Origin of the sequence: Lacticaseibacillus absianus, from assembly GCF_013407595.1 — a bacterium.
Taxonomy (GTDB): Bacteria; Bacillota; Bacilli; order Lactobacillales; family Lactobacillaceae; genus Lacticaseibacillus; species Lacticaseibacillus absianus.
In genome coordinates, this window is the sequence record NZ_JABEKX010000003.1 from 55317 (window position 1) to 170659 (window position 115343).

A 115343-nucleotide genomic window follows, 5' to 3' on the forward strand; every position below is an offset into this window, starting at 1 on the left:
ATGGCGCCACAGTACGTCGTGATCGACTCCGTTCAGACGATGAACGTGCCCGACATGAACGCTGCGGTCGGCTCGGTGTCCCAGATCCGTGAGGTGACGGCCGAGCTGATGAAGATCGCCAAGACCGAGCAGATCACGATCTTCATCGTCGGTCACGTGACGAAGGAAGGTGCGATTGCGGGGCCGAAGATCCTGGAACACATGGTGGATACCGTCTTGTACTTTGAAGGTGACATGCACCATACCTACCGGATGCTGCGCTCGGTCAAGAACCGCTTCGGCTCGACCAACGAGATCGGCATCTTCGAGATGCATGAATCCGGCTTGACGGAGGTCGCGAACCCCAGCGAGCTGTTCCTCGATGAGCGGTTGGAAGGCGCGACCGGGTCGGCGGTGGTCGTCTCGATGGAAGGCACGCGGCCGATCCTGGTCGAGATCCAGGCGCTGTTGACGCCGACGATGTACGGTAACGCGAAGCGGACGAGCTCAGGCGTCGACCACAACAAGGTCAGCTTGATCATCGCCGTCTTAGAGAAGCGGGCGAACTTGATGTTGCAGAACCAAGACGCCTACCTCAAGGCCACGGGCGGTGTGCGGCTGGTCGAGCCGGCGATCGACCTGGCCATGGCGATGGCCCTGGCCAGCTCGTATCGAGACGTCGGGATCGCTGCGACGGATTGCTTCGTCGGCGAGCTTGGCCTGACCGGCGAGGTTCGCCGGGTCAACCGGATCGAGGACCGGATCCGCGAGGCGGCGAAGCTCGGGTTCAAGCGCATTTTTGTGCCGAAGAATAACCTGCAAGGCTTCACGGCCCGTGATAAAATTGAAGTGATCGGCGTCGCAAGCGTCGCCGAGGCGCTGCACAAAGTCTTTGACTAGGCGCAGTCCTGATTGAAAGGAGGAAACAATGAAAAAACGTGTGATCTCACTGATCTTTGCATTCGTTGGTATCGGCTTTGGGATAGGGATCTTGCCTAACCTGTGGGAGCTTGTCGGGTTCACGACCCAATCCTGGCTCAACAACCCGATCGTCAACGGGCTGATCGGTGCCCTGATCTTCCTGATGCTCGCTGAACTCTCGGCGGGCTGGATCATCCGGGAACTCAAGCAAATTGAAACTTATCTGAGCAAGCAATCACCGAGCTTCCTGCTGTTTGGGAGCTTGGGGACGATCATTGGCCTGGTGTTAGCTGCCATTATTTCGATCCCTGTCTATAATTTTCCCGGGCCATGGGGAACGGTTATCCCGATCATCTTGATGATCTTGTTCGGCTACTTGGGCCTGCGTGTCGGGACGACCCGCCGCGATGAGTGGCGCAAGTTGTTCAATGCCCGGAATAAGAAACCCGAGGCGGACAGCCCGGATATTTTGACGCGCAAGGCAGGTGAGAACTACCGCCAGTACAAGCTACTGGACACCAGCGTGATCATCGATGGGCGCGTTCAGGCCATCGCCAAGATCGGCTTTCTCGAAGGGACGCTGCTGGTGCCGACTTTCGTCGTGCATGAGTTGCAGCTGATCTCTGACTCCGCGGATGCGCTCAAGCGCGGCCGGGGCCGGCGCGGGCTGGATATCATCAACCAGATGAAGGCCGACTCGGATATCAACGTCGAGATGTACGACGGGGACTTCGAGGACATGACCGAAGTCGACAGCAAACTCCTGCGGCTCGCGAAGATGCTCGACGGGGTCGTGATCACGAACGATTACAACCTCAATAAGGTCGCGCAGTTCCAAAACGTGCCGGTGCTCAACATCAACGCGCTGGCCAATGCCTTGAAGCCGGACTTGATCCCTGGGGAAAGCCTGACCGTCACGGTGATCAAATCCGGGACCGAGCGGCAGCAGGGGGTCGCGTACCTCGAAGACGGCACGATGGTGGTGGTCGAAGACGGCCAGTACTACATCAACAAGCCGCTCGATGTCGTGGTCACCAGCGCGATCCAGACCGCTGCGGGCCGCATGATCTTTGCCAAACCCGCACACCAGCAGAAGTCTCTGCGCGAAAAGACTGAAGATGCACCGGCCAAGTCGCCGACCAAGAAGTCGCCTAAGCGCTGACCGGCAGGAGCTGAGCCGTCAAGCGGTTTTAGCCCAGAGTATACACGGTGGCCCCGTAAAAACCCCGAACTTAGGGTTGATACGGGGCCACGCGTATACGGCTCGGGCATCGCTTGATGGCTTGTACTATTCTGAAATAGTCGTGCATCTATTGTGAGTCGTTGATGGTGTCTCGACCTCTGCGCGCCGCGGGGTTGGCCGGGCGGGGGTCGGGCCGCGGGTTTGCATGAAAGGGCGCAACGCGCGGGGCTTTTGTGGTACACTAGCAATGCATTGTTTAACTTAAAATGGAGGCGTAATGCATTGGCAGATCGACCAATTCGGGTGCGCTATGCACCAAGTCCGACTGGGCACCTACACATCGGGAACGCACGGACGGCACTATTCAACTACCTTTTTGCACGGCACAACAACGGGACCATGGTGCTTCGGATCGAAGATACGGACACCAAGCGGAACATTGCGGACGGCGAAAAGAGTCAGATCGAGAACCTGCACTGGCTGGGGATCGACTGGGATGAAGGCCCGGATGTCGGCGGCGACTTCGGCCCGTACCGTCAGTCCGAACGCAAGGACATCTACTTGAGGTACATTGACCAGCTCGTGGCGGAAGGTAAGGCTTACGAGTCTTACAAGACCGAAGAAGAGCTGCAGGCGGACCGCGAAGCCCAGCAGGCGAACCACGAGATGCCGCACTATGTCTACGAGTACGAAGGTCTGAGTGAAGCGGACAAGCAGGCGAAGATCGCCGAAGCCAAGGCCAAGGGGCTGACCCCGGTCATTCGCTTCCACATTCCGGCAGACAAGACTTACGCGTGGAACGATATCGTCAAGGGCGACATCTCTATCGATGGCAACACCATCGGCGGTGATTTTGTCATCATGAAGCGCGACGGTATGCCGACGTACAACTTCGCCGTTGTCATCGACGACCACCTGATGCAGATCAGCCACGTGCTGCGCGGGGATGACCATATCGCGAACACCCCGAAGCAGATGGCGATCTACGACGCACTCGGTTGGGACGCTCCGGTATTCGGTCACATGACGCTGATCATCAACGGCGCAACGGGCAAGAAGCTCTCCAAGCGCGATGAGTCCGTTCTGCAGTTCATCGAGCAGTACCGCGAACTCGGCTACCTGCCGAACGCAATGTTCAACTTCATCACGTTGCTCGGCTGGTCGCCGAAGGGTGAAGATGAGATCTTTACCAAAAAGGAGTTCATCAAGCTCTTCGATGAGCACCGCCTGAGCAAGTCCCCGGCGCGTTTCGACCAGAAGAAACTCGAATGGGTCAACAACCAGTACGTCAAGAAGACCGACAGCTCCGAGCTGTCCGCCTTGGCGCTGGCTAACCTGATCGAGGCCGGGCGCATCGCCAAGGATCCGAAGCCGGAGACCATCGAGTGGGCCCGGCAGATGACGAGTCTCTACATCCCGCAGATGAGCTACACCGCACAGATCACCGAGATGTCCGAGATCTTCTTCGACGAGCGGCCGACGCTGACGGAAGACGAGCTGAAGGAATTGGCGGACGACAATGCGTTGCCAGTGATCCAAGCGGTCAGCGCGAAGTTACACGCGCTGGACACCTTCGCCGCCTACTTCATCAACCAGGCCGTCAACGACGTGCGGCTGGAATCTGGCGTCAAGGGCCGCAAGCTCTACATGCCGATCCGGATCGCGACGACGCGGCACATGCACGGGCCGCAGCTGGCTGAGACGGTTGAGCTGATGGGCCGCGACAAGGTCCTGGCCAATATCGACCAGACCATCGCCGAGATGACCAAATAAGCAACACGAGGGACTGGGCCATAATGTGGGCTTAGCCCAGCGTGTCAGAGCGGCCCTCAGCAACCCGAACTTAGGTTGCTGAGGGCCGCTTTTGTGCGGCTTGCGCTGCCCGTTCGAACGCAGCAAGTGACAGGCAGATTGCGTTAGGATGCCGAACTGCGGCCTTCGTGATCGCCGGACAGAAGCACGGGCGTTGCGTGATGCGCGTCACGTTCTGGCATCGTCGCGCCACCAGCGGTGTGTCACACCCCTTTTTTGGTTGCCAAGGCGGGGACGCGCGGGCATGCGCTTCGCAGCTCGACGACACCAGAGCGGTGCGAGGCGGGCAGCGGCCGGACCGAACCTCGGTTGGGCAATCTCGCTGCGAAATTGGTATGCTGAGGGGGAAAGGGGCTGAGAAGATGGCACAGACGAAGCACACGATGAGTTTTGCTAGCGTGCTCTTGCTGGGGATCAACGGGGTGATCGGCTCGGGGATCTTCCTGCTGCCGGGGACGCTGGTCAAGGATGCCGGTTGGCACAGCGTGACCGCGATCGTCGGCGCGGGCCTTGCGACGACACTGATCGCGCTGTGTTATGCGGTGCTGGCGTCGCGGATCGACGACGACGGCGGGGCTTGGGTCTATGCAGACCGGGCGTTCGGCCCGCTGGCGGGGTTCATGACGGGCTGGTTTAGCTGGTTCTTGGGCGTGATCACGATCGCAGCCGAGCTGGCGGCGTTTTTGACGACGCTGGGCGGGCTGGTCCCGCTGGCCCAGACACGGTGGGGCTACACCGTGATCGCCTTGGTGATCCTTGGGGGCCTGACGGTGGTCAACGGCATGGGTGGTTCGGCGGCCACCGGCTTGGATGACTTCGCCAGTGCGATCAAGGTCGCGCTGCTACTGGCCGTTGTGCTGGTCGGGGGCTGGGCGACCTTACACCTTTGGGGGCCGGTGGCACTGCCGGTACCGACCGGCGGCGGCTTGCGGCCAGCGTTTGTCACCGCGTTTTATATGTTCACCGGCTTCTCCTTCCTGCCGATCGCGGCACAGCAGATGCGGGATCCAGCCCGGACGCTGCCACGCGCCTTGCTGATCGTGATGGTCGTCGTCACGCTCGGGTACGCGCTGGTCCAGACCGTTGTGATCGGGCTGCTCGGGGCGAAGGTCACTGCAACGGCGTTACCAGTTGCGGCGAGCCTGGCAGCGGTGATCGGGCCGGTCGGCCGAACAGTGGTGCTTCTGGGGATGCTGGTCTCGATCCTGGGGGTCGCGATCGCCGTGGCCTTCGATACGCCGATTGCGATGGCGTCTCTGGCGACAGAAAAGCAACTGCTGCCATCGGCATTCGGCCGCACGAACCGCCATGGCGCACCGATCGTCGCGATCTGCCTGACGATGGGCGTCGCCGCAGTGCTCGTGGTGAGCGGAAGTTACCTCTTCTTGGTCAAGCTGATCGTGCTCAGCTCGTTTGCCCAGTACGTGATGACGATCCTGGCGATGTTGAAGCTGCGGCGTGACCCTGCGTTGCCTCAGGGGATGCGCCTACCCGGGGGTTGGCTCATCCCCTTGGTCGCGCTGGGCGTGATCGCCGCGCTGGCGACCAGCTTCAGCCCGCTAACTTGGGCGATCGGCGCCGCGATGGCCGGACTGGGCGGGCTGGTCTACTGGCGTGATCGCCGACAGCGGTGAGCGGGTCAGCGTAATTTACACCGTGGGCCTAAACGCGTAGAATGGATAGATACGAAATGGGGGAGACGCATGGACACGGCACTGGCGATCTTGAAGGACAAATTCGGCTACGATGCATTCCGCCCGGGGCAGGATCAGGCGATCACGCGCGTTCTGGCGGGCGAGAACACCTTGGTGATCATGCCGACCGGTGGCGGGAAGTCACTGTGTTACCAGATCCCGGCGCTGGTCCTCCCGGGGCTGACGGTGGTGGTCTCACCGCTGATCGCCTTGATGAAGGACCAGGTCGATGCGTTGAACGAAAACGGCATCCCGGCCACCTTCATCAACAGCACGATCGGCTACAACGAGGCCGATTACCGGCTGGCAGAGGCGGCGCGCGGCGACGTCAAGTTGCTGTACGTGGCACCTGAGCGCATGGAAATGCCGGAGTTCCAGCGGGCGCTAGCCCAGTTAGACATCAGCTTGCTGGCGGTCGACGAAGCCCACTGCATCTCGCAGTGGGGTCACGATTTTCGCCCGAGTTACCTCGCTTTGGCGCAGGTCGCCGCGGACTTGCCGTCGCATCCGACGGTCGTCGCGCTGACGGCGACCGCCACGGCGCGGGTCGCAGACGACATCTCGCAGCGCCTGGCGATCCCACAGACTGGGCGGATCAACACCGGGTTCGCGCGACCGAATCTCAGCTTCAAGGTGGTCAAGGATCAGGACAAAGACGCCTACCTTCTGGACTACCTGCGGCTGAATCCCGACGCCAGCGGGATCGTCTACTGCGCCACGCGCAAGGAAGTCGAGCGGCTGTACACGCTGTTAGACCGCCAAGACATCGAAGTGGCCAAGTACCACGCGGGGCTGACCGAAGCCCAGCGCTCGGCCAGCCAGGAGGACTTCTTGTTCGACCGCAAACCGGTGATGGTCGCGACCAATGCGTTCGGGATGGGGATCGACAAGAGCAACGTGCGCTTCGTGATCCACGCGCAGGTGCCAGGCGACTTGGAGTCTTACTACCAGGAGGCCGGGCGCGCTGGGCGAGACGGTCTGCCCTCCGAAGCGATCCTGTTGTTCGCGCCGGCCGACTTGCAGATCCGGCGCTTCTTCATCGACCAAAGCGACGGCGATGACGATTACCGCCAAAGCGAGTACCAAAAGCTACAGACGATGAACCAGTACGCCAACACCGGCGATTGCCTTCAGCAGTTCATCCTGCGCTACTTCGGCCAAGCGTCTGAGCCGTGCGGGCGGTGCTCCAACTGCCTAGACGAGCGCGCCAGCATCGACGTCACCGTCGACGCGCAGAAGGTGCTGTCGTGTGTCTACCGGATGCACGAGCGCTTCGGCAAGGGGCTGATCGCCGACGTGCTGGCCGGTGCGAACACGCAGCGCGTGCGCGACATGCACTTCGATGCGCTGAGCACCTATGGGCTGATGCGGCAGATGACCAAAAAAGACATCGGCGGCTTCATCGATTTTCTGACCGCCGGTGGTTACCTCGAGGCGATCGGGGGTCAGTATCCCACGCTCCATGTGACCCAGCTTGGGGCGGCGGTGCTGCGCGGTGAGTCCCCGGTGACGCGCAAGCAAGCCGTGCGCGCGACCCGCACGCAGCCGGTGGACGATGCGCTGTTCCAAACGCTGCGCCAACTGCGGCGTGAGCTGGCCGAGCAGCAAGGGGTGCCGCCGTATGTGATCTTCTCCGATCAGACGCTGCGCGACCTGTGCGCCGTGCAACCGACCAGCGAACTCGAAATGCTGAGCGTTAAGGGGATCGGGCAGGCCAAGTTCGAGAAGTACGGCCAGCGCTTCTTGGCCGCCTTGGCGACCGCACTGGCGGCGCAGGCCGACGAGTAGCTGGCCGAGTGGCCTGACGATGGGGGACCGCGCACTAGAATGTCCGGTGAGACCGCCGGTAGACCCAGGCGCCAACGCCGCCCTCGCCCCCGGGGTTTTGCTTTCATGGTGCGGGTTTTTCGGGTATGATACGAATGAGACTTGCGAAAGGACGGTATGCGTATGCTCCAAATCTATAACACGTTGACGCGCACGAAGGAGGACTTCCATCCGATCACGCCTGGCGAGGTGAAGATGTATGTCTGTGGCCCGACCGTCTACAACTACATCCATATCGGCAACGCCCGCTCCGCCATCGCGTTCGATACGATCCGCCGCTACTTGGAGTACCGCGGGTATAACGTGGATTACGTCTCCAACTTCACGGATGTCGACGATAAGATCATCAACGGCGCTAAGGCGACTGGTGAGGCCCCGCTGGCCTTGGCTCAACGCTTCATCGACGCGTTCATGGCGGACACCGGCAAGCTGAACATCGAACCGGCGACGGCCCACCCGCGCGCGAGCGAGATGATCCCGGAGATCATTGCGTTCATCCAGGTCCTGATCGACAAGGGCTACGCGTACGCGGTGGACGGCGACGTCTACTACCGGGCGCGGAAGTTCAAACACTACGGGGCGCTTGCGAATAAGAACATCGATGAGCTCGAGCAGGGCGCCTCCCAGCACACCGCGACAGCCGAGACCGCGCGCAAGGAGGATCCAATCGATTTTGCCTTGTGGAAAGGGGCTAAGCCGGAAGAGATCAGCTGGCCGTCACCTTGGGGCGCTGGCCGCCCGGGATGGCACATCGAGTGCTCGGTGATGTCGACCACGCTGCTTGGCGCGACGATCGATATTCATGGCGGTGGGCAGGATCTCGAATTCCCACACCACCAAAACGAGATCGCGCAAAGCGAGGCGGCTACCGGGCAGAAGTTCGTCAACTACTGGATGCACAACGGCTTCGTGACCATCGGTGATGACGATGAGAAGATGAGCAAGTCGTTGGGCAACTTCATCACGGTGCACGACATCGTGAAGACCGTCGACCCACAAACGCTTCGCTTCTTGATGGCGTCGACCCAGTACCGCAAGCCGATCCGCTATTCCGAAAGTGGCCTGAAAGAGGCGGCGCGGAACCTCGAGAAGCTACGCATCGCCCGTGACAGCGTGGCCTACCGCCAAGCCACCGCGGCGGCTGGCGGTGATCCGGCGATCACCGCCCAAGTGATGGCCCTGAAGGAGGCGTTCACCACTGCGATGGACGATGACTTCAACGTCCAAAACGGTCTGGCCGCCTTGTACGAGCTGACTAAGCTGATGAACACCTATGCGGCGGCTGAGACGGTCCACGCCGACAGTCTGACGTTGCTGCTGGCGACGCAGGCGGCCTGGCTATTGATCTTCGGCGTCGAGTTCAAGGCGCAGCTGCTGGATGCTGATATCGAAGCGCTGATCCAGCAGCGCAATGCCGCACGGGCGGCGCATGATTTTGCCACCAGCGACGCGATCCGCGACCAGCTGGCAGAAGCCGGGATCGTCTTGGAGGACACCCCGCAAGGCACAAGATGGAGAAAAAATGACTGATTCCAAGCAACTCAACGGCGTGACGCTGGCCTACCTCGGCGACGCCGTCTACGAAGTGTTCATCCGTGAGCACTTGATCCAGCGTGGTATCGTGCGGCCCAATATGCTGCAGCGGGCCGCGAAGGCGTTCGTCTCCGCCAAGGCCCAAGCGGCCCTGATCGCGGGGATGGAAAGCGAAGGGGTGTTGTCCGAAGACGAGTGGGCCACCTTCAAGCGGGGGCGCAACGCCAAGTCGTACACCCATGCGAAGAACACTGATGTGGTTACCTACCGCACCTCGACCGGCTTCGAAGCGCTCTTTGGGGCGCTGAAGCTCGACGGCCAAGACGACCGTGTCGCGGCGTTGGCCGCCTGGTGCATCGCCTATGTTGAGAAAGGGGGCACCGGTCATGGCCAAGCCTGAGTCAAAGTTCAACCCGCGCGGCGCTAAGCCTGCGCGACCAAGCGCGAAGCCGGCCCGCACCGGTCGGGCGAGCCGGCCGGCCGCGCGGCCACAAGGCGCAGACAAGTACCGTGATCGTCCAGCCGATGCGGCGCATGAAGACGAGTTCGTCTTCGGGCGCCACGCCGTCGCCGAGGCGCTCAAGGAAGGGTCCAACAAGACGATCAACAAGCTGTTCGTCCAGACCGGGCTGAACTCCGATCCGATCCACGAACTGGTGCAAAAAGCCCAGAAGGCCAAGATCCTCGTCAGCACGGTCCCGAAGACCAAGCTCGACCTCTTGACCGACGGCGGGAACCACCAAGGCGTGATGGTCGCGATGGCCCCGTACGCTTACGCGACGATCGATGCACTGTTCGCGCATGCAGCGGGGGCCGGGCACGCCCCGTTGTTCTTGATCCTCGATAACTTAGAGGATCCTCACAACCTGGGCTCGATCATGCGTACCGCCGATGCGGTCGGCGTCGATGGGATCATTATCCCGAAGCATCGCGCGGTGGGCTTGACCAGTACCGTTGCGAAGATCTCGACTGGGGCCATCGAACACGTCCCGGTCGCTCGCGTGACGAACCTTGCCGCCACCATCAAGCAACTCAAAGACCGCGGGATGTGGATTTACGGGACCGCGATGGATGGCCAGGATTTTCGCCAGTGGGACGCCAGCGGCAGTGTTGCCCTGGTGATCGGGAACGAAGGTAAGGGCATCTCGCCGGGGGTTGCCAAGCTGATGGACGCGACGCTCACGATCCCGATGGTCGGCCACGTGCAGAGCCTGAATGCCAGCGTCGCGGCGGGGATCTTGATGTATCAAGCCTTCACTGTGCGCGGAGGCCACTGATGAGGCGGCATCTGCTGATCGTGGACGGTTACAATGTGATCGGGAACTGGCCGGCGCTTGCTAAGCTCAAGGCTGATGGGCACTTCGATGCGGCGCGCGACCAGCTCTTGGATGAGCTGGCGGAGTACCGCAGTCATGAGAACGCGAACATTGTCGTGGTGTTCGACGCCATGTATGTGCCTGGTATCGGCCAGCGCTACGATAAGTGGGACTTGAAGATCGTCTTCACGCAAGAAGACCAGACCGCGGATTCCTACATCGAAAAACTGGCGAACGACCTCAACAGCCCGCTAGTGCAACTGACGGTGGTCACCTCGGATCAGGCCGAGCAGTGGACCGTGTTCTCACGCGGCGCCTTGCGGATCTCCTCGCGCGATTTTCTGCGCGAGGTCCAGCGGTCGCATGTGGAGTTCACGAAGTCCACCGACCCCTTCATCATGCGAGAGAACCGGCGCAATGTGCCTTGGCGCACGGATCAGCTTTTGCAGCTTGAAAAGATGCGGCGCCGGATGGAACAGCCCCCGCATTCGCGATAACATACCCTGTGAACCAACTGCTGAGCAGTTGGTTCTTTTTTTGTGGTCAAAATGCACGTTTTTCGAATGATATTTTGAACCATCGTTGTCTGTCCGCTCCTTTGAAGGGTGATTGGCGGACCGAAGCGAGACAGAATACGTATAAATGGGGTTTTTTAGGGTCGTCGACCGAATGTTAACTTAATTATCAAAATTAAAAACATATTATATTGATTAATGATTTAAAATTGGTTTTTGGCTCGAAAAAGCTACTTTTTGGCGTTAACAGAAACAAAACTGGCGAAGAATTCTTACAAAAGATGAAGTGGATAGGAAAATTATCCTGATAGAATGTAAGCAGGAAGTCGATGATGTGAGGGGGATGCCGTGTGAAGCGAATGGTAACGATAATCTTGATGGTCACCTTAGGCTTGCTGCTCGGCGGCCCCAGCGATCGACCGGTCGCCGCTGCGTTCAGCGTCAGCGTGACGAAGCGGGTCAGCGTCGCCAGCCAGACCAGTGCGCAACAGACGGTGCCGCTGGCGGGGGCCCGCTACCGACTGGTGCATGTGGTCGCAGCGCAGGCGGACGTGCCGATCGATCCGCGCAAGGTCAGCACCTATCGCGTCAGTGACACTGCGCCACTCGATGTGGTGTTGACGACGAATCGTGATGGGATCGCGAGGCTCAGTGGGACGGCCCTCGTCAGCGGCCATTACGTGCTGGCAGAGTTGCGTACGTCACAGGTGACGGCACCGGCCAGACCCGTGCTCGCCACGCTCAGTGCGCAGGCCCCGGTGTTTGCTTACAGCCCTAAGTCAGGGCTGGTGAGCTTAGACGTTGCGACCGGTGACAACCGGCCGGCCGAACAAGAAGCGCGCATCATGCAGACGAGCGGCCGCGTGACGCCGCTCCCCTGGCGGCGCTTGCTCGCACTGGGCTTGTTGAGCCTGATGGCGTCAGCGGTCTTGGCCGCTGGCCTACGCCGCCGAAGGGAGGTGAGCGCGATTGACACACAACGATGAGGGCTTGCGCAAGAAGCTCTATAAGTCCGGCAAGCGGTGGGTCGTCGGGCTCGCTGCGGCTGGCCTGACCCTCGGTGGACCGGTCGCGGCCGTGAGCGTGGTGCTCCCGGCGCAGCAAGTGGCTGCAGCGGACACCGCGTCTGGCAACGACGGGACTGCTCAGTGGCGCCTGGAGAATGGAACGCTGACGATCACGGGTGGCACGACTGGGAGCCGGTACGCAGCCACGACATCAGGGTCCAGTCCTTGGTCGGCTTTCGCCAGCCAGATCACGACACTGAAGATTACCGGTGCGTTGAAGCTGTCAGAATACTCGCAGTATATCTTTGCGGGTTTACCGGCACTGACCTCGATCCAAGGGCTGACGAACGTTGATTTTTCTGCGGTGAAGGATATTTCCGGGTTATTCGCGGACGACGCGAAGCTGACTACCCTAACGCTGACGGCTAAGATCAACAATGCGAACGCACAGCGACTGTTTTCAGGCATGACCAGTTTACAGACCCTGGACTTGAGTGGATTTGAGACGGGGACAGCGCCGGCTAGCACGCAGTTGGCCAACTGGGTGGCCAACGATCGCGCACTCAAGAAGATCATTTTTGGGCCCAAGGTCTACACCGCCAGCGGCGCGACACTTGATCTGCCGTCGACCGGGATCTGGTTCGATAGCCAGGACGTCAAACGCACTAACTATGTGAACCTCGTGAGCAGCGGTGCAACGGCAGTCGAGCCTTACGAGGTATCCGATCGGATCGTCCAGTATGTGGATGAGTCAACCGGCGCCGTGCTTTACACAGATGCGGTACCGAAGGACCGGTCAAGTTACACGGTCGTCGATCCATGGCAAGTCGCGGCCCTTAAGCAATATGTGTTTGCGCAAGACGGCGCAGATGCGCTGACTATGTTTGGCCCAACTGCACCACTGACTGTTGAATCTGGGCAGACGCGCCAGTTAAAAATGCATGTCGTAGATGGGGCCAATAAAGGCATCAATAATCCGACTGGCAGTGCACCGGTCAAATACTTTGTCGACACAGATGGGACGTTGCACCTCGGCAGTGGGACGCTCGCGAGTACCACGCTGGGGTCGACGCAATCTGATTGGATCGGGTTGGGCCTTACAGGCGTCACGACCATCAGTATTGACGGTCAAGTCAAGTTGGGGGCCAATGCGGCCGGTCTGTTTGCCGGCATGATGAGCGTTCAGAAGTACGTACACCTCGACCACCTGGATACCTCTGCGACAACGGATATGAGTGGGATGTTCTACATGAACATGGCGCTGCGATCGGGTCTAGAGGGGCTAGCGAATTGGGATACGAGCCGGGTGACGAATATGGCCGATATGTTCTTCTACCTGAATTATTTGGTGGACGACCCGACCCAGGTGACGACCGTGCTCGACTTAAGTGGTTGGAACACTGCGAATGTCACGAATATGACGGGGATGTTCTTCACCGCTCAAGCAAGACAGATCAACTTTGGTCCCGGCTTCAGCACTGCTAAGGTCAACGGTAATGCCCCAAGCGCACAAGGCGCTGCCACCGGGCAAAATGGCGCGGTCGTTTTGCCCGCACAGTACAAGGCACCGAGCACCTCAACGTTTCCAGACTGGGTTCGGCTACCAATGGCTGCGGACTCGAAGAACACGAAGGTCTACAATTCAACCACGATGAAGCCAGGCACATACATTCACGGGACGGTGGCCTCTGCGGACCTGAACTATCAGACCATGACGAACGGCCAACCTGTCACGGTGGCGACTGATTCGGTCTGGGGGGCGCTGGGCACGAGTGCAACGCTTACCCCTAAGGATCCCTGGGCGGCGGCTAACCTTGACGCGTTTCAGTACGTGTATCCAGCGAACCCCTTTGGGACCGTCGGTGGCCAGTCAATACTTTTGACGACGGATACGACGGATAATTACACGGTCACTGTCCAACCTGTCCAAGCTAAGGGGCTCGTCGGTAGTAGCAGCGACGCGGTGAAATGGTATCTCGACGAATCGGGCGTGCTACACCTCAGCGGTGGGACGTTGGATAATCCGAATCAGACTAGCCCCTGGGCGAGCCTGGCGGATAAAGTCACCTCGATCAAAGTCGAAGGGGCGGTCAAGGTTGGCCCCAATGCGAGTCATCTATTTGCGGGGTTGACCCAACTGACGGCGATCGATGGCGCTGCGGCGTTGGACATGAGTGCCGTCACCGACATGAGCGCGATGTTCCAAGGCGATCACGCCCTGACAGTTCTTGACGTCGGGAATTGGAACATCGGTCAGGTCCAGCGCATGCCCAGCGCGTTTGATGGGGTCTCGGCATTGTCGAGCTTAGACGTTGCGCAGTGGGACACGCACAACGTGACGGACATGACGGACCTGTTTCGCGGGATGACCGCGCTCACGGCGCTGCCCGTTGATCGATGGCACACCAATAACGTACAGCGGCTGAACGGGGCCTTTGCTGGGCTGACCCGAGTGACACACTTATCGCTCGGTGATCCCACGGATGCGACGGCCACCGCTTGGCACCTGCCCCAGTTGCTCGATCCCGCCTTGCCAGATCTGTTCACCGGTAGTGGATTGCAGCAGATCACCTTTGGTCAGCATTTCGGTGACACGACCGGTGTCAGTGTCCAGTTACCGAGTGCCAGGACAGAAGTCTGGCTGAACCAAGCGTCAGGTGAGGCGTTACGCAACGACCAATACCTCACCGGTACGGCTCAGGCAGGGACCTATACCTTGACCGAGGCGACCTACACACTCGTCTTGCACGCATCGGACACTGACAAGGACCTGGCGACGTTCGCCGATCGACCGGTCTCGAGTCGTGTGCTGGGGCAGCCGATCAGCCTGGGGGATGCGTTGGCGAACTGGCCGGGATACGTCACCGACGAGGAGACGCTACCGTTCCTGATGACACACTTCTCCCAGGTGGCCGGGCAGTGGACGCAGACGATTGTGGTCGACGTCCATGAAGCGGTTCCCCCGATGCACTACCCCGAAGCGGGCAGCGACGCCCGCCTCGCCTTGATGGCCGTCGGTACGGTCATCGGGCTCGCCGGATTAGCCGGCATACTCATACACCAACGCAAAGCCTTGAAGGAGGACTAATGATGAAAAAAGTTGACTATAAGACCCGCCTGATCCACGCCTTGGCCGTGAGCGGCCTAGTCCTTGGCGGTCTCGGGGCCGTGGCTCCTGCCGCGATCCAGACGTTCCAAGCCCAAGCGGAATCCGCAGTGCTGCCGGACAGCAGCACTGCCCGCACGATCACGATCCACAAGTTCGACGGAGGGACGTCCACGACGGCCGCGACCGGGACGACGAATGACGCCGCCAACGTGACCAGTAGCCGGCATCCGCTGGCGAATATCGCCTTCACCGTGGTCAAGATCACGCCGACGGACGGGGCCAAGAACATGGTCGCATCGGAGGCCTCGACGTACACCACGAGTACCACCACGCAGACAGTCACGACGGATGCGACCGGGGTGGCGGTCGCGGCCCTCGGTAGCGACACGACAGCGGATGGCTACTACCTGGTGAGTGAAGTGAAATCTGCCTCCGTCAAGGCAGCGGCCGCACCGTTCATCGTGCACGTGCCGATGACCCAAACAGCGCAGACGGCAGACGACGACGCCACGCTGCTGTACGACGTCAACGTTTACCCGAAAAACGAGACGGAAGACATCAAGCTGAACCCGGTCAAGACCTTCACGAACTCCGAGCAGACCAAGTCCATCATGGCAGGGGCAGACGTCAGCTGGGATCTGAGCATCAGCACGCCCGCTGACTTGTACACCGCCGCGGATGAGGCGGCCGGGACGAAGGAAGTGTTCGCCCAGTCGCTGATCATCTCCGATCCGATCAACACCCAGTCGCTACAGTTCAAGCAGGTCGACAAGGTGACGTTGGTCGGCGGCGCTGCGGACGGGACGTCGCTGTCGAAGGACACCGACTACACCGTGACGGCCAAGGCCGGCACTGGCGCACTCAAGGACTTCAACGTCGTTCAGATCAGCCTGTTGCCTGCTGGGATGAAGAAAGCGGCGGGGTCTACGAACATCGTCGCCACGCTGACCACCGCGACCTTGACGAGCGACCGAGACTCCGCGATCGGGGCCGCGAAGGTCACGAACAGCTTCGATACCTTCTATACGCCGGCGACCGGCGTGCCCGACCACGAGACGACGGTCCCGGGAGGTGATACGAAGCCGGAGACGAAGCCGGACGAACCGAACGTGCCGAAGGATGACGATAAGAACCCGACCATCCAGTACGGGAACATCGACGTCTTGAAGGTCGACGACACCAAGGCCGCGACGCCACTGGCGAATGCGACCTTCCGACTGGCCACCAGCGAGGCGAACGCCAAGGCTGGCAAGTGGCTCGAAGATGGGGCCGGCAACGTCATCACGAAGACGACCGGCGCGGATGGGACGCTGGAGTTCGACGGACTGGCGGTCGACAAGCAGGATGACGGCACTTACACCAAGACCTACTACTTGGTTGAAACCGATGCCCCAGCAGGTTACGATGTAGATGGCCAGATCCACGCCGTCGTCGCGGCGCAGGACAAAGAGGTGGACGCAACGGTCAAGGATGCGAACAACATGCTGCCGAACCTCCCGATGACCGGGAGCGATGCGCGCCTGCTGCTGCTGACGGCCACCGCACTGATCGTTGGTTCCGGTGCGATGCTTTATATCAAGCGTCGGCGCGAAGCCGCACAAGACTAAGCAACTGATCTCACGCGGTGACTCCGGGCAATGGCCTGGGGTCATCGTTGTCTCTATCGCTAAGGGGGTGACCAGATGAAGCGCTGGACGGACCGCGGGTTTTACTGGTTTTTTGGCACGTTGTTCGCGCTTGGCGTCTTGCTGTTGGTGCTTCCGTTCGCGTACGACGGCTGGCTGAGCCAGCGCAATCAGCAGGCGGTGACCACCTATGAGCACCGGGCCGCCACGGCCGATCCGCTGATCGCCAAGCTCAAGGCGTATAACCAGATGATCGTTGCACAGCAACAGGGCCGCACGCCGACGACGCGCGTCGCGATCCGCCAGATCCAACCCGAGCTGCGCGAGCCGCTAGGATACATCAGTGCCCCGGCGATCAAACTGCAAAACACGCTGATCTACTACGGTGATTCGGATTGGGCGCTGGCACACGGCGCCGGCACGATGCCGGGGACCAGCTTACCGAGTGGGGGGCAGGATACGCTAGGCGTGATCACCGGCCATTCGGGGCTGGCGAACCGGATCGTCTTCGACAACATCCGCTACCTGCAAACCGGTGACGTGTTCTATGTCACGAGCTTCGGCACAACGAAGGCTTACCGGGTCTACGCGCGCAAGGTCGTCGATCCGACAGACCCCACAACGCTCAAGGCGGTGCATGTGCAGCCGGGCCGCGACCGGATGGTGCTGTTGACCTGCACCCCGCTGTTCGTGAACACCGACCGCCTGCTGGTGTATAGCAAGCGCGTCTCGATGCGCGCGGCCAAGGCCACGCGGACGGTGCGTCGCGATCTGTGGCGGTTGGATCACGTCTGGCTGATGGTCGTGTTCGGTCTGATGGTGGGGCTGGGGGCATGGTTCCTCTGGCAGCAGAGAAGGAGGCGGCAGAATGGCTAAGCGATCGACGCGTGGCCGCGTGTACAACGCGTTTTTCACGACGACACTCCTCATCGGGGTCTTGCTGTTCCTCGCCCCGTTCCTGTTCAACTGGCAGCAGACCGCCAAGCGTGAGCAGGCGACCAGCACCTATGAGCAGGCTTACTTACCACCGGCACCGGGGATCGCGGCTAAGCTCAAGCGATACAACGAGATGATCTACGCGCAGCAGCAAAAGCGCGCGGCGACCAAGGTCGATGTCGCCACCCTGCAGCCGGATCGGCGCAGCCCGATCGGCTACCTCAACATCCCGAGCATCAAGCTCAAGATGATGCCACTATACTTCGGTGACTCCGATTGGGTGCTCAACCGGGCGCTGGGGACGCTGCCGTTCACCAGTCTCCCGACCGGGGGTAAGAATACGATGGCGGGCATCACGGGGCATTCCGGGCTGGCCAACCGGATCTTCTTCGACAATATCCGCTACCTCCAAAACGGGGATGTGGTCTACATCAACGCTTTCGGGCAGCAGACCGCCTATCAGGTCTATGCGCGCAAAGTGGTCGATCCGGCCAAGCCGAGTGCGGTACGCGCATTCTACGTCCAACCGGGCCAAGACCGGATCGCGCTGATGACCTGTACGCCGCTGTTCGTGAATTCGCACCGCCTGATCGTCTACGGTAAGCGCATCTCGATGCGCCAAGCCAAAGCGACGGTCACGGTGGCGCGCGACCTCTGGCGCGTCGAGAACCTGTGGCTGATCGCCGTCGTCGCGTTCTTGCTCCTGCTGCTGATCGCGTGGTGGCTGACACGGAGGCGGGCTCATGCACCGGTTGATTAAGTGGTTCATCTGGCCGCTGGCGGCGATGCTAGCGAGCCTCGCGCTGTTGGCTGCGGGGTATCAGACCCTGCTGCAGGCCCCGGTGACGACGATCACGCCGCGTAAAGCGGCGCAACAGCGAGCGAACCTGGCGGCTAGCGTTGCGGCCACGGTCGCCCAGCGTGCCAAGATCGAAGACGCTGACCTGCGCACGTTGCTCAACGCGCAGGCAAGCACTGCGTCGCTGATCCAACGTGCGGGGGTCGGGCGCCTCGCGATCCCGGCAGCTGACATCAGTCTGCCTGTTTTCAACCGCATCAATGATGAGACGTTGAGCGCCGGGGTCGCTTTGTACTATCCGGAGCGGCGACTTGGGCAAGGCAACACGGTGATGGCGGCGCATAACTTCGTCGGCGCCGACGTGTTGCTCAAGCAGATTGCGGGCCTCAAGGTAGGCGACACGATGCTGGTCAGCGACTTGACCACAGTCTGGCGCTACCGCGTGGCGATCAACCAGGTGGTCGACGCCAGTCAGGTCAGCGTACTGGCGGATACCGCCGACGCGCGGCTGACCCTGATCCGCTGCGAAGGCGCCCGCGGGACGCGGTACCGGCGGGTGGTGGTCGGCCTGTTGACCAGCGCGACGTCACTCAAGTCGAACAGCGCGCAGGCCAAGGCGCTGCATATCACGCCCACGCACACGCGCTCGCCACGCCCTGGTCTGCTCGCCTGGGTCGGTCAGGCACTGGCCCGCACCTTACGCTTCGGCCGCCTCGATGGCTGGCTGTGGGGGCTGCTGCTGATCAACGTTGCGCTCTTGCTGGGCTGTGCGGCCGGGTATGTGTGGCGGGACTGAAGTGAGACCAGGACCAGTGCTCGTGAGCACGTATCAAAGGGGGCTGTGCCATAACGCGGTTTTAGCCCAGAGTATAAGAGAGACCCCCTGGAAAACCTGAACTTAGGTTTTGCAGGGGGTCTCTCTTATACGGCTTGCGCTGCCCGTTCGAACGCAGTGAGTTACAGGCAGACATGCGTTAGAAAGGGCGTTGCCTGTATGCCTTATTCCTCAGGCGTCCAGCCCGGTGTTACTTCAAGGTCGCGTCGGTGACGTCGATCTTTTTTTGGATCATGCCTTGCTCGTAGAACACGTCGGCGATCTTCTGTTGTTCCTTGAGGATCGCCGGGGTGACCTTGCCCATGGCGTAGGTCCGCCGCTCCACAGTCTTCTTGATGACGGCCTTGGAGAGGTGCAGGGTCTTGGTCAGCATCGTGATCAGCTTGTCATGGTTAGCATTGGCCCAGTCCATATCCTCGGCTAGGTACTGGATCAACAGCGTTGAGACGTCGGTGTGCTTGCTGGCGTACTTGCGTGAGGAGACCACGAAGTCGCGGTCCATCGACAGGCCCTTGGAGTTGGTCAGCACCACCGCGTTTTGCTCGATCTCGGCGGTGGCGGTGTACGGATCCCAGGAGACCCAGGCGTCGACTTTTCCTTTGGCAAACGCCACGCTGGCGGCACTTTGGTCCATGTCGACGATGGTGACGTCGTTGACCGTCAGGTTCGCCTTCAGCAGCGTCTGGATCAGCATGAACTGGGCGGTGGTGCCCTTGGCGTAGGCGATGCGCTTGCCCTTGAGGTCGGCCAGGGTCTTGATGTTGGCTTGCTTGCGCACAAGGACCTCGGTGCCTTGGATCTTATCGGCCCCCGCGGCGATGTAGACGAGGTCGAGCCCGGCGGCTTGGTTGATCACCGGCGGGGCGTCGCCTAGGCGCGCGTAGTTGATGTTGCCGGATTTCAGCGCAGTCAGGAGCGCTGCACCGTTTTGGAACTCCTTGAAGACGACCTTGTAGCCCTTGGCCTTCATCTTCTTGGCAAACTCACCGTGCTGGCGCGCGATGTCGACGGGGTCGGCTTTCTGGTAGCCGATGACGACCTTGGTCAGACTGGTCTGCGCGGCGTCGGTCTGGGTGTAGCCGTAGACGGCCACGCCGAGCCAGGCGCACAAGGCGGCCAGCAGTAAGATCACTTTGGTTTTATGCGTCATGGGTCGATCCTCCTGTTAAGACCTGGTCCCGCAGTTGCGGTCGGAGCACTTTGCCGGTCGCGTTGCGCGGGAAGTTCGTGACGAAGACGACGCGGGTCGGTTGTTCGAACTTCGCCAGGTGCTGGCGGCCGTAGTCGAGCAACGCTTGACGCTCCGCCGCTTCATCGATCCCAGGGGTCCGGCTGACGACTACCGCGGTCACTTCTTCCCCGTACAGTGGATCGGGCAAGCCGATCACGGCGAGCTGGGCGATGAAGTCGAGCTCGCTCAGCACGTTTTCAACAGCGGCCGGCGAGACCTTCTCGCCCCCGCGGGAGATGATCTCCTTCTTGCGGCCCTTGATGAACAGGTACTGGTCGGCATCGAAGTAGCCGAGGTCACCGGTCAAAAACCAGCCGTTGACGAAGGCGTCGGGGTGGGGGTCCATGTACTGAGTGATCACGTGGTCGCCGCGGACCGCGATCTCACCGATCACATCCGGCGCCTGCGTGAAATCGCCGGTGTCGGTGCGGATCGCGACTTCGGTCCCGACGGCGCGCCCGGCGGAGCCGATCTTCGGCGCGTCGATCGGGTTGATCGTGCACTGGCTGGATGACTCGGTCATGCCGTAGCCTTCCAGTACGTGGGTGTGGTAACGCGTCTGGAAGCTTGTCAGCTTATCTTCCGGTAATGAGAAGGACGAGCAGCGCACGACGTCGAGGTGGATGCCGGCGGCGAGCTGGGCGTACGCGGCGTTGGCTTTATCGTTGAGCAGCAGGATCATGATCATCGTCGGGACGACCGTGGTCCAGGTCACGTGGTTATCGTGGACCTGCGGCCAAAAGGCGCTGGCAGAGAACTTCGGGGCGATCACGAGCTGACCGCCGGCGTAGCGGACCGCGAGCATCGCCATCACCTGGGCGTTGATGTGAAACATCGGCATCGTGATCAGCGCGACGGTCTCACGTGAAACATGGTTGCTCTCGGCGTTGTGGCGCGCCGCGTTGAAGATGATGCGCTGGCTCAGCCCGACACGCTTAGGCTGACCGGTGGTACCGCTGGTGTGCATGATCAACGCGATATCTTCTTCCGTGGGGGTCGATAAGTCGGCCTGCGTGCGGCCGGCCAGCAGGCGCTGGTCGAAGACCAAGGCGAGGGCTGGTGCGGTGTGCAACGCTAGGGGCACGATGGTGAAGGCGGGGTCAGTGAGCTGCGCAGCTAAGGCCGGGGTCAGGATCATCGTCTGATAGTGGTGGGCGTTGTGATCGCGCAGGAGTTCGCTGATCGGGGTGGTCGGCGACAGGGGATGCATCGCCATCCCGCGCGCCCAAGCGGCCTGATTGATCGGCCAGAAGGCGGCGGCGTTCGGCAAGCAGACCAGCAGTTGGTCGCGGTGCCCGATGGCGTGTGTGTCCCAGACCGCAGCCAGTGTCGCGATGTCTTGGGCCAACTCGCGGCCGGTGAACCACCGATCCAGGCTGAGGTCCTTGACGAATTGGTGGTCCAGCTCACTTGCCAGCTGATGTGAGAGGTGTTGATTGAGTGCGGTCAAGTTGACGCGCCCCTTTCCGATTTTTCTTCAAAACATGCCACTGTGGCCGGCCGATCAGGATGCCAAACGGCGGGACCTTGTAGCAGAACCACGCGATGCCGAATGATACGGCCAGGACAAACACGTAGCCCACCGGGATCAAGACCAGTAAGGCCCAGTCCGGCACGGTGATGAACGTCAGCAGCCAGCGTAGCAGCGCCAGGCCGATCGTCTGGTCCAGGTAGATCCCGAACGAGACCTTGGCGCCGTTAGCGATGAAGCGGTCGAGCCACTGCGGCATCCCGTTGGTCCGCCAGTGCGCGTAGCCCTTGCCGATCGCAAAGACGGTGACGATCATCAGCGTGTCGTACACCAGCATGTACGGCTGGTGCGGGGAGACCGCTGCGGTGTGGGTCAGATCCAGGCTCAGACGGTTCCAGAAGTAGTAGCCGACCGTGCCGATCCCCATCACCAGCGTGGTCCCAGCAATGGCGCGCAGGTGGCGATGAATGAACGCGTAGGTCGCCTGGTAGTGCAAGGAGACATAAGTGCCGAAGATGAAGTAGAACTGGTACGTCAGCACGTTGACACCGTATGCGCGGAACCACCAGAGCCAGTTGCTCCGGTCGACATGCGGGAGCCCGTATTTGATCCCGAACATCAGCGCCATCTGGAGGGCAAAACTGACTGCCAGGATCGTCAGGTGGTGCTTAGCGCACGTCTTGAACAGCCAGACGATCAGCGGGAAGGCGACATACAGTTGCAGGGTGACGACGATGTAGTACAGATAGAACTGATCGCCGTGCAGGATCGCGCTCAGCAGTGTGGGGCCGAAGTGCGTCCAGTCGAAGCCGGGGTAGCTGATCAGCGTCAACCCCGTCAGCAGGCCGATGTTCCACAGCAGGTAGGGCCAGCCGGAGCCGGCGAAGCGCTTCTTGAAGAAGGTCGGCCAGTCGTTGCGGTCGTAATAATTGAGCGTCAAGACCAGCCCGGTCATGAACATGAAGCCCATCCGGGTGAAGTGGATCAGCAGGTGGGTGGCCAGCAGCGTCATGTGCGGGCCCCCTTCTGCGGCGACCATGTTCTGGGAAAACGCGGTGGTGGTGTGGTTCAGTAGGACCCCAAAAATGAAGAAGACCCGCATCAGGTCGACTTCGTAGAGGTATGGTTTTTTGATTCTCGCGGTACTGATGATCATCCCTCCTCGTTGACGGTCGGGCGGTCTTCAGGGGCGAGGATCACGCTCAAGACCTCATCGGCCACGCGCGCGACGTCTTCGGCGGACTTGCCCTTGGCGCCGGCCGCTTCGTACACGTTCGTGCCGGCCTTGACGACGATCACACGGTCGGCCATGCGCGCCGCTTCGTCAACGTCGTGGGTGATCAACAGCGTGGTCAGGTGCGACTCGGCGCAGATCTGTGTGATGAAGTCCTGCATGTTGCGGCGAGTCAAGGCATCGAGGGCCCCCAGCGGCTCGTCCAGGAGCAGCAGCTGAGGGTCGGCCATCATCGCGCGGGCCAGTGCGAGGCGTTGCTTCTGCCCGCCAGAGAGCTGGTTCGGGTAGGTCTGCGCGAAGTCATGCAGTCCGACGGCGTCAAGCGCGTGTTGCGCCTTCGCCTGCTGGGCGGCGTCGTGGCTCTTGAAGGAGATGTTCTCTAGCGTGGTCATCCACGGGAGCAAGCGGTCGTTTTGAAACATCACCCGCGTGACCAGACCAGGTTCGGCGTAGGTGATGGTGCCGCTGGTCGGCGACTCGAGCTGGGCCATCAGGCGTAAGATCGTGCTCTTGCCCCCGCCGCTCATCCCGACCAAGGCGATGAACTCGCCGGCGTAGAGGTCGAAGTTCACCCCGTGCAAGGCGACGTTATCCCCGTAGACCTTGCCGATGTTCGCGAAGCGCACTAGTGGTGTGGGCATCAGGCGGCACTCCTCTCTTGTTGCCAGGCGAGGCAGACGCTTTCGAGCGCCTTGGCGATCAAGTCAGATAGCTTGCCGAGCAGCGCGTAGATCACAATGCACAGCAAGACTGTGTCCATGTTCATGAATTCTTGCGCATTGGTCGCCATGTAGCCGATCCCGGAGTTCGACGAGATCGTCTCGGCGACGATCAGCGTGGTCCACATTACCCCGAGCGCGTAGCGGATCCCGACGAGGATCGTCGGCAGGGCCCCTGGAAAAATGATCTTCGAGAGCAAGGCGCGCTTCGAGAGGCCGTAAGCCTTGCCCATCTCCAACAGCTCCGGGTCGATGCTCGTGATGCCGTGGTAAGTATTGATGTAGACCGGGAACATCACGCCGATCGTGACCAGCGAGATCTTCGCGGATTCACCGATCCCCAGCAGGATGATCACTAGGGGGATCAGGGATAAGTGCGGGATGTTGCGTAGCATCTGGATCGAGGTGTCGAATAAGGCGCGCATGGTCTTCGAGAGGCCATTGGCCATGCCGAGGACGAAGCCAAGACTGCCGCCTAAGGCGAAGCCGGCGGTCGCGCGAAAGAGCGAGATACTGATGTTTTTGGGCAGCTCACCGCTTTGCCAGAGGGTGATCCCGTCTTGGACCACCGCAAGCGGCGAGGGGATCAGTTTGCTATCGACCCAGCCTAGGCCAACCGCGACTTGCCACACGATGATCAGGCCTACGGGGAGCAACCAGGGCAGAAGGCCCTGCCAGCTGATCCGCGTGGGGCGGCCTGCGGAGGCGGCGATGGATGTCGCATTGTCCATAATGTCATCTCCAATCTGTAATGGGACCTATTCTAATAGATAATTTTGATTAAAATGTGAACAAACTCAGACTTTGGACTGATTTCAAGGCTTTTTCTCATGTGGTACCGCACAGATCTCGCGACGAACGATGTTGTAACCGATTTCACTATTTTGTTCCCCCAACGCCTGTTCGGTAGGCAATTCACTGACCCGGCTGGTACGATACGGGCACGTGATCGCTTCGACCAGACGCAGGGGGTGCGGCTGATGACTGAGGAGGAGTTGGAACTGATCCGGTTGGCGCGGACGGATTCTGTGGCGTTCGAGCGCCTGTTTCGCCAATATCTGCCACTCGTTGGCAATACGGTACGCCAGTTCTACCTGATCGGCTTCGAGCAGGAGGACTGGCTGCAAGAGGCCCGGATCGCGTTGCTCAAGACCGTGGGCCGCTATGATGGCAGCCGGGGCTCCAAGTTCGGCCCGTACTACCGGTTAGTGTTGCGCTCACACTACCGCTCGCTGCTGCGCCGCCAGATGGCCAAGAAGCGCCACATCGACAGCACGGCGACGCTGGTGGCCGATCCGCACGCGGAGTACGCGACCTATCCGCTGACGCATGATGAGCGCGAGCGTGAGCTGATCTTTCTGGCCACCGCGGATCGATTCTTTGCCACCCTGTCGCCGCTTGAGCTGCTGGCGCTTCAAGTCAATCTGCTTGGTCGCCCAGAAGCGCAGCAGCCCCGGATGCGCCGCGCCTTGGAGCGGGCCAAAGAGAAGTATTTGCGCTACCTTGCGTTACAGTGAGGGACAGTCAACGGATAAGGCTTGTGTCGACGAACACCCCTGTAAACCCGACCGGCGTCGGTTCTACAGGGGTGTTCGGGCTGAGCCGCGCTATGGCGCGACCTGGTTCGCGTTCATCGGTTGACTCGTCACGTCGCACTCAGCTTTGTCGCGTGAGTAGCTGGGTGGTCAACTGGATCAGGGTCTGGCGCGCCGGTCGGTCCGGGAGCTTGCGCATGGCCGCCAGTGCCTGGTCGGTGTAGCGTTGGGCCATCTGTCGGGCTAGGGCGACGCCGTCGTAGCGCGCGACAAGGGCCAAGACCGCCTGGATATCGGCGTCGGTCATCGCGGCTTGACGCGCTAGGTAAGGCGCGAATTCGGCGCGGTGGTCAGCCATCGCGAGGATCAGCGGGGCCGAGTAGACTCCCTGGCGGATATCCTCGTGTACCGGCTTGCCGATCGTGTCGAGCGTGCTGGTGTAGTCGAGGATATCGTCCAGTAGCTGAAAGGCGATCCCGACGGCCATCCCAGTGCGCTCAGCGACCTTGGCGAAGCGGCCTGTGTTACCGCTCTCGTAGGCGCCGAGGAAGCAGGCGAGGGCGAAGAGCTGCCCGGTCTTGCCGGAGACCTGGTTGAGGTAATCGTCGATGGTCATCTCCAGGTTATAGCGCCGCCCCATCTGTGCAAGCTCACCATTCAAGATCTGCTCCATGCTGGCGCTGTCTTGCTGCACGGAGCGCAGGTCGCTGGCCCAGTGCGCGATCAGCTTGAAGCAGACGACGAACAGGTAGTCCCCGGCGTAGACCGCGACATCCGGCCCGAACTGGGCGCTGATGGTCGGCAGGCCGCGGCGAGTCGCCGACTTGTCGATGATGTCGTCGTGGACTAAGGTCGCCGTGTGCAGAGACTCGACGGCCGCGGCCAAGGCGATCATTTTTTGCCGATCCACGGGTTTGAACTGGGCAAAAAGCAGGCAGTATGCCGGCCGCAAGAGCTTGCCGCCGGCGTTGATCATCGCGAGCAGGGCGTCGGCCACCGGCTGGTTGTTAGGGTGGATGTTGGTCTCGATCAGCCCGAGCGTCGCTTCGAGTTCCGGGGCGAGTGCCGGGTAGTCGGCCCACATGGGATGGATCTGCATAATGAACTCCTTTTTGGGATTAATCGTGGCGGCTGCGGTCGAACCGCAGGCGTCGCAGCGTGTCGATGTGCGCGAATAAGAAGTTGGCGGCGATCCCGACGGCGATACCGGCGAGGATGCCCATCCCAGAAAGCACTGGGAGGTAGAGCATCACGGTCCAGCTCTGGGCGATCCAGCTGGCGACGACTAGCTGGCCGACGTTATGCAAGATCCCGCCGGCTGCGCTAATGCCGATCATGCTGACGCGCCGCTCGCCCAGTTGTTTGATCGCAAGCATCCCCGCCCAGCTCAGCAGGGCACCGGCACCGCTGTACAGGAAGGTCGAGAGGGTACCGCCGAGCAGCGTGGTCAGCAGCAGGCGCAGCACCATCAGGAGGAAGCTGTCCGGTAAAGACATTGTGAACAGTGAGATGATCGTGATTAGATTCGCCAGTCCGAGCTTAGCACCGGGGGCAAAGGCGAACGGAAACGGGATCATCCGCTCGAGCAGGCCGATGATCACGCCTTGTGCGCACAGCAGCGCGATGAAGATGATCTGGCGGGTCCGTTCGGGTCGGTAAGGTCTTGTCATTCGGTCACCATGCCTCCCGTCTGCTCGCCCTTGGAGGAGTGAATCTCGATCAAGAGCTTGTGCGGCAGGCATACGATCGTCTCACCGGGCTTGCTGATCTTGCCCCGGCGCACGCAGACCTGGTCGCTACAATCAGCTTCGGTGATCTGGATCTGTGCGCCAGTGGTGACGATCTCATTGTAATCGCCGCCGTCGTTGTAGCGGAAGCGGGTCGTGCCCTGGTGGCCGGTCAGCTTGATCCGGTAGACTTCTTCGCCGTCATGCGTGACGACTGCGGTCAAGACGCGCGTGCTGTGCGCTGGTGATTGGGCCTGTTGCGCGGCTTCTGCGCGCGCAAAGAGCACCACTGGCAGGAAGGACAGGGCCATCAGCACGACGACGATGATCACATCGAAGGGTCTGATCATATGAAGATAGCGACGCATGCCAGGCCTCCTTTCTGATCCGTGTGCGTGCGGCCGCGGTCGCGAAGGCGCCGTCTGGCCGGGTCACCGCACGCGTCGGTTAGTACAGTTCATGCGGCGTGTTTCATGACGCGATCGCCGCAAAAAGAATAGGGTCCTGGGGCCAGTCTACCCCAGAACCCTACGTGAGACAACGCGCTTATTTGACCACGTCGCTGCCGTATAGTGCCTTTGGTGTCCCGTACCACCACTTGCCGAAGGTCTTCTGCAGGTATGGCACGACCCACTTGTCGAGGCCGAACGCACGGCCGGAGCCGTTCATGACGGCGATCGCCACGGGGATCATCCACATGTTGGTCCAGTAGAACATCCCGCTCAGGCAGAAGATCATGGTGAACATGGCGGAGACGCCACCGCACAGGAAGGTGAAGCAACCCGCTAAGAGGGCCAGGCCGATCAGCAGCTCGACGACGGTCATCGTCCGCTGCATGAAGAAGGCGACGTCCTGGTTCGGGATCATGGCCTTGGTGATGTTGTACATCCAAGTCGGCATCTTGTCGAAGACCATCATCGGCTCCTTGCCGTACTCATAGGACAGGGAGAAAACGGCCTTGGCTGCGGTCGTCGTCGCTTCGGCGGCCCCAGACGCAGCGCCAGATGCGGCACTTGTCGCATCGGCGCCGGCTGCAGACGCACCCGAGGTCGCAGCCGGCTGCAGCCAGTCGAACGGCAGGCGTAGCTTCGGCAGAAACCAAGAGGCGTCCCCGGAGATCTTGTGGGAGACATCGACGATCCACATCGCCCCGAGGTAGAGGCGCGCAGGCACGGCCCAGAGCACGTTGCCTTGGCGTGAGATGTGGCCGCGCATGATGTTGCGGTCGTTCTTGGTGCGGAAGAATTCGTGCATCAGGTACTGGAAGAAGTAGTAGCCCGAGTAGTTCTGGAGGAAGTAGAGCATGTTGACGAGGTGCTTCATCAACATCGCGAAGAACCCGGAGAGGTGTAGCCAGCCCATGATGTTGGCGACGCCGTACTTGGAGCCCAGGCTGACCATGAAGCCGGAGTAGGAGGCCTTGTAGGCGACGTCGGCAGGCTTGCCGGCCATCGCGTTTTGGATGTTGACCAGCGCGGTGTGTGCACTCGCTTCGGCGCCTTGGACGATCTGGGGTTCGCCGCGGTCGGAGTGGCCGTCGAAGAAGGACACGTCCCCGACGACGTAGATGTTCTTGTCGTCCTTGGACGCCATGGTCTCATCGACCACGATGCGGCCGGCGCGCGCCTGGGTCAGGCCGAAGTTCTTGGCCTGATCCGTCGCCTTGACCCCCGCGGTCCAGATCAGTGTCGCAGTCGGGAAGGTCGAGCCGTCTTTGAGGTCGACGTGGTCTTCGTGAACGCCGACGACGCCGGTGTTCTTCATGACTTGGACGCCCTTCTTGAGCAGGTAGCGTTCTGCCTTGTCTGCGTCGCTGCGGTCCAGCATGTTCATGATGGTCGGCGCCATTTCCATCAGCGCGAAGCTGATCTCTTCAGGGGCCAACTTGTTCTCTTTAGCCAGCGTGTCGCGCCAGTCGCGCAGTTCACCGATCGTTTCGGTCCCGGTGAAGCCGGAGCCGACGACGACGATAGACAGCAGCGCCTTGCGCTTGGCCGGGTCGTGCTCGATGGCCCCGCGGCGAACGACGTCGCGGATATGTTCTTTCAGTTGAACGGCCTGTTCCCATGAACCCAAGGTGAAGCCGTGCTCCTTGACGCCTGGGGTGCCGAAGTCGTTCGGCTCCGAGCCGATGCCCAGCATCACGTAGTCGTAAGGGTAGGCGCCGTGTTTGGTCTTGACCAGCTTGTTCTCGCGGTCGATGGTCGTCACGCTATCCGTGACGATCTTCACGTTCTTGCGGCGGCAGAACAGCCGTTGCAGGTCGTATTGAATTGCGTCTTCGGGCACACGGTCGGCGGCCACTTCGTGCAGCTCGGTCATGTAGGTGAAGTAAGAATGGCGGTCGATCAAGGTGATGGTGACATCCTTGTCTCGCTTAAAATGCTTGGCTAACCGTTTCGTGGCGTAAACGCCTGCGAAACCGGCGCCGACGATAACGATGTTTTTTTGCGCCATGGATAACACTCCTTAGTGTGAATAATGCCAAAAGTTTGGCTAATTGCAACACCGATTATACATTTAATGCACAGGTATTGTCCATCTCTTCACGAATTAAGGGAGCGTTTTTCTTGAGTCATGCTTGTGACCGTGGTATGGGCGGTAAAACGGTTACCGTAAGCGTTGCCATAAAAATGAGAAAGCGCTCATTATTTCGCGATTCTTGTTGATTTTTGCACATGGCCTGATTACACTTGATTTGTGTGAAATGTAACACAAAGGTCTTCAAATATTTAACACAAAGGGGTATTCGGATATGAAACTGGCAAAGACTCTGACAAGTGTCTCACTGATCGCCTTATCCGCTTTAACGTTGGCTGCGTGTGGGAACGCCGACAACGCGAAGGATTCGAGCAGCAAGACAAGTAGCTCTAAGGTAGAAAAGAAGTCCTCCTCCAGCAAGAAGGAAGAGACGACGGAAGCGAAGCAGACCGCTGGCGGCGCCCTTCAAGACGGCACCTACAAGCTGGAAGAACTCGGCTTCAGCCACGGCTACAAGGTCGACATGTCCATGACCGTCGCAGACGGCAAGGTCACCAAGACCACGTATGACTACAAGGACAAGGATGGCAAGTCCAAGACCGAAGATACGGAATACGAAAAGAGCATGAAGGCGAAGAGCGGCACCGGCCCGGCAGAATACATCCCGGCCCTGAACGATGCCTTCACCAAGAACGGCTCTAACGTTGCCGGCATCGAAGTGGTCTCCGGTGCGACGGAATCCAGCCAGAGCTTCAAGAACTATGCGCAACAGCTGGTTCAGGCAGCTCAGGCGGGCAAGACCGACACCATCCAGATCCACAACACGGATAAGATGAAGGACGGCACCTACACCCTGGAAGAAAAGAACTACTCCCACGGTTACCGGACGACCTTCACGATCGTCGTTGCGGGTGGCAAGATCACCGAAAGCAAGTTCGACAACGTCGACAAGGACGGCAAGTCCAAGACCAAAGACGCGGACTACGAAAAGAGCATGAAGAAGGTCAACGGCGTCGGCCCTGCTGAATACACGCCGAAGTTGAACGAAGAGCTGGTCAAGACCCAGAACCCGGCCGACGTTGACGTCGTGTCCGGTGCGACCCACTCCTCTGGCAGCTTCATCCTGTACGCAGAGCAGCTGATCAACGCGGCTCAGGCCGGCAACACGGCCAAGATCGAAGTCGACAACATCGTTTTTGCTGAATAGTTGTCAGACGTTATGAATCAAGAGGTCGGGCTGCGGCTCGGCCTTTTTGATTGCCAGGGCACGCGCGGTAGCGCCGGGCGGGCGATGCCGGTATACTGAGAGGGCCGGGCACTGCCCGCACTCGGATCAAAGGAGAATCGCAATGAAAAAATGGTTGATCGGCATCATCGCCGCAGTTGCGCTGGTGACGCCGCTGGTCGGCTGCGGCAAGGCCGCAGCCCCGAAGAAGCAGGCGCCGACGTTGCTCGAGACGCCGTACCAAGACACCAAGTTCCTGATGGGGACCGTGGTGACGCTGCGCATCTATGACAAAGGCAAAAAGGCGGTCCTCGCCAAGGCGTTCGATCGCATCCAGTCACTTGCGGATGCGATCACAGTCAACCAAAAAGGCTCGCAGGTCGATGCGGTCAATAACGCAGCTGGCGTCAAGGCCGTCAAGGTCGACCAGGACGTCTACGACCTGATCGCCTACGCCAAGGACTGGAGCGAGCGCTCCGACGGGGCCTTCGACTTGGCGATCGGTCCGATCACGAGCCTCTGGCACATCGGCTTCAACGATGCGCGCAAGCCGGCCCAAAGCGAGATCGATGCGGCCCTGCCGCTGGTCCACTACCAGGACGTGGTGCTCAACGCCAAGAAGCGCACCGTCTATTTGAAGAAAAAAGGTATGGCGATCGACCTCGGCGGGATCGCCAAAGGCTACATCACCGACAAAGCAACCCAGGTGATGACCGCCAACGGCGTGACCACCGCGATCCTCGACTTAGGCGGTAACATCTACGTGCTCGGGCACAGCCCGAAGGCGAAGGATAAGCCGTGGACCGTCGGGATCCAGGACCCGAAGCGCAGCCGCGGGACCTCGATCGGCACGCTACCGGCCAGCAACAAGACGATCGTCACCAGTGGCATCTACGAGCGCTACATCGAAGTCGACGGCAAGCTGTACATGCACCTGATGAACCCGAAGACCGGCTATCCGTTCGACAACAACCTGATGGGGGTGTCGATCGTGACGGCTAAGAGCGTCAATGGTGACGCGCTGTCGACAGCGACCTTCGACAAGGGCTTGGCAGGCGGCATGGCGTTCATCGAGAAGCAAAAAGACACCGAGGCGATCTTCATCACTAAGGACAAGAAGGTCTACATCTCCAGTGGCCTGAAGGGGCAGTTCAAGCTGCTGAAGAAGTCTGGCTACACCTTGGCCACGCTGCCGCAACAATAGGGGGAGACTATGTCTGTACCGATCTTTCTAGAACTCGTCGAGGCGCGGACGAAACTCGCCAGCATCCTGCCATTCGTGGTCGGGGTGCTGTTTGCGTTCGTCTACTTCGGTGAGCTGAATGGGCTGAACACTGTGCTGTTCTTCGCCGCGATGCTGATCTTCGACATGACCACCACCGGGATCAATAACCTGATGGACTATAAGAAGGCGCACGATGACGACTACCGGCGTACGACCAATGTGATCGGGCGCGCGCACCTCGACGTGCGGCAAGTGACCGCACTGATCGTGGGGATGCTGGCGATCGCAACGGCGCTTGGGCTGCTCCTGGTCTGGCGAACGGATTGGCTGCTCTTGGTGCTGGGGATGCTGTGCTTTGGCATCGGCGTATTCTACACTTTCGGGCCGCTGCCGCTGTCCCGCCTGCCGCTTGGGGAGGTGTTCTCTGGTGTGACGATGGGGCTGGGGATCCCGTTCATCGCCGTCTACGTCAATGTTGACTCGGCCAAGCTCCTGGCGTTGCGGCTGACCTGGCCGCAGCTGACACTGAGCGGCGACTTGATCGCACTGATCGCCTTAGGTCTGATCTGCGTCACCCCGATGGCGACGATTGCCAACGTGATGCTGGCCAATAACCTGTCGGACATCGAGCAGGACACACGCAATCACCGCATGACGCTGCCGATGTACCTCGGGGTGACCGGCGGGGTGCGCTTGTGGCTCGGGTTGACGTACATCGGCTACCTGGCGCTCGTGCTCGCGGTGGTGCTGGGCGCCTTGACGTGGCCGGCGCTGGCCGCGTTGGTGACGCTGCCGCTGGTCGCGCGCAACGCGAATCGGTTCGCCCACAAGCAGGACAAGCGCACGACCTTCCCGATGGCGATCCGCAACTTGGTGCTCGAAAACGGGGGCCTGATCCTTGGGCTGGTGCTGAGCCTGGGGGTCGGCCGGTGACGACGCAAAAACTGACGTGGCCGCTATTTCTCGAGCTGATCCGCCTGCCGACGAAGCTGGCGAGCTTGCTCCCGTTCGCACTCGGGGTCAGCTACGCCTGGTACGCGCGCGGACAGTTTGATGCGGTGAACACCGCAGTCTACTTCGTCGGCCAGATGAGTATCGCGATCTTCGTCACCGGCTTCAACAACGTGCAGGACTGGTTCAAGTCGCAGGACCCGGCGTACCGCGCCAAGGGCAACATTATCGGGACCGCGCACCTATCGCCTTACCGGGTGCTGGCGCTGATGCTGACCTTCCTGGTGGTCGCGTGCGGTGCCGGGGCGTTCTTGGTGTGGCGGACCGACCTCAGCTTGCTCCTGGTCGGTGGCGCCGCGATCCTGATCGCGGTGTGCTACACCTTCGGGCCAGTCCCGCTGTCGCGGCTCCCGATCGGTGAGGTCGCCTCTGGGCTGACGGAAGGGCTAGGCACGATCTTCATCGCGTATTACGTCAACGTGACGCCGTATCCGCTGACGCTGCGGCTGAGCGGGCGGGGGTTCATCGCGACAGCCGACCTACAGGTGCTGCTGACGATCCTAGTCGTCGCGCTCCCGATCGTGATCCTCGATGGGACAATCATGTTCGCCAACAACATCTGTGACATCGACGAAGACATTGTCAACCAGCGGCAGACGCTGGCGGTCTTGCTGGGCCACGACCGCAGCCTTCGCCTGTACCCGTGGCTGCCGGTCGCGGCGTTCGCTTGCTTGACGCTGGGTGTCGGGCTGCGCCTACTGCCTTGGCCGATGCTACTGGTGTGGGGCGTGTGGCCCCGCATTCGGCGCAACGTGCGCAAGTTCCTGCAGGTGCAGGTGCGCCGGCTGACGTTCAACACGGCGGTGGGCAACCTGCTGATGACGGCAGGCGCAGAAGTCGCGGTGCTGTGCGCCGTGAACCTCTGGCAAGGATTCAGATAGGAGGACGCCATGACTGAGACACGACCGTTGACCTGGCCACTATTCATTGAGCTGATCCGCTTGCCGGCCAAGCTGGCCAGCCTGCTCCCGTTCCTGTTTGGCTGCGCGTATGCGTGGGTGGTTTTCCACCAGCTCAACTGGGTCAACACCGGGATCTATTTTGTCGGGCAGATGAGCATCGCGCTGTTCGTCACCGGCTTCAACAACGTGCAGGACTTCTACAAGGCCCAGGATGCGCATTACCGCGCCACACAGAACATCATCGGCCGTGAACACCTCGACCCGCGCCGGCTCTTGGCTCTGATGCTCGGCCTGTTGGCGCTCGCTTGCACCTGCGGGCTGATCTTGGTGTGGCGCACGGACCTCAGCTTGCTACTGATCGGTGGTGCCGCAGTCTTCGTCGCCGTGTTCTACACCTATGGCCCGGTGCCACTGTCGCGCGTGCCCAGCGGTGAGGCGCTGGCGGGGCTGTGCGAAGGCTTCGGCACGATCTTCATCGCGGTCTTCGTCAACGTGGTGCCGCATCCGGTCACGCTGGCCCTGGCGGCGCGCCAGTTCAGCCTGAACGTCGACCTCGCGGTGGTGGCGCGGTTGTTCATCGTGGCGCTGCCGATCGTCTTATTCGACGCCGCCACGATGTTCGCAGATAATATCTGCGACCTAGACCAAGACATCCGCAACCAGCGCTTCACGTTGCCGTACTACCTGGGCCGGGCCCGGGCGTTGCGCGTCTACCCGTGGTTGCCGGCGCTGGCCTATGCGGCGATCGCGCTGGCGGTGGTCCTACGCCTGCTCCCGTGGCCGATGCTGATCGTCCTGGCGCTGTGGCCGCTGGCGTGGCGCAACACGCGCCGCTTCCTGGCGAAGCAGAGCAAGCAGGCGACGTTCGGCACGGCGATCGACACGATGCTCAAGACCTTCGGCGCTGAAGTGTGCGTGTTGATCCTCTACGGGCTACTTGCGGGCTGACCGTTTTTTTGGTAGTCTAAGAGGATAACTGGAGGCCGATCATGAGTGTGAAAAAAGTCGCCTTGGCCTGCTCCGTGTGTGGTCGCCGGAACTACTTCGTTCCCGAGAACCCGCGCCGTACCGAGCGGTTGATGCTGAACAAGTTCTGTAAATACTGCAAGCGCGTGACCGAGCACCGCGAAACGAAGTAAGGAGGGAGCCACATGAAGTTCATCAAGAGTGTCATTCAAGAGATGAAGCTGGTCACTTGGCCGAACGCCGCAGAGACGCGGCGCGACACCTCGACGGTGATCATCACCTCCATCTTGTTCGCTGCGTACTTCGCGTTGGTTGACTGGGTCATCCTGCTGGTACTCAAAGCGTTTATCTTTTGATTTGAAATTCCTGTTCGATGTGCGTATACTGAGGACAGACAAACGGAAAAAACCGCCCCTCGTGATGAGGCCGGTTTTTTTATTTTCGCCAAAATAAAGGAGAGCAATGATGGTCGAATCAGCAGAGAAACTATGGTACGTGTTGCACACTTACTCCGGCTACGAGAATAAGGTCAAGACGAACCTCGAGTCCCGGGTCAGCTCCATGGGCATGGACGACTACATCTTCCGGGTGATCGTTCCGGAAGAAGAGGAAGAAGAGGTCAAGGACGGCAAGGCCAAGAAGAAGATGGAAAAGACTTTCCCCGGCTACGTGCTGGTCGAGATGGTCATGACCGATGAATCTTGGTTCGTGGTCCGCAACACGCCAGGGGTGACCGGCTTCGTCGGTTCCCACGGGGCCGGCAGCAAGCCGAGCCCACTGCTGCCAGGCGAAGTCGCCGGGATCCTCCACAGCCTCGGCATGAGCACGCGCCAGACCAACGTTGATTTCACGGTCGGCGAGCCGGTCACCATCGTCGACGGCGCCTTCGCCGGTCAAGAAGGCAAGGTCACCGAGGTCGACAAGGAGAAGTCGAAGCTGAAGGTCTCCATGATGATGTTCGAACGCGAAGTCAGCGCAGAGCTGGACTTCGACCAAGTCGACAAGCAGCTGTAAGCTAGTGTCTGGGTACGTCAGCGCGTGACTAAACGAGCGGGCCGACACACATAGACAGAGAGGCTACGCCATAAAGCGGTTTTAGCCCAGCGTATAGGCACGGCCCCGTGAAAACCCCACAACTTGGGCTTTCGCGGGGCCGCGTTTATACGTTTTGCTTGTTCGAATGCAGTGAGTGACGGGCAGACATGCGTTAGAATGCCTCACTGCGGCGTTCGGCATCGCCGAACGGAAGTAAGGGGCCTCGCTTTATGGCGCGTCCTATTCTGGAATGGTCGTGACTCATTCTTGGGCCGTTAATGGTGGCTTAACCTCTTTGGTTAGATATGTCCCATATGGCAAGTCGACTCAGTCAGACGGAATTGGATTCTTGGGATCCCAATCCTCTTGGCGGTGCATGTTGAAATCTTTTTTGAAGTTTGCATTCCCCACGCCATCGAAGACAATAAAACCAGTTTTGCTACCCGGCGTTTTTTTGTAAAAGAGATTGCTGGGGCCTTGAGGGGTCGCGGAAGGGTGTCCGAGAATCGAAAAACGCATTGACCAAAGTCCGGTGAAATCAGCTTCGACATCGTCAGTAGCCGCCGTTTGAGCTGGCGCTTCAAGCGGGATATAACCCGTCGAGTAGGTGTCTTCGCCCACAAACTTAGCTTTGATCTGTGCGTCATGGCCGATCCACATTTCACCGGCAGTGCCGACCCAATGGCCTTCGATAAAGCGAATCGCTTTGCGATCGGCGCTTCCTGCATTTGTTTCGGCTGGTTGTGCAGTGCGAACGCTACCGCTGTAGAAGGCAATCGTTAAGTCGTCATCCTCTGCTAAAGCGGTGATCCGCCCCCCGCCAGTAGGAATATTATACCATTGGAGGTGGTGCACATTTGCCAAAGCTGATTCGATCAAATCGGCTAGATGAGGTGTCACGATGGCAGGGGTGAAGTTGCCCGCCGCACAAATTGCCGCGGTTGCTGTATCGTGGAGCCTAAGGCCGATGTCACCAGTTACGTTGACGCGCTTAACGGAGAGGATTACGCCGGCGATGTCATCTTGAACGACGACTTTTAAGGTCAAGCCGCGATCTGTGTAGGTGTTGATTCCCTTAGTCAGGTGGGGCATCTGATGACTATCATTGTCACCGCCGTCTGAAATGTTCATGGCAGAAGATAGATCAGTGTCTAGTGCCCCAGAGTTGCGCCAGAGGGAATAATGGGGACCGAATTCCAAGTAACCGCCGTGTAGCAACTCAACCCCGCGGACAGTCATTGTTTTTGCAGGCACCATCGTGTCATGCGTTGAAATCTTGATTTTGTAGTCTTTGTGGAACCGAGGAATATCTGAGATAGAAAAGGTGTTTTTGCGTGTGTCTACGCTTTGAATTGATTCGCCAGGGATCTGCCAGTAAACGGTATCGGTCGAAGCGTGACCCGAAACTTTCCAGAGGTAACCCCTTTTGTCGGCCCAGCGGACCGAAAGGGTGTCCTGAGTAGGCTTGTTATGGCATGCGGATAGACTGATTGCAACAGTTGAACACGAAACGATGAGGAAGATTAAACGGGTGAGGGTATGAGGGGGTAAGTGTTTACACATAAAAATCGAGCCTCCGACAATGGGATTAAGCTAGTATATTCCATCGTCATTATACACCGTAAATGCATTGCACTGCTCAGTGTAATTAACGTGATCGTTGTCCCGTTGTTGTCTCCCCCTGCAGCGCCTGATCGTACTGCCGGGCGCTTGGGATCAGCCAGTTCAGGAGGCCGCAGACCAGCGTGCCGACGCCGGCGATCACGAAGAGGTTGGCGACCCCGATCACGTCTGCCAGCGGGCCGGCGAAGATCAGGCCGACGGGACCAGTGATGCTCATCAGGGCGTTGGTGATGCCGAGCACGCGGCCGAGGTGCGCGGGCTCGAAGCTCTGCTGGATCATCGCCATCAGCAGGGTGTTGAAGAACGGGGTGGCGAGGCCGGCCAGCGCGTTGAGGCCGACGAACCACCAGAAACCGGTCTGGTTGCCGGGCAGCACCCCGCTGATGCCGATGGTGACCCCGATCACAAGGTAGGCGAGCAGGATCGGGCGCATACGGTCACGCCACTGCCCGAGGGTGCCGATGATCACGCCACCGGCCAGCATGCCGACAGAGTAGATCACCTCGATCAGCCCCGCTTGCCCGACGGTGCCTTGAAAATGGTCCATGGTCATCAGCGGATAGAGGCTCGCCGCCGGCATGAAGAGCAGGGTGAACAGCGCTCCGATCAGGGTGATGCGCCAGAGCCCCTGCCGAGCCCGGAGCAGGTGTAGCCCGAAGCGGGCGTCGGTCAGAAAATGCACGGCCTCGCCGATCGCCGGGCTGCGCGGAATGGTGACCATCAGCAACATCGCCGTGCCGAGCAAGGCGCCGAGAACGTCCAGCAGGATCAACAGGTTCATCGGCACGACGCTGAACAAGAAGGCGCCCAGTGCCGGGGCGACGATGAAGTTCGCGGATTGCACGATGCCCAGCTGGCCGTTGACGCGGGTCAGTTCGGCTTCCGGCACCATGGTCGGCACGAGCGACTGGATGGTCGGCTGCTGGAAAGTCTGCGCTAAGGCGCGCATGAACAGGGAGACGAACACCAGCCACAGCGGGAAGTGTTCCGCCATGGTGCCGGCGACCGACAGAACAAGCGCGAAGGCGGCGACGATCGCATCGGTGATGATCAGCAGGGCCTTCTTATTCACCCGGTCGATGATCGGGCCGACGAACGGGGACAGCAGTACGGTCGGCAGCATGCCCAGCAGGGTCGCGACGCTGAGGATGGTCGCACTGCCGGTCTGCTTGGTCAGGTACCAGATGATCGCGTACTGCACCACGAGACTGGTGATGCCGGACAGGAATTGACCGGTGAGAAACAGGTTGAAGTTGCGGCGCCAGCGGTGTGGCAATGGGGGCGTCATAGGGTTACCTCGATTTTCTATATAATGGGAATTATAGGATAACACACCACGACGATTGTGGCTTGCAAATCCGCGTGATTCATGCTAATTTAGACCAGTATGTTCACACATACGCGTGGGAGGCCAAAATACGCTTGGCCATCATCACCACATCACGGACTAAGGAGGTTATGTTTCGTGGCTAAAAAAGTAGCAAACATCGTTAAACTCCAGATCCCTGCGGGGAAGGCAACTCCAGCTCCTCCGGTAGGTCCTGCTCTTGGGCAGGCCGGGATCAACATCATGGGCTTCACCAAGGACTTCAATGCACGGACTGCAGACCAGGCCGGCATGATCATCCCTGTTGTGATCACCGTGTACGAAGATCGTTCATTCGACTTCGTGACCAAGACCCCGCCGGCTGCTATCTTGCTGAAGAAGGCTGCTGGTGTCGAACACGGCTCAGGCGAACCGAACACGAAGAAGGTCGCAACCGTGACCAAGGATCAAGTTCGTCAGATCGCTGAGACGAAGATGCAAGACCTTAACGCTGCAGACGTAGAAGCTGCTATGCGCATGGTTGAAGGGACTGCTCGCTCCATGGGCTTCGTTGTCGAAGGCTAAGCGCAAGTCCGGATCATCAGTGAAAACTGAATGAATCAAGTGGAAGGGCTCCGGCCCGCTGACCACATTTGCAAGGAGGAAAATCCAGAATGGCTAAGAAAGCAAAGAAGTATATCGAAGCAGCAAAGCAAGTTGATGCCAACAAGACCTACACCCCTGAAGAGGCGGTCGCTTTGGTCAAGAAGATCGACTTTGCCAAGTTCGATGCAACGGTCGAAGTTGCCTACAACTTGAACATTGACGTGAAGCAGGCTGACCAGCAGATCCGTGGCGCCGTTGTGCTGCCTAACGGGACTGGTAAGACCAGCCGCGTCGTTGTCTTCGCCGAAGGCCCACAGGCTAAGCAGGCGGAAGAAGCCGGCGCCGACGTTGTCGGTGGCGACGACCTGGTTCAGAAGATCCAGGACGGCTGGTTGGACTTTGACGTTGCGGTCGCAACGCCACCGATGATGGCCAAGGTCGGCCGTCTCGGCCGTGTCCTCGGCCCTAAAGGCTTGATGCCTAACCCGAAGACCGGGACCGTGACGATGGACGTGACCAAGGCGATCAACGACATCAAGGCTGGTCAAGTGGCTTACCGTGCCGACAAGGCCGGGATCGTGCACGCCCCGATCGGCAAGGTCTCCTTCGACGACCAGAAGCTGATCGAGAACTTCAAGACCATCAACGATGTGATCTTGAAGGCGCGCCCAGCTGCGGCGAAGGGTCAGTACATCAAGAGTCTGACCGTGACCTCCACCTTTGGCCCTGGGGTCAAGACGGATGCAACGGCATTCTAAGTTGTCTGACGAAGCAGCCTCTTACGAGAGGCTGCTTTTTTGTTTGGCGCCTTTGGGGGCGGACGGCCCCCGGCGCGCTGGGGTCACCCCCGTCATGAAGGGATACTTGCAATGACTGAACGCCCGCAATACCAAGCGTACTTTGACGAAGTGCGCGTGAACCACCACATCACGGTGAAGCAGGTCTGCGACTTCGTCGGCTTCTCGGAGACGACCTACCAGCGGATCCGGCGAGGGGAGGCTAGCCCCACCGTCACGGAGTTCTGCCGCTGGTGTAGCTACTTGTATGTGCTGCCCGGTGCCGGGCTCGAGGCGCTGATGCAGGCCAACTACTTCCCGCTCACGACGGCACAAAACAGGGTGCTCAAGCACCTGCGCGAGGATGTGCAGGTGCTTGAGCCAGCTGCGCTGCGGGCCGAGCTGACCACCCTGGGGCAGCGAACGCACCAAAGCGACTTTCAGCTCCTGTTGGCGCTGCTCGATCTGCGATGCACGACAGACCCCGATGAGCAGCAGACGATCGCGACGGCTGTGGCCACGCAGCTCCAGGCGCGGCACTTCTGGGCGAGCTTTGAGATCCAGTGCTTCTTAGTCCTCGAGCCGTTCTTGAGCTGGCCGGTGATCTCGCATTGTATGGCACGGTACTTGGCCTACCCCAAAGACAAGGGCAAGGGGGCGTTTCGGTTCTCTTACTGGTACGAGCCGCTAGCGATGGGCTACATCCAGGCGGCGGCGAAGACGGCGATCAGCGAGAATGTGCGCCAAGCGCTACAATGGGTGAGCGCCGGGGGGCGACGGTCCGCCAGGTATGGGATCGATACCCACGTGTGGTACGCGCTCAGTGAGCAGCTGATCCCGTGCTTCGAGGCGGCGACGACGCCGGTGACCGCGATCACTGCCGTCGTCGACCCGGTCCTCGCGACGCTGACGGCGCTTGCCGGGGCGCAGCCGGTCCGGCTGACTGGCCGTCTCAAGCGGGTCAAGCAGCTACTGGTCACCGGGGCCCCTTACCATCACGACCGGCGCCCCCGCCGGACGCTGGCGCCGTGGCCTGACCCTGATGTTGGCGACGGGGGGATCGGGGCACGCTTCGACCGGCTCCGGCAGGCGCGGCACGTCAGCATCAAAGATCTGTGTGCGTTGACCGGGTTCTCACGGACGGTGTACCGCCGGTTCTGTGCGGCGGACGCTGAACCGCGGATCGATGAGCTTTGCCGGGCGCTGGATTGCCTCCACGTCGAGCTGTGGGAACTCCTGATCGTTGAGGAGTATCCGGTCTGGCCGGATCTGGACCGCCGCGTGTTCCCGGAGATCCTCGCGGCTGAGTCGACCAAGGTGATCCCCGAATCGGTGCAGACCGACCTCGCCAAGACCCAGGCCCTTGCGGCAGAGACCGGGAACCCGTTTTTCCATATGGTCTGGCTGGTGATGATGCGAACGTGCGGTGAGATCACTGACGGCGACGCGGGGGCGCAACCGTATGCGGCGCGCACCCTCGCGCTGTTGCTGACCTTCGATGAGTGGCATTCGATGGATTACTACACCCTGGAGTTCGAGCTTGAGTACGCGGATCTGGCGACGGCCCACCGGGTGATGAAGAAGCTGATCCGCGCCATGCCGCGGGGGCAGTTCGGCTTCTTTGAGTTAAACTTTAGCTCAAGCCTACAACTGTGGGAGGCGATCCTCGTCGTAGCCTTCAAGACGCAAGACCCGGCGGCGGTCCGCTCGGTTACCCAGGCGATCAGACGCCTACACCTGCCGGCGAACTTGGGCAGCGACGAGCTCTTGTGGCCGATCCTCCAGACCTACTGCCGATCCGTTGAACGCGCGGTGGCGATGAACGACGACGCGCCAGGTGAATGGCAGCGCCTCGAGGATCAGCTGCTGACCCTGACCAGCGGGGCGGAGAACTGGCCGTGGCGTCTGGTCACGACGCTCAACACCGCAATGGATAAGTATTACTTCGGCCGGGGGCAGGGCTGAATGACTGACAGGCGTCGGGACCAAGGCCAACCCTTGTTCCGGCGTTTTTTTAGGTCGCACAGAAATTTTTTTGGGCCCCAAGTTGATCGGCCCTCGCCGAACGTTCGGGCGAGCCGGCGCCGGCCGGCACGCCTGCGGAAACTCTGGTCTGTGCTATTCTTGGGAGGAACAGATCACCCGCTATGCCTCGGGCGCTACCGCGGTTCAGGCCCGGTGACCGGGATTTGCGCGATCAGCGCCTGATTCGTGCCGCGGTGGCCGAACCAAATTGTTGAATTGCCGAATATTATTCGGCTCGCGAGCCGTGTCTGACCGGGATTTTGATCGACCAAAATCCAGTTGTGTTATAATACACTGGAACTCATCACGCAACTGGAGGAGGATGCCCATGACAACGACAGAACCGATCGTCGAATTCGACGACATCAACAAGGTCTACCGCGGTGGCAATGTCGCGGTAGAACACATCACGCTCACGATCGACCGCGGCGAATTCGTGTGTTTGATCGGCACCAGTGGCTCGGGCAAGACCACCACGATGCGCATGATCAACCGCATGCTTGAGCCGACTGGCGGCACGCTGCGCTTCAACGGCAAGGATATCCATTCCTATGACGCCGTGCAGCTGCGGCGCAAGATCGGCTACGTGATCCAGAACATCGGCCTGATGCCCCACATGACGATCTACGAGAATATCACCCTTGTGCCCAAGCTCCTGAAGTGGCCGGAGGAGAAGCGGCGCGAGAAGGCCGAGGCGCTGATCAAGCTGGTCGAGTTGCCGGAAGACTTCCTCGACCGCTACCCGGCCGAGCTTTCCGGCGGCCAGCAGCAGCGCATCGGGGTGATCCGCGCGCTGGCGGCCAATCAGGACCTGATCCTGATGGACGAGCCGTTCGGGGCACTGGACCCGATCACCCGTGAGAGCCTGCAGGAGCTAGTCAAGTCTTTGCAGGAAAAGCTGGGTAAAACGGTTGTCTTCGTCACCCACGACATGGATGAGGCGCTGAAGCTTGCGACCAAGATCGTCGTGATGGACGGTGGCCACATCATTCAGACGGCCAGCCCGGCCGAGCTGCTCCGCCACCCGGCGACGCAGTTCGTCCGCGACCTGATCGGGGAGGACCGGCTCGTGCAGGCGCAAGCCGACATCACGACCGTCGGCGCGATCATGCTCAAGGACCCCGTCTCGATCACCCCGGGCCGCTCGCTGCAAGAGGCGATCGCCTTGATGCGCAAGCGGCGCGTCGACACCCTGCTGGTGACCGACGACGACGGCCACCTGAAGGGCTATATCGACATCGAGTCGCTGGATAACAACTACCGGCGTAGTACCTCGGTCTCGGATATCCTGAACACCAAGATCTTCTACGTTCACGAGTCCGCATTGCTGCGCGACACGGTAGACCGGATCTTGAAGCGCGGGCTCAAATATGTGCCGGTGGTCGACTCTGATAACAAGTTGCGCGGCATCGTGACGCGCGCGGCGCTGGTCGATCTGATCTACGACACGATCTGGGGCGAGACAGATAAGGACCAGGCAGACGCGGCGCCTGAGCCCACGACCGAAGCGGCAGCGGCCGCGCCGACGACCAAGGAGGTGTAGCCCATGGGCGACTTCTTGAGTCAACACGGGCCAGAGCTGCTGGTCAAGACCTGGGAGCAACTGTATATCTCGGCGATCGCGATGGGGCTCGGGGTGATCGTCGCCGTCCCGCTGGGGATCGCCTTGACGCGGTTCCCCCGCACGGCCAAGGTCGTCATCGGCCTGGCCAGCATGCTGCAGACGGTGCCGAGCCTCGCGCTGTTGGCGCTGATGATCCCGCTGTTTGGGATCGGCAAGCTGCCGGCGATCGTCGCCTTGTTCATCTACTCGCTGCTGCCGATCCTGCGCAACACTTACATCGGGATGGAAGGCGTCGACCCGGTCTTGACCGACGCGGCCAAGGGCATGGGGATGACCCCGATGCAGTCGATCTGGCGCGTTGAGCTGCCGATGGCGATGCCGGTGATCATGGCGGGCATCCGCCTGAGCGCTGTCTACGTGATCGCGTGGGCGACGCTGGCGTCGTACATCGGGGCCGGTGGCCTGGGTGACCTGATCTTCAACGGGTTGAACCTGTTCCAGCCGGATCTGATCATCGGCGGGACGATCCCGGTCACGTTGCTAGCGCTTGTGATCGACTGGCTGCTCGGGCGCCTAGAGCGCCGACTGACGCCAGTGACCGACCGTGAAGGGGGGCGTGCGGCATGAGACATCGCGCATGGACGCTTCTCGTGATCGTGCTGTTGCCCCTGCTGAGCCTTGCGGGCTGTGGCCTGCCCGGCTTATCCGGCACCGGCACCGGCAGTATTCGGATCGCGGCGCAGAGCTCGACGGAGTCCAGCATCATGGCAAACATGGTGGCGGCGCTGATCGAACACGAACTGGACCTGAAGACAGAACTGGTCGCCAACCTCGGATCGACCACGGTGGTGCACCAGGCCCTCTTGCGCGGCGATGCCGACATCGCCGCCACCCGCTACACGGGTACGGACCTGACTGGGACGTTGGGCCTGCCGGTGGAAAAAGACCCGGCCAAGGCCGGCCGCATCGTTAAGCGGGCCTTCAAGCAAAAATACCAGCAGACGTGGTTCCCGACCTACGGATTCGCAGACACATACGCCTTCATGGTGACCAAGGCCTTCGCCAAAGCCCACAACGTCCGGACCATCAGCGACTTGAAGCAAGTCGCCACCACGATGAACGCGGGGGTCGACAGCTCGTGGATGAGCCGCAAGGGGGATGGCTACGCGGATTTTGTCACCGCCTATGGCTTCGACTTCAAGCGCGTCTACCCGATGCAGATCGGGCTGGTGTACGATGCGGTCGAGGCGGGCAAAATGCAGACCGTGCTGGGCTACTCGACAGACGGGCGGATCCGCAGTTATGATCTGACGGTGCTGCAAGACGATAAGCAGTTTTTCCCGCCATACGACGCGTCGATGGTGGTCAACGACCGCCTGCTCGCGCGCTACCCGAAGCTGGCAGCGGTGCTCCACCGGCTGGACGGCAAGATCGACTTGAAGACGATGCAGCAGCTCAACTATCAGGTCGATGACCGCCTGCTCGAGCCAGCGGTGGTGGCGCGGCAGTTCCTGCAGGCGCACGATTACTTCAGAGGGGAGAATGACAATGGCTGACATGAACACGTGGCAACAGTTCTGGTACTACCTGAGCCATAACGGCGCATACGTGCTGAGCCAATTCTCTCGGCACTTCCTGATCTCGGTCTACGGCGTACTGCTGGCGGCTGTGATCGGCATCCCGGTCGGCCTGCTGATCGCGCGGCGCCGCAACCTGAGCGGCGTGGTGATCGGCGCGGCCAATGTGATCCAGACCATCCCGTCACTGGCGATGCTCTCCATTATCATGTTAGGCCTCGGCCTGGGCGTGAACACGGTGATCGTCACCGTCTTCTTGTACTCACTGCTGCCGATCGTCAAGAACACGTACACTGGCATGATCAGCGTCGATGCGAACCTCGTCGACGCGGCGCGGGGCATGGGGATGACGAGCTGGCAGCGGCTGACCATGGTCGAGCTGCCGTTGGCGCTGTCGGTCATCATGGCCGGGATCCGCAACGCGCTGGTCGTCGCCATCGGGATCACCGCCATCGGGGCCTTCGTCGGCGCCGGCGGCCTGGGTGACATCATCGTGCGCGGGACCAACGCGACCAACGGCGGTGCAATCATCCTGGCCGGCGCGCTTCCGACCGCCTTGATGGCGATCGTCGCCGACCTGGTGCTCGGCGCAGTCCAGAGGCAGCTGGAGCCGAAGGGGAAGAAGCGCTAACGCGGCTGACCGCGCCGGCGTCTGCGTCACCCGCTCGACTGGTGACAGTCTGGGCACCACACGCGTCACCGCCAGTCCAGGCATCACGCTCGCGCGCTTCGTCACTTGACGCCAATGGGACCTCAGCACTGCGGCAAAAGCCGCGTTGCTGGGGTCCCGTTGGCGTTAGGCACCGGTCGGTGGCGCCAGGAGGGCAGTGAGGTAGCGCTCGGCTTCCTCGAGGGTGGTGGTGTGCTGGCCGAGGAAGATCCACTCGAGGATCAAAAGGACCGTGGTGCTGTAGTGCTTGGCGAGCAGGTCGGGCGGGGTCTTGGTCAGCGTGAAGCGCAACCGGTCCTTGATCAGCGCCTCGACGACACCGGTGAAGTGGGCGATGAAGTTAGTCGCCAGCTGGCTGTCCAGCGGGTTGTGCTCGATGATCGCGAGCAGCAGCGGTTGGTGCTCGGCGAAGATCGCGTAGGCTTGATCGAAGAGCTCGAGCAGCGAGCTGTTGCTCGGCTGGGCCTGAACTTCAGGCAGGTGCAGGTACTGGCTGAGCTGGAACCAGCAGAAGGCGACGAGGTCGTACTTGTCATCGAAGTAGTTATAAAACGTGGCGCGCGGGTAGTCGGCTTGGGCGCAGAGCTCACCGACGCTGATCTTCTCGAAGGGCTTCTCGGCGAGCTTGGCGAACATCGCGTCGCCGAATGCGTGCATGGTCCGTTCGATGCCGCGCGGTTGCTTCTGGGTCGGGTCATATTTCATGTAAACGCCTCCTTCTTAGACAATTCGTCTGGATGTGTCTAACCTTGAACAGGCGGCGGTGACTTGTCACTTGTCTGGTCATCGTGACCACTTTATCATCGAGACTATGTTTTGACAACTGTCCAACCATAGATGATTGATAAAAAGGGATGTGTTAACGTGAAACGGATGCGGCAACAACAGTGGCCGGCCTTGATCGCCTGGGTGGTGATCGTGGTCGCGGCCTTGATCGCGATGCCGAATGTCTCCGCCTTAGTGCGCGAGCAAGGGGCGGTGCACCTGCCAGCGACGGCGCAGAGCACGGTGGCCGAGCGGCTGCAGAAGCAGGCTAATGGCAACAAGGCGGTCCGCACTTACACCGCGGTGTTCAGCAACGGCGATGCGGCGCTGTCGGCCAAGCAATCGCGGGCGGTGACCAAGACGCTGGACGCGCTACACGACACCAAGCGGCTCACGGTCACCAGCGTGCTGGCCCCCAGCGCGAACGCGGAGACCAAAAAGCAGCTGATCGCGAGCGACAAGACCACGCAGCTCGCGCAGATCACGGTGAAGAAGCGCGGGACCGTGAGCGCACAAGTGCGCGCGCTGGAGGCTCAGCTACACGTGGCGGGGCTCAAGACGTACGTGACCGGAGTCGATGCGCTGAACAACGAATTCTCGACCGTGACGGAAAAAGGAATCCAGAAGACCGAACTGATCGCCGTCGTGTTCATTTTTGTCGTCCTGATCCTCGTGTTCCACTCACCGATCACGCCGCTGGTGTCGCTGCTCAATGTCGGCGTGGCCTTCATCACCAGCCTGAGCGTGGTGATGAACTTAGCGGCGCACGCCGGGTTCCCGATCTCAAACTTCACCCAAGTCTTCTTGGTGGTCGTGTTGTTCGGCATCGGGACGGATTACAACATCCTGCTGTACGACGAGTTCAAAGGGGCACTGGCGGCTGGGCTGAGTCCGGTCGACGCGATGCGCGAAACGCGGCGGCGCGGCGGGCGCACCGTGCTCTACTCCGGGCTGTCGGTGCTGATCGGCTTCTCCGTGCTCTGGCTGGCGAAGTTCTCCTTCTATCAAAGCGCATCGGCCGTGGCGATCGGCGTGTTGGTCCTGTTGCCCGTGCTGCTGACACTGAACATGTTCTTCATGGCGACGCTTGGGCCGAAGCTGTTCTGGCCGAGCAAGGTGGCCAGCGGCGCGTCGAGCTCGCGGCTGTGGCATGGCCTCTCTAAGGCTGCGCTGGCGCGGCCGGTGGTGGTGTTGGTCGCGCTCGTCGCGTTGGCGGTGCCGTTTGTGGCGACGCTGGGCGCGGATGAGAGCTTCAACAACGCCGATGAGGTGCCTGATAATTACCCGAGCAAGGCGGGCTACGTGCTGATCCAGAAGCATTTTTCCAAAGGCATGAGCGCCCCGGCGACGATCTACATCAAGAGCAAGACACGCCTGGATACGCCGGCCAAGCTGGCGGCACTCGACGACCTGACCCGCTACCTGCAGCGTGAGCCCGGCGTCAAGACCGTGGCCAGTGTCACCGAACCCGGCGGCAGCAAGATCGACTCGATGTACCTGCGCGCGCAGCTGACCACCATCACGGATGGCCTGGCGCAGTCGCAGGCGGGATTGGCCCAGATCAAGGCCGGACTGAATGGGGCGACGACGCAGCTGGCCGCCGCGGACCTGACCGGTAGTCTGAGTCAGGTGCAGCAGCTGGCGGACGGCACCGCCCAGTTGGCTGGTCAAACCAGCAAGCTCAGCAGCGGGGTCAAGCAGTATACCGCCGGGGTCGCCACCGCGGCGGCCGGGGCCCAGTCGCTGCAACAGGCGACGCAGCAGGCCGCCAGCGGCTCGGCGACACTGGCGGACGGCACCGCGACGATGGCCGCCAGTGTGCAGACCATGACCGGCGCGCTCCCGGCGCTCACGAGCCAGCTGCAGACCCTGCAAGGCGGGACCGGTGAGTTGGCGACGCAGATGACCAAGCTGAACACCGCGGTCGCACAACTCGGGACCGTCGCGGACCAGCTCAGCGGCATGATGCCGCTGCTGGCCGCGGCCACGCATGGTGCGCTGACGGCAGACACGATCCAGACGCTGGTGACCAGCGTCGCGCAGCTGAGCGATGGGGCGACGACGCTTAACGCGAAAGTCAGCGGCTTCACCACCGCGATCCCGGGTCTGACCAGTCAGGTCGGCCGGCTCGTTGACGGGACGCAGGCGCTTGCCAGCGGTGCGACCAAGCTCGCGAGCGGGAATGAGGCGCTGGCGACCGGGGCCGCCCAGCTGAGCGCCGGGGCCAGCCGGCTGACCGGGCAGTCTGGCCAGCTGACCAGCGGCACCGCCCAGCTCGCTACGGCCAACGCCCAGGTCAACGGGGCGGTCCAGCAGATGAACACCCAGCTTCAAGGCATGGCGGCCAAACTCACGACGCTTCAGACCGGCCTGGGGGCGGCGACGCAGGGGCTGACGACGCTCGCCAAGGGCTCCAGTGCCATGGATCAGTATCTGAGCGGCCTGCGCGATTCCTACATGGGGGATCAGTTCTACTTGCCGAGCGCTTCGATCCACAGCGCCGCCTTCAAGCCGGCGCTGGACACCTACCTGAAGGCGGCGGGCAAGATCACCACGCTCACGGTCGTGTTCACCGGCGACCCCAACTCCGCCGAGGTCGACCGTCAGTTCACCACCCTGAGCCGCGACCTCAAGGCGCAGCTCAAGCACGGTGCGCTGGCGGGCACGACCGTCGCGATCGGCGGGCAGACCGCCCAGGATCACGACCTGCGCAGCTTGGCCAAGGGCGACTTTGAGCGCACCGCGACGATCATGGTGATCGGCATCGGGCTGGCGCTGATCGTCGTCACGCAGTCGCTGCTACAGCCGTTGACGATCCTCGCCACGCTGCTGGCGGCGTATGCATCCGCCATGGGGCTGACCCGCTGGTTCTCGACGCTTCTGCTCGGGCGGACCCTGTTGAGCTGGAACACGCCGTTTTTCACCTTCATCATGCTGATGGCGCTGGGCGTCGACTACAGCATTTTCCTGATGATCCGCTACCGCGATGACCGGGAGACGCCGGCGCTGAGCCTGCGCATGAACAAGGCCGCCACGGCCATCGGGGCCGTCGTGCTCTCTGCGGCGGTGATCCTATCCGGGACCTTCGCGGCGCTGATTCCAAGCGGCGTGACGACGCTGATCCAAGTCGCGCTGGGCGTCATCATCGGGCTGATCGTGCTCGTGATCACCCTGCCGCTGAGCCTGTCTGCGCTGATCGCCTTGAGCGAGCAGCACGAGCAACGGGAGCACGGCGAAGTTTAGAGCCACCACAGGGCTGTGCCAGCACGCGGTTTTAGCCCAGTGTATAAGCAAGGCCCCAGTCAAACCCGCACTCGGGTTTTGCTGGGGCCTTGCTTATCTGGCTTGCGCTGCCCGGTCGAATGCAGTGAGTGACAGGCAGACATCCGTTAGCATGCCGAACTGCGGCCTTCGGCATTGCCAGACGGAAGCAAAGGCACTTACTGCGGAGTCCGGCAACGCCGGACGGAAGCACTGGCACTTACTGCGACCTTCGGCATCGCCGGATGGAAGCACCGGCGTTGCGTGAGGGCACGCCACGTTCTAGAATCGTTGGGCCACCAGCGGTTACGGCACAGCTTCGTTGTTTGCCAACGCCTTGGCGGATGCCGTCTGGTTCAGTGCAGACTCAGGAAGTAGGTCCGCTCGAGGTAGTGGGTCTCGATATCAAACGCAGCGAGGCCGGCTTCGGTGAAGACGGTGAACCACTGCGGTTGTTCGGCGCGAAACAAGACGCGGTCATCAGTCGTCGCGGTGACTGCGAGTTCCTGGGTCGTGTGATCGAGGGCCCAGTGATAGCGCGGACTGGCCGCGTCTTTGCGGCTGCCTAAGACGCGCCAGTTATGTGCGATCTCCCGCGCGCCAAGGCGCTGATAGAGGTGGTTCGCCGCCGGGTCGCTGCGGGTGAAGATCTCGACGTGATCGGCGCCGGCCTGGCGTAAGGCGGCGAGGCAAGCCGTCAACAGCGCGCGGCCGACGCCTTGGCGTTGCGCGCCTGGATCGACAGCGAAGATTTCGATATAGCTGCCGGTGCCTGGGGCTTGGACGTACAAGTCAGACTGGGACCGTTCGGCGGTGTAGACGCCGGCGTCGATCAGCCCGACGAGTTGGCCGTTCACTTCTGCGATCAGCTGGATCACCTGTGCGTAGCCGAACTCGTCTTCGGGGTATTGCTCGCGCTCGGCGCCGATCTGGTCATTGAACTGCGAGCGGCTGTAGGCCTTAGCCCGCACGTCTAGCCAGGCGTCGCGGTCTTCTGGGCGGTAGGGGCGGATGTTCATCGGGTTGACCTCCGGGGCCGGCGTCAAGCGTCGGTACGTTGGGTCGAGTGTATCACTAGCCAATCCCGATGACCAGTGCGATAATAGGCCCAAATCGCGTGTGGGGACGCATGGGAGGGATCAGGATGATCAAACACGAACTGGCACGACTGGACGACGAGATCGCCCAGCTCACGGCTTCACGGGCCGCCGAATGGCAGGCGGTGACCAAGGCGATGCAGGCGTATGTGGAAGCAGAGCCCACCGGCGACACACTGGGGTTGCGGCACCTGCTCGAAAGTCTGAACCACCGGGCCAATGATATCGACGACCTTGACCGCACGCTCGCGATGAAGGCGCGGATGCGCCAACTGTTGCGGTTGGAGAAGCGCTAGACCCTGGCCCAAGGCGAGTGGCCCGATGAGCTGCGCCGTTCTTGGCAAGACAGACAGCCCCCTGTGGGCGGCACAAGCGCCAGCGGCATTCGGCCGCTAGCGCTTTTTTGCCCAGACGCCTTGACACCAGTCGGGCCGTAATGGTATCCTTCTTCTCGTGATTATTTCACTCTACCTAAGACTCAGGGGGCGCAAGCCTTAATCATCCTGCCGAGGTGGTATCGGAACGCTAGATACCTCTATGTCTTGGTGGACATGGAGTTTTTTTATGCGAAAAACTTCAACGAACTAACAGGAGGTGAACCAAATGAGTGAAGCTATTATCGCAAAAAAGGCTGAGATCGTTGCCGGCTTGTCCGAGCAATTCAAGGCTGCCAAGAGTGCCGTGGTCGTGAACTACCGTGGTCTGACCGTTGCGCAAGTCACCGAACTCCGTAAGGAACTTCGTGACGCCGGCGTGAAGATGGAAGTCATCAAGAACACGTATCTCCGTCGCGCTGCTGATCTGAATGGCTACGAAGACCTGGATGCTGTATTCACAGGCCCGACAGCGATCGCATTCTCCAACGACGATGTTGTTGCACCTGCTCGCATCATGGCCAAGTACGCCGACAAGATCGACGCGCTTGAGATCAAGGGTGGGATCATCGAAGGCAAGGTCGCAAGCCTCGACGAAGTTGTTGCCCTGTCCAAGCTTCCAGATCGCGAAGGCATGCTGTCCATGCTGTTGTCCGTTCTGCAAGCACCCGTTCGCAACGTCGCTTACGCTGTCAAGGCCGTGGCCGAGAGCAAGAGCGAAGAACCAGCTGCCTAATGCAGCCTGAGTTCATCCTAATATTCAAATACAATATAAATTGGAGGAAACAATCATGGCTTTAGACACACAAGCAATCGTCGACCAGCTCAAAGAAGCTTCCATTCTTGAACTGAACGACCTCGTTAAGGCAATCGAAGAAGAATTTGGCGTAACCGCAGCTGCTCCTGTAGCAGCTGCCGGCGCAGCAGCAGGTGCTGCTGAAGAAGCTAAGGACTCCTTCAACGTTGAACTGACCGAAGTTGGCCAGGAAAAGGTTAAGGTCATCAAGGAAGTCCGTGCCATCACCGGCCTCGGTCTGAAGGATGCTAAGGGCCTCGTTGATGGTGCCCCTGCTAACGTCAAGGAAGACGTTAACGAAGAAGAAGCCAACAAGATCAAGGAACAGCTTGAAGCTGTTGGCGCGACCGTGACTCTCAAGTAATTCACTTGACACTCGGTCCAGTAGAGACCGCGACGCGTTTTCGTTGGAAAACGCGCCGCGGTTTTTTGCTGTCACCGGGAGATCATTACGGAAAGTGGTGAGTAAAATGATTGAGATCAGAGACTACGTGCCGGCTGACTGGCCAGCGGTCGCGCGCATTCACGACCAGGCGCGCCGGCACGAACTGCAACTGGCTGGGCTGTCAGCCGCCTTCGTGCCCCTCAAGATTGCGGCGATCAATGAGGGCTTATTCGATTATCCGGGTCTGTTCGTCGCCGAGCGCGCGGGCCAAGTCCTGGGGTTCGCAGCCTGCACCGATACGGAGCTGGCTTGGCTGTATGTCGATCCCGCGGTGATGCGTCAAGGCGTTGGGCGCGCCCTTGCGACACATGCGCTTGAAGCGTTCCCCACGATCCACAGCATTGAAGTCCTAGTTGGCAATGCGCCGGCCCACCACCTGTACGAACAGCTGGGCTTCACGGTCCAGACGGTGACACACGGCCGCATGCCCGGCAACGAGGCGTTTGCCGTCTCCGTTGAGGTGTTCGAGCGCGGATAGCAGCGCAGCAGTGGTCGGTCCCACTGCGAACGCCGGCTGATGGATCGGGGTAGTGACCTAATGGTTCAATTCGGCCACTTACAGTTTCGTTAGCCCTCAAATGCGGGCAACTCCGCTATAATGACAAGTGGAGTGCAAAACAGGAGGAGTCTACTTGAAACGATTATTCCAACGTGCAGTCGACTGGGTCAAGCTGCACCTGACGTTGCTCAAAGTCTTGTTCGTCGTCTCGGTGCTGGTCTTCGTCGCCATCATGCTCGGCCGGGTGGGCCAGGAGCTGAGTGGGGCGCAGATGCGTGCGAGCCTGGCGACGCAAAGCCCGCTGTCGCTGGCGATCATGCTGGTGGTCGGTTGTATCGCCGTGCTGCCGATGCTGAATTATGATTGGACGATCACGAAGATGCTGCCGGGCAGCTACTCACCGTGGTACGTGGTCAAGTCTGGGTGGATCGTCAACGCGTTCACGAATATCGCGGGCTTCGGCGGGTTCCTCGGCGCGAGCCTGCGGGCGAATTTTTACCACGAGCACGCGACGAGCAAGCAGGTGCTCGCGGCGATCGCGAAGATCGCGCTGTTCCTGCTGGCCGGGCTGTCGCTGTGGTCGCTGATCGCCTTGGGCCTGATTTTCGGGCTAGGGATCGGCCAGATGTACACGGATTACTGGTTGTGGCTGATCGGCGGCGCGGCGTATTTTCCCGTGCTGATGGTCGTGACGCATGTGACCAACGCGGCGTTCTTCGCGGACATGCCGCTGCGGCGCCAGCTCAGCCTGACGCTCGGCTCGTTCCTCGAATGGGGCGGTGCCGCTGGATTCTTCCTGCTGATCGGCGGGTTCCTCGAGGCGCCGGTCAACTTGACACAGGTCCTGCCGCTGTTCTTGGTCGCGAACGTCTTGGGGGTCATCTCGATGGTGCCCGGCGGGTTAGGGTCCTTCGATGTGTTCATGCTGTTCGGCCTCAGCCAGGTCGGGGTGAACAACAACGTCGGGGTGGTCTGGCTACTGCTGTACCGGCTGTTCTACTATGTCGTGCCGTTCGTGATCGGGGCCTTGCTGTTCGCCCAAGACGCCGGCCGTCAGCTCAACGCGCGCCTGGAAGGGCTGCCGATGCAGGTCCTGCGGCGCACCGCGCACATCGCGCTGGTCGTGTTCATGTACTTCTCGGCGATCATGTTGCTGCTGCGCGGGGTCGTACCAGATGTCGCGCTGCGCAACCACTTGTACCTGCGGTTGTACCCGTGGACGTTCCTGTTCCTCAGCCGCGTGACGAACATCATGATGGCGTTCATCATCTTCGGGTTCGCCCGCGGGATCGCCAACCGCGTCCGGCGTGCGTACTGGCCAACGCTGGTGTTGCTCGTGCTGGCGCTTGGGGCGTCGGTGCGGCGGGAGGTGAGCCTGAAGTTTATCATTTTTCTCGCGGTGATCCTGCTGGCAGCGGTGCTGGCGCGCAAGGAGCTGACGCGGGCGCGGATGGACTTCCCGTGGGGGCAGCGGCTGGTCGATGGCGGGATCTTCGCCGTCACGGCGCTGTTCTACGCGATCGCCTTGTTCTACAACGCACCGGCGTTGCACCACCGGAACCCGGTGCCTGAGGTGTTCTTCTTCCCGTCCGAGCGCATGTGGCTCACGACGATGGTCGGGGTGCTGGTCGCCGCGGTCACGCTGGCGGTCATCTATGGCTACCTCGCCAACCCGATGACGCCGCTAGGTCAACCGGTCGATGAGGCGCGGTTCAAGGCCTTGATCGCGCGCTTCGGCGGCAATGAGGTCTCGCACCTCGCGTACGCTGGCGATAAGGTGGTGCGCTTCTTCCAGGTCGACGGGGAGGACCGGGTGGCCTTCTTGTTCCGCAAAAAGACGGATAAGCTGGTCATCCTCGGCGATCCGATCGGCGACCTGACCCAGGTGCGCGCGGCGATCGCGGATTTTGTCCGGGCGGCGGACACGCAAGACCTCTCACTGGTCTTCTACGAGTGCTCCGAGCAGCTGACGATGCTCCTGCACGAGTACGGCTTCGACTTCATGAAGTTCGGGGAGGAAGGCGCCGTCGACGTGACGACCTTCACCCTCGCCGGGACCCGGCGCAAAGGGGAGCGCGCGCTGATGCACAAGTTCGAGCGGCAGGGCTACGCCTTCGACTGGCTGGAGCCGCCGCACAGCCCGGCACTGCTCGCTGAGCTGCGCGCGGTCTCCGACAGTTGGCTGGAAGGCCGGCCGGAAAAAGGCTTCAGCCTCGGCTTCTTCGATCCGCACTACCTGGACCAGGCCCCGATCGGCGTGATCCGCGACCAGGCCGGCAAGATCGTGTCCTTCGCCACCGCGATGCCGATGGGGACCGGCGTGACGACCAGCATCGACCTGATGCGCTCGAGTGACGACGCGCCGAGCGGCATCATGGACGCGGTGTTCATCAACTTGTTCGAGCGCGCTAAGGCCGATGGGTACCAGTATTTCAACATGGGCATGGCGCCGCTGAGCAACGTCGGCACCAGCGACTACTCCTTCTTGGAAGAGAAGATGGCGCACCTCGTCTACGAGTATGGCTATCGCTTCTATGGGTTTCAGGGGCTGCGGTCTTACAAGGACAAGTACGTGACCGACTGGCGGCCCAAGTACGTCGCTTACCGCAAGCGCCAGAGCCTGCTGTTCACCCTGCTCCAGATCTTGATGCTAGTGAACACGCCGATCGGCACCAAGCCGCACGACACGTTCTTGCGCAAGCGGCTCGAAAAAGTTAGCCGCCTCGGCGACCTGCTCGCCGGCACGCCGCGGGAGAAGTAGCGCATCACCGCGCCATAGGGCCCTGACGTCACGACTGCTGGTCGTCGCGTCAGGGCCCTTGTTGGCGATCGCCGATCGATTCTGGACGGTGAGTTGCGCCCTGCACGTCATCGCCACCCGCGCGTTGCGTGGGGGGTGCCGCTACGCCGCCAGGCGGCGGCACCCGACCAATTGCCAAATTGGCGCGGGTGACCCGCCGTGAGCCTGGTCGACCAATTCGCAGGATCGGTGCACCGCCAGTTGCCGCAGGGGGCGGCGCGGTCAGCCGCACCCGATGCCAAATTGGTCGGGTGGTCCTTGGCGCGCCCACGATCGCCCCGCGACGGCACACGGGGCTGACCAGACGTGGTACAATCGGAGGAGAAAGAGAGGCCACTATGACTCATTACTACACGAACGATCCCGACTTAGCGCACGACGAGCACAGCTTCAGCTTCGAGCTGGCCGGCCACACGCTGACGTTCACGTCAGATAACGGCGTGTTTTCCAAGCACACGATCGACTACGGGAGTCGCGTGCTGATCGATACGGTCGCCACGGCGCCCGACTTACCGGCTGGCGCGGTGCTGGATGTCGGCTGCGGTTACGGGCCGATCGGCCTCGCGCTGGCCAAGCACTTCCCTGAACGGGCGGTGACGATGAGCGACGTGAACGAGCGCGCGCTGGCACTGGCTCAGCGCAACGCAGACGCGAACGAGATCGCCAATGTGACGATCCTCGAGTCTTCGGTCTACGACCAGATCGACGGCACGTTCGCGGTGATCGTGACCAACCCGCCGATCCGTGCGGGCAAGGCGATCGTCTCCGGGATCCTGGCCGGGGCGGCGGCCCACCTCCAGCCGGGCGGGCAGCTCTATGCCGTGCTGCAGAAGAAGCAAGGCGCGCCGTCTGCGCTGAAGCTGATGAAGGCCACCTTCGCCGACGCGGCCGTGGTGCGCAAGGCGCACGGTTACTACATCCTGCGCGCGACGAAGTGAGCCAAGGCGCGTGACCGCATGCGTGTCGTGACGCGCGTTGGCGAGACTAACAAGGCCATTCGCGGGAAGTTCGACGCTTCCGGTGAATGGCCTTGTTTCGTGTGATCTGGTGGGTGATCAGGGCTGGATCAACAGGTGGCAGAGCACCAAGTCGTCCATCTGACGCAGGTTGAAGCCGGTCTGCGCCTCGAATTTTTCCAACCGGTACTGCAAGGTGTTGCGGTGCAGGAACAGCGCCTTGGCCGCGGCGGTCAGGTTGCCCTGCGCGTGATAAAGCGCGTTGATCACCGGCAGGATGTCGGGGTCGGCGGTGATGGTCGCCGCCAGCGCCTGTAGCAGCGGGTCACCGGTGCGGGCCTGGCGGATGCTGGCGAGCAAGGCGACTTGCTGAACGGTGGCCAGCCGTGCCTGCGTGCCCGCGGCCAGCCGCTGCTCGCCGGCGGCCAGGGCCGGCAGGTGAGCGTCGACAGGCCACGGGTGCCCGATGAACAGGCGGGTGCGGCTGTCGAAGTCCGAGTCGAGGGTGTCGAGGATGCCCTGCAGCGTGTCGGGGTCAGTCAGCACCAGCCCCACCGGCTCAACGAGGGTCCCGGTGCTCGGGGTGTCGAAGAAGCCGGCCACAGAGACGGCAAACAGGCTGGTCAACGCCTCGAGCCACGCGCTTGGGGTGGCGGGCGTGTCACTCAGGTCGACGGTGAAATGCAGCAGTCGCACTGGCTGATCGCTGGGTGCCAGCCCTGCGCCACGCAGGAAGCGGGCCCAGGGGTGTTGACTCTGGGCTTGCGGCAACAACGCCTTGATCAGCGCGGTCTCGCGCGGCGTTAGCGCCTCGGTGTCGAGGCCAACGGTCTGGCCGTCGACCGTCACCACCAGTGCATTTTCGGGGAACGGCGGGGCCGCCAGCACCGGCACCACTTGTTTAAGTAATGGTAAAATCGCAGTCAATAACGCCACCGCCTTGCGAAGTTTTCTTACATTGATTGTAGCAGAGTTCACCCAAGAATGGAGGCCACGATCCTGGAACCACACGAGATCGATCAATATATGCAACTGGCGCTGGAAGAAGCGCGAGACGCCCAGCGGATCGGCGAGGTGCCGATCGGTGCGGTGATCGTCCACGATGGCGTCGTGGTCGGGCGCGGGCACAACCTGCGCGAGCACGCCCAAGACGGGACGCTGCACGCCGAGATCCTGGCGATCCAGGAGGCCTGCATGACCCTGCGCACGTGGCGCCTGGAAGACTGCGACCTGTTCGTCACGCTGGAGCCATGTCCGATGTGCGCCGGGGCGATGATCAACAGCCGCGTGCGCACGTGCTACTACGGCGCCGCGGACCCGAAGGCGGGGGTCGCCGGCACCCTGATGGATCTGCTGGGCGACGCACGCTTCAACCACCAGGTCCGCGTGGTGCCCGGCGTGCAGGCGGACGCGGCGGCGGCCTTGTTGCAGGACTTCTTCCGCGGTATCCGCGCCAAGCGCAAGGCGGCCAAGCAGGCGCGCCGGGCGCAAGGCTAAGCGTGCGCTTGACGCCAATGCCAAGTCCCTCGACCCGGGCGTGTGCGGCCAAGTCAGCCGATGCACGCCCGGGTTTTGCGTGCGCACAGTTCCGCTAACGCGGCAGGTAGGGTATGACGAGCGCGGAGGGATCGCCATGAGATTACTGATCGTCGAAGATGAACCGGCACTGCGCGCCAGCATGGCGGCGTTTTTCGCGCCCCAAGCGACGGTCCAAGCCGTCGGGACGCTGGCCGCGGCCAGCGTGGCGGTGGGGACAGGTCCAGAGGCGATCATCCTGGACCTGGCGCTACCGGATGGTGATGGGCTCGACTGGCTGCGTGAATGGCGGCCGCACCTGACGGCCAAGGTGGTCGTGCTGACGGCCAACGATGCGGAACCGACGCAGCTGGCCGGGCTGCGCCTGGCGGATGAGTACGTGGTCAAGCCGGTCAGCCTGCAGGTGCTGGCCGCCCGGTTGACGCGCTTGTGGCCGGCCGCCCCGATCCGGCTCGGGTCAGTCGCGGTCACCCTGACCACCGGGACCGTTACGCGCGCCGGTGCGCCGGTCGTGCTGACGGCAACGGAGTGGCGACTGCTCGCCTACCTGGTCACCAACCGCGGCCAGATCCTCAGCCGCGAGCAGTTGATGGGCGCGCTGTGGGACGCGCGGGAGGCCTATGTGGCCGATAACACGCTGACCGTGACAATCAAGCGGTTGCGGGAGAAACTCGAAGCCGATCCGGCGCATCCACAGCTGATCCGCACCGTGCGGGGAATGGGGTACTTTGTCGATGAGCAAGCCTGAATCGCTTCTGATCGTTCAACTCGCCTTGGGTCTCGGTGCGGTCGTGACTGCGGTCTGCCTGGTTGCGTGGGCGCTGGCCCCGCTGGCTGGACCGGCGGTGCTGGGGCTGTGGGGCGTCGGGTTGGCGCTGATCGGCGGCATCAGCTGGGCGTGGGCGCGCCGGCTCCACCGTAGCCTGGCGGCGATCGAGGCGCAGCTGCACGCCGCGCGGACCGGGGTGGCGGCGTATGCGATCGCGCAGAACGACGAAGGGGCGTTTTCCGCCCTCCATAACGAGTTGCACCACTATGTGCGCCAGACGGCCGCGCTGCGGGCAGACTTGCAGCGCGACCGCGACCAGTTGAGCATGGCGATCACCGATATCGCCCACCAGCTGCGCACGCCGATCGCGACTCAGGCCAATCTGATCGAGCTGCTGGACGCGGCCAACGCGGCGCAGACCCGCGCCGAGCTGGTGCGCCAAAACACGCGGCTGGCGCACCTGGTCGAGCAGCTGATCCTGCTGGCCCGCGTCGATACGCACACCCTGAGTCAGACCCAGGCGCCGATCGCCGTCGACACGCTGCTGCGGCAGAGCCTCGCGCCACTGGTCCCGCTGGTGGCGGCCCGCGACGTCACGCTGGCCTGGCACGTGCCGGCCGACTTGCAGGTGGGGGTGAACGCCAAGCTGACCCAGGAGGCCCTGATCAATCTGTTCAAAAACACCCTGGAGCACGCGCCGGAAGGGTCGACCGTCACGGTCACCGCAACGGGCACCCCGTTATCGGTCGTCGTCACGCTGACGAACACCGGCGCACCGATCCCAGCCGCGGATCTACCGCACCTGTTCGAGCGCTTCTACCGCGGCAGCCAAAGCGCGCCGGGCAACGTCGGCATCGGCCTAGCGATCGCCCAAGGGATCATTGCGGCCAGCGACGGCCGCCTGACCCTGGTGAACGTGGCGGAAGGGGTGCAGGCCAGAGTGGAGTGGTTCCAGTGATCCAGAGCGGAGAAGCGCGGTTATGCGAGTTGGGTTGCTCCCGCATGTCAGACCGTAACGCGCAAGCGCGAACGGTCTGATCAAATCCGGCCTAGCGTGAGGCCCCCGGGCTTGGGCCTTGCGTTGGGCCGACTTAGACCGCACCCGCATGCGCTTCGCAGCTCGACGAGACCCAGAGCGGAGTGAAGGCGTACGTAGGGCGACAGGTTGCCTAGCTAAGCGCGTTGACCCCTGGTCTTGGGGTCGACGTGCTTGGCGTAGCAAGATGGTCGCCCGTTGCCTTTGCGCAGCTCGACGAGACCCAGAGCGGAGCGAAGGCGTACTTAGGGCGACAGGTTGCCTAGCTAAGCGCGTTGACCCCTGATCTTGGGGTCGACGTGCTTGGCGTAGCAAGATGGTCGCCCGTTGCCTTTGCGCAGCTCGACGATCCAGAGCGCAGGACTCGCGGGCTTAGCGGGACGGCTAACCTAGATAAGCGCGTTGCGCCCCGTACTTGGGCGCGATGCGCTTATCGTAGTTAGACGCGCCCGCGTTGCCTTTGCGCAGCTCGACGCAGGCGGAGAATTCACGGTTATGCGGGTTGGGCTGCTCCCGCATGTCAGCCCGTAACGCGCCCGGCGTTTTGTGGCCACAGTGCGACGAGGCGCGTGCGAAGACGCCACGTCATTTGGCGGTCAGTTGCCCTGGCCGCTTTTTCGAGTGCGTCACTTAGTTGTCACTTTGCGTCGGTACACTGGGGCTTGGAGGTGAAGGATATGGCGATTTTAACCGCAACAGAGTTAGTCAAAACATACCCGGGAGAGGAGCAGCCGGCGCTGAACGGTGTCAGCCTGAGCATCGAGGCGGGTGAGTTCGTCGCGATCGTCGGGCCATCGGGGTCCGGCAAGTCGACGCTCCTGCATTTGCTGGGTGGGGTGGACCGGCCGACGAGTGGACGCGTGCAGCTCTACGACACGGATGTGTACGGGCTCAACGAGACGCAGCTGGCGATCTTCCGCCGGCGCCAGGTCGGGCTGATCTACCAGTTCTACAACCTGCTCCCCAGCTTGACGGTGGCGGAGAACATCACGCTGCCGCGCGAGTTGGATGGCAAAAAGGTCGAAGCGAACCGCTTGAATCAACTGCTTGACCAGCTGGGCCTGGCGGAGAAGCGCAACGCGTTGCCGGGGCAGCTCTCCGGCGGCCAGCAACAGCGGGTGGCGATCGGGCGGGCGCTGATCAACGAGCCGGCGATCGTGCTGGCGGACGAGCCGACTGGGAACCTCGATCAGCGTAACTCACAAGAGATCATGTCCCTGCTGCATTTTGCCAATATCAAGCAGGGCCAGACCGTGGTGGTGATCACGCACGACCCGCAAGTGGCCGCACAGGCGCAGCGGGTGCTGACGATCACTGACGGCCGGCTGACGGAAGGGGCGTGAGCGCATGGGGATCCTGACCAAGCTCGGTTGGCGGAGCCTGCGGACCACGCGCGGGCGCACGCTGATGACGATCGGGGCGATGGCCCTGGCCGCCACGCTGGCGGTGGCGTCACTGGTCGGCCTACGCAGCGTTCAGATGAGCTTCTACCGGTACGCGTTGCAGAACACCGGCGGGATGCTCGCGGCGTTGCCTGCCACGACGCCAGCCAAAGCCGCAAAGCTGCGTGCCGATCCCGCCTTTCGCAAGACCGTGAGTTACGTCGAAGAGGGGCGGGCGACGCTGGGGCAGACGCGAACGAATCATATTCAGGAGCCGTTTCACCTGGCCGCGCTCGCTTCGGCGGATAAGGCGATGCTGAAGCCGTTGCTGGTGAGCGGGCGTGTGCCGGCCCGAGCGGATGAGGTCTTGATGTCGGACCTGCTGGTGACGGATCACCGCAACGTCGGCAGCACGATCAAGGTGACTGTGGCCAAGCGGACGAAGACCTACCGCGTCGTCGGCACGATGAACGGGTATAACCCGAGCTTCCTCCCGACAGACGGCCTGATCCGGGTGGCGGCCAAGCGACCGGCGGGGCGGACCGTGGTGATGGTGGACCTCAAGTCCCTGAGCGATGCCCGAGCGCAGCTCAAGGCGATCACTAAGCGGGCGGGGCTCAAGCAAGATCAGCTTCAGGTCAATGACGAAGCGCTCTCGACCATGTGGGGCAGCGCGGATGCGCGCAAACGCAGCACGCTTGTCACCGTGGTCGCGGTGATCATGGCGATCGTCGGCGCGGTCGCCTTGATCATGATCTACACGAGCATCAACTTGTCGGTGCGGGCGCACCGGCAGCGCTACGGCCTGCTGCGCTCGATCGGCACCACCCCACACCAGCTGCGGCACCTTGTTTACGGGGAAGCGCTGATGCTCGCTGCCCCAGCGCTCGTGCTCGGCGGGGTGGTCGGCATCGGCGGCCTGGCGGTGGCGTTCCACCTCATGAACGGTGTGCTGGCAGGTAATCTGCTGCCGATCACCCTGATCCTAACGGTCGATTGGTTGCCGCTGGTCGGGGCGGCCGTCTTCATGGCGCTGATCACGCTGCTGGCAGCCGCGCGGCCGGCTTGGCGGGCGAGCCGTGTGACCCCGATCGCGGCGATCCGGGCACTCGATCCGTCACCGCGCCTGACCCAGCGCCGGTTGCGCACGCCGTGGTGGATGCAGTACTTGCACCAGCCGCTGCTGCGGTTGGCCGCTAAGTTCGACCGGCGTGAAGGCCGTCGCGGCACGATGCTCGCGACACTGGTGGTCACGGTAGCGCTGTTCGTCGGGCTGACGGGGTTCGTCGGTAATATCTGGCGGATCTGGGATTCACCGACCAGCGCGGATATCACCGCGGTGGTCAGCGGACGCGGCGATCAGACGGGCGCGATGCGTCAGCTGATTCGCCGGTTAGACGGGATCCAACGCAGCCTCGTCACGCGCCAAGCAAACCTGGTGATCCGACGGGACGCGGCTGCGCCGACTGACGATGCGCTCACCGGCATGGGCGTGACCTTGTACGTGGTCACGGATGCGCGGGCCCAGCGCGATTTTGCCGGCCAGCCGACGTTGCTGAACACGAAGCTCCAGTATGTGGACGCAAAAGGGCACGCCACGATCGACTGGGCAGTCGACCCTAAGGTGACGAAGCTTAAGCTGACCGCCAGTGATGGGGAGGCAGACACCAAGGCGGGACGGGTGGTGTCGTTCAAGGTGATGCCGCTGGCCAAGGCGCCGGGCTTCGGCGGGATGCTGTATCCCGACGGTCAAATCGGCTTGGTCGTCGGGACCAGTCAGTACCGGGCCTGGGCCAAGGGCCTGAACCTGCCCGCCCGTGACCTTCAGACGGCGGTGGCGCTCAAGCTGACCCGGCCAGCCGCCACCCATACGACGGTGGTCAAAGCACTCAAGGGCCGCTTCGGCCAGTTGCCGGTCACCGATACCGTGGCGGACAACCAGCAGGCGCTCGCGCTCACCACCGTGATCCGCACCGCCTGTTACGGGTTCATCACCCTGATCGCGCTGGTGTGCCTGGCGACAGTGGTCAACCACACCTTCGCGAGCCTGATGACGGCGCGGCGCGGGCTCGCGATGCTCCAATCGATCGGGACGACGCCAAGGCAAGTCGTTGCGATGCAGGGGTGGCAGTACGCGATGTTGCTCGTGCGAGGGTGGCTGATCGGCAGTGTGCTCGGCGTGGGCCTGAGCGTCAGCCTGTTCAAGATGATGATCGGAGGGTATCAGCAGGTGCACATCATCTGGCCGTGGGCCCAAGTCCTGATCGCTGGGGCTGGTTTGTTGGTGGTCGGACTCGTCTTCGTCCTTGTGACGTGGCGGATGCTGAATCGGCAAGACATCGATCAGCTACTGCGGACGGCGTGAGGCGCCGTCTCAGTGATGTGTGATCAGACGCCCCCAGCTTGGCGAATGATCTTTTTGGGCCCGCCTCGTGGCACTAGCCAACGTCACGGAAGTCGTGTATACTAGTGGTTGCCGCAAGGCCTTAAGGCAATGGTCGCCTTTCGAATTGTGTCAGGTCCGGAAGGAAGCAGCACTAAGAATCGTCGACCATGTGCCTTTTGTTTTGCGCCAAAAAAGATCCCGGTCGCCGCTTGCGGTGGCCGGGTTTTTGCACTCAGGGGGGGTTGGTGACCGCCCCAAAAAGGCCTCGCCCCGGACACGTTAGGGCAAGGCCTTTGGGTCGTGCCGTCAGTGCTGACGGCGCTTATGCCACGTGCGCTCAGCACCGATGGCGCTGAGGACGAGTAGGACGGCCCCGATGAGCGTGGTCAACCGAGCGCCGACAAGATGGTCACCGGCCTGGGGCAAGTTGTGCGCACGGTGCGGGTTCGGGCGCGTGTGCGTCTGAGGCCGTGGCGTTGCGGGGGTGGTGTGGTGGCCCGTAGTCGGGGTCATGACCTTCGCATAGACGTAGGTCACGGTCTGGGACTTGTCGGTCAGGATCCCAGTCGGGTTACCCTTGATGGTCTTTAGGGTAAAGCCGGGGATCACTTTTTTGATCGTCGTGTAGGGTGCGCCGACGTACCCGGAGAGGGTGATTGTCGCACTGAGCGGCGTGCCGTTCTCATCGAGATACTGGACAATGACGTGGCCGCCGACCACCGGCGTCTTGGTGTAAACGTAGGTCACGGTCTGCGCCTTCTCGGTCAAGGTGCCTGTTTCGTTGCCCTGGACGTTCTTCAGGGTGTAGCCCGCAATGACCTTCTGGGTCGCGGTGTAGGAATCACCCACGTTACCGGAGAGAACGGTGTCGGTCGCGATCGACTTGCCCGTCTCATCAACGTACTTGACGACAACGGTCCCTTTGACGCGCGGTGCGAGCGCCACGGTGCGAACGTAAGGGACGGCGTAGGCCCCCGTGTTGTCCGCGATCTCATCGGGCAATTGGCCGATGTTGACGGCATTCGCATCCGCGGCGGCGTAGGTGTAGGCAAGCGTTAATGTCTGAGCGTCAAAGGTGTGTGCTTGAAGCGCTGCCTTCAGTTCGGACAGGCTGTAAGCGGTGTCGGTGTAGGTGTGCCCGCCGTCCAGGCTGAGACGAACCTTGAGGTTGGCCGGGACCACGCCGACGGGCTGCCCATCTGGGGTGCGGCCATTGTCGGTGATCGTGATGCTATCGGCACCGAGGACGTGGTCGAAGTCGGCTAGCGCGGTTTTTTCTGCGATCGGGGCGTCATTCGCGTTTGCGGCGGTCAAGTAAGGGCGTGACGTCTGAATTTTGAATACCGAAACGTTAGGTGAGTAGAGGTGATTGCCGTTGGGGGCCAGCGGCGTGACGACCGTCTGGTGCGTGTTGCCTGACGTGTACATGTAGTAAGTGACCGCGATCGTATGGGTCGCGTCGGCTTGTCGCGCCGCGTTGTCTGAACGGTAGGCGTTGTCGATCTGCGACACGCGGTCGAACCCAGTCAGCTGGATCTGTCCCCCATTCCCGGAAACGATGTCATCGACACGGCTATTGGCTTGGATTGTCTTCATCCCAGCGTTCATCTTGGCAGCGAATTGATCGATGCCCACTTTTTGCAGCGACGCGCTGGCGCGGGTATAGACGGTGTTGGCCATCAACTTGGACAATGTGCCGAGTTGGGCATAACCTTGCTGGGTGAGAAACACGTTGGTGCTGGTGTCGATGTAGCGCTTTGCGTTGTCAGCCGAGCCAACGACTGGCCCGTTGTCGGTCGATGCGCTCAGGAAGGCTTGGGCCCCTTGCAACCCGGCGCCGAAATACGCCCGGCTTCGCATGGTCAGGTAGACGTCGTCGCGGACCTTGTTGTACCGCGCGGGGAGCACAAAATCATTCTGGGGCGTCAACATGTAATCGTTGGCAGTTGCACTTTCGCCATAGCCGATCTGGGTGGGAAACTGGTACGTGCCGTCGGGGAACTTCATGAGCATCGGGTTATCGGCGTTCGGTAGGTGGCCGACAGTCAGCCGGGAGAACAAGATGGGGTCCGCCAACTCGGTGTCTCCCCAATAGGCGCCGCGATCATCGGTCGGGCCGACGTAGGTCAAGTAATCGACAACATTGCCCGTGAGATCCTTGACCCCTTGTGGATTGGGGTTCGCATTCAAATACGCACCGGAGGGTAAGGGGATGTATTGGTCCGTCAGATTAGGGTAAACGGTAAAATTATCTTCCGGCGAGATGTTGTTGGCCAGGTAGTACTGGTTGAAGGTCATGCCGGGCGTATACGTGATCAGCTTTTTTTGAACGGCGACCTGAAATTTGGCCCAGATACCGTTGCCCAATACCGATTCAGAGATTGGTTCGTCCAAAAAGCCTTTGTGGATGCTGTCGAGTTTGTAGTAGTTGCGATTCGTCAGTAAGTCAGTGCTGGCAGAGACGGTGGTAGTCGCCCCAATCGACAGTGCGCTGAGCCCAAGACAAAGCCCCAAAAGTAGCCACCCTTTTTTCATCACTAGTCATCTCCTCTATCTGTTGACTTGATCCAGGCTGGTCTCACGACTGAAAATATGCGGCGCAGCGGTGCGGTAGACGCGTGAAACACTGATCTGGATATGTGCCAGACTTGTTTAATGATTGAAAAATACTGAAATAATGGTTGATGTAACTGACATCCTCGCTAACTGCATTTTATCACGGGTAATAAGTGCGATTAAAGCGTAATTTATTTTGGTTATTGTTTACTTTTATATCAAGATTTCTGGCCTGTATTGGTAAATAAACTGTATGCACCATAAAATATCGTAATGTACATACTGATGGTACATTGTTGAGAGTATAAATGAGTGATGCCTGGTGACGCTTCTGAGTGACCAGACCGTGTTGGGAGAGCAAATCAAGGCGCGGGCGGGCATCGGAAAATTTACGTGATAGGAAGGCGATCGATGTGCGATCGGTGGCTGGCAGCCCCCTGAGACTATGGTAAACTAGAACAAGTATGGCACGAGGCGGAGGTTCTCGCTTCGTGCTGGCTCGTCGAGCGACGGCGCACAACGGGGAAGCAGCTAGCGACGCCCAGTCGCCGGCCCCCAAAACCCGGGGGCCAACGCCCGGGCTAAGCTACCTGTTCCCCTAAGTTCGTGCACCTTCGCTCTGGTAGAAAGGATGAGGATGGTTGAGCTACCAAGCACTGTACCGGGTCTGGCGGCCCCAGACCTTCGCGGATGTGATCGGGCAGACTGCGATCACGCAGACGCTGCAGAATGCCCTGACGACGGGGCAGACCAGTCACGCTTATTTGTTCTGCGGGCCGCGGGGGACGGGGAAGACCAGTGTCGCCAAGATCTTGGCGAAGGCGCTGAACTGTCGGCACCTTGAGAACGGTGAGCCGGATAACACGTGTGATCTGTGTGTGGCGATCAACAACGGGAGCCTGACGGATGTGATCGAGATCGACGCGGCGTCGAACAACGGGGTCGACGAGATCCGCGACATCCGTGACAAGGCTAAGTACGCGCCGACTGAGGCCCGCGTGAAGGTCTACATCATCGACGAAGTGCACATGCTGTCGACCGGCGCGTTCAATGCGTTGCTCAAAACGCTGGAGGAACCGCCGGCGCATGTGGTGTTCATCCTCGCCACGACGGAGCCGCAGAAGATCCCGGCCACGATCATCAGCCGCACGCAGCGGTTCGATTTTCGCCGGATCACAGCGGATGACATTGTCGGGCGGCTGCAGCACATTCTCGACGACAAGGGCATCACTGCCGAGCCTAAGGCGCTGATGGTGATCGCCAAGGCCGCGGAAGGCGGGATGCGGGATGCCTTGTCGATCCTCGACCAGGTTTTGAGTTTTGGCCAAAACCATGTGACGGTGGCGAACGCGCTGGATGTGACCGGCGGCGTGGCCGCCGCGCAACTGGGGGCCTACCTGACTCAGATCGGCGCGCACGACCCCGCGGCGGCCTTGACGACGATCGAGCAGCTGCTGGCGAGCGGCAAGGACGCCGGGCGCCTGATCGAGGACTTGATCGAGTATCTGCGTGACCTGCTGGTGTTCCAGCAGGCGCCAAGTCTCGTCAATGACACCGAAAGCGCGCTGCGCGACGACCAGTTTGAGCCGCTGGCGAAGACCTTCTCGGCCAGCCAGCTGTACCGGATGATCGGCGTGTTGAACGAGACGCAAAGCCAGCTGCGGCTGACGAATCACCCGACGCTGTACCTCGAAGTGGCGACGGTGCGGCTGGGCGAGCAGCCGGCGCCAGTGGCGGCGCAACCGGCTGCGTCGGCCGCGCCGGCCGAGAGCGGCGCGGTGAGCGCCTTGCAGGCACAGGTCGAGGCGTTGCAACAGACGGTCGCGCAACTCAGCCAGGGCCAGCCGGTGGCCGCCCCGGCGGCGAAGCCGAAGCCGCTGACGAAGAAGGCGACTCACCCGCACATCAACAAGCAGCAGCTGTACCCGATCCTCGGGGCGGCGACGAAGGCCGATCTGACGGCGATCAAGGACATCTGGCCGGATCTTCTGAACATGCTGTCGGTCACCAAACGCGCGATGATGCGCATTTCGGAGCCGGTGGCGGCCAGCGCCAGCGGCGTGATCGTCAGTTTTGCCTACGACATTCTCGTCGAGCGGGCGATGAAGGACACGGCACTGATGACCGAGCTACAAAGCGGGCTGGCGCGGCTGCGCGGCGACAAGCTGACCATTGTGCTCGTCCAGCAGGATGAATGGCCGAAGGTGCGCAAGACCTACCTCGCAGAGATGGGCGCGCCGCAGACACCCAAGCCGGCCGAGCCGACCGAATCACCGGTGGTCAAGACCATCACGGATATGTTCGGCGACGAAGAAAATATCACGATCAAAAACGACTAGAAGAAAGAGGAATCGATTATGCGTGGAATGGGCAATATGCAGGGTATGATGAAGCAGATGAAGAAGCTTCAAAAAGAAATGACGGACGCGCAAGATGAGCTGAACAGCACGACCTTCAGCGCCAGCTCCGCCAGCGATATGGTCACCGTGACCTTCACCGGCGACAAGAAGATGCAAGACATCGCGATCAAGCCGGAAGCCATCGACCCAGACGATCCGGATATGCTTCAAGACCTCGTGCTCGAAGCGGTCAACGCGGCGCTGGCCCAAGTCGACACCGCGACCCAGGCCAAGATGGGCAAGTACACCCGCGGGTTGGGAATGTAACTAGACCAGAGCGCCGGTTCGCGTACTTAGCGGGGCGAGTAGCCTAGCGCAAGCATTTAGACCCCGAATTTGGGTCTGAGTGCTTGCGCGTCGCTAGTCATCCCCGCGCTGCGGACGGGCGCTCGATGATCCAGAGCGGAGGACTCGCGGGCTTAGCGGGACGACTAACCAAGATAAGCGCGTTGCGCCCTGCACTTGGGCGCGACGTGCTTATCGTAGTTAGACGCGCCCGCGTTGCGAGCACGCAGCTCGACGACCAGCAGGGTTCCCCGCGCGTCGCGTGTCCCACCCATTTTCAGACCCATTCAGGAGGCCCCACATGCAATACCCAGATCCGATCGCCAAGCTGATCGACAGCTACATGAAGCTGCCGGGGATCGGCAGCAAGACTGCCACACGGCTGGCGTTTTTTACCATCGACATGAACAAGGACGACGTGGACGGGTTCGCCAAGAGCCTGATCGCCGCCAAAAACGACCTGCACTACTGCACGGTGTGCGGGAACATCACCGACGAGGACCCGTGCGAGATCTGCCGCGACACCGGGCGCGATCAGAGCACGATCCTGGTGGTCGAGCAGGCCAAAGACGTGATGAGTATCGATCGCACCGGCGAGTACCGGGGGCTGTACCACGTGCTCCACGGCGTGTTGAGCCCGATCGAAGGCCGCGGACCGGAAGACCTCAACATTGAGAGCCTGATCCGTCGGTTGCAACAAAACGAGGCGGTCAAGGAGATCATCGTGGCGACCAATGCGACGCCAGAAGGGGAAGCGACCGCGCAGTACCTTGCGCGGCTGATCAAGCCGGCGCGGATCAAGGTGACCCGGCTGGCGCATGGGTTGGCGGTCGGCTCGGATATCGAGTACGCCGACGAGATGACGCTCCTCAAGGCGGTCGAAGGCCGCACCGAGATCTGATGAAAGGCGGGCGAACGAGATGTTTGGGCACAAACGACCGGATGTGAAGCAGACGGCTGACCGGGAATTGATGATCAGCGTGGGCCGGGTGCGCGACCGCATGGCGGCGCAACGTAAGCTCGTCGCGACGTTCCGCGAGGTCGATCCAGCGACCCGCGCGCAGGTCAACCTGCAGGAGGGGCTCTTCGACTTCCTGCACCGCGAGGCCCGCACCCGCAAGGTCTCGGGGCAGCTCGTGGCCGAGATGGCCGCGCAGCAGCTTCAGGCGGATAATCTGAACTGGCAAAACGGCAAACGCTGAGCGGCCGAGTGTGTAGGCGCTCGGCGACGGGTCACCGGGCGATCGGTGGCCTTTTTTGGGCCGGTGCCCCGAGCACGGCGCCGGCGGATTTTTCTCGCCCAATTTGGCGGTGCCCGGGGTGCAATCACCCGGTTTTTCAAGTACACTATAAGTATTGACGAGAAAGAAGGCAGACGGTTGGCAGGCACATTCATCACGTTCGAAGGCCCGGATGGCGCGGGCAAAACCAGCGTCTTAGCAGCGCTGATCCCGCAGCTCGCCGCACACCTGACGCGGCCGGTCCGGCTGACGCGGGAGCCCGGCGGGGCGCAGCTCTCGGAGAAGATCCGGGAGCTGATCCTCGATCCGGCGAACACAGCGATGGATGCGCGCACCGAGGCGCTGCTCTACGCGGCGTCGCGCCGGCAGCATCTGGTCGAGGTGATCGAGCCGGCCCTTGAGGCGGGTGACGTGGTGGTCTGCGATCGATTCGTCGATAGCTCGGTCGCCTATCAAGGCGCTGGGCGGCAGATCGGTGAGGCGGCGGTGTTGGCGATGAACCAGTTCGCCACCGGTGGCCGCACCCCGGATCTGACCATCTACTTGGACGTGCCGAGCGCGGTCGGGCTGGCGCGCATTCAGGCGCACCGATCCGACCGTCAGTACGACCGGCTCGACCAGGAGTCGCAGGCGTTCCACGAACGCGTGCGGGCAGCCTACCTGCGCCTGGCCGAGCAAGATCCCGCCCGCATTCGGACGATCGACGCCACGCAGCCGATGGCCGAAGTTGTCGCGGCGTGCCTGGCGGCGCTCCATGTCTACTTGGCCGACGACTGGCAGGCGAACGCCTAAAGGCCGGCCTGTCACGTTCTTATCACGCAAAGGGAGGTTTTTCATATGAAGTTGATCCTAGCGATCGTTCAAGACAAGGACAGCAACCTGCTGTCCTCCGAGTTCATCGATGCCAATATCCGCGCCACGAAGCTCTCGACTACTGGGGGCTTCCTGAAGTCTGGGAACACGACGTTCATCATCGGGATCGACGATGAACGCGTGCCGGAAGTGCTGCAGATCATCAAGGAGACAGCGCAGACCCGTGAGCAATTCATGACGCCGCCGGTCAACTTGGACTCGACGAGCGACTCGACGATGGCCTACCCGATCGAGGTGCAAGTCGGCGGGGCGACGGTCTTCGTGCTGCCGGTCGATCAGTTCCTGCACTTCTGATGCCTGAGATCGCAGCGCTTCAGCCCCAGCTGGTCCAGCAGTTCAGCCAGATCGTGGCGAACCAGCGGCTGAGTCAGGCCTATATTTTCAACGGCCCCAGCGGCACCGGCAAGGCGCAGCTGGCCGAGTGGCTCGCCATGCGGCTGTTTTGCACCAACGTGCAGGCCGGCCAGCCCTGCGGCGAGTGTCCGGAGTGCCAGCGCGTGCGCGGCGGTAACCATCCAGACGTGGTGTGGCTGACGAGCGACGCGAAGAGCATCAAGGTGGACGACATCCGCGCGCTGAAGGCGGAGATGAGCAAAAGCGGGGTGGAAGGCACCCAGCGCGTGTTCATCGTGACCGATGCGGATAAGCTGACCGCCGGCGCGGCCAACAGCCTGCTGAAGTTCTACGAGGAGCCGGTGCCGGGGATGACGATCATCCTGACGACGACCGCCAAGAATCAGCTGCTGCCGACGATCCTGTCGCGCGCGCAGGTGATCAACTTCCCGGCGCCGGCGCGCGCGCAAGTACAAGTCGAGCTCGAGGCCGCCGGGGTCGAGCCGCGGTTGGCGGCGGTGGCGGCGCATCTGACGGTCGACGTGACCGCCGGGGTCGCGATGGCTGAAGACGAGCGCTTCGCCGCCCGGTTGAAGGCCGTGCTGACGCTGGTGGGCAAGCTGACGCAGGGCGACGCGGAGGCCTTCGTGCTGGTACAGACCACACTGGTCCCGCTGGCCAAAACACTGCCGGAGCAGCAGCAGCTCCTGGCGATGCTGGCGCTGGCTTACGCCGACGCGCTCAACGCGCATTACCAGGTGCCGCTGCCCGGTGCCTTCGGGGATGATGCGACGATCGCTGCGCTGGCCGGCCGGGCCAGCCGGCAGCTGAGCGACGGGCTGGCGCACATCTTGGCCACCCAGATCCGCCTCGGGCAGAACGTGACGTTCCAGTCCGCCCTTGAGGCGCTGGTACTACAGCTATTATGATCGAACGATCGATGGCCGGACCCTTAGCGTTCGGCCATTTCGCAAGGCGGCGGTGACGTCGCGGTGGGAGGTACCATGGAGAAAAAAGAACTCTATGACGGTTTTGTCGCGCTGGAGCAGGAGACGCAAGCGATCCTGACCCAGCTCAAGGCGCTGAAAGAGGACATGGGCGGCGTGCTCGAGAAGAACGCAGAGCTGGAGATCGAGAATCGCCACCTGCGTGAGCACCTGCAGGAGCTGCAGAAGACGGCGGACCACAAGTCCACCGGTGCGGCTGAGCTGTCCAAGTCCAAGCTCAACTTGGAGAACCTGTACGAGGAAGGCTTCCACGTCTGCCCGTACATGTACGGCCAGCGCCGCATCGACGACGAGCCCTGCGCCTTTTGCCTCGACATCATCTACGGTGAGCACTGATGTGGACACAACAAAAAAGCTTCGCCCCGCATGACACCGGGACGCTCTACCTCGTGCCGACCCCGATCGGCAACCTCGCCGACATGACCTTCCGCGCCGTTGAGACGCTGCGCAGCGTCGACCTGATCGCCGCAGAGGACACACGCAACACGCAGAAGCTCCTGAACCACTTTGAGATCGCGACCAAGCAGATCAGCTTTCACGAGCACAACACGCAGGCCCGCATCCCTGAATTACTGGCGAAGTTGCAGGCCGGCGCGTCGATCGCGCAGGTCTCAGACGCCGGGATGCCGTCGATCTCCGACCCGGGCAAGGAGCTGGTCGCGGCCGCGGTGACCGCCGGCATTCCGGTGGTGCCGCTGCCGGGCGCCAACGCCGCGACGACCGCGCTGATCGCCTCGGGGCTCGCTCCGCAACCGTTCATGTTCTACGGCTTCTTACCGCGCAAGGCCAGCGAGCAGCGCGCCGCCCTTGAAGCGCTCGCCGACCAGGAACAGACCATCCTGTTCTACGAATCGCCGTACCGCCTGGCCAAGACCCTGACGGCGATGGCCGAGGCGTTCGGCCCCGAGCGGCAAGCGGTGCTGGCGCGCGAGCTGACCAAGAAGTTCGAAGAGTTCGACCGCGGGTCCCTGGCTGAGCTGGCCACCTGGGCCGCCGAGAACGCCCGCGGCGAGTTTGTTGTGATGGTCGCCCCGGCCGCCCCGCAGGCGCCGGTGCGCAGCACAGTGCCGCTGGCCGATCAAGTGGCTGCGCGCGTGGCGACCGGCGAGAAGCCGACCGCCGCGATCAAGGCGGTCGCGAAGGCCAACGGGCTGAAGAAGCAGGATGTGTACAACGCCTACCATGGCTTGGAGGAGGAAGACCGTGATCTATGAAGAACCAGCCACCGTGCCATTTTTCCTCGGGACCAAGACCGGTGCGCTGAGCCTGGCGACACTAGTCAACGTGATGCTACTGGGATCTGAACACCAACTCGACCAGCTCGGCGCCGGGTTGGCCGCGCTGGCGCCGTACGGGGCGGGCTGGGTGATCACCCAGTACCACCTCGACGTGGCGCGGATGCCGCGGACCGAGGAACCGCTGGTGGTGGGGACCGAGGCCAGTGCGTATAACAAGCTGATGACGTACCGCGAATACTGGGTCGACGACGCGGCGGGTAACCGCCTCGCGACGATGTCCGGGGCGTGGGTGATGATGGACCTGACGACGCGCAAGCTGATCCCGATCATCGAGTCGTTCGCGCAGAAGGTCGAAGCGGTCCGCACCACTGCGGTGCGCCGCTATCCCCGCCTGCCGAAGCTGGCCACCTGGACGTACAGCGTCCCGTACCGCGTGCGCTACTTCGACATCGACGGCAATGGGCACGTGAATAACGTCCACTACTTCGAGTGGATGGAAGACGCACTCGGCGCCGACTTCCTCGATCACCACCGGCTGGTGAGCATGGACATCAAGTACGCGCGCGAGGTCGCGTATGGCACCACGATCGACGCCGCGGTTGCGATCGACGGTCTGACCACACACCATCAGATCATGACAGACGGGGTGGTCAACGCTGAAGCGCAGCTGACGTGGCAGGCACTGTGAGTGTCATGACGAGACGCCGAGGGTGGGGCTGTGCCATAACGCGGTTTTAGCCCAGAGTATAAGAGCGATCTCCTGTAAAACCCGAACTTAGGTTTTGCAGGGGATCGCTCTTGTACGGCTTGCGCTGCCCGTTCGAACGCAGTGAGTTACAGGCAGACATGCGTTAGAAAGGGCGTTGCGTTATGGCGCGTAACGTTCTGGAATAGTCGTGCCACCAAAGGTTACGTCACAACCGCCTTTTTAGCTGCTTCGGCGAGGTAAAAAATCGGTGAGAACCGTTGTTGCGTGCTCATTCACGTGCTAGACTGAGGCCATTCGAATCAATTCGTTATGGAGTGAGCATATGGACACACACGCATTGCAACACCGCAGCATTCGCCGGTTCAAGCCGGTGGCGATCGACTATCGCGCCCTTGAGACCGTCGCGCAGGCGACCAGTTCCAGCGAGTTTCTGCAGTCGTTCACGATGATCCGCGTCACGACCCCGCGGCTGCGGGCGGCGATCGCCGCGATCTCGGGCAGCCAAGTGCTGGCTCAGCCCAACGGCGAGCTGTTCATCTTCGTCGTCGACACCGCGCGCGCCATTCGGCTGACCGCGGCGGGGAGCGACTTGCACACGTTGACCAACTGGAACGCCTTTTTGGCGGGCGCATTCGACGCGACGCTGGCGGCGCAGAACGTTCTGGTCAGCGCCGAGCGCGCAGGGTTGGGGGGCGTGTTGCTGGGCAGCATCCTCAACGACCCCCAGCAGATGATCGACCTGCTCCGCTTACCACGGTACACGTTCCCGCTGCTGGGTCTGATCGTCGGGGTGCCGGCGGAAGCACCGGCGGCCAAGCCGCGGCTGCCGCAGTCGCTGGTGGTGAGTGAGAATGCTTACCCTGCGCCGGATGACGCGGCGATGGCGCGCTACGATGACGTGGTGGCGGCGTATTATGCAGGGCGTGGCGATGCGGCGCGGCAGTCGAGCTTCACCAGCCTGGTGCAGCGTCATCTCGGTGCTGACCAGAAGCACCGCGACGAGATCGGCCAGATCCTGCGGCAACAGGGCTTCGTACTGGATTGAGGCCTAGTGGAGCAGTACGAGACAAAAGGGGCCGAGACATCATCAACGGCTCACGATAGATGCACGACGACTCCAGAACAGTACGAGCCATAAAGCGACGCCCAAGCCGTATAAGCATGGCCCCGTGCAACCGGCGCTGGTCCGCGTCAAGTAGACAGGTCAAATAATTAAAGTGCCTATGCAGTTTTCCTTACGGCATGATTCCGATATTCCATCGGGGTCATGCCGTTTAGTGTTTCTTGGCGGCGTTCGTAGTTATACCAGTTGATTGCCGCTTCGATACTCTTCATCATCTCAAGCTCGGACAAGCAGTGCTCAAAGGCGAACCACTCAACCTTAAGATGGCTCCACAGGCTCTCCATTGGGCTATTATCGCCAGGAGTGCCCGGCCGCGACATGCTGTGGATAATTCCTTCACCTGCTAAGCACGTGTTGTAGGTGCGCCCGGTGTACGCGGATCCTTGGTCACTATGCGTAATTTCTGGCCTGATGCCATTGTTGCTCTTGATGGCCAGCTTAATCGTCTTGGTGGTAAGCGCCGCGGTTTCGCTCGGTGCCACACACCAGGCGATCACGCTGTGATCATAGAGATCCTTCACGGCACTAAGCCGCAGTTTCTGTCTACCATCTTGACCGTAAGTGAGCTCGGAACAGTCGGTCACCCAGACTTTGTTGGCCGCGCTAGGGTGGAAGGCATGCCCCGCATCGACGGTGTACAGCTTGTTGGCTAGGAGGAACTCCTTCCTCTCGGCTCTGCGATCGTGCTTCGCTACACGGATAGAGGCTCGAATCCGTCCCTGACGCATGAGCCTGCGGACACGACCGTGACTCACGTGATAGGGTGTTTCCTTATTGATATACGTCACGAGCCGTTTGACCCCGAAGACATAGTGATGCTTTTCCTCAAGGGTCACGATGTAGGCCAGAATAGCCTGATTCTCCCGTTCATGGACCGTCACCTTACGATGCGTCCACTTGTAGTACGCTGCACGCGAGATACCCAGAAACCGGCATGTCTCACTGATGCCATAAAGCTGACCGGAGTCGGGATTCACTTCTTGCGCGAGTTGCTGAATGGCCTGATATTGCCTGTCTGATCGACATTCCCTCTTTCCAGTTCTTGGAGTTTTTTTAACACTGCGACCTCCGTTGACACACGGGTTAATCGTGCCTGTAGTCGCTTGTTCTCGAGCTTCAAACGCTCTACTTCAGTGAGCTGACCATTATCTTCCTTCGCCTTACCGCGGCGGTCTGCGAGGGCGGACTCACCACCTTGCTTGAACTTTTTGACCCATGCATAGACCTGTCCATACGAAACGTTGAACTGCTGGGTTGCGGCGACGTAGTCGTGTTCGTTGGCGATGGTCCATTGTGCGATCTCGACACGTTCGAGCTGCGTAGTCTTGCGTCCATCTTTCATTGGCTTGGCCCTCCCAGTGGCTTGTAGTGATTTACCACTAGTATACAGGGATACCCATTGACCGATGACGGTTTTACCCGGAATGCCGTAGGCAACAGCCAGCTGCCGAAAAGATGTGTTACCGGCTAGGTACTTCTGCACGACTTCTAGCTTGAACTCCCGAGAATACTGTTGGTTAGTATGCCTGGACTTAAGACCATCCATCCCATCAGCTGCGTAACGGTTTAACCACTGGTTGACCTGGTGGTGATCGATACCGTGTATCCTTTCCACTGCCTGTGAACTCCAGCCGCCCTCATTAACCAGACCAATGTAGAACAGTTTCTCTGCGGGCGTGTATCTTGAACCTATCCGGCCCATAAAAAAACTCCTTCCCAGGAAGGCAAGCTTTAATTATTTGCTTGTCTACCTAAGTAGGAGTATAGCCACCCCTAAGTTCGGGGCTTTCACGGGGCCATGCTTATACTCTGGGCTAAAACCGCTTTATGTCTCAGCCTAGTTGTCTCGATCAACTGCGGCGCTTGCGCCAGCCGAGCGCGAGCAGGGCGACGATGAGCGCCACGCCGCTCACGGCGATGAGCGGGGCCTTGGCGTCGCCGGCCTGCGGAAGGGGTTGGCGCTTTGCGCGCGGGGCCTTAGTGGCTTTGGGGCCAGGCTTCTGGGGGGCCGGCTGCTTGTGTGCGGCTGGGCCTGGCTTCTGAGGACCGTCCGTGTGCGGTTTTTCAGCCGGCACCGGCGTCTTGCGGTAGATCAGGATCACGTCTTGGTCGGTTGCGGTGTAGGTGCCGGTCAGCGCGCCTTGGCCGACGCGAACGAAGGTGTAGCCGGCCAGCGCCGGTGGGGTAATGGTGTAGCCCTGATCGACCACCCCGTTGAGCGTCGAGACCGGCGCAAGACCGGCGCCCTGTTCGTCTTGGACGTGGATGTGGACGTGGCCCGGTGTTGGGTCGGGCGGGATCGGGTCTTGGTCATAGACATAGGTGACCGTCTGAGGCGCCGCGGTGTACGTGCCGGTGGGCGCCCCTTCGATCGACTGGACGGTGTATCCCTTGATCGGCAGGGGGGTCGTGGTGTAGGCCTGCCCGACGTCGCCGGTCAAGTGGGTGGCTTCGGCCAGCGGGTGCCCGTCGCGGTCTACGTACCGGACGAACAGGTTGCCCCAGGTCGTGCGGTAGTACTCCATCCCGGTCTGGACCAGGGTATTCCCGTTCGGGTAAGTGACCGGGTCGGGGTAAGGGTAGCCGACGTAGCCATATTGGTTATCGATGATCGTGTAGCCGATCTTGCCGTACTGCCGCGACTGCGAGATGAGGTAGTCGTGCCCGTTGACGGTCACTTCAGGCGTTGCGCTGTTGTAGGTGTGGTAACCGGTCGCGACGGGCTGGCCGTCGATCCCGATCGTCTGGCTGTGGATCAGCAGGTCCTCACCGGTTTGGGCCGCATAGGCGGGCGCCTGGAAGACGCGGTAGTTGTTGACGGAGAAGACCTCCGTGTTCGTGAATTTGGCAAAATACGAGAAATCCGACAGGCGTTGGCCGGACAGCGAGAAGTAGACCTTGGCCGGGCTGGCGGCCGCCGCTTTGGTGAACAGCGGGTCTAGCTGCCGTAGCTGCTCATTGCGCAGACCGGTCGTGTTCGTGCTGTTGGTGACGCCGGCCAACTCGAGGCCCCAGTACGGATCAAACTGACCGAACGTGAGCGAGTTCAAGGCGGTGATGTCGGCGTCGGTCCAGTTCCCCGCGCCGTCTTGTTGCAGGGAAATATTGCCGGCGATGTGTAGACCGGTCAGGGGGACCAGGGAGACACCAGGGGCCATGAACAGCTTGAGCTGAATGCTCCAGCCGCTTGGTAGCTCGCGCAGGGCTTCGAGCCCGGTCAGGTCGGTCAGCGGGGTCGTGATCATGTCAGGGATCAAGTTGACCACAATGCGCTGATTCGGCATGGCCCCCGAGTTGGGGTCAACGTGGCGAATGTCGCCGTAGGTCAGCTCGCCGGTTTTGATCCCGAAGGCCTTGCGCAGCCCCGCCTTGAGCTGCGGGTCGTTGATCGTGACGGGATCGGTATCCGCGTGTGTGCTGAGCGCGCGCGGTCGACTGAGGCGAGTCGCCGGCGTCGTCGTGCTCGGTAGACTGGCCGCGTGAACTGGAACAGCGCCGATCGCTAGGGCAGCGGCCGCCCCGATCAACAGCGCGGTCGCGTGATGATGACGAATGAACATAATGATCTCCTCCATATCGATTGAAACCCGAGTCATTGGGCAAAATACAACGTCAAGGGACTCTCGCGGCTGTCGCCCTGAGGCACGCAGGTCTGAAACGAGATCCCGCCTAGGGCCGCACGTGCGGTGGTCAGGGTGTCGATCGCAGCCTCGTCGTTCGGCACTCGGTCGAGGATCTTGGTCACATGATAGGTGTGGCCGTCGACCGTGATTGCCGAGCCGCGCTCGACGAACGCGAGCGCTGCATGGGCGGCCCCGGTGTACTCGATCAGATAATGCCCTGGCAGTGCGGTCCACTCGTAGACGTACCCATCGCCGGGGACCCGTCCGATCCCGGCGAATGGTCTGATCGGATAGTGGCGACCTGCGAGGTTGAAGCCCGTGGCGGGCGCCGGCGGCCGGCGGACCTGGGCCGGCCGGGTAGTCGTGGTGCTGGTGGTGCGAGCGGTCGGCGGAGGTGGCGAGTCAACTTGAGCGGATGAGGCCGCAGCTGGGTGCGGCGCATCAGTTGGTGGGTTGACCGGGCGGGAACTGGGGCGAGTGGCCTCGGTGTGGTGGCTTGTCGCCGATTTCGATGCTGGATTCGGTGCGGTGAACGCCTGACGTGGTGGTGCCGACACAGGTTCCGGGCGTTGACGTCTGGCGGTCGCGGTCCAGCCAAGCATGGCACAGGTGAGCGTGATCAATGCGCCGCAGTAGACCCCGCGGCGCCTCATGCTGGGCCGGCCGGATGCGCGAACGGCAGCGCCCCCGCTGCCGTTGTTGTGTTGATCGGTTTTATCCTCAAGCCAAGCCCTCCTTACCCATATGATCGCGCCTCCAGTGCGATTATATAACGATAGTCATTATAAAGACAATAAGCGAACCGTTATCTGTGCTGAACGATATTTTCGATATGAAGAAGGAATAATCGACTGACTACAGGGGAAAAATATCGCGCGCTGAAGAATTAAATGCGATGGTTTGAGATTAAAATTCAAATCATTTTAAAAAGGAAAATGTTTTTTTCGGTCAATGCAAAAACCCGAGCACCGTGACCACAGTCGTGGTCACGGTGCTCGGGTCAGGGACAATGGGGTCAGGCGCGCTTACGGCGGCTGCCGGCGAGGCCGAACAGGGCGCCGAGGGTGGCGGTCAGACCTAGGCCGCTCAGAAGCAGGTCTTGGTCATCCCCTGTCTGCGGCAAGGCCGCCCGCTTAGCAGCCATGCGGCTGAGCGGCGCCTTCGCGGGCTGAGTGGCTGGACGCACGCTGAGCGGGGTCACCTTCGCGGCCGGCTGATCCGGCGTGCCAGCAGGGGCCGGCGTGGCGGACTGCTGGGTCGCGTGATCACCAGTGCCCGGCGTCGGCTGGTCGACGCCAGGCTTGGTTACCGGCTTCTCCGGTAGCGCAGGTTGGTCAGGCGTCTCAGGTTGCGTCGGTTTGTCAGGTGCTGGGCTTGGCGCCGGGGCCGGTGTTGGCGCGATCGGCTTAGGCCCGACATGGTTGGCCCAGACCTTCTGACCGGCTTCGAAGCCTTGCTGCATGGCGGCTTTGACCGTGTCGGATTTGCCGGCGAGCAGGCTTTCCGGCAGGGCGGCGGCCCCGGTCTGGCCGATCTTGTTGCCAAGGGCGTAAGCGTCGGTGGCTTCTTGGGTCATGCCCGTGGCGTTACCGGCCTGGTTCTGGTTGTCGGTGATCGGCTTGGTGTTAGCATCGATGCGGTTGGCCCAGACCTTCTGGCCGGCTTCGAAGCCTTGCTGCATGGCGTCTTTGACCGTGTCGGATTTGCCGGCAAGCAGGCTTTCCGGCAGGGCGGCGGCCCCGGTCTGGCCGATCTTGTTGCCAAGGGCGTAGGCGTCGGTAGCTTCTTGGGTCATGCCCGTGGCGTTACCGGCCTGGTTCGCGGCGTCGGTGATTGGGCCAGCGTGGTTGTAATCCGGGCGGCCAGCACCGGACTGATCAGCGTTGTTCTGGTTCGCGGCGTCGGTGATTGGGCCAGCGTGGTTGTAATCCGGGCGGCCAGCACCGGTTTGATCAGCGTTATTCTGGTTAGTGGCGTCGGTGATCGGGCCAGCGTGGTTGTAATCCGGGCGGCCAGCGCCGGATTGATCGGCGTTGTTCTGGTTCGCGGCGTCGGTGATTGGGCCAGCGTGGTTGTAATCTGGGCGGCCAGCACCGGATTGATCGGCGTTGTTCTGGTTCGCGGCGTCGGTGATCGGGCCGGCGTGGTTGTAATCCGGGCGGCCAGCACCGGATTGATCGGCGTTGTTCTGGTTAGTGGCGTCGGTGATCGGGCCAGCGTGGTTGTAACCTGGGCGGCCGGCGCCGGATTGATCAGCGTTGTTCTGGTTCGCGGCGTCGGTCAGGACGCGCGCGTTGAGGGCCGCCGGGGTCGCGGCGGTCACCGGCTGGCTGCTCAGCGCTTGGAAGCTGAGCAGGGTCGTGGCGGTGAGGGCGGCGGTCACCCAACCGCGCCGGGTCTTTTTCAGGGTCTTGCTGCTGCGAAGCTCTGTCATTGTTCTCCTCCTTATTAGGTGGTTCTGATGGATCGATGCCATCGAGCCCAGTATACGAGGTGTCACGACAGGGGGTCAATTGAATCGAGAGTAAAAAAAATTGATAGCTCGCGTTACACAGCGTGCTATCAATCGAAAAAATAGTATAAATGATTATCTCGGCGAGCGATATAGTGGGTCGACCGCGTGCGAAAGGCGGTTGCGGTGCACGGTCACGGCCCATGGTGGACGGCGATCCGCGGTGGCGTGCGCCGATCGCTGACGGCGTCAGCATCATGGGACTCACACTTGATTATTTTTGAATGAAAGGACGATGAGTCGATTCACAGTATTAGCTGGTGTCCGGCGAGGAAACTTGCCGCAAAGTCCGTGTCGTGCTTGATCGCCTTGCCGAAGTTGTCGATCAGCCCGTGGAGCTCCTGGGCGTCCTGCAGCGCCCAGTCATCGACGGCACGTGTCGCCCGGCGCAGGCTCGCGTAAGTCGTGTGCGGCTGGCCGAGCCAGCCGAAGAGGCGGCGCGCATACTGATCCGCGATGAATGTCGGCTGGTCGAAAACGTAAAGGCGCATCGCGTCAGCGGTTTCTGCCCCAATACCGCGTAAGTCGAGCAAGTCGGCGCGAAGCTGCGCCGGCGGCAGGGCCGCGGGGCGGGACAGGTCATAATCCCACTGACGCAACCACGCGAGCAAGTCGATCAACGCGCGGCTCTTGTTCTGGTAGAACCCGCTGGGGCGGATCAGCGCGATCAGGTCTGCTTGAGGCAGCGCAGCGAGGCGGTGACTGTCAAAGGCGGTCGCGGCGCGCAGGTTGGTCAAGCTACGGTCGACGTTGCGCCAATTCGTGTTCTGCACTAGGATGGCGCCGACGAGGATCTCTAACTTGGTGTCCGCGGGCCACCAACCGGAAGGCCCGAGGTGGGCGGCGAGCTGATGGTAGAGCGCGGGCAGGGTGAGGCGCTCAGCTGACGGCATTGTTCACATACGTCGCCAGGGCCGCGCCGCGCTTGCCGCCGCTGAGGCCAACGATGAGCTTGATCCGCGCTTTTTGCCCATTCAGCCCTTGGCAGAAGATCACGCCCATCTTCTTGAGGGTCACGCCGCCGCCTTCGTAGTCATAGAAGTCCTCGGCCACGCCGTTGAAGCAGCGCGAGACGAGCACGACCGGCACGCCGCGGGCCAGTAGACGTCCCAGTGCCGGCAGGGTCGCCGGGGGCAGGTTGCCGGCCCCGAGCGCCTCGATCACGAGCCCGTGGGTCGTGGCCGGTAGCGCGTCGAACAACGTCCCGTCCATGCCGGCGAAGGCCTTGAGCAGAAACACGTTGTCGGTGACCGTGTCGACGGGGCACGCCTGCTGATTGATCAACTCTTGGAAGAAGTGCGCGCCGTCTTTGGTCACCAGCCCGATCGGCCCGAATGTCGGGGTGCGGAAGGTGGCGACGTTGGTCGTGTGTGTCTTAGTCACGAAGCGGGCGGTGTGGACCTCGTCGTTCATCACGACCAGACAGCCCTTGCCCCGTGCGCCGTCGCTGGCTGCGGTGCGGATGGCCGACAGAAAATTGTAGCGCCCGTCCGATCCGATCTCGTTGGACGACCGCATCGCGCCAGTCACCACTACGGGGATGGTCGGGTCGAGGGTCAGGTCGAGAAAATACGCAGTCTCCTCCAGTGTGTCGGTCCCGTGCGTGACCACGACGCCGTCGATGCCTTCGGATTCGGCGGCGCGGATCCGTCGGCTCAGTGTCAGCATCTGCGTCGGGGTCACGTGCGGTGACGGCAGGTTGAAGACCTCCTCACTGATCACGTCGATCCCGTCTAGGTGGGCGGAGAGGTCCAGCAGCGGATTCACGTCGCTGGGCACGACGGCACCGGTGTCTGTGGCGGTCATCGAGATCGTGCCGCCGGTGTGTAGCGCAAGGATATGTTTCATCAGGTAGCCTCCATTCTGGCTTCAGCGTAGCACCGATCCGGCGCGTTGTATACGGACAGGTGCGCGTCGGTGTCAGACTGGGGAGACCAGGGCGGCCCCTCCCACCATCTGGCCCTTGGTGGACGCAAAAAAACGCGCAGTATTACTGCGCGCCTAAGGGATACCCGTTACGGGTGGTGGTACTTGGTGGTTACTAGCAGACAGTGTACCGCGGGCGCGTTAAATTGGCTTGGGGAGGGGCGAGGGAATTGAAAAGAGTCTTGTGTGAGAGCGCTCATACACCTCTCATTGTGCAGTGGCGCGCAATGTTGCAATTCCTGTCGCGACAGGTAAGATAGGGGGGTACGATAAATCTAAGGAGTAGGATCCAACGCGTTAAGTGCCGCCGGAACGGAATGTGAACGGTGGACGAAGGCTGCAGCCGCGGTGTTGGACCCGCATTCGCCTATCTTTAGTAGGCGTCTCCGCACAAAGGAGATTGTCCCAATGTCAATTATTTCACTTCGTAGCCCCAAGGTCTCGACCCTAGCTGTCGCATACATGGGCCTGTTCATGGCCATGCAGATCATCTTAGGGCGTTTTTCGTTCGGCACGAGTTTTCTCAAAGTTAGCCCGGCGTTCTTCGCCACGATCCTGATGGGGTACTTCCTCGGGCCATGGCTGGCCGGGCTGACCGCCGCGATGACGGATCAGCTCAGTATCATGATCTTCAACCCCGGCGCGAACTTCCCGGGATTCACCGTCAGCGCCGCGCTGGCCGCGATCCTTTACGGGATGCTTTTTCACGACAAAAAAGTCACCGTCTGGCGCACGCTGCTGGCGGTGACCCTGGTGATCGTGATCTGCAACATCTTCTTGACCACGCTGTGGCTGGACATGATGGGCACGCCGTGGCAAGGCATCATCGGGCTCCGGGCCTTCAAGAACCTCGTGATGATCCCGATCCAGACGTTCCTGTCCTACACGACGCTCAAGGCGGTCGAGCGGGTCAAGCCGCGCCTGGCGCTCTAACTTGAGGCGTTGCCGAGTGACCAAGCGATGAGCACGGCGCACGGCAGTCACCACTAGACCAGGCTGAACAGACAGCCCAACAAGAAGGGGACGCGACTTTGGTCGCGTCCCCTTCTTGTTGGGCTAGGTCGGTGATGTGATCGGCCCGCTTGTCACTCAGGTGCTCAGACCCGTTCGTCGGTCTGCGCGTAGAAGTGGTTGAACTGCTCCTCAAGCGTCAGCGGTCCGACGGTGAAGGCCAGCCCCGCGGCGTACAGGGGGGTGAGGCGCTCGACCAGGGTCGCCAGTGGCAAGTCGGCCACTGGTAGCACCGCCAGGCCGTCGGTGTAGGCGGCCGCACCGGGCACAAGGGCCGGGTCGCCGCTGAACTTCAGGTAGTGCGCCGGTTCGACATGGGCGTCGAGGTCGAGGACGAAGTGGCCGTCTTTGAGAAAAATGGTCCGGTCGACGAAGGTCTGCAGGTTATTTAGCATGTGGGAGACGATCAGGATCAGCTTGCCCTCCGCGCGCAGGACGCGCAGCTGCTCGGAGATCATCGCGACGTTGAGCGGGTCGAGCCCGTTCATCACCTCATCGAGAAGCATCACCGGGGTGTTGGCCGCCACCACGAGCGCGAAGCACAAGCGCTGCTTCATGCCCAACGAGTAGGTCCGAGTCGGCCGGTCGACGTAGCTGGCCATGTGCAGCGTGGCGATGATCTCGTCGACAGACTTGGTCTTGTTCTGCCAGCACTCGGCATAAAACTGCATCAGCGCGCGGCCGCTCAGGTCGTCGTACAAGTCGCTCTGGTCGGGGAAGGCACAGATCAGCGCGTGGTTCTTGCGCGTCTGCGCCTGGCTGGTGTAGCCGTGATCCGCGATCGTGACACGCCCAGCAGAGGGGTGCAACCGGTTCAAGATCACCTTCAACAGGGTCGTTTTGCCCATCCCGTTGGGGGCGACCAGCCCGACGATCTCGCCAGGGGTAGCGTGCAAGTCGATGTCCGCCAAGACGTTCGGCTTGCCTGGAAAATCTAAGTGAATATGATCGAGTTCTAGCATCAGTTACCTCCTTAATGGTCACGCCTGGCGCCGGTCGACGATCTGCGCAAACAGCGCGATCATCAGGCCCGTCCAGACCAGCAAGACGCCAGCCCCGCCGGCCAGCCCCAACGCCCAGTTACCCGCTTCGTTCTGAAAGGTGCCGTTGAACAGTGACTGCGGTGCCAGCCCCGCCAGCGGGGTGAACCACAGCGTGCGCGCCACGGCAGGAAAGGCTAGCGGGATCGCGGCGATTGCGGCGCCGGCCAGGAAGCTCCAGTAGACGTTGCGCAGCCACGCGTTGAGCACGAGCATCAGCGCGCAGACGAACAGGCTCTCGATGACGGCAAAGCCCAGCAGGAGCAGGGTCTGCGCCCACAGCGGGACGACGATCATGCGCTGACCGAGCGCGACGACGACTGGATATTGCCAATCGCCAAGGCCGCCTTGAAGCGCTGCGGCCAATGCGCCGACGCCGATGATGCTCACGGTTATGATCAGCGGTAGCGCGACGCGGGTCAAGACTTTCGTCAGCGCCTGAGTCGGGAGCTTGACGGGCAATGTCGCCGTGACGGTCGGGTGAGCGGCGTTGACTAACCACAGGTCTGCCGTCAGCAGCATGATCAAGAAGGGTAAGGCTAGCGCGAGGAGGGGCAAGCACTGCTCCATTGCGCTAGCAGCGTCTTGAATCGTCACGTGCACAGGCCGCTTTTGGTGGATCAGTGCTTGGATCGCAAGCAGATGGCGTTGTCCATCGGTCCAGGTCGGGAGGGTCGCATCGACGACCCCGAGGTAACCAGTCTTGGCGCCTTGACGCTCGAGCTTGGCGCCTTCGAGCAAGCCGTCGCGAATATCTTCCGCATTGCCGAGCTTGACGCCGACGATGACCGCATTTTGTGCCTGGATCTGACGGTTCAAGAGATCGGCGGTCCGACGTAGGGTGGGGGTCGGCGCATCCGTATAGCGTTGGATGTCGTCTGCGGCGACCTTGAGGCGATCGTGCGCGTGTGTCGCCACGGTCGCCAAGTCCCCCACATGTTGGTAGCGCGCAACTGGGACGAAGAGGATGGCAAGAAGTAAGAACGCGATGATCGCAGCGACGTTGCGTGTGCTGTGGGTCGCGGCGCGCCAATCGAGTTTTAGCAGTGCCTTCATAAGATCACCCGCTCTCGCTGTAATGACTGACTGCCGGCATATAAGGCGAGTTCAATGAGCAGTCCCCAGCCAAGCCACACGGCGACGGCGATCGCGCCGTTCATCAGCCAAGTGGCGTAGAAGAAGTGCTCCGTCCCGGTCAGGACGCGGCCGATACCGGTGAATGTCATCGGGAGAAAGACCGGTACCGGGAACGGGTCGAAGGCCCCTTCGCTGCGAACATAATAGAGCAGGGGGCTCAAAAACAGGCACGCAGCGCTGGCCAACGCGACGAATTCATTGCGGACGACTAGTTGCAGAACCAGTAAGAGACGGACCGTGAACCAGCAGGTCAGCGCCAAAAGCCCAGTCCAACGCAGGAAGTACACTGGCATGCTGAGCACGCGATACTGATAAGTGAACTGGCCGCCGAGGTACTGGGTGACACCAGCCCCCAAGCCGATCCCGTAGCGGGGGATGGTCGCGACTGCGAGAACGAGCACTGTGAACAGAAGCACTGCCGCAACGGGCGTCAGCACGGCGAGGGTCTTGAGCCCCAGCTGACGCCGCATGCTGAGCGGAAGGGTGGCGGTCACGCTGCGATGGTGCCAGTCTTCCGTGAGCCGATCGCAGGCCAGAATGGCACACAGTGCGATGGCGGCCCAAGGTAACCATTGTGCGGATAGCCGGGCTAGCGTATGCAGGAAGGTCTGCTCGTTATAGACCGCCAGATCGACGCGAACCGTGGGGTGCTGGCGATAATACTTGAGGCGGGCGCGAAGGCGCGTGACGCCGAAGTGACCATCTGTGATCGGATAGGCGTTGAGACTGTGCGCGGTGTAGTAGACGGCTGGATAAGTGTAGAGGTTGCGGTTGTGCCACTGGACGTCATAGGCCTGGAGCTTGGCGTCCAGACCGGCGATCAGTGTTGCGCGCGGCCCCTTCACCCCAGCAAGGATGGTCTGGTCGGCTTTGAGAACGGCTGCCTCATTGCTGAAAAGCTTCGGCGCGGCCTGAAGTGTGCGCACTTCGTTGCGGATCACGGTCAGGTTGGCTTTTTCCGGGGGCAAAAGCACCGCGCTGTAATGGAAGGCTACGGCGATCGCGGCGATCACCGCCAATAACAACGCGAGGATGTTCTTCTTATTGCGCAGGATCAGTGTCAGCTGGGTCTTGTAATACATCCAGTTCATCGTATTCCCCCGATCCCCGGCCTGGTTCGGCAGGTGGTAAAAATTATTCCCATTGTAAAATGATAAACTGATTAAATCAATATAAAAGGTCGATTGGATAACTCGCTTTTGATATACAGCAGATAGTCTAGTAATATTCAAGGGCCGTGCGCACCAAAAAACCACCCGCTGGTAGCGGATGGTCGGGGGGCATCGCGGTCAGCCCGCGGTCGTGGCGCCGAGCGTGATGTTGTGCGGCGATCTTTGTGCCTAGTCGCAACTTGTTCACGCCTTCATAGTGGCTAAAAAATACATAGCGAGTATATTATCGGTTGATATCATAGCACGTCGGGCGCTGGCGGCCTAGCCAGTGCGAGCAAGTGGAACGCCGGCCGCAGACCGAGTGCGCCTCCCACGCCTGACGCCCCTTGCCCCGTGTGGTAAACTGTAGGGAACGACTAAAGGAGTGGACTGCAATGAAAGTGTTGGCGCTTGACACCTCGAATCAGGCGATGAGCGTGGCGGTGACGGTCGACGGCCAGCTGATGGCCGAGACGCTGTTGAACCACAAAAAAACGCACAGCGAGCAGCTACTGCCGACGATCAAGCGGCTGCTGGCGGCAAGCGACCTGACGCCGGCCGCCCTCGACCGGATCGTGGTCGCCGACGGGCCGGGCTCCTACACGGGGATCCGCATCGCGGTGACGACGGCCAAAACGCTGGCGTACACGCTGGACCGCGAGCTGGTCGGCGTGTCGAGCCTTGCGGTGCTGGCGGCCAACGTGACGCGGACCAAGGCGCTGATCGTGCCACTGATGGATGCGCGGCGCGGCAACGTGTTCACCGGCGTCTATCAGTGGGTGGATGGGCAGCTGACCGACGTGGTCGCCGACCGGCACCTCGCGCTGGCACAGCTGCTCGACGAGGTGCGTCTGCTGAACCAGCCCGCGTTTTTCATCGGCGCCGACGTGGCGAAGATGCGCGGGCAGATCACCGACGCCTTGGGTGGAGCGGCGCGCTTCGGTGAGCCGGTCGACGACTTGCCACACGCCAGCCGCTTGGCGGCGCTGGGGGCGAAGTTGCCGCCAGTCTCGCCGATCACCTTCGTGCCCCGCTACTTGCGCCTGACGGAGGCGGAGACCAATTGGCTCAAGACGCACCACGACGAGAGGCACGCGCCTTATGTTGAGAAAGTTTAAGTCCTGGTTCGACCCGGAACCGCCGGCGGAGCTGCTTTTTGCCCCGCAGACGCTGATGATCAACGGCGTGACTTACACGCTGCGCCGCATGCAGAACACGGATATCGACGCTGCCTTAGCCATCGAGCGGGCGGTGTACGGCGATACCCCGTGGGACCGTGTGGCGTTTTTGTCCGAGCTTCGCAAGGTGCGCCAGTCGCTGTACCTCGTGTTGGAAAGCGCGCTGGGCATCGACGCCTTCATTGGCTGCTGGTTCACGAAGAGCGAGGCGCACGTGACGAACCTCGCCGTCGCGCCGAGCGTCCAGCGCACCGGCGTCGGTGAACGCCTGATGCGCGTGATGATCGCCAAGGCGCTGGATTACGGCAGCGCGCAGATGACGCTGGAGGTCCGCACCGATAACTTGGCAGCCCAGGCGCTGTACCACAAGCTCGGCTTCCAAGACGGCGCGATCAAGCGCGGTTATTACGTGGCCGACCACCAAGACGCGATGGATATGTGGATGCACGTGGAGTGACCCGCAGCCGCTGGGCTGCGGTGGCCCGGCGGCCGACTGGCGCGCGGGCAAGACTCAAGACCCTGAATGGAGGACCCCATGACCCGAGAATTGATCTTAGCGTTTGAGAGCAGCTGCGACGAGACCAGTGTGGCCGTGATCGAGAATGGCGACACCATCCTCAGCAACATCATCGCCACGCAGATCAACTCCCACCAGCGCTTCGGTGGTGTCGTGCCCGAGGTGGCAAGCCGCCACCATGTCGAGCAGATCACCGAAGTCATCGACTTGGCACTCAAGGAAGCCGGCGTCGGTTACGCCGACCTGACGGCAGTGGCGGTGACGTATGGCCCCGGGCTGGTCGGCAGCCTGTTGATCGGCGTGACAGCGGCCAAAACGGTCGCGTTCGCCCATGACCTCCCGCTGATCCCGGTCAACCACATGGCCGGCCACATCTACGCAGCGCGCTTCGTACAGCCGCTCACCTATCCGCTGCTGGCGCTGGTCGTCTCCGGTGGCCACACCGAGCTGGTGGTGATGACGGCCCCCGGGACCTTCGAGATCATCGGGGACACGCGCGACGACGCGGCCGGGGAGGCCTACGACAAGATTGGCCGGGTGCTGGGGCTCCCTTATCCGGCGGGCAAAGAAGTTGATCGCATGGCGCACCTGGGGCAGGATACGTTTCATTTTCCCCGCGCCATGGCCGATTCCGAGTCCCTCGACTTCAGCTTCAGCGGCCTGAAATCGGCGTTCATCAACACGGTCCACCACGCCGACCAGATCGGGGAGGCGCTCGATCGCAACGACCTCGCGGCAAGCTTCCAAGCCGCGGTGGTCGACGTGCTGGTGCACAAGACCGAGCGTGCGCTGGCCGCCCATCCGGTCAGCCAGCTCGTGGTGGCCGGCGGGGTGGCGGCCAACCGTGGGCTGCGTGAGGCGCTCGCCGCGGCCCTGGCCGCCCGCTTCCCTAACGTCACCCTGATCGTGCCACCGGTGCGGCTGACTGGCGATAACGCCGCGATGATCGGTGCCGCCGCTCATGTCGAACTGGCCCATGGCCACTTGGCCGACGCCAGCCTGAACGCGGTGCCGGGGCTGGACTTTGCCCACGTGAATTAGGCCGTCGGCAAAGGTGGCCGGCACCCGCCAAGCGGCCTCGCCACACACCAAAGGTGGGATTGTGCCATAACCTCTGGTGGCACGACTATTCCAGAACGTTACGTGCCATAACGCAACGCCCTAGCCGTATAAGAGCGATCCCCCGCAATACCTAAGTTCGGGTTTTGCAGGGGATCGCTCTTATACTCTGGGCTAAAACCGCGTTATAGCACAGCCCCCACCTTTTTTTGACTCGGGACCGACCTGACGGGGCCTACTTAGCCCGCAGGTACTTGATCAGTGCCGCGACCAGCAATGCGCCGATCGCGATCACCGCTACGATGGCAAAACCCGTGACGATGTTGAACAGTGTGTCGCCCGTTGTCATTGGACCGCCTCCTCCGTGTGTGATGCGCCTAACTGCCCTAAGGATAGCACGTGGCGAGGGGGCGCCCAATAGACAAAGTGTGACCAGATCCGGCGGCCGGTTGGTCGGTGCCGGCGCAGTTCGGTATACTGGACTGGAGGGAATGGAGGCGGTCACATGGTCAATATTCAAGACGTCGCACGGCGGGCACGCACGTCGAAGTCGACAGTGTCGCGGGTGATCAGCGGCAACCCGCATGTCGCGGCCGCGACGCGGGCGCGGATCCTGGCGGCGATCGACGCGTTGCAGTACGTGCCCAACGGTCTGGCGCGGCAGATGCAGGCGCAGCGCTCGCACACGCTGGGCCTGCTGACGCGCGGGTACTTCCCGGTCACCGGGGATTACATGAACGCCTTCGCCAAGGTCGCCGCCAGCTACGGTTACCGGGTGACGGTGTTCTTCACCACCGACAAGGCATCGGAGCTGGCGGTCCTGGATCAGTTGCGCACGCACCTGCTTGACGGGGTGTGCCTGATGTCCAAGTTCAATGCGTGGGCCAAGATCCGGCCGTATGCCGAATACGGGCCGATCGCGACGTGGCGGCGCGTCGAGTCACGCCAGATCTACTCCAGCTTCGTCGACCACGAGCCGGTGTACCGGCAGATCCTCGATTACCTGCACGCGCAGGGGGACACGCGTATCGGCCACGTGTTCAACGCGCGCGAGAGCTCGAACACACAGGCGCGGCTGCGCGCCATCGCCGTGGACGCTGCGGCCCATCCCGGTACGGATCACCGCTGGCAGCGCTTCTATTCAGCGCAAGAAGGCAGCGGGGCGGCCGCTGCGGTCCAGTGGCTGGCCGACCCGGCCGCGCCGCCGGTGGTCGTGATCTACTCCGACTACGTTGCGGCCGACTTCATCGCTGAGCTGCGCACCCACGGCCGGCAGGTGCCGGGCGACTGCCGGGTGTTCGGCTTCGATAACTCCGCGTTCGGGCGGGTGATGCAACTGACGACGGTCGAGCCGTTCCTCGCCCAGCAGGCGCACAACGCCTTCGCCTACCTCTACACGCAGCTGACCGCCACGCCGCTGCCGGTCCAGGTGATCCAGCCGCAGCTGGTGTTTCGCGAAACATGCTGACGGAGGCGTTATTTATCCCTGTCACACCGTGTGGGCAAGCCCTACACGGTGTTTTTGTATCCAAAATCCTTGACGTGGGATTGATCCCACGCGGTAGGGTAGACCCATAGGAGGGATGCGATCATGAGTCATGAAGCACTAAAGATGGTGACGATCGGTGGCGGGTCGAGCTATACCCCGGAGCTGATCGAAGGGTACATCAAGCGCGCGGATCAGCTGCCGATCAAGGAGATCTGGCTGGTGGATATTCCGGCCGGCGAAACCAAGCTCAACATTGTCGGCGCGATGGCGCAGCGAATGGTCAAGGCGGCCGGGCTGGACTGGGAGGTCCACCTGACGCTGGACCGGCGCGCAGCGCTGAAGGACGCGGACTTTGTCTCCACGCAGTTTCGCGTTGGGCTGATGCAGGCGCGGGTCAAAGACGAGCGGATCCCGGGGTCCTACGGGATGCTGGGCCAGGAGACCAACGGGGCGGGCGGGATCTTCAAGGCCTTCCGCACGGTACCGGTGATCCTCGACATCGTCGCGGACATGAAGGCGCTGTGCCCCGACGCGTGGCTGATCAACTTCACGAACCCGAGCGGCATGATCACCGAGGCGATCAAGACGTACGGGCAGTGGGATAAGGTGATCGGGCTGTGCAACGTGCCGGTGATGGCGATGATGACTGAGCCGGCTTTGATCGGCAAAACGCTGGACCAGCTGACCTATCAGTTCGCCGGGATCGATCACTTCCACTGGCACCGCGTGTACGATGAGACGGGGCGCGAAGTGACGATGGACATCCTGGACGCGATGGCGCGCGGCGACGCCGGGTTACCGAAGAACATTTTTGACGTTCAGTTCTTCCCGGAGCAGCTCGCGCAGATGAAGCTGATCCCGTGTGGTTACCACCGCTACTACTACCGCCAAGAAGAGATGCTGGCGCACGCGCTGGAAGAGCAGGCGGCCGGCGACACCCGCGCCCAGCACGTGATGGCGATCGAAGCCGAGCTGTTCGAGCTCTACAAGGATCCGCACCTGGACTACAAGCCCAAGCAGTTGGCCGAGCGCGGCGGTGCGCACTACAGCGACGCGGCGTGCGAGGCGATCGCCTCGGTGTACGGGGACAAGCGCACGCACATGGTGGTGTCGACGCTGAACCGCGGTGCGGTGCCGGATCTGCCGGCGGACCACGTGGTGGAAGTCTCCGCGCAGATCGGGGCTGCCGGCGCGATCCCCCTGACGTTCGGGCATTTTCAGCCGGCCGAGCGCGGCTGGTTGCAGTTGATGAAAAACATGGAGCTCGTGATCGATGAAGCCGCCGTCACCGGTGACTACGGCCTGGCGCTACAGGCCTTCTTGATGAATCCGCTGATCCCGGGTGGCCAGCACGCCAAGGACCTGCTCGACGAGATGCTGGTCGCCAACAAGGCCCACCTCCCGCAGTTCGCCGCCAAGATCGCCGCGCTCGAGGCCGCCGGCGTGCACGTGCACGATGAGGTCGCGGCCCACATCGACGAGACGCTGTAGACGCCAGAAGACGCTTTGCCTGCAATGCGGGCGACGCGTCTTTTGGCGTGCATGAGCCGGTAGTATCGGCTGTACGGAATGTCTAGATTAAAAAATTCTAATGGTACATGGCCAGGACTTGTGCACCAAGGCGGGGTCTGCGATGCTGGGGGCAATGGCATAAGAGGAGGCCTTGGGATGAAGAGACGAAAGCTTTCCCTGAATGGTTGGATCAAACTTGCCTTGGTGGTGATCGTGGTCGCGTTCGTTGGGGTACACCTGACGCCGACGATCGCGATCCGCTACGCGCTGTTCAAAGCAGGCGAGTATGAGATGCTCACCACCGCGACGATCCGACGCGTACCGGATGCACGCGCCCCGTATGAACCGGCAACGGCGTTCTGGGCCCCACGGCTCTACGAGGTAATCCCAGACACCAGCCACGCGAAGGATTATGTCACCGCCCATCTTCCCCCTGACCTGTATGAGGTGCAGACGCTGGGGTTGAGTTTTGCGACATACACGTCTGGGACTTGATCTCAGCGTCAGTGACTGGGCCGTTGCGTGGTGCGGCCGGGGATGTGCTAAGATAGACTGAAAGCTAATCTGAAAGTGGGAGCGCATTGAAGTCACAACACAATCTCGGCCTGGCGATCGTCACGGTCACCGTCGGCCTGCTCGCGGGCTTGGGGGCCGTGGCGCTGAGCCTGTTCCTGGAGTTCGTCACGCATGTTTTGCTCAATTATGAAGAGACCGCGCGCCAGCCCTTCGCTGCGGGGGTGCCACCGGTGCAGCGCGTCGCCGTGCTAGCCGGGGTCGGGCTGCTGGCCGCCAACCTGTGGTGGGTGGTACGTAACCGGATGCGGCCGACCGTCAGTGTGAAAAACGCGGTGGACGGGCAGCCAATGCCGGTCGCGACCACGCTGGTGCACACGTTCACGCAGATGCTGTTCGTCGGCGCCGGCGGGTCGGTCGGCCGTGAGCTCGCGCCACGTGAGTTGGCCGCGATGCTGGCGCAATGGTGGCAGCGGCGCTTGCAGCGGTGGGGCTTGGACTTGAGCCCCGCCGATCAGCAGCTGGTCGTGGCCGCGGCCGCCGGCGCCGGCTTTGCCGGCGTCTACATCGCACCGATCACAGGGATGTTGTTTGCCGTCGAGATCCTGCTGCAGCGCATCTCGCGGCGGGCGGTCGTGGTCAGCCTGAGCATGTCGGTGATCGCGACGTTCGTCGGCGCGACGCTCAAAGGCTTCAAGCCGTATTATTTGCTGGGGTCGACGCCGTTCAGTCCGCGCCTATGCCTCGCGATCCTCGCGGTCGGGCCGGTGTGCGGGCTGGTCGGCGCCCTGTTCCGCCGGGCGATCCAGTGGGCAGCGGTGCGCCAGGCCCAACGTCGGCCGCTTTTGTGGCAGCTACCGCTAGCGGCGCTGATCACGGGGCTGATCGCGGTGGTTTTTCCCCAAGTCACGGGGAACGGGCGCGCCTTCGCTCAGATGGTGTTCAATAACCGGCTGGCCGACCTCGTACCGCTCCTGCTGGTCGGCGCGCTGGTCAAGGCGCTGGTAACGCTGATGAGCATCGCCGCCGGTGCAGCCGGGGGCACACTGACCCCGTCGATCGCCGTCGGGGCGGCCGTCGGGGCTGCGGTTGGCACGGCCGTGAACCTCTGGCTCACGCCGGTGGTCGTCTGGCAGTGCGCCGTGGTCGGCGCGGCGGCCGTCTTGGCGGTCACCCAGCAGGCACCGCTGATGGCGATGATGATGGTGTTCGAAGTCAGTCACCTCAGTTACGCGGCCTTCCTGCCACTGGCGCTGGGTATTGCCTTGGCACTGATTGTGGCGAACTGGTTCACCGACACCCGCCGTATGCCGCCGGAAGCAGTCGGTGAGACCGAGACCGCCGATCTGTTGCAGGCCAAAGGCGAGCAGGTGTTGGCGGCCAAAAAGCAAGGAAACGGGTAGTGGTGCGTGGTCAGGCCGAATCTGCGCCGTCTGATCCGAGCATAATTATGAAACAGCACGTTCCGAACATGGGACGTGCTGTTTTTGGTGTGGGCTGGATGATGGCGGGGTCGTGCTTTGGGGGCGTCGAGTGGCGTTCTGGATCGTCGAACTGCGAAGCGCGTGCGGATGCGGCCTAAGTCGGCCCACCACAAGGCCACGCCCGGGGGATGCGCACAATATTGTGGCTTTGGGGCTGACGTTGGGCGGGGACTCACCAACGGTTGGGTGCTTGCTTACTGCTTCCCGATTGCCGTCGAGCTGCGGACGCGCCCGCTAAGCCCGCGAGTCCTCCGCTCTGGTTTTTACACACACCAAAGCCGCCCTCAGGGCACCTGAGGACGCCTTTGGCTGACTACCGCGGCTGTCCCGCGGGGGCGCCCGGCCGGGGGTGAACGGTCTGCCATCGACCGGCCGGGTGGTGACGCGGTCAGTCTGCGTCACCGTCTTGATTATCCCGCCAGATTCAGACCGTCTGGCGTGGCAGCGTGCAGTTGCACCGATCACCACCGTCTTGCCTTGTGCCCGGTGGTGTCATCCGACTTAGACCAGCTAACGTGAGCATACTCATCACGCCTCACCGTATCGATACTCCGGGCCTAGCCTACTGAGGAAGCAATATCCCCTGGATGATTTCGGCTACCCGTCGGTGAACGACCGCGTTGCGCTGACGCGACCACCAGGCGAGCTCCCCTTGGATTACCTGCAGTCTACTGCGGGGCGATTTTTTTGGCAAGTGAAACGACTCGAACAATCGCGAGGCAAAATCTGGGCGTTTTGGCGGCGTGGCGCGTACACTGTGAGCATCAAAGGAGGGGGTCGGATGGAGACGATGAAAGGGGCGCTGACGGTTAACGGCTGGATCGTCAATGCTGTATCGACGCGGTGGCTAACGTCCAGTGCAGTGTGGACGCCTGAGGATTTTATTGTGCTCGGGGTCGATGAATGGTTCGATGGCGCGGGACGGCGGTTGGATCTGCCACCACAAACGGTCTGGATGCGCTTCGAGTCACGGGCGGCAAAGCTGTCAGCGACGTTGCCGAGTATTGGCATGCGTTTACAGGTCACGGGGATAGTCGCCGCGCTGACGGTCGTCCAGGCGCTGCCGCGAGTGCAGCCGTTGCTGACTCAGATCGCAATGGTTCGACGACGGATCGTCGATCAAGGAGTGCTCTGGCTGAAGCAGGCGTGGCCGGATATGCGGCAAGCAGGGGAGAAGGTCTGGCTCCGCCACCTCGCCACGCGCTTCCGCCGGTTGGCGCCGCGCTACCTGGCGGGCCAGCTAACGCTGGATCAGTTCCATCAGGCGCTGGCCCTCAGGTGGCGACGGGGCCAGCGTTCATGCGGCAGTCCGCCGCGCGACTTTTTGCCCGCCAACGCCGGCTGGCACAGGCCTTGGACGCGACGCTGACGGCGCGGCTGACGCGGCATTATGTGCTGACGGACTTGCGCCAAGTTCGCCTGTTGCGGATCGGCTTCGACCCGCTGCGGCGGTACCAGGCGCCCCAGCCACACAAAGCTAAGCGCGCTTGGTACCGGCACGAGCTGACGCAACGGCTACAGGCCCAGCGTCTGGACCGGCTCCGGCGGGGGTTGCCCCTGGTCGAGCCGCGAGATGTCGCGGCCGTCGGGGTGGCGGTCCCGTGGACGCCGGTGGCACCGGAAGAATAGGAGGAGAGCAGATGGAGACGATGACTTTAGGGCGCGCCGCGGTCGACGCACGGGTGCTCGGCGGCAGCACGGAGTGGACGCTGGGGGCCGGCGACCAGCTGGTGCGCGCAGACATGGTGCTGCTGACGCCGACGCTGATCGAGGCCGTCGGTGAGGGTGAGCTGAAGGTGGCCGACACGCTAGACGAGCTGCGGCTACCATACAACGCGGCGGTGATCGGGCACCACGTGCAGATGGGGGACGCGCTGACGCTGACGGGCACGCTGGTCCGCTACCGCGCGGTGCCGGCTGCGGCGGTCGCAGCGGCTCGAGCCCAGCAGGCGGCGGTGATCGCAGCGCTCGACCAGGCGACGAACGCGTGGGCGAAGCGGGTGCTGGACCCCGCGACGCAAAAAACCGTTGCGCACCAGCTTGCCCAGCGGCGCAACGGCATGATCGATCTGACGGCTCAGCTGGATCAGCTCCATGACCTGCTCCAGGCGCGCCACTATGATGCGTTCAGCGCACTGGCGGATGCACAGCACCAGCGGTGGGCGGACTGGCGGACGTGGCTGGTCGGTCACTTGGCGTGGCGCACGGCGGTGGTGCAGCTGACCAGCCTGGACCCGGTCAGCGAGGCCACCGGTGCGGTTTTGGCCGACCCGCTGCCGTTCGACCCGACCCAGTTGAACTCGGCTGCCTATCGCCACGCGCACTTTCGCCAGTGGCTGACGACTAGCGCGCCTTGAGGTGCAGGAGGCGGGTCTGCCAGAGCAGCACCCCGCCCATCAGGAGCGTGAAGGCGAGGATGTAGACCGGATAGAGCCGGATCGTCGCCACGCTGGCGAGCAGGCCGAACAACGGTGGGGCGAAGGTCGAGCCGACGTAGGCCGCGGCCATCTGCAGGCCGATGACGGCTTGCGAGCGGTCGGCGCCGAAGTTGGTCGGCGTCTCGTGGATGATCGTCGGGTAGATCGGCGCGCACCCGACACCGAAGACCACTAGGCCGACCAGCGCGAACGAGACCGGTAGTGGCAGGAGGATCAACGCCACGCCGGCGAGCATGATGGCCGTGCCCAGCCCGAGCATCCGTCGGTCGCCCAGCCGGTCGGCGATGATCCCTGACAGGAAGCGACCGACGGTGATGCCAATGTAGAACAGGGCGGCGAAGCGCGCCGCGGTGGTCACGCTCACGGCGCGCGCCTGCACCAGGTAGCTAGCCGCCCAAATGCCGGCGGTCCCTTCAAGGGCGCAGTAGGCGAGAAAGGCGATGAGCGCTTGTGGCAGGCCGCGCAGCCGCAGTAGGGCCGGCAGACGCAGTGCGGTGGTCGGGACCTGTGTCTCGGTCGGCGAGCGGTGCGCCCACAGCGGCAGGCTGAAGACCAAGATCACGGTCAGCGCCACCTGCACGATCCCGATGATCCGGTAGCCACTTTGCCACCCCAGCTGGTGGGTCAAGGCAAAACTCATTACGTTCGGGCTGATCGCCGCGCCCAGCCCCCAGAAGCAGTGGAGCCAGTTCATCTGACGCCCGGCGTAGTGCAGTGCGACGTAGTTATTCAGTGCGGCGTCCACCGCCCCAGCGCCCAGCCCGTATGGCACGGCCCAGACGCACAGCCAGATGAAGCTCGGCGACAGTGAGAACCCGAACAGCGCGAGGGCGGTCGTCGCGACGCTAGCCGCAGTGACCCGCCCGGCGCCGAATCGCCGGGTCAGCCGGTCGGACAGGAGGCTGGAGATGATCGTGTCCGCCGAGATCAGCATCGTGATGATACCAGCGTATGCAGTGGGCACACCCAGCTGGACGTGCATCGCCGGCCAGCCGGCGCCGATCAGAGAATCCGGCAACCCGAGGCTGATGAAGGCGAGGTAGATGATGACAAGTAATAATGAGAACATGAGACCCTCCGAATAAGCATTACCTGCCTATTCTAAGGGAGTGACGGGGAATGTCAACGGTTACATGGCCAAAATGGGGCAGTGATGACGGGGCCGGTGGCGCGACGGCAAAAAAACTCGCCCCTTCACAGGGACGAGCGGTGCGGGTGACTCATTGTTGCATCTCCTCCAGCGCCAGGCTGGCTTCCTCCCAGGCGTCTTCTGTCGTTGCTACCTGGGCGTTGACCGCGTCGAGCTGGGTCTGGAGGTCCTGCATCTTGACGTAGTCGGTCAGGACCGCCGGGGCGGTCATTGCCGTCTGCAAGGCGTCGGCCTGGTCGTTCAGCGCGCTCAGCGTGTCCTCCAGCTTGGCGACCTCGCGTTCAAGCTTGCGCTGGGCCTTCTGGTCGGCCTTGCTCTGCTGGTAGTTGACTGCGGCGGCCGAGGCCACCGGGCCGCTGGTCTCGCCGGCGGCTTCGGCTTCGGCGGCCAGGGTCTCTTGCAGTTTCTCCTGGTAGTAGTCCCAGTTGCCGAGGTACAGGCGACTGCCGGTCGGCTGGACGGCGATGATGTTGGTCGCCAGCTCGTTGATGAAGTACCGGTCGTGGCTGACGAAGAGCACGGTGCCGGCAAAATCGGCCAGCGCCTGCTCCAGCACCTCCTTGGAGTTGATATCCAGGTGATTGGTCGGCTCGTCGAGGATCAGGAAGTTGTCGTGCTTCAAGGCGAGTTTGGTCAGCTCCAGCCGCGCCTTTTGGCCCCCGGAGAGGTCGCCGACGCGCTTCTCGAGGTCATTTGCGTCGAACAAGAAGGCGGCCAAGGCGGCCCGGATGTCTTTTTCCGGCATGGTCGGGTGGTCATCCCAGATCTCGTCGATCACCGACTTGTCCCAGTGCAGCTGGTGCTGATCCTGGTCGTAGTAGCCGGTGGTGACGTTGGTGCCGAACTTCGCGGTGCCGGCAAGAAAGGGGATCTGGCCGAGCACGGACTTGAGCAGTGTGGACTTGCCGACGCCGTTGGGGCCGATGATGGCGATGCGGTCGCCCTTGTTGACTTGAAAATCGATCGGGCCGGCCATCGGCTCCGCCGCCTCGTAGCCGACGGTCGCGCCGACCACCTTGAGCACCTCGTTGCCGGACGTCTTGTCCGGAGTGAAGCGGAAGTGGACGGTCTTCTCCGGGCCATCGGGGCGCGGCAGGCGGTCCATCTTCTCGAGCTGCTTGCGCCGTGCCTGGGCCTGCTTGGTGGTCGAGGCGCGCACGATGTTCTTGTCGACGAACTCCTGCAGCTTGGCGATCTCCTCTTGTTGCTTCTCGTAGGCCTTCCAGGCCAGCGCGCGGTTCTGCGCTTTTTGGCTCAGGTAGCCGGAGTAGTTCGTCCGGTAGTGGACCGCGCGGCTCGGGGTCAGCTCGTAGATCTCGGTGACGACGTGGTCGAGGAAGTACTGGTCGTGCGAGACGGTCAGCAGGGCGCCGGCGTATCCGCGCAGGTAGCCTTCCAGCCACGTCAGCGTGTCGATGTCCAAGTGGTTGGTCGGCTCGTCCAAGACGATCAGGTCGTGGTGTTCGAGCAGGAGCTTCGCCAAGGCCAACCGCGAGCGCTCACCGCCGCTCAGCGTGTGGATCGGCATGGTCCAGGTGGCCTCCGGGAAGTTGAAGCCCGCTAAGACCCCGCGGATCTCGGCGCGGTAGCCGTAGCCGTTAGCGGCCTCGAAGTCGTGTTGAAGCTGGTCGTACTGGCGCATCACCGCTTCGAACTGCGCCTGGTCCTGCGCCAAGGCAGGGTCGGCGATCTGCGCTTCGAGCGCGTGCATGCGGGTTTCCATCGCGATCACTGGCGCGAAGATGGTCAGCATCTCGTCGAAGATCGCCCGGTTGGAGTCCAGCCCGGAGTCCTGCGCGAGGTAGCCGATCGAGACGTTCTTGCCGGTGGTGACCTGGCCGCCGTCCGGTGGGTTCAGGCCGGCGAGGATCTCCAGCAGGGTGGTCTTGCCGATCCCGTTGGGGCCGACCAGCCCGACGCGGGCGTTGGTCTGGACCTCCAAGCTGATGCCGGTGAAGAGGTCATTGCCGTCGAACGTGCGCCCGACCCCTTGGGCTTGCATGATGATCATGGTATCGTGTCCTTTCAGTGCATTCCTGTTCAGTGTACCATAATCGGTGCAGAGGTAATTGTGAAAAAAATTGAGCAAGTCAGCCCGTGACGCTTGCAGGTTCACCCAAAAGCGGTTACTATAAATTTGATAGTATGCCGTGCTTTTCACAAAGCGGCATGACAAGCCGTGCGCCCAGTGCGCACCCAGAGGAGGAACATCATGGCTGAAACGATCATCCCGAAGGCAACGGCCAAGCGCCTGCCGTTGTATTACCGGTACCTGAACTTCCTGGCCAATTCCGGCACGACCAAGATCAGTTCGACGGAACTCTCCGAGGCGGTCAAGGTGGATTCTGCCACGATCCGCCGCGACTTCTCGTACTTCGGCGCGCTCGGCAAGCGCGGCTATGGCTACGATGTGATGGACCTGATCAAGTTCTTCAAGAAGATCCTGAACCAGGACCGCCTGACCAACGTTGCGCTGGTCGGGGTCGGGAACCTCGGTCACGCGCTGTTGAACTACAACTTCCGGCAGGCCAACAACATCCGCATCTCCGCGGGCTTCGACGTGAACCCGGAGATCGCCGGCACGATCCAAAGCGGGGTGCCGGTCTACCCGATGGAAGAGCTGGCCAACCAGATCCGGCAGCAGCAGATCGAGATCGTGATCCTGACCGTCCCGACCGACGCTGCACAGTCGCTGACCGACGAGCTCGTCGCTGCCGGCATCAAGGGCATCATGAACTTCACGCCGATCCGCATCTCCGTGCCGAGCTACGTCCGGGTCCAGAACGTGGACCTCGCGACGGAGTTACAGACGCTGATCTACTTCCTCGACCACTACGGCCCGACGCTGCAAGAGAGCGACGACGCTGAGTAAGCGCGGGCACGCAAAAGCCGCCTCCGAATGGGAGGCGGCTTTTGTGTTGCCCAGCAGGCGGCGATGTGGCTCACGCCCGCGCGTAGGCCGCGCGGCTCTCGGTGCTCGCGGCGCGGTACCACTGGTGAGCTTCGCGTAGGGCCATCATCAACGCCAAGTGTTCCGGGACGTTATCGGCCATCATTTGGTTGGCCAGCTCGATCGCTTTTTTGCGTACCAGCTGGCGTACCGGGATCAAGGGGTCGGGACAGTTCGTCATCGTCCAAGTCATCTGGTCACCTCCAAAGTGTGTGGGTCGGTCGCTGTTCTTATTGTAGCGAGTTGACCGGGGCAGATGCGAGGATGAAGGTCGACTGATATCAGATCCGCGCGGCTGGCGCGGGTCACGGGTGGCGGTCACGCGCGGACGTGCAGCACCGCCATGGTGTCGTCACCGTCCGTCATGCCTTGGACGACCTCGAAGCCGTGCTTGGCGTAAAACTGCGCGGCGACGCGGTTGGTCGGCGCGTAGCTGAGCACGATGTCTCGGACGGCCCACTGGTGGGTGATCTGCGCACAGATCAGCGGTAGGAACTGGCCACCGAGCCCTTGGTGCTGTAAGGCGGCGTCGATCATGAACCGGTCCAGCCAGATGTAGCCTTGGGCAGCGTTATAGGCGCCGACCATCGCAAAGCCGACCGCCACCCCGTCGCGAACTAGGGCGAAGGGGTGCCAGTCGAATTGCGGATCGGTGCGGACTTCGGCGAGCGACTGTGCGTTCGGCTCGATGAAGGCCAGCTGGTCGGGCGCGACTTGCAGCGCGATGACTGCGCGGACGTTATCGGGGGTGACGGGTGTGATCGTGAGTGCGGACATTGGCGTGACTCCAGTCTCGTTTTGAGTCATTATACCACCGCGCGCAGCCCCGATACCGGCGATGCGCGGCTGGGGGCGTGGCGCTGGTCAGGACCGGCGCGCTCGCTAATGCGAATTGGTTATATTATGAGCTAAAAAGGGACGGCGATATCAATAAAATCCTGAATCGGTACGGCTTAATCCTAGCACGCTTTAACCGTCTCTTACGGTTTAATAGAGCCGATTCTGTCCACCTGATACGCAAGGCCGGACATGTTTGAACTAAAAATTGGTCCTGTGAGTCAATCGTTTTCAATTCCACCTGGCAGGTGTTATGATTAGCCCAAGTTTGGATGAGCGAATGAGGGATCGGTAAGGGGGACGACAATATGACCAAGGCCCAACAATGGTGGCTCGCGGGCTTGGCGATCGCGGTGGTCGCGGCGGCGAGTCTCGGACTTTATCGTGACGACCGGGGCGCCAAGCCCGCGCCGCTGTCAGTAACGCCGCATAGTGGCGGCGTGAAAGATCGCCAGTCTGGTCCAGACCTGTTCTTGGACGCCAAAACACCTGCGGTTGAATCCGTGAGCGACTTAGAGAAGACCGCGCAGTCAATCGTGATCGCCACTAAAACGGTGCAACATGAGCCGACCGTCAACTACGGGGCTGAAGGGGGCATCGACATTGCCTATACGCACTCGGACTTTGTGGTCGATCGGGTGATCCGCGGGACGCAACTTCGGGCGGGGGAGACGTTCAATATTCTGGAGAACGAGGCCTATAACGCCAAGCAGGATGTGACCTACCACATCGCAGGCTATACGTTGATGGATGTCGGCGCGAAATATCTACTTTTTCTGACGTACTCGGCGCATGATGGCTGGTACCTCGTCCAAGGCATGAACACGGGCAAAGTGGCGTTGGACAGCAGTGGCACTAAGCACGCCGACCAGGTGCTTGAATCCGTCCGTGCGCGCGCCGCGGCAACGCGCGAAGACCAGTCAGGCGATCGGCGTGAGATTCTAGAGAACGCCGAGCGAGACGCGCGCATTTATGCGGCGGTACGCGCCAAGTACGCCGCACAAATTGCGACGGTCCAGTAGTTGGGTGGCCATGCGCGCTTTTGAGTCGCAGTGTAACGGCCTCACGCCAGTATTCGTCCGGCGTGAGGCCGTTTCGTTGGACTGAGCGACAGCGCGCCGGGCTTTGAGCCACGCGCACACTTGGCGATGACAGGCGGACCGTTCAAAAACGCCTCAACACGGGTTGGGGCGCTTGGTGATCATTCGCGAGTCGAAGCGGGGTTAAATTGGCCCAAGCGCCAGACATCGTGTGGCCGACCGCCTTCATTAGGGGCCCTCAGGGCTGCGAGGGCGAGGTGAGCACCAATAATTCATAGACGTTGTTGTGCCGGACAATGACGCTCAGCTTCTGGGCCGGATTGTCGAACGCGTACGAGATGCCAGTCTTTGGCGTGTATCTGATCTTTCGGTCGCGGGTGGGGCCTTTGACGATCTCATACGCTGAAGGGGCGGTTGACTTAGATTGCTCGGCGAGCTTTGTGCCGAGGCCCCCGATCCCGATGCCGATGAGCAACGCGGCAACAATTTTGCTAATGGGAACCAGCTTAGACTTTTTCATTTGAGACGAAGTCCGTCGTACTGATCGCTGAGGACGACATTACTGGCATAGGAGGTCGACAGAAGGGCGTTGTTCATATTGCGGTCGGGTTTGACGAGGAAACGAGTTGCCTTGACGTCGGCGTAGTAGCCCACAGCGCCAAGCCGACCCGAAGGAACTGGAAAGCTGTACGTGATGGTCGTGGTGCCGGAAAAATTAAAACTTGCTGATCCAGCGCCGTATGAGGCAGACGCGGAGCCTGAGAAAGATTCCCCCTTTCCGAAGCTGACGGTGGCGGGCCCTTTAGCATATCCAGAAATAGCCTTTAGGAATTTGTGCTTTGTCGTATGCGAAGATACGGTAGTGAATGTTGAGTGGGTGCCCGTGGCGTCTTTAACGGGTGGGGTGAAGTAGGGATTTGAGGTCACATCGCCATCTTGCGTACCGATCTCTGGGAGGTTATTGTCGTCAGAAATTGGGATGATCGCGTCAGTCGCTGCAGAGACATTTGACGTTGTCCCCATTGCCGATCCCATCAAAGCTAAAGGTAGGATGAACCAAAGTCGCTTAATCATTTTCTTTCCCTCCATTCGGATGTGTAAATACTCATATTACTTCATCTAAAAAAGGCCGCTACGAAAAGCCGCCTAACAGACGAATACCCTCGGGGCCGGCTCAATTTTGGCCAACACCGATCGCATTAAGACTAGCGTTGACACCGGGTCAGTGGTCGTGCAGGCGGCGCAGCAGGCCTAGGCCGTGATGCGCGCGTGTGCGTCCTTCGAAGTGCCCGTGAAGCTGATCGCCCGCCCGTAGACCAAAACAGGGGGCTGTGCCATAACGCGGTTTTAGCCCAGAGTATAAGAGTGCTCCCCTGCAAAACCCGAACTTAGGTTTTGCAGGGGAGCGCTCTTATACGGCTTGCGCTGCCCGTTCGAACGCAGTGAGTTACAGGCAGACATGCGTTAGAAAGGGCGTTGCGTTATGGCACGTAACGTTATGGAATAGTCGTGCCACCAGAGGTTATGTCACAACCCCCTGTTTTGGGGTTGGCCCGCGCTGAAGCACGTTTGGGTCAGGGCCTAGAGCCGCTGCGGCCCGGCTTCGCACGGGGTCACAGGTCCGGGTTGTAGATCGTGTAGGTCTGGGCCGCGGCGTTATCCCAGTTGAAGCCGGTGTTGGCGTTGTTCTCGCGGATATTCTGGTTCGTCAGCTGAGTCTTCTCGAGGCCCAAGGCGACGCGCAGCTTATCGGAGACGCGCTGAAGCTCGGCGTTGGACGGGATCTGGTAGGACGACGGCCCCGGGTAGACCCAGGCATCGTGGCCCTGGACGTGGTCGGTGGTCATGGTCTTGGCCGCGCCGCGATAGTTCTGGACGAGGCTCATCATGTCGTCGAAGCTGAGGTTGGTGCGCATGTTGCCGGAGATGGTCTTGAGTAGCTGGCTGAAGTTCTTGAGGGCGTCCATCGAGACCGCTTTTTTCATGACCGCCTTGATCACCTGCTGCTGGCGCTGCTGGCGGCCGTAGTCCCCTTGGGGGTCCTCGTGGCGCATGCGCGAGTAAGCGAGGGCGAGGGCGCCGTTGAGGTGCATCTTGCCCTTGGTGAAGGTCTGGCCGCCGGTGTATTTACTGGTGAAGGTGAACGGGACGTCGACGTCGATGCCGCCGACCGCGTCCACGATCTTCTGCATCGCGGCCATGTTGACGGTCAGGTAGTACTTGATCGGCACGTTGACGAGCGCACCGGCCGTTGCGACCGCCATCTTGGAGCCGCCGATCTCGTAGGCCGCGTTGATCTTTTGCATATTGAACTTCTCGGTGCCGATCATCTTGGCCACGGTGTCGCGCGGCACGCTGACGAGGGTGGTCTTCTTCTTGGCGGGGTTGACCACCGCGATGATCATGGTGTCGGAGCGGCCCTGTTCGGTACGCCCGAACGCGCCAGAGTCCACGCCCAGCAACAGGGCCGCGAACGGCTGCTTGTTGCGGATGGTGGTGTTGACGTTCTTATCGTTGTCGCCGAGCCCGGCGTAGGTCGAGTCGATGGCGTATTTGGCTTGGCTGTAGAGGCGCAAGGCGTAGAGCCCCCCGGCGACCATCGCCGTGGTGATGATCAGCACGATCAGCTTGAGCAGGGGATGGCGCATACGGTTGCGGGCGGAGCGACTGTCCATAAGAAGACCTCGTTTCTTGATTCTGGTTTCATTGTACTGGTCCGACTGGCTTGGCGGGGCGCAACGGGCGAATTTAACCCTCTCTTAAGCACCCGGGCGACTTTTCCCGGCCTTTGAGGGGGTCGGGGGTTGCATTTTGATCCGCAACTGGTTATAGTATCTAGTGTAGTTAGCACTTAATCATCAAGAGTGCTAAGCCTAATCAATTTCATGTATGGAGGGATTGTCTTGTTAAAACCATTAGGAGACCGCGTGATCGTGCAGGTCGTTGAAGAGCAGGAAGAGACCATCGGGGGCATCGTGCTGGCGAACAACGCCAAGGAGAAGCCACAATCCGGTAAGGTCGTCGCTGTCGGCGCCGGTGCGCGCACCCCAGAAGGCCAGCTGCTGCCGATGACGGTCAAAGTTGGCGACGTCGTGGTCTACGACAAGTATGCCGGTTCCGAAGTGAAGTATGACGGCGAGAAGTATCTGGTCCTGCACGAGAAGGACTTGATGGCGATCGCTGAGTAACCCGGTCAACAACCAAATCTATTATATGAGGTGAACGATACACATGGCAAAAGATATCAAGTTTGGTGAAGACGCACGCCACGCAATGCTGGCTGGTGTCGACAAGTTAGCGAACACCGTGAAGACGACCCTTGGCCCGAAAGGCCGCAACGTCGTTTTGGACAAGGCATACGGCTCCCCTGAGATCACGAACGATGGGGTGACCATCGCCAAGAGCATCGAGCTGGAAGACCACTACGAGAACATGGGGGCCAAGCTCGTCGCCGAAGTCGCGACCAAGACCAACGACATCGCCGGCGATGGGACGACCACCGCGACGGTCCTGGCCCAGTCCATCATCCGTGAAGGCATGAAGAACGTGACGGCCGGCGCGAACCCTGTCGGTATCCGTCGCGGGATCGAGCAGGCGACCAAGGCGGCCGTTGACGAACTGCACAAGATCTCCCACACCGTTTCTGGCAAAAAAGAGATCGCGCAGGTCGCATCTGTGTCCTCCGCAGACCCTGAAGTCGGCGACCTGATCGCCGACGCGATGGAAAAGGTCGGCCACGACGGCGTCATCACGATCGAAGAGTCCAAGGGGATCCAGACCGAGCTCTCCGTCGTTGAAGGGATGCAGTTCGACCGCGGCTACCTGTCCCAGTACATGGTGACCGACAACGACAAGATGGAAGCGGACCTCGACAACCCGTACATCCTGATCACCGACAAGAAGATCTCCAACATCCAAGACGTTCTGCCGCTGTTGCAAGAGATCGTGCAGCAAGGTAAGGCCCTCTTGATCATTGCCGATGACGTCGACGGCGAAGCGCTGCCGACCCTCGTCTTGAACAAGATCCGCGGGACCTTCAACGTGGTCGCGGTCAAGGCCCCAGGCTTCGGCGACCGGCGCAAGGCGCAGCTGGAAGACATCGCGACGCTGACCGGCGGGACCGTGATCACGTCTGACCTCGGCCTCGACCTCAAGGACACCAAGCTCGAGCAGCTCGGCCAGGCCGGCAAGGTCACGATCACCAAGGACAACACGACCATCGTGGAAGGCGCCGGCTCGTCCGACGCGATCGCAGAGCGTGTGGCCACGATCAAGAAGCAGATCGAAGACACGACCAGCGATTTTGATAAGGAAAAGCTGCAGGAACGCCTGGCCAAGCTGGCCGGTGGCGTGGCGGTGATCAAGGTCGGCGCGGCGACCGAGACTGAGCTCAAGGAGCGCAAGTACCGCATCGAAGACGCCTTGAACGCGACCCGTGCGGCCGTTGAAGAAGGCTTCGTTGCTGGTGGTGGCGTGGCCCTGGTCAACGCCCAGAAGGCCGTTGCCGCACTCCAAGAAGACGGCGACGTTCAGACCGGGATCAACATCGTGCTGCGCGCGCTGGAAGAACCCGTTCGCCAGATCGCCGAGAACGCCGGGCTGGAAGGTTCTGTCATCGTTGAGCGCATGAAGCACGAAGACACCGGCTTCGGCTACAACGCGGCGACCGGCGTCTGGGAAGACATGGCCCAAGCGGGGATCATCGACCCGACCAAGGTGACCCGTTCCGCACTGCAGAACGCCGCCTCCGTCTCCGCCTTGATCCTGACGACCGAAGCCGTTGTGGCTGACAAGCCAGACGACAAGGCCGACGCGCCGATGCCAGGGGCCGGCGCACCTGGCATGGGCGGGATGATGTAAACCACGATCACAGTATGACAATGCGGCCACCACAGGCTCAACAGTGGTGGCCGCATTTTTTTGACGGTATGCGACTAGCGCCTAGGCACGGCCCCGTGGCCACCCCAAACTTAGGGGCTTCACGGGGCCGGATTGATGCGGCTGGCTTGACCCAGGTGACGGGTGGCCCCCCGCTCGCAGGCGCATTGGGGCGTGGACGGCCTGGGCCGAGCGGGGCGGGCGCCGATCACGCCATTCCCAGCAGCTCCTGGCCGATCGCCAGCCCAGCACCGCCGATCGCGCCGTCGAACTCGGTGAAGGGCTTGACCGTCAGGCGCTTAGGCGTGACCGAGGTGAACTGGAACTGGTTGTCGTTGAGGTACTGTTGCAGCCGCTCGAACAAGGCGGGCCGGTCGAAGATGCGCCCGTGCAGGATCAGGCGGCGGGCGTCGATCATCAGCGTCAGGTTGTTCAGCTCCGCGGCGAGGTACTTGATGGCGACGTTCAGCGTGTTGATCACGCCGTCGTCTCCGAGGTCGTAGGCTTGCAACACGGTGGTGAAGGTGATCTGGGCCGGGTCGCTGACGAGCTGGCGCAGGTAGGTGCGCGGGGCGGTCTCGTACAGTAGGCGGGCCTTGGCGATGATGTCGTTCTCGCTTGCGTAGGTGCACAGGCAGCCGTGGCGGCCGCATTCGCATAGTGTGCCTTCCGGGTTGACGACGGTGTGCGCGATCTCGCCGACCAGTGGGTTCTGGCGGCCGTAGAGCGCGCCGTCGTGCACCGTCGAGCAGAAGATCCCGCGGGCGACGTGAAGAAAAATGAAATTGTCATCCAGGGGCGTCGTGCTGAACAGGCGCTCGGTCCACGCCATCGCGTGAGCGTTGTTCTCGAAGTAAGTGGGGAGCCCGAACGCCTGGCTGACCGGGGCGAGGTCGAAGCCCAGCCAGTGGGGGTGATTCGAGGCGATCTGCTGGGCGGCGGCGAGGTAGTGGCCGGGTAGGGCGACGCCGACCGCCTGGATCGGGACTTCCTGGTGGCGGGCCAGGAACGCGCCGAGCGCCGTCACGAGGGTGCTCGGGGTCGATTCGCTGGGGTCAAAGACGTGCGAGAAGCGGTGTGCGACCCGGTCCAGCACCTGGCCTTGCTGGTCGACGAGCACGAAGTAGAAGCCCTTGGCGCCGAGGTCGACCCCGACGAAGTGGCGCTGGCCGGGTGCGATCTGTAGCAGCACCTTCTTGCGGCCGGCTTGCACCGCGGTGGTGTGGGCCTCGCCGAGCTCGTCGAGGTAGTGGTCTTCAAGCAGCGCGCCGGTGATGGTGCTGACCGTGGCCGGCGTGATACCGGTGTTGTGCACGATGTCGGTGCGCGACAGCGGCCCGTGGACATAGAGCTGGTCGAGCACTTGCTGGCGCAAGGCCAGTTGTTTCGGTGAAATCGTCATCCTGATCGCCTCCAGCGTCAGTGTATCACGTTAGTTCTCAATTATAAATAATTATAATCGCGAAATATTATTGTAAGCGCTTGACCGGGTGCGCGATCCCCACTATGATTACGCTTGTAAGCAAGAGCTCACCGGTGATCGGCAGAACTTTTCCCTTTGTTCTGCTAGGCTTATATTTGATTATAAAATAGAACTTATTCAGGAGGGAATTTTATGGACAACGAGAAACAATCTGGCCTCAACGCCTTCATCGAAAAGCGCCTGATGCCAGTCGCGGTGCGCTTGGGCCAGTTCAAGCCGCTGATCGCCATCCGTGACGGGATCGCGATGGCGATGCCGCTGATCATCATCGGCTCGATCTTCTTGATCCTCGGCAGCTTCCCGATCACGGCGTGGACCGACTGGGTCGCCAACACCGCGATCGACGGCGTCAGCATCGCCGCGATCTTCAACAAGATCGTCAACGGCTCCTTCGGTATCTTGGGCCTGATCGGGGCCTTCGGGATCGCGTCGAGCTACGCCGAACAGCACAACACCGACGGCAAGTCCGCCGGCGTGATCGCCGTCGCTGCCTTCTTCGTCGTCACCCCGAGCATCATGAGTGGCGACAAGGCGCCGCTTGAGGGGATGCCTTACGGGTACCTCGGCTCCAAGGGGCTGTTCATCGCGATCATCATCGGGCTGATCACCGGTGGGCTGTTCCAGTGGTTCATCAACCACGGCATCGAGATCAAGATGCCGGACACCGTGCCCCCAGCAGTGGCGAAGAGCTTCTCCGCGCTGATCCCGGGCGCGGCAGTCATCACCCTGTTCGGCGCCGTGTACGCCTTGTTCACCTGGACCGGATTGGGCAACATCCATGATCTGCTGATGCACATTTTCGCCAAGCCGTTCGGCGTCCTCTCTGACACCCTCGGCGGCACGCTGGTCTCCATCGCCTTGGTCAGCCTGTTCTGGTTCGTCGGAATCCACGGGGCCAACGTCGTCAACAGTGTCATCTCCCCGCTGTGGTTGATGAACACCGACGCCAACCGGGTGCTGTTCAAAGCCGGCCACCTCGACCTCGAACACGGCGGCCACATCATCAGCCAGGGCTTCATCGACAACTTCGTCTACATGGGCGGCGGTGGGGCGACCCTCGGGCTGGTGCTCGCGATCGGGTTGCTCGTCGTGATGCGGCGCGCCAGCAAGCAGCTTGAGATCCTCGCGCCGCTGACCATCACCCCGGGCTTGTTCAACATCAACGAGCCGACCATGTTCGGGCTGCCGATCGTGCTCAACACGACGCTGTTGATCCCGTTCATCGTCGCCCCGATGATCAACGCGGTCACCACGTATTTTGCCATGAAGACCGGGATCGTGCCGCTGGCGACCGGGGTGCTCGTGCCTTGGACGATGCCACCAGTGCTGTCGGGCTTCCTCGCCACGAACAGCTGGACCGGCTCGCTCCTGCAGCTGATCAACATCGTCTTGGACGTCCTGGTCTACCTGCCGTTCCTGATGTCTGTCAACAAGCAACAAGTCTTAGAAGAAGCCGGCGACTTGACCGCCGACGCGCAATAAAAGGAGAGTTCTCATGACCAAACGTCTCATCAGTGCCAACAGTAGTGAAGTCCTCGCGATGAACGGGGCGGAATTGAAGCAGAGCATCAAGGCCAGCGAAGGCCGCGTGATCCTGAGCGAAAATGTGGTGATGCACGAGGTCGGCGACGGCCTGACCACCAGTGAGCTCGCCGCGGCGTTCGGCGCCGACCTGATCCTGCTCAACGGGCTGGATGTGCTCAACCCGATCATCTTCGGCCTGTACCCGGGTGAAGACACCGGGGCAACGGCCAAGGCCCACTACGACGGCGAAAGCATCCACCGCCTGCAGAAGCTCGTCGGCCGCCCGATCGGGGTCAACCTTGAGCCTGTCGACCCGAACGCCGACATGGCAGAGACCCGTTTGGTCATCCCCGAAGGCCGCATGGCCAGCGAGAAGACGCTGACCGAGCTCGAACGCCTAGGCTTCAACTTCGTCTGCCTGACCGGGAACCCCGGTACCGGCGTGACCAACGCGCAGATCGCGGCGAACATCAAGATCGCCAAGCGCGTGTTCTCCGGCCTGGTGATCGCAGGCAAAATGCACGGCGCCGGCGTTAACGAGCCGGTCGTCAGCGTCGAGGCGACGCAGGCCTTCCTCGACGCCGGGGCGGATGTGATCCTGGTCCCAGCCGTCGGCACCGTGCCAGGGCTGGACGAAGATGAGCTCAAGGCGATCGTGCGCCTGGCGCACGCCAACGACGCGCTGGTCATGAGCACCATCGGCACCAGCCAGGAGAGTTCGGGCCACAGCTACATCGAGCAGATCGCGATCAAGAACAAGATCATCGGTGTCGACATCCAGCACGTCGGCGATGCCGCCTGGGGCGTGCAGTCGCCGTTCGAGAACCTCTACGCGATGAGCAAGGCGATCCGCGGGGAGCGCCACGCGCTGCAGCGGATGGCGCGCTCGATCAACCGCTGATCGGCCAAGTCCCCACCGCGCGTGCGCGATTCAGCGTCACGCCACCACCAGTCCCAGACCCTAAGCTGCGACTGGGTGACCGGTCATACCGCGCGTCCGGGCCTGTCCGCATTCAGCGGGGTGAACGTCTGACGGCCTCATACCAGCCTGTTGCTGGCGTGAGGCCGTTTTTGGCGTAGTTGGCCGGCGCAACGGCCAAAAAAAGCCGCCTCGGTCGGCGGCGATGACGTTTACCCGGGTTGTAACATAACCTCTGGTGGCACGACTATTCCAGAACGTTACGTGCCATAACGCAACGCCCTTTCTAACGCATGTCTGCCTGTAACTCACTCCGTTCGAACGGGCAGCGCAAGCCGTATAAGCGCGATCCCCTGCAAAACCTAAGCTCGGGTTTTTCAGGGGATCGCGCTTATACTCTGGGCTAAAACCGCGTTATGGCACAGCCCCTTTTCTATGACCCAGGCGACCGCGCAGATGAACCGGGGCCGCTAATCGTGCTGAGGGTGATCTGAGCGCAAGAACAGTAACTTGACGCCCACCACCAAAGTTGTCAGCCAGACCAAAAACGCCGTCATGCTCCTCATGAAGATGAGTTGCACGACATAAAAAGTGTTTTCGCCGTCGACGATCGGCATGACCCAAGTCGGGATCAAGAAGGCGGTGATCAGGCAGAGCAGCACCAGGGCGGCCCCGATGGCGTTGGCGCGTTGGGGATGCGTGAAAAAATAAGTCATGGGTGGTCCTCCAGTCAAGTCAGGGAATGGTCGGTGGGGCTAAGCATAACACCGGTGAGCGGTGATGCCAAGCGATTGGCGCGCAGGCCCGATCATAGCCCTCGACGTGGGTGGCACTGGCGATGCTAGCCGCCTTGACCGTGGGGCCGACCGTGAACAATAAGGCCAGCCCGATCCTGAACCGATCGGCAGATGCGCTCATGGGTGGGTGCGGACCCCAAAAACCGCGCGTCACGGATCACCGGAGACGCGCGGTCTTAGGGGGCGTCAGCCGACCGGCTTGGCGGCTGGGGCCTCACTCGGCGTGAATCGCTCACGGTACAGCGCCTCGAGCGCATCGCCGCTGTTGAAGTGGTAAGGGGTCAGCACGTGCTGCTCAAGGAAGAGCGCGTCGCGACCGACTTGCGCCAGCTCCGGCAGGTTGTGGGTCGACAGCAGCAGGGTCCGCCCGTCCGCGTCGATCTGGCGCAGGAGCTTGCGCATCAGCAGCAGGGAATCGAAGTCCAGCCCGTTCAGCGGTTCATCCATCAGGACCAGCGGGGCGTCTTGCATCAGGATCAGGGCCAGCAACAGACGCTGCTTCATGCCGAGTGAGTAGTCCCCGATCCGCTTCTTGTAATAGGTGATCGCTTCTAGTTGCGTCAGCGCATCCTTGACCCGCGGGCGTGGGACCTTGTGGCTGGATGCGATGAAGTCGACATAGTCCTTACCGGTCAGGCTCAGCGCGAGGTCTTCGGCGCTGGGCAGGAAGGCCACGTTTTGGAACACGTGCTGAGGGGTGTTGGGCTGGCCCATGATCTGAATGTCCCCGGTCCGGTATGGTAGCAGGCGGGTGATCAGCCGCAGCAGCGTGGTCTTGCCGCTGCCGTTGGGCGCGACCAGGCCGTAGATGCCGGGGTGCTCGAGGGCGACGGTCGTGTGGTCGAAGATCTGCTTGGCCCCGAAGCTGAAGGTCAAGTCTGTGATGGTCAAAGGTGTCATTGGTGCTCCTTTCTGCCGCGCCAGAATGTGACGATGACGGCCGCGCCGAGGATGATCACGGTCCACCCAAGCAGGACCAGACAGCCGGTCAATAGCGACTGCGGGACGGTGGGGGTACTGCTGGCGGTGATCGGAACGTCGACCAAGGCGTAGCGATCCGCGATCCGGTGGACGTGAAAATAAGTGAACGGCGACCACCAGGCCGTCGGGGCGATCAGACCAAGCAGCATGACCACTAAGCTGCCGCCGATCGCGGCGATGAGCTTCCCGAAGCAAGCCGTCAGCGCGAACACGACTGCCGTGAGCAGCAGCATCGCCAGGCCGAGCAAGAGCAGTTCCCGGCCGAGCATCCGGTACAGCGGCACGAACGTGAGCGCGTAGCTATGCTGCCATTCCTGAATTGGATAGT

Annotated in this window: 107 protein-coding genes, 1 other RNA gene, 1 riboswitch and 1 other annotated feature (2 of these 110 cut by a window edge); of the genes, 72 read left to right on the top strand and 36 right to left on the bottom strand. The window is 61.7% G+C overall.

Annotation, left to right across the window (positions count from 1 at the left end):
- The 15 genes from radA to HII33_RS10990 all read left to right on the top strand — a co-directional run.
- On the top strand, window positions 1–879 hold the 3' portion of the coding sequence (gene radA, locus HII33_RS10920) for a DNA repair protein RadA (RefSeq protein WP_179395843.1). It extends 489 nt beyond the left edge of the window; the window shows 879 of its 1368 coding nt (coding positions 490–1368); its start codon lies off the left edge, out of view; its stop codon occupies window positions 877–879.
- 28 nt (window positions 880–907) lie between these two features.
- Window positions 908–2062, top strand: coding sequence for a PIN/TRAM domain-containing protein (locus HII33_RS10925; RefSeq protein WP_179395844.1), 1155 nt, complete (start codon window positions 908–910; stop codon window positions 2060–2062).
- 303 nt (window positions 2063–2365) lie between these two features.
- Window positions 2366–3856 carry a glutamate--tRNA ligase gene (gltX, locus tag HII33_RS10930; protein WP_179395845.1) on the top strand — a complete coding sequence of 497 codons (1491 nt, stop codon included), beginning with the start codon at window positions 2366–2368 and terminating at the stop codon, window positions 3854–3856.
- 401 nt (window positions 3857–4257) lie between these two features.
- A complete protein-coding gene (locus HII33_RS10935; RefSeq protein ID WP_179395846.1) occupies window positions 4258–5529 on the top strand; it encodes an APC family permease in 1272 nt (423 codons plus the stop codon).
- Window positions 5530–5598: 69 nt separating this feature from the next.
- A complete protein-coding gene (gene recQ, locus HII33_RS10940; RefSeq protein WP_179395847.1) occupies window positions 5599–7377 on the top strand; it encodes a DNA helicase RecQ in 1779 nt (592 codons plus the stop codon).
- Window positions 7378–7539: 162 nt separating this feature from the next.
- Window positions 7540–8946 (top strand): cysteine--tRNA ligase, encoded by a 1407-nt coding sequence (gene cysS, locus HII33_RS10945; protein ID WP_179395848.1) that lies wholly within the window; start codon window positions 7540–7542, stop codon window positions 8944–8946.
- Entirely contained in the window at window positions 8939–9349 is a 411-nt protein-coding gene (locus tag HII33_RS10950; RefSeq protein WP_179395849.1) for a Mini-ribonuclease 3, read from the top strand. The genes cysS and HII33_RS10950 overlap by 8 nt, the downstream gene beginning before the upstream one ends.
- Complete coding sequence (gene rlmB, locus HII33_RS10955) at window positions 9336–10226, top strand: 23S rRNA (guanosine(2251)-2'-O)-methyltransferase RlmB (protein ID WP_179395850.1); 891 nt, start codon at window positions 9336–9338, stop codon at window positions 10224–10226. Before HII33_RS10950 ends, rlmB begins: the two co-directional genes overlap by 14 nt.
- Entirely contained in the window at window positions 10226–10762 is a 537-nt protein-coding gene (locus tag HII33_RS10960; protein ID WP_179395851.1) for an NYN domain-containing protein, read from the top strand. The genes rlmB and HII33_RS10960 overlap by 1 nt, the downstream gene beginning before the upstream one ends.
- Before the next feature lie 368 nt (window positions 10763–11130).
- On the top strand, window positions 11131–11766 hold the full coding sequence (locus HII33_RS10965; RefSeq protein WP_179395852.1) for a hypothetical protein: 636 nt from the start codon (window positions 11131–11133) through the stop codon (window positions 11764–11766).
- Window positions 11750–14875, top strand: coding sequence for a BspA family leucine-rich repeat surface protein (locus tag HII33_RS10970; RefSeq protein WP_179395853.1), 3126 nt, complete (start codon window positions 11750–11752; stop codon window positions 14873–14875). The genes HII33_RS10965 and HII33_RS10970 overlap by 17 nt, the downstream gene beginning before the upstream one ends.
- A 2-nt stretch (window positions 14876–14877) precedes the next feature.
- Window positions 14878–16503, top strand: coding sequence for a SpaH/EbpB family LPXTG-anchored major pilin (locus HII33_RS10975; protein WP_179395854.1), 1626 nt, complete (start codon window positions 14878–14880; stop codon window positions 16501–16503).
- A 75-nt stretch (window positions 16504–16578) separates the two neighbouring features.
- On the top strand, window positions 16579–17397 hold the full coding sequence (locus tag HII33_RS10980; RefSeq protein ID WP_179395855.1) for a sortase: 819 nt from the start codon (window positions 16579–16581) through the stop codon (window positions 17395–17397).
- Window positions 17390–18217 carry a class C sortase gene (locus HII33_RS10985; protein WP_179395856.1) on the top strand — a complete coding sequence of 276 codons (828 nt, stop codon included), beginning with the start codon at window positions 17390–17392 and terminating at the stop codon, window positions 18215–18217. The genes HII33_RS10980 and HII33_RS10985 overlap by 8 nt, the downstream gene beginning before the upstream one ends.
- Window positions 18201–19052: a class A sortase gene (locus HII33_RS10990; RefSeq protein WP_179395857.1), complete on the top strand. Its 852-nt coding sequence runs from the start codon at window positions 18201–18203 to the stop codon at window positions 19050–19052. Before HII33_RS10985 ends, HII33_RS10990 begins: the two co-directional genes overlap by 17 nt.
- 229 nt (window positions 19053–19281) lie before the next feature.
- Here the strand turns inward: HII33_RS10990 and HII33_RS10995 are convergent, their stop codons facing one another.
- The 5 genes from HII33_RS10995 to HII33_RS11015 are packed head-to-tail and all read right to left on the bottom strand — an operon-like array spanning window position 19282 to window position 24477.
- Window positions 19282–20241 (bottom strand): aliphatic sulfonate ABC transporter substrate-binding protein, encoded by a 960-nt coding sequence (locus HII33_RS10995; RefSeq protein ID WP_179395858.1) that lies wholly within the window; start codon window positions 20239–20241, stop codon window positions 19282–19284.
- Window positions 20231–21772, bottom strand: coding sequence for an AMP-binding protein (locus HII33_RS11000; RefSeq protein WP_179395859.1), 1542 nt, complete (start codon window positions 21770–21772; stop codon window positions 20231–20233). The genes HII33_RS10995 and HII33_RS11000 overlap by 11 nt, the downstream gene beginning before the upstream one ends.
- Window positions 21729–22949 (bottom strand): acyltransferase, encoded by a 1221-nt coding sequence (locus HII33_RS11005; protein WP_179395860.1) that lies wholly within the window; start codon window positions 22947–22949, stop codon window positions 21729–21731. The genes HII33_RS11000 and HII33_RS11005 overlap by 44 nt, the downstream gene beginning before the upstream one ends.
- Entirely contained in the window at window positions 22946–23668 is a 723-nt protein-coding gene (locus HII33_RS11010; RefSeq protein WP_179395861.1) for an ABC transporter ATP-binding protein, read from the bottom strand. The genes HII33_RS11005 and HII33_RS11010 overlap by 4 nt, the downstream gene beginning before the upstream one ends.
- Window positions 23668–24477, bottom strand: a complete 810-nt coding sequence (locus HII33_RS11015; protein WP_179395862.1) for an ABC transporter permease subunit — start codon at window positions 24475–24477, stop codon at window positions 23668–23670. The genes HII33_RS11010 and HII33_RS11015 overlap by 1 nt, the downstream gene beginning before the upstream one ends.
- Window positions 24478–24726: 249 nt before the next feature.
- Here HII33_RS11015 and HII33_RS11020 point away from each other — a divergent pair, with 249 nt between their 5' ends.
- Window positions 24727–25263 carry a sigma-70 family RNA polymerase sigma factor gene (locus tag HII33_RS11020; RefSeq protein WP_179395863.1) on the top strand — a complete coding sequence of 179 codons (537 nt, stop codon included), beginning with the start codon at window positions 24727–24729 and terminating at the stop codon, window positions 25261–25263.
- A 139-nt stretch (window positions 25264–25402) separates the two neighbouring features.
- Here the strand turns inward: HII33_RS11020 and HII33_RS11025 are convergent, their stop codons facing one another.
- The 4 genes from HII33_RS11025 to HII33_RS11040 all read right to left on the bottom strand — a co-directional run bounded on the left by HII33_RS11025 (window position 25403) and on the right by HII33_RS11040 (window position 29465).
- Entirely contained in the window at window positions 25403–26380 is a 978-nt protein-coding gene (locus HII33_RS11025; RefSeq protein ID WP_179395864.1) for a polyprenyl synthetase family protein, read from the bottom strand.
- A 19-nt stretch (window positions 26381–26399) separates the two neighbouring features.
- Complete coding sequence (locus HII33_RS11030) at window positions 26400–26951, bottom strand: Gx transporter family protein (protein ID WP_179395865.1); 552 nt, start codon at window positions 26949–26951, stop codon at window positions 26400–26402.
- A complete protein-coding gene (locus tag HII33_RS11035; RefSeq protein ID WP_179395866.1) occupies window positions 26948–27376 on the bottom strand; it encodes a NusG domain II-containing protein in 429 nt (142 codons plus the stop codon). Before HII33_RS11035 ends, HII33_RS11030 begins: the two co-directional genes overlap by 4 nt.
- Before the next feature lie 178 nt (window positions 27377–27554).
- Entirely contained in the window at window positions 27555–29465 is a 1911-nt protein-coding gene (locus HII33_RS11040) for an NAD(P)/FAD-dependent oxidoreductase (RefSeq protein ID WP_179395867.1), read from the bottom strand.
- A gap of 298 nt (window positions 29466–29763) precedes the next feature.
- On the opposite strand from HII33_RS11040, the gene pplA reads away from it, so the two are divergent.
- The 8 genes from pplA to nusG all read left to right on the top strand — a co-directional run bounded on the left by pplA (window position 29764) and on the right by nusG (window position 35832).
- Entirely contained in the window at window positions 29764–30696 is a 933-nt protein-coding gene (pplA, locus tag HII33_RS11045; RefSeq protein ID WP_179395868.1) for an extracellular electron transfer flavoprotein PplA, read from the top strand.
- A gap of 142 nt (window positions 30697–30838) precedes the next feature.
- On the top strand, window positions 30839–31918 hold the full coding sequence (locus HII33_RS11050; protein ID WP_179395869.1) for an FAD:protein FMN transferase: 1080 nt from the start codon (window positions 30839–30841) through the stop codon (window positions 31916–31918).
- 9 nt (window positions 31919–31927) lie between these two features.
- Window positions 31928–32872 (top strand): 1,4-dihydroxy-2-naphthoate polyprenyltransferase, encoded by a 945-nt coding sequence (gene menA / locus HII33_RS11055; protein ID WP_179395870.1) that lies wholly within the window; start codon window positions 31928–31930, stop codon window positions 32870–32872.
- Entirely contained in the window at window positions 32869–33831 is a 963-nt protein-coding gene (locus HII33_RS11060; RefSeq protein ID WP_179395871.1) for a UbiA family prenyltransferase, read from the top strand. Before menA ends, HII33_RS11060 begins: the two co-directional genes overlap by 4 nt.
- A gap of 9 nt (window positions 33832–33840) precedes the next feature.
- Window positions 33841–34800, top strand: coding sequence for a UbiA family prenyltransferase (locus tag HII33_RS11065; RefSeq protein ID WP_179395872.1), 960 nt, complete (start codon window positions 33841–33843; stop codon window positions 34798–34800).
- A 41-nt stretch (window positions 34801–34841) separates the two neighbouring features.
- Window positions 34842–34991 carry a 50S ribosomal protein L33 gene (rpmG, locus tag HII33_RS11070; RefSeq protein ID WP_179395873.1) on the top strand — a complete coding sequence of 50 codons (150 nt, stop codon included), beginning with the start codon at window positions 34842–34844 and terminating at the stop codon, window positions 34989–34991.
- A 12-nt stretch (window positions 34992–35003) separates the two neighbouring features.
- Window positions 35004–35174, top strand: coding sequence for a preprotein translocase subunit SecE (gene secE / locus HII33_RS11075; protein WP_179395874.1), 171 nt, complete (start codon window positions 35004–35006; stop codon window positions 35172–35174).
- Between the two features lie 109 nt (window positions 35175–35283).
- Window positions 35284–35832: a transcription termination/antitermination protein NusG gene (gene nusG / locus HII33_RS11080; RefSeq protein ID WP_179395875.1), complete on the top strand. Its 549-nt coding sequence runs from the start codon at window positions 35284–35286 to the stop codon at window positions 35830–35832.
- A 348-nt stretch (window positions 35833–36180) separates the two neighbouring features.
- On the opposite strand, the gene HII33_RS11085 is transcribed toward nusG, so the two are convergent.
- Together HII33_RS11085 and HII33_RS11090 are read right to left on the bottom strand one after the other, a co-directional pair.
- On the bottom strand, window positions 36181–37416 hold the full coding sequence (locus tag HII33_RS11085; protein WP_179395876.1) for a hypothetical protein: 1236 nt from the start codon (window positions 37414–37416) through the stop codon (window positions 36181–36183).
- An 85-nt stretch (window positions 37417–37501) separates the two neighbouring features.
- Entirely contained in the window at window positions 37502–38764 is a 1263-nt protein-coding gene (locus HII33_RS11090) for an MFS transporter (protein ID WP_179395877.1), read from the bottom strand.
- A gap of 177 nt (window positions 38765–38941) precedes the next feature.
- Between HII33_RS11090 and rplK the strand changes: the two genes are divergently transcribed.
- The 7 genes from rplK to HII33_RS11125 all read left to right on the top strand — a co-directional run bounded on the left by rplK (window position 38942) and on the right by HII33_RS11125 (window position 45961).
- Window positions 38942–39367 (top strand): 50S ribosomal protein L11, encoded by a 426-nt coding sequence (gene rplK, locus HII33_RS11095; protein WP_179395878.1) that lies wholly within the window; start codon window positions 38942–38944, stop codon window positions 39365–39367.
- Window positions 39368–39456: 89 nt separating this feature from the next.
- Window positions 39457–40146, top strand: a complete 690-nt coding sequence (gene rplA / locus HII33_RS11100) for a 50S ribosomal protein L1 (RefSeq protein ID WP_179395879.1) — start codon at window positions 39457–39459, stop codon at window positions 40144–40146.
- A gap of 111 nt (window positions 40147–40257) precedes the next feature.
- The gene (locus HII33_RS11105; RefSeq protein WP_179395880.1) at window positions 40258–42129 is read left to right on the top strand and encodes a helix-turn-helix domain-containing protein; all 1872 of its coding nucleotides are present in this window, start codon (window positions 40258–40260) and stop codon (window positions 42127–42129) included.
- A gap of 388 nt (window positions 42130–42517) precedes the next feature.
- Window positions 42518–43732, top strand: coding sequence for a betaine/proline/choline family ABC transporter ATP-binding protein (locus HII33_RS11110; RefSeq protein ID WP_179395881.1), 1215 nt, complete (start codon window positions 42518–42520; stop codon window positions 43730–43732).
- A 3-nt stretch (window positions 43733–43735) separates the two neighbouring features.
- Window positions 43736–44380 (top strand): ABC transporter permease, encoded by a 645-nt coding sequence (locus tag HII33_RS11115; RefSeq protein ID WP_179395882.1) that lies wholly within the window; start codon window positions 43736–43738, stop codon window positions 44378–44380.
- A complete protein-coding gene (locus HII33_RS11120) occupies window positions 44377–45309 on the top strand; it encodes an osmoprotectant ABC transporter substrate-binding protein (RefSeq protein WP_179395883.1) in 933 nt (310 codons plus the stop codon). The genes HII33_RS11115 and HII33_RS11120 overlap by 4 nt, the downstream gene beginning before the upstream one ends.
- Window positions 45302–45961 (top strand): ABC transporter permease, encoded by a 660-nt coding sequence (locus HII33_RS11125; protein WP_179395884.1) that lies wholly within the window; start codon window positions 45302–45304, stop codon window positions 45959–45961. The genes HII33_RS11120 and HII33_RS11125 overlap by 8 nt, the downstream gene beginning before the upstream one ends.
- Window positions 45962–46126: 165 nt before the next feature.
- On the opposite strand, the gene HII33_RS11130 is transcribed toward HII33_RS11125, so the two are convergent.
- Window positions 46127–46705, bottom strand: a complete 579-nt coding sequence (locus HII33_RS11130) for a TetR/AcrR family transcriptional regulator (RefSeq protein ID WP_179395885.1) — start codon at window positions 46703–46705, stop codon at window positions 46127–46129.
- Window positions 46706–46873: 168 nt separating this feature from the next.
- Here HII33_RS11130 and HII33_RS11135 point away from each other — a divergent pair, with 168 nt between their 5' ends.
- A complete protein-coding gene (locus tag HII33_RS11135) occupies window positions 46874–50008 on the top strand; it encodes an MMPL family transporter (protein ID WP_246287450.1) in 3135 nt (1044 codons plus the stop codon).
- A 374-nt stretch (window positions 50009–50382) separates the two neighbouring features.
- Here HII33_RS11135 and HII33_RS11140 read toward each other — a convergent pair whose 3' ends face one another.
- Window positions 50383–51045, bottom strand: a complete 663-nt coding sequence (locus HII33_RS11140) for a GNAT family N-acetyltransferase (protein WP_179395886.1) — start codon at window positions 51043–51045, stop codon at window positions 50383–50385.
- Between the two features lie 125 nt (window positions 51046–51170).
- Between HII33_RS11140 and HII33_RS11145 the strand changes: the two genes are divergently transcribed.
- The 6 genes from HII33_RS11145 to HII33_RS11170 all read left to right on the top strand — a co-directional run bounded on the left by HII33_RS11145 (window position 51171) and on the right by HII33_RS11170 (window position 56975).
- The gene (locus tag HII33_RS11145) at window positions 51171–51419 is read left to right on the top strand and encodes a hypothetical protein (protein ID WP_179395887.1); all 249 of its coding nucleotides are present in this window, start codon (window positions 51171–51173) and stop codon (window positions 51417–51419) included.
- Window positions 51420–51575: 156 nt separating this feature from the next.
- Window positions 51576–51695, top strand: a sequence feature (ribosomal protein L10 leader region).
- Between the two features lie 31 nt (window positions 51696–51726).
- The gene (gene rplJ, locus HII33_RS11150) at window positions 51727–52233 is read left to right on the top strand and encodes a 50S ribosomal protein L10 (RefSeq protein WP_179395888.1); all 507 of its coding nucleotides are present in this window, start codon (window positions 51727–51729) and stop codon (window positions 52231–52233) included.
- Between the two features lie 55 nt (window positions 52234–52288).
- Window positions 52289–52657 (top strand): 50S ribosomal protein L7/L12, encoded by a 369-nt coding sequence (gene rplL, locus HII33_RS11155; RefSeq protein WP_179395889.1) that lies wholly within the window; start codon window positions 52289–52291, stop codon window positions 52655–52657.
- A gap of 106 nt (window positions 52658–52763) precedes the next feature.
- The gene (locus HII33_RS11160; protein WP_179395890.1) at window positions 52764–53216 is read left to right on the top strand and encodes a GNAT family N-acetyltransferase; all 453 of its coding nucleotides are present in this window, start codon (window positions 52764–52766) and stop codon (window positions 53214–53216) included.
- A gap of 154 nt (window positions 53217–53370) precedes the next feature.
- Window positions 53371–55998 (top strand): bifunctional lysylphosphatidylglycerol flippase/synthetase MprF, encoded by a 2628-nt coding sequence (gene mprF, locus HII33_RS11165; RefSeq protein WP_179395891.1) that lies wholly within the window; start codon window positions 53371–53373, stop codon window positions 55996–55998.
- Between the two features lie 377 nt (window positions 55999–56375).
- Entirely contained in the window at window positions 56376–56975 is a 600-nt protein-coding gene (locus HII33_RS11170; RefSeq protein ID WP_179395892.1) for a class I SAM-dependent methyltransferase, read from the top strand.
- Between the two features lie 117 nt (window positions 56976–57092).
- On the opposite strand, the gene HII33_RS11175 is transcribed toward HII33_RS11170, so the two are convergent.
- Entirely contained in the window at window positions 57093–57920 is an 828-nt protein-coding gene (locus HII33_RS11175; protein ID WP_179395893.1) for a PucR family transcriptional regulator, read from the bottom strand.
- A 57-nt stretch (window positions 57921–57977) separates the two neighbouring features.
- On the opposite strand from HII33_RS11175, the gene tadA reads away from it, so the two are divergent.
- From tadA to ffs, 6 genes are all read left to right on the top strand, one after another.
- The gene (gene tadA, locus HII33_RS11180) at window positions 57978–58490 is read left to right on the top strand and encodes a tRNA adenosine(34) deaminase TadA (RefSeq protein ID WP_425483993.1); all 513 of its coding nucleotides are present in this window, start codon (window positions 57978–57980) and stop codon (window positions 58488–58490) included.
- Window positions 58491–58626: 136 nt separating this feature from the next.
- Complete coding sequence (locus HII33_RS11185) at window positions 58627–59277, top strand: response regulator transcription factor (RefSeq protein WP_179395894.1); 651 nt, start codon at window positions 58627–58629, stop codon at window positions 59275–59277.
- Window positions 59264–60256 (top strand): sensor histidine kinase, encoded by a 993-nt coding sequence (locus HII33_RS11190; protein ID WP_179395895.1) that lies wholly within the window; start codon window positions 59264–59266, stop codon window positions 60254–60256. Before HII33_RS11185 ends, HII33_RS11190 begins: the two co-directional genes overlap by 14 nt.
- A 755-nt stretch (window positions 60257–61011) precedes the next feature.
- Window positions 61012–61677 (top strand): ABC transporter ATP-binding protein, encoded by a 666-nt coding sequence (locus tag HII33_RS11195; RefSeq protein WP_179395896.1) that lies wholly within the window; start codon window positions 61012–61014, stop codon window positions 61675–61677.
- A gap of 4 nt (window positions 61678–61681) precedes the next feature.
- The gene (locus HII33_RS11200) at window positions 61682–64081 is read left to right on the top strand and encodes an ABC transporter permease (protein ID WP_179395897.1); all 2400 of its coding nucleotides are present in this window, start codon (window positions 61682–61684) and stop codon (window positions 64079–64081) included.
- A gap of 112 nt (window positions 64082–64193) precedes the next feature.
- An RNA gene (gene ffs / locus HII33_RS11205) (signal recognition particle sRNA small type) lies at window positions 64194–64291 on the top strand.
- Between the two features lie 117 nt (window positions 64292–64408).
- Here ffs and HII33_RS11210 read toward each other — a convergent pair.
- Window positions 64409–66637, bottom strand: coding sequence for a MucBP domain-containing protein (locus HII33_RS11210; protein ID WP_179395898.1), 2229 nt, complete (start codon window positions 66635–66637; stop codon window positions 64409–64411).
- Window positions 66638–67299: 662 nt separating this feature from the next.
- Between HII33_RS11210 and dnaX the strand changes: the two genes are divergently transcribed.
- The 11 genes from dnaX to HII33_RS11265 all read left to right on the top strand — a co-directional run bounded on the left by dnaX (window position 67300) and on the right by HII33_RS11265 (window position 75788).
- Window positions 67300–68997, top strand: a complete 1698-nt coding sequence (dnaX, locus tag HII33_RS11215) for a DNA polymerase III subunit gamma/tau (protein WP_179395899.1) — start codon at window positions 67300–67302, stop codon at window positions 68995–68997.
- Between the two features lie 18 nt (window positions 68998–69015).
- Window positions 69016–69324, top strand: a complete 309-nt coding sequence (locus tag HII33_RS11220) for a YbaB/EbfC family nucleoid-associated protein (RefSeq protein WP_179395900.1) — start codon at window positions 69016–69018, stop codon at window positions 69322–69324.
- Between the two features lie 319 nt (window positions 69325–69643).
- Complete coding sequence (gene recR / locus HII33_RS11225) at window positions 69644–70243, top strand: recombination mediator RecR (RefSeq protein ID WP_179395901.1); 600 nt, start codon at window positions 69644–69646, stop codon at window positions 70241–70243.
- 19 nt (window positions 70244–70262) lie between these two features.
- Window positions 70263–70544 carry a YaaL family protein gene (locus HII33_RS11230; protein ID WP_179395902.1) on the top strand — a complete coding sequence of 94 codons (282 nt, stop codon included), beginning with the start codon at window positions 70263–70265 and terminating at the stop codon, window positions 70542–70544.
- Between the two features lie 177 nt (window positions 70545–70721).
- The gene (tmk, locus tag HII33_RS11235; RefSeq protein ID WP_179395903.1) at window positions 70722–71375 is read left to right on the top strand and encodes a dTMP kinase; all 654 of its coding nucleotides are present in this window, start codon (window positions 70722–70724) and stop codon (window positions 71373–71375) included.
- Window positions 71376–71420: 45 nt separating this feature from the next.
- Window positions 71421–71750 carry a cyclic-di-AMP receptor gene (locus HII33_RS11240; RefSeq protein ID WP_179395904.1) on the top strand — a complete coding sequence of 110 codons (330 nt, stop codon included), beginning with the start codon at window positions 71421–71423 and terminating at the stop codon, window positions 71748–71750.
- Window positions 71750–72718, top strand: a complete 969-nt coding sequence (gene holB / locus HII33_RS11245; protein ID WP_179395905.1) for a DNA polymerase III subunit delta' — start codon at window positions 71750–71752, stop codon at window positions 72716–72718. The genes HII33_RS11240 and holB overlap by 1 nt, the downstream gene beginning before the upstream one ends.
- Before the next feature lie 75 nt (window positions 72719–72793).
- The gene (locus HII33_RS11250; protein ID WP_179395906.1) at window positions 72794–73132 is read left to right on the top strand and encodes a DNA replication initiation control protein YabA; all 339 of its coding nucleotides are present in this window, start codon (window positions 72794–72796) and stop codon (window positions 73130–73132) included.
- Complete coding sequence (gene rsmI, locus HII33_RS11255) at window positions 73132–74010, top strand: 16S rRNA (cytidine(1402)-2'-O)-methyltransferase (RefSeq protein ID WP_179395907.1); 879 nt, start codon at window positions 73132–73134, stop codon at window positions 74008–74010. Before HII33_RS11250 ends, rsmI begins: the two co-directional genes overlap by 1 nt.
- On the top strand, window positions 74000–74722 hold the full coding sequence (locus tag HII33_RS11260; protein WP_343036858.1) for an acyl-[acyl-carrier-protein] thioesterase: 723 nt from the start codon (window positions 74000–74002) through the stop codon (window positions 74720–74722). The genes rsmI and HII33_RS11260 overlap by 11 nt, the downstream gene beginning before the upstream one ends.
- 343 nt (window positions 74723–75065) lie before the next feature.
- Complete coding sequence (locus HII33_RS11265) at window positions 75066–75788, top strand: nitroreductase family protein (RefSeq protein WP_179395909.1); 723 nt, start codon at window positions 75066–75068, stop codon at window positions 75786–75788.
- Window positions 75789–75964: 176 nt separating this feature from the next.
- Here the strand turns inward: HII33_RS11265 and HII33_RS11270 are convergent, their stop codons facing one another.
- The 7 genes from HII33_RS11270 to HII33_RS11300 all read right to left on the bottom strand — a co-directional run bounded on the left by HII33_RS11270 (window position 75965) and on the right by HII33_RS11300 (window position 83849).
- Window positions 75965–76843, bottom strand: a complete 879-nt coding sequence (locus tag HII33_RS11270; RefSeq protein ID WP_343036815.1) for an IS3 family transposase — start codon at window positions 76841–76843, stop codon at window positions 75965–75967.
- The gene (locus HII33_RS11275; protein ID WP_179393824.1) at window positions 76840–77568 is read right to left on the bottom strand and encodes a helix-turn-helix domain-containing protein; all 729 of its coding nucleotides are present in this window, start codon (window positions 77566–77568) and stop codon (window positions 76840–76842) included. Before HII33_RS11275 ends, HII33_RS11270 begins: the two co-directional genes overlap by 4 nt.
- Before the next feature lie 148 nt (window positions 77569–77716).
- Window positions 77717–79426, bottom strand: coding sequence for a MucBP domain-containing protein (locus tag HII33_RS11280; RefSeq protein ID WP_179395910.1), 1710 nt, complete (start codon window positions 79424–79426; stop codon window positions 77717–77719).
- A gap of 32 nt (window positions 79427–79458) precedes the next feature.
- Window positions 79459–80142: a hypothetical protein gene (locus tag HII33_RS11285; protein ID WP_179395911.1), complete on the bottom strand. Its 684-nt coding sequence runs from the start codon at window positions 80140–80142 to the stop codon at window positions 79459–79461.
- Window positions 80143–80504: 362 nt separating this feature from the next.
- Window positions 80505–81923, bottom strand: coding sequence for an LPXTG cell wall anchor domain-containing protein (locus HII33_RS11290; protein WP_179395912.1), 1419 nt, complete (start codon window positions 81921–81923; stop codon window positions 80505–80507).
- 323 nt (window positions 81924–82246) lie between these two features.
- Window positions 82247–82894, bottom strand: a complete 648-nt coding sequence (locus HII33_RS11295) for an endonuclease III domain-containing protein (RefSeq protein WP_179395913.1) — start codon at window positions 82892–82894, stop codon at window positions 82247–82249.
- Window positions 82881–83849: an asparaginase gene (locus tag HII33_RS11300; protein WP_179395914.1), complete on the bottom strand. Its 969-nt coding sequence runs from the start codon at window positions 83847–83849 to the stop codon at window positions 82881–82883. The genes HII33_RS11295 and HII33_RS11300 overlap by 14 nt, the downstream gene beginning before the upstream one ends.
- 354 nt (window positions 83850–84203) lie before the next feature.
- Window positions 84204–84298, top strand: a riboswitch (THF riboswitch).
- Window positions 84299–84335: 37 nt separating this feature from the next.
- On the opposite strand from HII33_RS11300, the gene HII33_RS11305 reads away from it, so the two are divergent.
- On the top strand, window positions 84336–84860 hold the full coding sequence (locus HII33_RS11305) for a folate family ECF transporter S component (RefSeq protein ID WP_179395915.1): 525 nt from the start codon (window positions 84336–84338) through the stop codon (window positions 84858–84860).
- A gap of 164 nt (window positions 84861–85024) precedes the next feature.
- Here HII33_RS11305 and HII33_RS11310 read toward each other — a convergent pair whose 3' ends face one another.
- The 3 genes from HII33_RS11310 to HII33_RS11320 are packed head-to-tail and all read right to left on the bottom strand — an operon-like array spanning window position 85025 to window position 88206.
- Window positions 85025–85903 carry an ATP-binding cassette domain-containing protein gene (locus HII33_RS11310; RefSeq protein WP_179396022.1) on the bottom strand — a complete coding sequence of 293 codons (879 nt, stop codon included), beginning with the start codon at window positions 85901–85903 and terminating at the stop codon, window positions 85025–85027.
- A gap of 15 nt (window positions 85904–85918) precedes the next feature.
- Window positions 85919–87034 (bottom strand): hypothetical protein, encoded by a 1116-nt coding sequence (locus tag HII33_RS11315; protein WP_179395916.1) that lies wholly within the window; start codon window positions 87032–87034, stop codon window positions 85919–85921.
- A complete protein-coding gene (locus HII33_RS11320) occupies window positions 87031–88206 on the bottom strand; it encodes a hypothetical protein (RefSeq protein WP_179395917.1) in 1176 nt (391 codons plus the stop codon). The genes HII33_RS11315 and HII33_RS11320 overlap by 4 nt, the downstream gene beginning before the upstream one ends.
- Window positions 88207–88661: 455 nt before the next feature.
- On the opposite strand from HII33_RS11320, the gene tsaB reads away from it, so the two are divergent.
- The 10 genes from tsaB to HII33_RS11370 all read left to right on the top strand — a co-directional run bounded on the left by tsaB (window position 88662) and on the right by HII33_RS11370 (window position 98375).
- Entirely contained in the window at window positions 88662–89384 is a 723-nt protein-coding gene (tsaB, locus tag HII33_RS11325) for a tRNA (adenosine(37)-N6)-threonylcarbamoyltransferase complex dimerization subunit type 1 TsaB (RefSeq protein WP_179395918.1), read from the top strand.
- Window positions 89368–89901 (top strand): ribosomal protein S18-alanine N-acetyltransferase, encoded by a 534-nt coding sequence (gene rimI, locus HII33_RS11330; protein ID WP_179395919.1) that lies wholly within the window; start codon window positions 89368–89370, stop codon window positions 89899–89901. Before tsaB ends, rimI begins: the two co-directional genes overlap by 17 nt.
- Before the next feature lie 78 nt (window positions 89902–89979).
- Window positions 89980–91002, top strand: coding sequence for a tRNA (adenosine(37)-N6)-threonylcarbamoyltransferase complex transferase subunit TsaD (gene tsaD / locus HII33_RS11335; protein WP_179395920.1), 1023 nt, complete (start codon window positions 89980–89982; stop codon window positions 91000–91002).
- A gap of 523 nt (window positions 91003–91525) precedes the next feature.
- Window positions 91526–92488 carry a LacI family DNA-binding transcriptional regulator gene (locus HII33_RS11340; protein ID WP_179395921.1) on the top strand — a complete coding sequence of 321 codons (963 nt, stop codon included), beginning with the start codon at window positions 91526–91528 and terminating at the stop codon, window positions 92486–92488.
- Between the two features lie 123 nt (window positions 92489–92611).
- Window positions 92612–94000, top strand: coding sequence for a 6-phospho-beta-glucosidase (locus HII33_RS11345; protein WP_179395922.1), 1389 nt, complete (start codon window positions 92612–92614; stop codon window positions 93998–94000).
- Window positions 94001–94177: 177 nt separating this feature from the next.
- On the top strand, window positions 94178–94516 hold the full coding sequence (locus HII33_RS11350) for a hypothetical protein (RefSeq protein WP_179395923.1): 339 nt from the start codon (window positions 94178–94180) through the stop codon (window positions 94514–94516).
- Window positions 94517–94602: 86 nt separating this feature from the next.
- Window positions 94603–95937: a chloride channel protein gene (locus HII33_RS11355; protein ID WP_179395924.1), complete on the top strand. Its 1335-nt coding sequence runs from the start codon at window positions 94603–94605 to the stop codon at window positions 95935–95937.
- A gap of 862 nt (window positions 95938–96799) precedes the next feature.
- The gene (locus HII33_RS11360) at window positions 96800–97387 is read left to right on the top strand and encodes a hypothetical protein (RefSeq protein ID WP_179395925.1); all 588 of its coding nucleotides are present in this window, start codon (window positions 96800–96802) and stop codon (window positions 97385–97387) included.
- Window positions 97372–97647: a hypothetical protein gene (locus HII33_RS11365; RefSeq protein WP_179395926.1), complete on the top strand. Its 276-nt coding sequence runs from the start codon at window positions 97372–97374 to the stop codon at window positions 97645–97647. Before HII33_RS11360 ends, HII33_RS11365 begins: the two co-directional genes overlap by 16 nt.
- A gap of 11 nt (window positions 97648–97658) precedes the next feature.
- Window positions 97659–98375, top strand: a complete 717-nt coding sequence (locus HII33_RS11370) for a hypothetical protein (RefSeq protein ID WP_179395927.1) — start codon at window positions 97659–97661, stop codon at window positions 98373–98375.
- Here HII33_RS11370 and HII33_RS11375 read toward each other — a convergent pair.
- Together HII33_RS11375 and HII33_RS11380 are read right to left on the bottom strand one after the other, a co-directional pair.
- The gene (locus HII33_RS11375; RefSeq protein ID WP_179395928.1) at window positions 98362–99525 is read right to left on the bottom strand and encodes an MFS transporter; all 1164 of its coding nucleotides are present in this window, start codon (window positions 99523–99525) and stop codon (window positions 98362–98364) included. The two genes, HII33_RS11370 and HII33_RS11375, sit on opposite strands and share 14 nt — an antisense overlap.
- A 151-nt stretch (window positions 99526–99676) precedes the next feature.
- Entirely contained in the window at window positions 99677–101617 is a 1941-nt protein-coding gene (locus HII33_RS11380; protein WP_179395929.1) for an ABC-F family ATP-binding cassette domain-containing protein, read from the bottom strand.
- Window positions 101618–101818: 201 nt separating this feature from the next.
- Here HII33_RS11380 and HII33_RS11385 point away from each other — a divergent pair, with 201 nt between their 5' ends.
- Window positions 101819–102478 carry a redox-sensing transcriptional repressor Rex gene (locus HII33_RS11385; RefSeq protein ID WP_179395930.1) on the top strand — a complete coding sequence of 220 codons (660 nt, stop codon included), beginning with the start codon at window positions 101819–101821 and terminating at the stop codon, window positions 102476–102478.
- 70 nt (window positions 102479–102548) lie between these two features.
- On the opposite strand, the gene HII33_RS11390 is transcribed toward HII33_RS11385, so the two are convergent.
- Window positions 102549–102749 (bottom strand): DUF2188 domain-containing protein, encoded by a 201-nt coding sequence (locus HII33_RS11390; RefSeq protein WP_179395931.1) that lies wholly within the window; start codon window positions 102747–102749, stop codon window positions 102549–102551.
- 125 nt (window positions 102750–102874) lie between these two features.
- Window positions 102875–103333 (bottom strand): GNAT family N-acetyltransferase, encoded by a 459-nt coding sequence (locus tag HII33_RS11395; RefSeq protein WP_179395932.1) that lies wholly within the window; start codon window positions 103331–103333, stop codon window positions 102875–102877.
- Between the two features lie 368 nt (window positions 103334–103701).
- Here HII33_RS11395 and HII33_RS11400 point away from each other — a divergent pair, with 368 nt between their 5' ends.
- A complete protein-coding gene (locus HII33_RS11400) occupies window positions 103702–104415 on the top strand; it encodes a hypothetical protein (RefSeq protein WP_179395933.1) in 714 nt (237 codons plus the stop codon).
- A gap of 256 nt (window positions 104416–104671) precedes the next feature.
- Here HII33_RS11400 and HII33_RS11405 read toward each other — a convergent pair whose 3' ends face one another.
- The 3 genes from HII33_RS11405 to HII33_RS11415 all read right to left on the bottom strand — a co-directional run bounded on the left by HII33_RS11405 (window position 104672) and on the right by HII33_RS11415 (window position 107108).
- The gene (locus HII33_RS11405) at window positions 104672–104953 is read right to left on the bottom strand and encodes a hypothetical protein (protein ID WP_179395934.1); all 282 of its coding nucleotides are present in this window, start codon (window positions 104951–104953) and stop codon (window positions 104672–104674) included.
- On the bottom strand, window positions 104950–105507 hold the full coding sequence (locus HII33_RS11410; protein WP_179395935.1) for a hypothetical protein: 558 nt from the start codon (window positions 105505–105507) through the stop codon (window positions 104950–104952). The genes HII33_RS11405 and HII33_RS11410 overlap by 4 nt, the downstream gene beginning before the upstream one ends.
- A gap of 539 nt (window positions 105508–106046) precedes the next feature.
- The gene (locus HII33_RS11415; RefSeq protein ID WP_179395936.1) at window positions 106047–107108 is read right to left on the bottom strand and encodes an LCP family glycopolymer transferase; all 1062 of its coding nucleotides are present in this window, start codon (window positions 107106–107108) and stop codon (window positions 106047–106049) included.
- A 228-nt stretch (window positions 107109–107336) separates the two neighbouring features.
- Here HII33_RS11415 and groES point away from each other — a divergent pair, with 228 nt between their 5' ends.
- A complete protein-coding gene (gene groES / locus HII33_RS11420; protein WP_179395937.1) occupies window positions 107337–107621 on the top strand; it encodes a co-chaperone GroES in 285 nt (94 codons plus the stop codon).
- A gap of 43 nt (window positions 107622–107664) precedes the next feature.
- Complete coding sequence (groL, locus tag HII33_RS11425; RefSeq protein WP_179395938.1) at window positions 107665–109293, top strand: chaperonin GroEL; 1629 nt, start codon at window positions 107665–107667, stop codon at window positions 109291–109293.
- 226 nt (window positions 109294–109519) lie between these two features.
- Here groL and HII33_RS11430 read toward each other — a convergent pair whose 3' ends face one another.
- Window positions 109520–110713 carry an ROK family transcriptional regulator gene (locus HII33_RS11430; RefSeq protein WP_179395939.1) on the bottom strand — a complete coding sequence of 398 codons (1194 nt, stop codon included), beginning with the start codon at window positions 110711–110713 and terminating at the stop codon, window positions 109520–109522.
- 213 nt (window positions 110714–110926) lie between these two features.
- On the opposite strand from HII33_RS11430, the gene HII33_RS11435 reads away from it, so the two are divergent.
- Entirely contained in the window at window positions 110927–112276 is a 1350-nt protein-coding gene (locus HII33_RS11435; protein ID WP_179395940.1) for a PTS sugar transporter subunit IIC, read from the top strand.
- Window positions 112277–112289: 13 nt separating this feature from the next.
- Window positions 112290–113219: a DUF7916 family protein gene (locus HII33_RS11440; RefSeq protein ID WP_179395941.1), complete on the top strand. Its 930-nt coding sequence runs from the start codon at window positions 112290–112292 to the stop codon at window positions 113217–113219.
- 488 nt (window positions 113220–113707) lie between these two features.
- Here HII33_RS11440 and HII33_RS11445 read toward each other — a convergent pair whose 3' ends face one another.
- The 3 genes from HII33_RS11445 to HII33_RS11455 all read right to left on the bottom strand — a co-directional run.
- A complete protein-coding gene (locus HII33_RS11445; RefSeq protein WP_179395942.1) occupies window positions 113708–113953 on the bottom strand; it encodes a hypothetical protein in 246 nt (81 codons plus the stop codon).
- Window positions 113954–114220: 267 nt separating this feature from the next.
- Entirely contained in the window at window positions 114221–114934 is a 714-nt protein-coding gene (locus HII33_RS11450) for an ATP-binding cassette domain-containing protein (protein ID WP_179395943.1), read from the bottom strand.
- Window positions 114931–115343, bottom strand: the 3' end of a protein-coding gene (locus HII33_RS11455) for a hypothetical protein (protein WP_179395944.1). The gene runs 841 nt beyond the window's last position; only the last 413 of its 1254 coding nucleotides appear in the window; the start codon falls outside the window, past its right edge; it ends in the stop codon at window positions 114931–114933. The genes HII33_RS11450 and HII33_RS11455 overlap by 4 nt, the downstream gene beginning before the upstream one ends.

Excerpts from the sequence above, each read along its gene's own strand:
- HII33_RS11415 (WP_179395936.1), bottom strand. The coding sequence starts at position 107,108 with ATGGACAGTCGCTCCGCCCGCAACCGTATGCGCCATCCCCTGCTCAAG.
- HII33_RS11315 (WP_179395916.1), bottom strand. The coding sequence starts at position 87,034 with ATGAAGGCACTGCTAAAACTCGATTGGCGCGCCGCGACCCACAGCACA.
- recR (WP_179395901.1), top strand. The coding sequence starts at position 69,644 with ATGCAATACCCAGATCCGATCGCCAAGCTGATCGACAGCTACATGAAG.
- HII33_RS11190 (WP_179395895.1), top strand. The coding sequence starts at position 59,264 with ATGAGCAAGCCTGAATCGCTTCTGATCGTTCAACTCGCCTTGGGTCTC.
- rlmB (WP_179395850.1), top strand. The coding sequence starts at position 9,336 with ATGGCCAAGCCTGAGTCAAAGTTCAACCCGCGCGGCGCTAAGCCTGCG.
- tadA (WP_425483993.1), top strand. The coding sequence starts at position 57,978 with ATGGAGGCCACGATCCTGGAACCACACGAGATCGATCAATATATGCAA.
- pplA (WP_179395868.1), top strand. The coding sequence starts at position 29,764 with ATGAAACTGGCAAAGACTCTGACAAGTGTCTCACTGATCGCCTTATCC.
- HII33_RS11230 (WP_179395902.1), top strand. The coding sequence starts at position 70,263 with ATGTTTGGGCACAAACGACCGGATGTGAAGCAGACGGCTGACCGGGAA.
- HII33_RS11010 (WP_179395861.1), bottom strand. The coding sequence starts at position 23,668 with ATGCCCACACCACTAGTGCGCTTCGCGAACATCGGCAAGGTCTACGGG.
- HII33_RS11145 (WP_179395887.1), top strand. The coding sequence starts at position 51,171 with ATGATCAAACACGAACTGGCACGACTGGACGACGAGATCGCCCAGCTC.
- cysS (WP_179395848.1), top strand. The coding sequence starts at position 7,540 with ATGCTCCAAATCTATAACACGTTGACGCGCACGAAGGAGGACTTCCAT.
- HII33_RS11120 (WP_179395883.1), top strand. The coding sequence starts at position 44,377 with ATGAGACATCGCGCATGGACGCTTCTCGTGATCGTGCTGTTGCCCCTG.
- HII33_RS11300 (WP_179395914.1), bottom strand. The coding sequence starts at position 83,849 with ATGAAACATATCCTTGCGCTACACACCGGCGGCACGATCTCGATGACC.
- HII33_RS11210 (WP_179395898.1), bottom strand. The coding sequence starts at position 66,637 with ATGAAAAAAGGGTGGCTACTTTTGGGGCTTTGTCTTGGGCTCAGCGCA.
- HII33_RS11125 (WP_179395884.1), top strand. The coding sequence starts at position 45,302 with ATGGCTGACATGAACACGTGGCAACAGTTCTGGTACTACCTGAGCCAT.
- tsaB (WP_179395918.1), top strand. The coding sequence starts at position 88,662 with ATGAAAGTGTTGGCGCTTGACACCTCGAATCAGGCGATGAGCGTGGCG.
- HII33_RS11275 (WP_179393824.1), bottom strand. The coding sequence starts at position 77,568 with ATGGGCCGGATAGGTTCAAGATACACGCCCGCAGAGAAACTGTTCTAC.
- rplA (WP_179395879.1), top strand. The coding sequence starts at position 39,457 with ATGGCTAAGAAAGCAAAGAAGTATATCGAAGCAGCAAAGCAAGTTGAT.
- HII33_RS11065 (WP_179395872.1), top strand. The coding sequence starts at position 33,841 with ATGACTGAGACACGACCGTTGACCTGGCCACTATTCATTGAGCTGATC.
- HII33_RS11295 (WP_179395913.1), bottom strand. The coding sequence starts at position 82,894 with ATGCCGTCAGCTGAGCGCCTCACCCTGCCCGCGCTCTACCATCAGCTC.
- HII33_RS10975 (WP_179395854.1), top strand. The coding sequence starts at position 14,878 with ATGAAAAAAGTTGACTATAAGACCCGCCTGATCCACGCCTTGGCCGTG.
- tsaD (WP_179395920.1), top strand. The coding sequence starts at position 89,980 with ATGACCCGAGAATTGATCTTAGCGTTTGAGAGCAGCTGCGACGAGACC.
- holB (WP_179395905.1), top strand. The coding sequence starts at position 71,750 with ATGCCTGAGATCGCAGCGCTTCAGCCCCAGCTGGTCCAGCAGTTCAGC.
- HII33_RS11185 (WP_179395894.1), top strand. The coding sequence starts at position 58,627 with ATGAGATTACTGATCGTCGAAGATGAACCGGCACTGCGCGCCAGCATG.
- secE (WP_179395874.1), top strand. The coding sequence starts at position 35,004 with ATGAAGTTCATCAAGAGTGTCATTCAAGAGATGAAGCTGGTCACTTGG.
- HII33_RS11395 (WP_179395932.1), bottom strand. The coding sequence starts at position 103,333 with ATGTCCGCACTCACGATCACACCCGTCACCCCCGATAACGTCCGCGCA.
- HII33_RS11400 (WP_179395933.1), top strand. The coding sequence starts at position 103,702 with ATGACCAAGGCCCAACAATGGTGGCTCGCGGGCTTGGCGATCGCGGTG.
- HII33_RS10985 (WP_179395856.1), top strand. The coding sequence starts at position 17,390 with ATGGCTAAGCGATCGACGCGTGGCCGCGTGTACAACGCGTTTTTCACG.
- HII33_RS11350 (WP_179395923.1), top strand. The coding sequence starts at position 94,178 with ATGAAGAGACGAAAGCTTTCCCTGAATGGTTGGATCAAACTTGCCTTG.
- HII33_RS11195 (WP_179395896.1), top strand. The coding sequence starts at position 61,012 with ATGGCGATTTTAACCGCAACAGAGTTAGTCAAAACATACCCGGGAGAG.
- HII33_RS11390 (WP_179395931.1), bottom strand. The coding sequence starts at position 102,749 with ATGACTTGGACGATGACGAACTGTCCCGACCCCTTGATCCCGGTACGC.
- HII33_RS11105 (WP_179395880.1), top strand. The coding sequence starts at position 40,258 with ATGACTGAACGCCCGCAATACCAAGCGTACTTTGACGAAGTGCGCGTG.
- HII33_RS11170 (WP_179395892.1), top strand. The coding sequence starts at position 56,376 with ATGACTCATTACTACACGAACGATCCCGACTTAGCGCACGACGAGCAC.
- HII33_RS11305 (WP_179395915.1), top strand. The coding sequence starts at position 84,336 with ATGTCAATTATTTCACTTCGTAGCCCCAAGGTCTCGACCCTAGCTGTC.
- HII33_RS11290 (WP_179395912.1), bottom strand. The coding sequence starts at position 81,923 with ATGACAGAGCTTCGCAGCAGCAAGACCCTGAAAAAGACCCGGCGCGGT.
- HII33_RS11450 (WP_179395943.1), bottom strand. The coding sequence starts at position 114,934 with ATGACACCTTTGACCATCACAGACTTGACCTTCAGCTTCGGGGCCAAG.
- HII33_RS11250 (WP_179395906.1), top strand. The coding sequence starts at position 72,794 with ATGGAGAAAAAAGAACTCTATGACGGTTTTGTCGCGCTGGAGCAGGAG.
- HII33_RS11020 (WP_179395863.1), top strand. The coding sequence starts at position 24,727 with ATGACTGAGGAGGAGTTGGAACTGATCCGGTTGGCGCGGACGGATTCT.
- HII33_RS11050 (WP_179395869.1), top strand. The coding sequence starts at position 30,839 with ATGAAAAAATGGTTGATCGGCATCATCGCCGCAGTTGCGCTGGTGACG.
- HII33_RS11005 (WP_179395860.1), bottom strand. The coding sequence starts at position 22,949 with ATGATCATCAGTACCGCGAGAATCAAAAAACCATACCTCTACGAAGTC.
- HII33_RS11360 (WP_179395925.1), top strand. The coding sequence starts at position 96,800 with ATGGAGACGATGAAAGGGGCGCTGACGGTTAACGGCTGGATCGTCAAT.
- HII33_RS11440 (WP_179395941.1), top strand. The coding sequence starts at position 112,290 with ATGACCAAACGTCTCATCAGTGCCAACAGTAGTGAAGTCCTCGCGATG.
- HII33_RS11115 (WP_179395882.1), top strand. The coding sequence starts at position 43,736 with ATGGGCGACTTCTTGAGTCAACACGGGCCAGAGCTGCTGGTCAAGACC.
- rimI (WP_179395919.1), top strand. The coding sequence starts at position 89,368 with ATGTTGAGAAAGTTTAAGTCCTGGTTCGACCCGGAACCGCCGGCGGAG.
- HII33_RS11140 (WP_179395886.1), bottom strand. The coding sequence starts at position 51,045 with ATGAACATCCGCCCCTACCGCCCAGAAGACCGCGACGCCTGGCTAGAC.
- rpmG (WP_179395873.1), top strand. The coding sequence starts at position 34,842 with ATGAGTGTGAAAAAAGTCGCCTTGGCCTGCTCCGTGTGTGGTCGCCGG.
- HII33_RS11035 (WP_179395866.1), bottom strand. The coding sequence starts at position 27,376 with ATGCGTCGCTATCTTCATATGATCAGACCCTTCGATGTGATCATCGTC.
- HII33_RS11240 (WP_179395904.1), top strand. The coding sequence starts at position 71,421 with ATGAAGTTGATCCTAGCGATCGTTCAAGACAAGGACAGCAACCTGCTG.
- HII33_RS11200 (WP_179395897.1), top strand. The coding sequence starts at position 61,682 with ATGGGGATCCTGACCAAGCTCGGTTGGCGGAGCCTGCGGACCACGCGC.
- HII33_RS10990 (WP_179395857.1), top strand. The coding sequence starts at position 18,201 with ATGCACCGGTTGATTAAGTGGTTCATCTGGCCGCTGGCGGCGATGCTA.
- HII33_RS11435 (WP_179395940.1), top strand. The coding sequence starts at position 110,927 with ATGGACAACGAGAAACAATCTGGCCTCAACGCCTTCATCGAAAAGCGC.
- HII33_RS11090 (WP_179395877.1), bottom strand. The coding sequence starts at position 38,764 with ATGACGCCCCCATTGCCACACCGCTGGCGCCGCAACTTCAACCTGTTT.
- HII33_RS11280 (WP_179395910.1), bottom strand. The coding sequence starts at position 79,426 with ATGTTCATTCGTCATCATCACGCGACCGCGCTGTTGATCGGGGCGGCC.
- HII33_RS11265 (WP_179395909.1), top strand. The coding sequence starts at position 75,066 with ATGGACACACACGCATTGCAACACCGCAGCATTCGCCGGTTCAAGCCG.
- HII33_RS11025 (WP_179395864.1), bottom strand. The coding sequence starts at position 26,380 with ATGCAGATCCATCCCATGTGGGCCGACTACCCGGCACTCGCCCCGGAA.
- HII33_RS10935 (WP_179395846.1), top strand. The coding sequence starts at position 4,258 with ATGGCACAGACGAAGCACACGATGAGTTTTGCTAGCGTGCTCTTGCTG.
- HII33_RS11030 (WP_179395865.1), bottom strand. The coding sequence starts at position 26,951 with ATGACAAGACCTTACCGACCCGAACGGACCCGCCAGATCATCTTCATC.
- nusG (WP_179395875.1), top strand. The coding sequence starts at position 35,284 with ATGGTCGAATCAGCAGAGAAACTATGGTACGTGTTGCACACTTACTCC.
- groL (WP_179395938.1), top strand. The coding sequence starts at position 107,665 with ATGGCAAAAGATATCAAGTTTGGTGAAGACGCACGCCACGCAATGCTG.
- HII33_RS10925 (WP_179395844.1), top strand. The coding sequence starts at position 908 with ATGAAAAAACGTGTGATCTCACTGATCTTTGCATTCGTTGGTATCGGC.
- HII33_RS10950 (WP_179395849.1), top strand. The coding sequence starts at position 8,939 with ATGACTGATTCCAAGCAACTCAACGGCGTGACGCTGGCCTACCTCGGC.
- HII33_RS11375 (WP_179395928.1), bottom strand. The coding sequence starts at position 99,525 with ATGTTCTCATTATTACTTGTCATCATCTACCTCGCCTTCATCAGCCTC.
- HII33_RS11320 (WP_179395917.1), bottom strand. The coding sequence starts at position 88,206 with ATGAACTGGATGTATTACAAGACCCAGCTGACACTGATCCTGCGCAAT.
- HII33_RS11110 (WP_179395881.1), top strand. The coding sequence starts at position 42,518 with ATGACAACGACAGAACCGATCGTCGAATTCGACGACATCAACAAGGTC.
- HII33_RS11160 (WP_179395890.1), top strand. The coding sequence starts at position 52,764 with ATGATTGAGATCAGAGACTACGTGCCGGCTGACTGGCCAGCGGTCGCG.
- HII33_RS11285 (WP_179395911.1), bottom strand. The coding sequence starts at position 80,142 with ATGAGGCGCCGCGGGGTCTACTGCGGCGCATTGATCACGCTCACCTGT.
- HII33_RS11130 (WP_179395885.1), bottom strand. The coding sequence starts at position 46,705 with ATGAAATATGACCCGACCCAGAAGCAACCGCGCGGCATCGAACGGACC.
- recQ (WP_179395847.1), top strand. The coding sequence starts at position 5,599 with ATGGACACGGCACTGGCGATCTTGAAGGACAAATTCGGCTACGATGCA.
- HII33_RS10960 (WP_179395851.1), top strand. The coding sequence starts at position 10,226 with ATGAGGCGGCATCTGCTGATCGTGGACGGTTACAATGTGATCGGGAAC.
- rsmI (WP_179395907.1), top strand. The coding sequence starts at position 73,132 with ATGTGGACACAACAAAAAAGCTTCGCCCCGCATGACACCGGGACGCTC.
- HII33_RS11405 (WP_179395934.1), bottom strand. The coding sequence starts at position 104,953 with ATGAAAAAGTCTAAGCTGGTTCCCATTAGCAAAATTGTTGCCGCGTTG.
- HII33_RS11085 (WP_179395876.1), bottom strand. The coding sequence starts at position 37,416 with ATGTGTAAACACTTACCCCCTCATACCCTCACCCGTTTAATCTTCCTC.
- HII33_RS11385 (WP_179395930.1), top strand. The coding sequence starts at position 101,819 with ATGGCTGAAACGATCATCCCGAAGGCAACGGCCAAGCGCCTGCCGTTG.
- HII33_RS11445 (WP_179395942.1), bottom strand. The coding sequence starts at position 113,953 with ATGACTTATTTTTTCACGCATCCCCAACGCGCCAACGCCATCGGGGCC.
- HII33_RS11345 (WP_179395922.1), top strand. The coding sequence starts at position 92,612 with ATGAGTCATGAAGCACTAAAGATGGTGACGATCGGTGGCGGGTCGAGC.
- HII33_RS10980 (WP_179395855.1), top strand. The coding sequence starts at position 16,579 with ATGAAGCGCTGGACGGACCGCGGGTTTTACTGGTTTTTTGGCACGTTG.
- HII33_RS11380 (WP_179395929.1), bottom strand. The coding sequence starts at position 101,617 with ATGATCATCATGCAAGCCCAAGGGGTCGGGCGCACGTTCGACGGCAAT.
- HII33_RS10995 (WP_179395858.1), bottom strand. The coding sequence starts at position 20,241 with ATGACGCATAAAACCAAAGTGATCTTACTGCTGGCCGCCTTGTGCGCC.
- HII33_RS11220 (WP_179395900.1), top strand. The coding sequence starts at position 69,016 with ATGCGTGGAATGGGCAATATGCAGGGTATGATGAAGCAGATGAAGAAG.
- menA (WP_179395870.1), top strand. The coding sequence starts at position 31,928 with ATGTCTGTACCGATCTTTCTAGAACTCGTCGAGGCGCGGACGAAACTC.
- HII33_RS11015 (WP_179395862.1), bottom strand. The coding sequence starts at position 24,477 with ATGGACAATGCGACATCCATCGCCGCCTCCGCAGGCCGCCCCACGCGG.
- rplJ (WP_179395888.1), top strand. The coding sequence starts at position 51,727 with ATGAGTGAAGCTATTATCGCAAAAAAGGCTGAGATCGTTGCCGGCTTG.
- HII33_RS11135 (WP_246287450.1), top strand. The coding sequence starts at position 46,874 with ATGCGGCAACAACAGTGGCCGGCCTTGATCGCCTGGGTGGTGATCGTG.
- HII33_RS11430 (WP_179395939.1), bottom strand. The coding sequence starts at position 110,713 with ATGACGATTTCACCGAAACAACTGGCCTTGCGCCAGCAAGTGCTCGAC.
- HII33_RS11040 (WP_179395867.1), bottom strand. The coding sequence starts at position 29,465 with ATGGCGCAAAAAAACATCGTTATCGTCGGCGCCGGTTTCGCAGGCGTT.
- HII33_RS11410 (WP_179395935.1), bottom strand. The coding sequence starts at position 105,507 with ATGATTAAGCGACTTTGGTTCATCCTACCTTTAGCTTTGATGGGATCG.
- HII33_RS11370 (WP_179395927.1), top strand. The coding sequence starts at position 97,659 with ATGGAGACGATGACTTTAGGGCGCGCCGCGGTCGACGCACGGGTGCTC.
- HII33_RS11340 (WP_179395921.1), top strand. The coding sequence starts at position 91,526 with ATGGTCAATATTCAAGACGTCGCACGGCGGGCACGCACGTCGAAGTCG.
- rplL (WP_179395889.1), top strand. The coding sequence starts at position 52,289 with ATGGCTTTAGACACACAAGCAATCGTCGACCAGCTCAAAGAAGCTTCC.